This is a genomic window from Streptomyces aureocirculatus (genome assembly GCF_000720475.1).
Lineage (GTDB): Bacteria > Actinomycetota > Actinomycetes > Streptomycetales > Streptomycetaceae > Streptomyces > Streptomyces aureocirculatus.
Map to the genome: position 1 here is coordinate 113184 of NZ_JOAP01000020.1, position 115343 is coordinate 228526.

At 70.2% G+C, this 115343-nt stretch carries 78 protein-coding genes and 6 pseudogenes (2 of these 84 cut by a window edge); 56 read left to right on the forward strand and 28 right to left on the reverse strand.

Annotation, left to right across the window (positions count from 1 at the left end):
- The 3 genes from IG78_RS0119685 to IG78_RS0119695 all read right to left on the reverse strand — a co-directional run.
- Nucleotides 1-644, reverse strand: partial view of an oxygenase MpaB family protein gene (locus tag IG78_RS0119685; protein WP_030565004.1) — the 5' portion only. It extends 541 nt beyond the left edge of the window; the window shows 644 of its 1185 coding nt (coding positions 1-644); it begins with the start codon at nt 642-644; the stop codon falls past the left edge of the window.
- Between the two features lie 167 nt (nt 645-811).
- Complete coding sequence (locus tag IG78_RS0119690; RefSeq protein ID WP_030565005.1) at nt 812-1960, reverse strand: polyprenyl synthetase family protein; 1149 nt, start codon at nt 1958-1960, stop codon at nt 812-814.
- On the reverse strand, nt 1953-2330 hold the full coding sequence (locus IG78_RS0119695) for a hypothetical protein (RefSeq protein ID WP_157855812.1): 378 nt from the start codon (nt 2328-2330) through the stop codon (nt 1953-1955). Before IG78_RS0119695 ends, IG78_RS0119690 begins: the two co-directional genes overlap by 8 nt.
- Before the next feature lie 249 nt (nt 2331-2579).
- Between IG78_RS0119695 and IG78_RS0119700 the strand changes: the two genes are divergently transcribed.
- Nucleotides 2580-3545: a TerC family protein gene (locus IG78_RS0119700; protein ID WP_030565009.1), complete on the forward strand. Its 966-nt coding sequence runs from the start codon at nt 2580-2582 to the stop codon at nt 3543-3545.
- A gap of 454 nt (nt 3546-3999) precedes the next feature.
- Here IG78_RS0119700 and IG78_RS49245 read toward each other — a convergent pair whose 3' ends face one another.
- Nucleotides 4000-4641 carry a hypothetical protein gene (locus IG78_RS49245; RefSeq protein ID WP_157855813.1) on the reverse strand — a complete coding sequence of 214 codons (642 nt, stop codon included), beginning with the start codon at nt 4639-4641 and terminating at the stop codon, nt 4000-4002.
- Between the two features lie 474 nt (nt 4642-5115).
- On the opposite strand from IG78_RS49245, the gene IG78_RS0119720 reads away from it, so the two are divergent.
- From IG78_RS0119720 to IG78_RS44135, 3 genes are all read left to right on the forward strand, one after another.
- Nucleotides 5116-5841 carry a GAF domain-containing protein gene (locus IG78_RS0119720; RefSeq protein WP_030565013.1) on the forward strand — a complete coding sequence of 242 codons (726 nt, stop codon included), beginning with the start codon at nt 5116-5118 and terminating at the stop codon, nt 5839-5841.
- 192 nt (nt 5842-6033) lie between these two features.
- The gene (locus IG78_RS0119725; RefSeq protein WP_051852772.1) at nt 6034-6621 is read left to right on the forward strand and encodes a GrpB family protein; all 588 of its coding nucleotides are present in this window, start codon (nt 6034-6036) and stop codon (nt 6619-6621) included.
- A gap of 502 nt (nt 6622-7123) precedes the next feature.
- Complete coding sequence (locus IG78_RS44135; RefSeq protein WP_051852773.1) at nt 7124-7480, forward strand: STAS domain-containing protein; 357 nt, start codon at nt 7124-7126, stop codon at nt 7478-7480.
- Between the two features lie 31 nt (nt 7481-7511).
- Here the strand turns inward: IG78_RS44135 and IG78_RS52680 are convergent, their stop codons facing one another.
- On the reverse strand, nt 7512-7700 hold the full coding sequence (locus IG78_RS52680) for a DUF397 domain-containing protein (protein WP_078965258.1): 189 nt from the start codon (nt 7698-7700) through the stop codon (nt 7512-7514).
- 858 nt (nt 7701-8558) lie between these two features.
- Between IG78_RS52680 and fxsT the strand changes: the two genes are divergently transcribed.
- Complete coding sequence (gene fxsT, locus IG78_RS0119745) at nt 8559-10688, forward strand: FxSxx-COOH system tetratricopeptide repeat protein (protein ID WP_225882123.1); 2130 nt, start codon at nt 8559-8561, stop codon at nt 10686-10688.
- A gap of 565 nt (nt 10689-11253) precedes the next feature.
- On the opposite strand, the gene IG78_RS42305 is transcribed toward fxsT, so the two are convergent.
- The 5 genes and pseudogenes from IG78_RS42305 to IG78_RS0119770 form a co-directional block, all read right to left on the reverse strand.
- Nucleotides 11254-11625, reverse strand: coding sequence for a hypothetical protein (locus IG78_RS42305; RefSeq protein ID WP_037702838.1), 372 nt, complete (start codon nt 11623-11625; stop codon nt 11254-11256).
- A 172-nt stretch (nt 11626-11797) separates the two neighbouring features.
- Nucleotides 11798-12812 (reverse strand): annotated as a pseudogene (locus tag IG78_RS45950) (glycosyl hydrolase family 65 domain-containing protein); the annotation flags it as partial.
- A gap of 123 nt (nt 12813-12935) precedes the next feature.
- A pseudogene (locus IG78_RS51400) lies at nt 12936-13157 on the reverse strand (HAD family hydrolase); the annotation flags it as partial.
- A gap of 18 nt (nt 13158-13175) precedes the next feature.
- The gene (locus IG78_RS0119765; RefSeq protein WP_404827704.1) at nt 13176-15533 is read right to left on the reverse strand and encodes a phosphoketolase family protein; all 2358 of its coding nucleotides are present in this window, start codon (nt 15531-15533) and stop codon (nt 13176-13178) included.
- A gap of 561 nt (nt 15534-16094) precedes the next feature.
- A complete protein-coding gene (locus IG78_RS0119770; RefSeq protein ID WP_030565031.1) occupies nt 16095-16529 on the reverse strand; it encodes a universal stress protein in 435 nt (144 codons plus the stop codon).
- Between the two features lie 752 nt (nt 16530-17281).
- Between IG78_RS0119770 and IG78_RS49250 the strand changes: the two genes are divergently transcribed.
- The 12 genes from IG78_RS49250 (at nt 17282) to IG78_RS0119825 (ending at nt 27822) form a co-directional block, all read left to right on the forward strand.
- Entirely contained in the window at nt 17282-17428 is a 147-nt protein-coding gene (locus IG78_RS49250) for a hypothetical protein (RefSeq protein WP_157855814.1), read from the forward strand.
- 15 nt (nt 17429-17443) lie between these two features.
- Entirely contained in the window at nt 17444-17671 is a 228-nt protein-coding gene (locus IG78_RS52685; protein WP_225882124.1) for a DUF4389 domain-containing protein, read from the forward strand.
- 267 nt (nt 17672-17938) lie between these two features.
- Complete coding sequence (locus IG78_RS0119785; RefSeq protein WP_404827706.1) at nt 17939-18358, forward strand: spore-associated protein A; 420 nt, start codon at nt 17939-17941, stop codon at nt 18356-18358.
- A 314-nt stretch (nt 18359-18672) separates the two neighbouring features.
- Nucleotides 18673-18879 (forward strand): hypothetical protein, encoded by a 207-nt coding sequence (locus IG78_RS49255; protein ID WP_157855816.1) that lies wholly within the window; start codon nt 18673-18675, stop codon nt 18877-18879.
- Nucleotides 18880-19080: 201 nt separating this feature from the next.
- On the forward strand, nt 19081-19674 hold the full coding sequence (locus IG78_RS44945) for a tyrosine-type recombinase/integrase (RefSeq protein WP_078965261.1): 594 nt from the start codon (nt 19081-19083) through the stop codon (nt 19672-19674).
- Nucleotides 19675-19896: 222 nt separating this feature from the next.
- Nucleotides 19897-20646, forward strand: coding sequence for a GntR family transcriptional regulator (locus IG78_RS0119795; RefSeq protein ID WP_030565039.1), 750 nt, complete (start codon nt 19897-19899; stop codon nt 20644-20646).
- A gap of 317 nt (nt 20647-20963) precedes the next feature.
- Nucleotides 20964-21977, forward strand: coding sequence for a sugar ABC transporter substrate-binding protein (locus IG78_RS0119800; RefSeq protein WP_030565041.1), 1014 nt, complete (start codon nt 20964-20966; stop codon nt 21975-21977).
- A complete protein-coding gene (locus IG78_RS0119805; RefSeq protein ID WP_030565044.1) occupies nt 21974-23032 on the forward strand; it encodes an ABC transporter permease in 1059 nt (352 codons plus the stop codon). Before IG78_RS0119800 ends, IG78_RS0119805 begins: the two co-directional genes overlap by 4 nt.
- On the forward strand, nt 23029-23871 hold the full coding sequence (locus IG78_RS0119810) for an ATP-binding cassette domain-containing protein (protein ID WP_030565046.1): 843 nt from the start codon (nt 23029-23031) through the stop codon (nt 23869-23871). Before IG78_RS0119805 ends, IG78_RS0119810 begins: the two co-directional genes overlap by 4 nt.
- Nucleotides 23872-24367: 496 nt before the next feature.
- Nucleotides 24368-25525: an ROK family glucokinase gene (locus IG78_RS0119815; RefSeq protein WP_030565047.1), complete on the forward strand. Its 1158-nt coding sequence runs from the start codon at nt 24368-24370 to the stop codon at nt 25523-25525.
- On the forward strand, nt 25526-26137 hold the full coding sequence (locus IG78_RS0119820) for a hypothetical protein (RefSeq protein WP_030565049.1): 612 nt from the start codon (nt 25526-25528) through the stop codon (nt 26135-26137).
- Between the two features lie 320 nt (nt 26138-26457).
- The gene (locus IG78_RS0119825) at nt 26458-27822 is read left to right on the forward strand and encodes a sulfite oxidase (protein WP_078965263.1); all 1365 of its coding nucleotides are present in this window, start codon (nt 26458-26460) and stop codon (nt 27820-27822) included.
- Between the two features lie 132 nt (nt 27823-27954).
- Here the strand turns inward: IG78_RS0119825 and IG78_RS0119835 are convergent, their stop codons facing one another.
- Nucleotides 27955-29058 carry an ornithine cyclodeaminase family protein gene (locus IG78_RS0119835; RefSeq protein ID WP_078965265.1) on the reverse strand — a complete coding sequence of 368 codons (1104 nt, stop codon included), beginning with the start codon at nt 29056-29058 and terminating at the stop codon, nt 27955-27957.
- Between the two features lie 105 nt (nt 29059-29163).
- Entirely contained in the window at nt 29164-29925 is a 762-nt protein-coding gene (locus IG78_RS50180; protein ID WP_169749704.1) for an LmbU family transcriptional regulator, read from the reverse strand.
- Nucleotides 29926-30462: 537 nt separating this feature from the next.
- Between IG78_RS50180 and IG78_RS0119845 the strand changes: the two genes are divergently transcribed.
- The 3 genes from IG78_RS0119845 to IG78_RS0119855 are packed head-to-tail and all read left to right on the forward strand — an operon-like array spanning nt 30463 to nt 33412.
- Nucleotides 30463-31434: a thioesterase II family protein gene (locus tag IG78_RS0119845; RefSeq protein WP_051852778.1), complete on the forward strand. Its 972-nt coding sequence runs from the start codon at nt 30463-30465 to the stop codon at nt 31432-31434.
- Nucleotides 31431-32678: a cytochrome P450 gene (locus IG78_RS0119850; RefSeq protein ID WP_030565058.1), complete on the forward strand. Its 1248-nt coding sequence runs from the start codon at nt 31431-31433 to the stop codon at nt 32676-32678. The genes IG78_RS0119845 and IG78_RS0119850 overlap by 4 nt, the downstream gene beginning before the upstream one ends.
- The gene (locus IG78_RS0119855; RefSeq protein ID WP_030565059.1) at nt 32675-33412 is read left to right on the forward strand and encodes a thioesterase II family protein; all 738 of its coding nucleotides are present in this window, start codon (nt 32675-32677) and stop codon (nt 33410-33412) included. Before IG78_RS0119850 ends, IG78_RS0119855 begins: the two co-directional genes overlap by 4 nt.
- A gap of 3 nt (nt 33413-33415) precedes the next feature.
- Here the strand turns inward: IG78_RS0119855 and IG78_RS0119860 are convergent, their stop codons facing one another.
- Complete coding sequence (locus IG78_RS0119860) at nt 33416-35326, reverse strand: AfsR/SARP family transcriptional regulator (protein WP_051852779.1); 1911 nt, start codon at nt 35324-35326, stop codon at nt 33416-33418.
- Nucleotides 35327-35724: 398 nt separating this feature from the next.
- Between IG78_RS0119860 and IG78_RS0119865 the strand changes: the two genes are divergently transcribed.
- The 9 genes from IG78_RS0119865 to IG78_RS0119905 all read left to right on the forward strand — a co-directional run bounded on the left by IG78_RS0119865 (nt 35725) and on the right by IG78_RS0119905 (nt 70761).
- Entirely contained in the window at nt 35725-37272 is a 1548-nt protein-coding gene (locus IG78_RS0119865; RefSeq protein ID WP_318657869.1) for an amino acid adenylation domain-containing protein, read from the forward strand.
- Complete coding sequence (locus IG78_RS0119870; protein ID WP_051852780.1) at nt 37269-43943, forward strand: non-ribosomal peptide synthetase; 6675 nt, start codon at nt 37269-37271, stop codon at nt 43941-43943. The genes IG78_RS0119865 and IG78_RS0119870 overlap by 4 nt, the downstream gene beginning before the upstream one ends.
- A gap of 21 nt (nt 43944-43964) precedes the next feature.
- On the forward strand, nt 43965-45155 hold the full coding sequence (locus IG78_RS0119875) for an NAD(P)/FAD-dependent oxidoreductase (protein ID WP_030565068.1): 1191 nt from the start codon (nt 43965-43967) through the stop codon (nt 45153-45155).
- Nucleotides 45156-45198: 43 nt separating this feature from the next.
- Nucleotides 45199-61860, forward strand: a complete 16662-nt coding sequence (locus IG78_RS50185) for a non-ribosomal peptide synthetase (protein ID WP_037685717.1) — start codon at nt 45199-45201, stop codon at nt 61858-61860.
- Between the two features lie 2 nt (nt 61861-61862).
- Nucleotides 61863-65660, forward strand: a complete 3798-nt coding sequence (locus IG78_RS0119885) for a non-ribosomal peptide synthetase (protein WP_225882118.1) — start codon at nt 61863-61865, stop codon at nt 65658-65660.
- A gap of 68 nt (nt 65661-65728) precedes the next feature.
- Nucleotides 65729-65953 carry an MbtH family protein gene (locus IG78_RS0119890; RefSeq protein WP_030565073.1) on the forward strand — a complete coding sequence of 75 codons (225 nt, stop codon included), beginning with the start codon at nt 65729-65731 and terminating at the stop codon, nt 65951-65953.
- 19 nt (nt 65954-65972) lie between these two features.
- The gene (locus tag IG78_RS0119895; RefSeq protein WP_030565074.1) at nt 65973-66689 is read left to right on the forward strand and encodes a thioesterase II family protein; all 717 of its coding nucleotides are present in this window, start codon (nt 65973-65975) and stop codon (nt 66687-66689) included.
- Nucleotides 66690-66815: 126 nt separating this feature from the next.
- A complete protein-coding gene (locus tag IG78_RS0119900) occupies nt 66816-67532 on the forward strand; it encodes a thioesterase II family protein (RefSeq protein ID WP_051852782.1) in 717 nt (238 codons plus the stop codon).
- Nucleotides 67533-67623: 91 nt separating this feature from the next.
- Nucleotides 67624-70761 carry an AfsR/SARP family transcriptional regulator gene (locus IG78_RS0119905; protein ID WP_318657871.1) on the forward strand — a complete coding sequence of 1046 codons (3138 nt, stop codon included), beginning with the start codon at nt 67624-67626 and terminating at the stop codon, nt 70759-70761.
- A 106-nt stretch (nt 70762-70867) separates the two neighbouring features.
- Here IG78_RS0119905 and IG78_RS0119910 read toward each other — a convergent pair whose 3' ends face one another.
- From IG78_RS0119910 to IG78_RS0119920, 3 genes are all read right to left on the reverse strand, one after another.
- A complete protein-coding gene (locus IG78_RS0119910; protein WP_030565077.1) occupies nt 70868-71632 on the reverse strand; it encodes an ABC transporter permease in 765 nt (254 codons plus the stop codon).
- Entirely contained in the window at nt 71632-72645 is a 1014-nt protein-coding gene (locus tag IG78_RS0119915; RefSeq protein ID WP_078965277.1) for an ATP-binding cassette domain-containing protein, read from the reverse strand. The genes IG78_RS0119910 and IG78_RS0119915 overlap by 1 nt, the downstream gene beginning before the upstream one ends.
- A 280-nt stretch (nt 72646-72925) precedes the next feature.
- Complete coding sequence (locus IG78_RS0119920; protein WP_157855817.1) at nt 72926-73225, reverse strand: hypothetical protein; 300 nt, start codon at nt 73223-73225, stop codon at nt 72926-72928.
- Between the two features lie 163 nt (nt 73226-73388).
- Between IG78_RS0119920 and IG78_RS0119925 the strand changes: the two genes are divergently transcribed.
- Nucleotides 73389-74366, forward strand: a complete 978-nt coding sequence (locus IG78_RS0119925; protein ID WP_063760774.1) for a LysR family transcriptional regulator — start codon at nt 73389-73391, stop codon at nt 74364-74366.
- A gap of 329 nt (nt 74367-74695) precedes the next feature.
- On the forward strand, nt 74696-74983 hold the full coding sequence (locus IG78_RS0119930; RefSeq protein WP_030565084.1) for a hypothetical protein: 288 nt from the start codon (nt 74696-74698) through the stop codon (nt 74981-74983).
- A gap of 80 nt (nt 74984-75063) precedes the next feature.
- Here IG78_RS0119930 and IG78_RS0119935 read toward each other — a convergent pair whose 3' ends face one another.
- The 4 genes from IG78_RS0119935 to IG78_RS0119950 all read right to left on the reverse strand — a co-directional run bounded on the left by IG78_RS0119935 (nt 75064) and on the right by IG78_RS0119950 (nt 77564).
- A complete protein-coding gene (locus IG78_RS0119935; protein WP_030565086.1) occupies nt 75064-75372 on the reverse strand; it encodes a transcriptional regulator in 309 nt (102 codons plus the stop codon).
- 2 nt (nt 75373-75374) lie between these two features.
- Nucleotides 75375-75788 (reverse strand): hypothetical protein, encoded by a 414-nt coding sequence (locus IG78_RS0119940; protein ID WP_225882119.1) that lies wholly within the window; start codon nt 75786-75788, stop codon nt 75375-75377.
- Between the two features lie 67 nt (nt 75789-75855).
- The gene (locus tag IG78_RS0119945) at nt 75856-76098 is read right to left on the reverse strand and encodes a hypothetical protein (RefSeq protein ID WP_030565090.1); all 243 of its coding nucleotides are present in this window, start codon (nt 76096-76098) and stop codon (nt 75856-75858) included.
- Between the two features lie 737 nt (nt 76099-76835).
- Complete coding sequence (locus tag IG78_RS0119950; protein ID WP_030565092.1) at nt 76836-77564, reverse strand: dienelactone hydrolase family protein; 729 nt, start codon at nt 77562-77564, stop codon at nt 76836-76838.
- 307 nt (nt 77565-77871) lie between these two features.
- On the opposite strand from IG78_RS0119950, the gene IG78_RS0119955 reads away from it, so the two are divergent.
- Complete coding sequence (locus IG78_RS0119955; protein ID WP_030565094.1) at nt 77872-78306, forward strand: VOC family protein; 435 nt, start codon at nt 77872-77874, stop codon at nt 78304-78306.
- A gap of 99 nt (nt 78307-78405) precedes the next feature.
- Here IG78_RS0119955 and IG78_RS51405 read toward each other — a convergent pair.
- Nucleotides 78406-78616: pseudogene (locus IG78_RS51405) on the reverse strand (IS5/IS1182 family transposase); the annotation flags it as partial.
- Between the two features lie 22 nt (nt 78617-78638).
- On the opposite strand from IG78_RS51405, the pseudogene IG78_RS51410 reads away from it, so the two are divergent.
- The 9 genes and pseudogenes from IG78_RS51410 to IG78_RS45980 all read left to right on the forward strand — a co-directional run.
- Nucleotides 78639-78922, forward strand: a pseudogene (locus IG78_RS51410) (transposase); the annotation flags it as partial.
- Between the two features lie 119 nt (nt 78923-79041).
- A pseudogene (locus tag IG78_RS51415) lies at nt 79042-79203 on the forward strand (HNH endonuclease); the annotation flags it as partial.
- Between the two features lie 410 nt (nt 79204-79613).
- Nucleotides 79614-80177 carry a (2Fe-2S)-binding protein gene (locus IG78_RS0119960; RefSeq protein ID WP_404827705.1) on the forward strand — a complete coding sequence of 188 codons (564 nt, stop codon included), beginning with the start codon at nt 79614-79616 and terminating at the stop codon, nt 80175-80177.
- A 9-nt stretch (nt 80178-80186) separates the two neighbouring features.
- Entirely contained in the window at nt 80187-81167 is a 981-nt protein-coding gene (locus IG78_RS0119965; protein ID WP_030565098.1) for an FAD binding domain-containing protein, read from the forward strand.
- Nucleotides 81164-83341 (forward strand): xanthine dehydrogenase family protein molybdopterin-binding subunit, encoded by a 2178-nt coding sequence (locus tag IG78_RS0119970; protein ID WP_030565101.1) that lies wholly within the window; start codon nt 81164-81166, stop codon nt 83339-83341. Before IG78_RS0119965 ends, IG78_RS0119970 begins: the two co-directional genes overlap by 4 nt.
- Nucleotides 83342-83641: 300 nt before the next feature.
- A complete protein-coding gene (locus IG78_RS0119975; protein WP_030565103.1) occupies nt 83642-91189 on the forward strand; it encodes a non-ribosomal peptide synthetase in 7548 nt (2515 codons plus the stop codon).
- 245 nt (nt 91190-91434) lie between these two features.
- Entirely contained in the window at nt 91435-93735 is a 2301-nt protein-coding gene (locus IG78_RS0119980; RefSeq protein WP_063760775.1) for an ABC transporter ATP-binding protein, read from the forward strand.
- A 213-nt stretch (nt 93736-93948) separates the two neighbouring features.
- Nucleotides 93949-94179 carry an MbtH family protein gene (locus IG78_RS0119985; RefSeq protein ID WP_030565107.1) on the forward strand — a complete coding sequence of 77 codons (231 nt, stop codon included), beginning with the start codon at nt 93949-93951 and terminating at the stop codon, nt 94177-94179.
- Between the two features lie 530 nt (nt 94180-94709).
- On the forward strand, nt 94710-95642 hold the full coding sequence (locus IG78_RS45980; RefSeq protein WP_225882125.1) for an acyl-CoA dehydrogenase family protein: 933 nt from the start codon (nt 94710-94712) through the stop codon (nt 95640-95642).
- Between the two features lie 127 nt (nt 95643-95769).
- Here the strand turns inward: IG78_RS45980 and IG78_RS49265 are convergent, their stop codons facing one another.
- Nucleotides 95770-95982, reverse strand: coding sequence for a hypothetical protein (locus IG78_RS49265; protein ID WP_157855818.1), 213 nt, complete (start codon nt 95980-95982; stop codon nt 95770-95772).
- A gap of 274 nt (nt 95983-96256) precedes the next feature.
- On the opposite strand from IG78_RS49265, the gene IG78_RS0120000 reads away from it, so the two are divergent.
- Entirely contained in the window at nt 96257-96445 is a 189-nt protein-coding gene (locus tag IG78_RS0120000) for a DUF5132 domain-containing protein (protein WP_225882121.1), read from the forward strand.
- Nucleotides 96446-96625: 180 nt separating this feature from the next.
- The gene (locus tag IG78_RS0120010; protein ID WP_030565113.1) at nt 96626-96895 is read left to right on the forward strand and encodes a hypothetical protein; all 270 of its coding nucleotides are present in this window, start codon (nt 96626-96628) and stop codon (nt 96893-96895) included.
- Nucleotides 96896-96902: 7 nt separating this feature from the next.
- On the opposite strand, the gene IG78_RS0120015 is transcribed toward IG78_RS0120010, so the two are convergent.
- The gene (locus tag IG78_RS0120015; RefSeq protein WP_037685754.1) at nt 96903-97475 is read right to left on the reverse strand and encodes a GNAT family N-acetyltransferase; all 573 of its coding nucleotides are present in this window, start codon (nt 97473-97475) and stop codon (nt 96903-96905) included.
- 168 nt (nt 97476-97643) lie between these two features.
- Nucleotides 97644-97754: pseudogene (locus IG78_RS52690) on the reverse strand (IS630 family transposase); the annotation flags it as partial.
- A gap of 456 nt (nt 97755-98210) precedes the next feature.
- Here IG78_RS52690 and pcaDC point away from each other — a divergent pair.
- The 9 genes from pcaDC to IG78_RS0120060 all read left to right on the forward strand — a co-directional run bounded on the left by pcaDC (nt 98211) and on the right by IG78_RS0120060 (nt 105649).
- The gene (gene pcaDC / locus IG78_RS0120020; RefSeq protein ID WP_030565117.1) at nt 98211-99506 is read left to right on the forward strand and encodes a bifunctional 3-oxoadipate enol-lactonase/4-carboxymuconolactone decarboxylase PcaDC; all 1296 of its coding nucleotides are present in this window, start codon (nt 98211-98213) and stop codon (nt 99504-99506) included.
- Nucleotides 99507-99576: 70 nt separating this feature from the next.
- Nucleotides 99577-100209 carry an MBL fold metallo-hydrolase gene (locus IG78_RS0120025; protein WP_037685755.1) on the forward strand — a complete coding sequence of 211 codons (633 nt, stop codon included), beginning with the start codon at nt 99577-99579 and terminating at the stop codon, nt 100207-100209.
- 57 nt (nt 100210-100266) lie between these two features.
- Nucleotides 100267-101046 carry an exodeoxyribonuclease III gene (locus IG78_RS0120030; RefSeq protein ID WP_030565121.1) on the forward strand — a complete coding sequence of 260 codons (780 nt, stop codon included), beginning with the start codon at nt 100267-100269 and terminating at the stop codon, nt 101044-101046.
- 213 nt (nt 101047-101259) lie between these two features.
- On the forward strand, nt 101260-101703 hold the full coding sequence (locus tag IG78_RS0120035; RefSeq protein ID WP_030565123.1) for a DUF3093 domain-containing protein: 444 nt from the start codon (nt 101260-101262) through the stop codon (nt 101701-101703).
- Between the two features lie 97 nt (nt 101704-101800).
- Nucleotides 101801-102241, forward strand: a complete 441-nt coding sequence (locus tag IG78_RS0120040; RefSeq protein ID WP_030565125.1) for a DUF6278 family protein — start codon at nt 101801-101803, stop codon at nt 102239-102241.
- 179 nt (nt 102242-102420) lie between these two features.
- Entirely contained in the window at nt 102421-103164 is a 744-nt protein-coding gene (locus IG78_RS0120045) for an amino acid ABC transporter ATP-binding protein (RefSeq protein WP_030565127.1), read from the forward strand.
- Nucleotides 103165-103175: 11 nt separating this feature from the next.
- Nucleotides 103176-104084 (forward strand): glutamate ABC transporter substrate-binding protein, encoded by a 909-nt coding sequence (locus tag IG78_RS0120050; protein ID WP_030565129.1) that lies wholly within the window; start codon nt 103176-103178, stop codon nt 104082-104084.
- A 9-nt stretch (nt 104085-104093) separates the two neighbouring features.
- Nucleotides 104094-104738, forward strand: coding sequence for an amino acid ABC transporter permease (locus IG78_RS0120055; protein ID WP_030565131.1), 645 nt, complete (start codon nt 104094-104096; stop codon nt 104736-104738).
- Nucleotides 104735-105649, forward strand: a complete 915-nt coding sequence (locus IG78_RS0120060) for an amino acid ABC transporter permease (protein ID WP_030565133.1) — start codon at nt 104735-104737, stop codon at nt 105647-105649. The genes IG78_RS0120055 and IG78_RS0120060 overlap by 4 nt, the downstream gene beginning before the upstream one ends.
- 49 nt (nt 105650-105698) lie before the next feature.
- Here the strand turns inward: IG78_RS0120060 and IG78_RS0120065 are convergent, their stop codons facing one another.
- The 3 genes from IG78_RS0120065 to IG78_RS0120075 form a co-directional block, all read right to left on the reverse strand.
- Complete coding sequence (locus IG78_RS0120065; RefSeq protein WP_030565135.1) at nt 105699-107282, reverse strand: CocE/NonD family hydrolase; 1584 nt, start codon at nt 107280-107282, stop codon at nt 105699-105701.
- A 135-nt stretch (nt 107283-107417) separates the two neighbouring features.
- Complete coding sequence (locus tag IG78_RS0120070) at nt 107418-108620, reverse strand: L,D-transpeptidase (protein ID WP_051852785.1); 1203 nt, start codon at nt 108618-108620, stop codon at nt 107418-107420.
- Nucleotides 108621-108759: 139 nt separating this feature from the next.
- Nucleotides 108760-109518: a hypothetical protein gene (locus tag IG78_RS0120075; RefSeq protein WP_030565139.1), complete on the reverse strand. Its 759-nt coding sequence runs from the start codon at nt 109516-109518 to the stop codon at nt 108760-108762.
- 104 nt (nt 109519-109622) lie between these two features.
- Between IG78_RS0120075 and ggt the strand changes: the two genes are divergently transcribed.
- The 3 genes from ggt (at nt 109623) to IG78_RS0120090 (ending at nt 112553) form a co-directional block, all read left to right on the forward strand.
- On the forward strand, nt 109623-111467 hold the full coding sequence (ggt, locus tag IG78_RS0120080) for a gamma-glutamyltransferase (RefSeq protein ID WP_030565141.1): 1845 nt from the start codon (nt 109623-109625) through the stop codon (nt 111465-111467).
- Nucleotides 111468-111650: 183 nt separating this feature from the next.
- Nucleotides 111651-112202: a helix-turn-helix domain-containing protein gene (locus IG78_RS0120085; RefSeq protein WP_030565143.1), complete on the forward strand. Its 552-nt coding sequence runs from the start codon at nt 111651-111653 to the stop codon at nt 112200-112202.
- A gap of 93 nt (nt 112203-112295) precedes the next feature.
- Complete coding sequence (locus tag IG78_RS0120090) at nt 112296-112553, forward strand: helix-turn-helix domain-containing protein (RefSeq protein ID WP_030565145.1); 258 nt, start codon at nt 112296-112298, stop codon at nt 112551-112553.
- Nucleotides 112554-112594: 41 nt separating this feature from the next.
- Here IG78_RS0120090 and IG78_RS0120095 read toward each other — a convergent pair whose 3' ends face one another.
- On the reverse strand, nt 112595-113818 hold the full coding sequence (locus tag IG78_RS0120095) for a Cmx/CmrA family chloramphenicol efflux MFS transporter (RefSeq protein ID WP_030565147.1): 1224 nt from the start codon (nt 113816-113818) through the stop codon (nt 112595-112597).
- Nucleotides 113819-114297: 479 nt separating this feature from the next.
- Here IG78_RS0120095 and IG78_RS0120100 point away from each other — a divergent pair, with 479 nt between their 5' ends.
- A protein-coding gene (locus IG78_RS0120100) for a hypothetical protein (protein WP_030565149.1) crosses the window boundary here: on the forward strand, nt 114298-115343 show its 5' portion. The gene runs 853 nt beyond the window's last position; 1046 of the gene's 1899 nt are visible here — the first part of the coding sequence; the start codon lies at nt 114298-114300; its stop codon lies off the right edge, out of view.

A 115343-nucleotide genomic window follows, 5' to 3' on the forward strand; every position in this document is an offset into this window, starting at 1 on the left:
TCGCTCATGTGGATGCCGAGCCGGTGCATGGCGTCAAGGACGAGGATCGAGAAGCAGATCTGCCCGCCGATCAGGTCCTCCTGGCAGAGCGGGACACCGTCCTTGGCGGTGTCCCAGCGCCCGGACGCGGTGAGGTGGTGGCGTACGGACGCGTGCAGCAGCCGGACCTTCTGGGCGGCCGGGATGAACTTGCTGCCCTCCTCGAAGGCGTTGGTCTGCATCAGGTACGTGACGAACTGGCCGGTGTTCGCCATCCGGCGGGAGGGGTAGTCCATCGAGTGCGTGGAGGCGAGGAGTTTGGCGACGCGCGGCACCGCGTAGGTGGTCGGCATGGCGGCGAAGGACAGACCGGTGTTGATGTGCGCGGCGTTGTCCATGAAGAACAGCCGGGCGCGCTCCATGATGTCCCAGTCCACCCACTTCGGCGGCATACCCGTGGTCTCCAGGAACGAGGCGGCCGACTGCGGCAGCCCGTCGGGGAGTTTGTGCCCTGCGGTGCTGAAGAAGCGCATGAGGGTGTTGAAGTCCCGTACCTCCCCGCGCTCGAACATGGCGGCCACGGTCGCGTCCGCGAGTGGGTCACCCTGGTCGCGCAGTTCGTCGAGCGTCGCGTCGGTGTAGTGCTTCGGGGTCTCGGTGGTCACGGGATGCTCCTGTGTGGCGTGTGGCGTGTGGCGTGCGGCGTGTGGCCAGTGGCGTGTGGCGTGCGGGGCGTGTGCGAGTGGTGCTCGTACATCGGACGGGTCTCGGTCCGGAGGCCGGTGCGGGGGCCGGTGCAGGGGCCAGCGCGGGGGCCGGTGCGGGGGCGGACTCACCACGTCCGGTCGGCCGCCGATGCGGCCAACTCGCGCAGCGCCGAGCGTGCTTCGAGCGGCAGCGCCACGGAGTCCAGGGCGCTGTGGGCCGCCGTCATGCGCTCCGAGATCATTTCCTCGATGCTCCCGCGCGCCCCGCACTCGTCCATCAGCCGCCGTACGAGTGCCGCGTCGGATTCGTCGAGGGCGGGGTTGCCGAGGGTCTTCTCCAGCAGATGGCGGTCGTCGGGGCCCAGCAGGGAGAGGGTCGTGGCGAGCAGCGCGGTCGGTTTGCGGTCCCGCAGGTCGTCCAGGTTCGACTTGCCGGTTTCGGCGGGGTCGCCGAAGGTCCCGATCAGGTCGTCGCGGAGCTGGAAGGCCTCGCCGAGCGGCAGCCCGTACGCCGTGAAGGCCTTCGTCACCCGCGGGGAGGCGCCGCCGAGGGCGGCGCCCATGTGCAGCGGCCGCTCCACCGTGTACTTGGCGGTCTTGTAGCGGGCGACCTCAAGCGATTCCGCGATCTCGGGTACGTCACTGCCGGTGCGCAGCACCTCCAGGAACTCGCCCGCGACGGTCTCACGCAGCAGTGTCGACCAGAGGGGCACCGTGCGCGCCACATACGCGCCGGGCAGACCGCACGTGGCGAAGACCTGGGCCGCGTAGCCCATCAGCAGATCGCCGAGCAGCATGGCGAGCGCGGCGGACCGCTCCTGCCGTACGGAGTCCTGCCGCACGGAGTCCTGCCGCACGGAGTCCTGCCGTCCGGAATCGTGCCGTCCGGAGTCCTGCCGTACGGAACCGGGATGCGGGTTTCCGGTGCCCCAGCGGTGCGCGCCGCCCTCGGCGAAGGCGACGTGTGCGGTGGGCAGTCCGTGCCGCAATCGGCTGTCGTCGATGATGTCGTCGTGCGTGCAAGCGGCGGCGTGCACCAGTTCCATGGCGGCCGCCGCCCTGATCACCCCGTCGCAGTCCGGCTGGCCCGAAGCCCGCCAGCCCCAGTACAGGAAGGCGGCGCGCACCCGCTTGCCACGGGTCAGCGAGCTGCGTAACTGGACGCACAGCGGCGCGAGTTCACCGGAGAGCCGCAGCAACTGGGCCTCCTCCTCGTCGACAAGGCGGTGCAAGTACGCGTCGATGCGCCGCCGGAACACCAGAGCGTCACGCATGGGGCGGCACCGCCTGGTCGGGCTGCGCGGCGCCCGCGGTACGTCCGCTCCGCTCGATCGCGCGGCGGGCCATCAGCTCCAGGTAGTTGTCGCTGTCCGCGGCGGCCACGCGCCGCGAGGCGAGCTCCCCGCGCGCCTTCAAGTCCCGCATCCCGTCCGCGACCAGCTCACGCAGATCCGATCGTCGCGCCGCGCCCTGGCCCCCGGCTGCCGCCTGTCGCAGTTGGTCGAGCACGAGATCGACGGCCCCCAGCGCGAGCACGCCGACCTGTTCCAGGGTGGCGAACGGATTCCACGGTGCCTGCTGCGCCTGATGTGTCCGGTCCTGCGGTTGTCCGGTCATGGTCTGGTCCTGCGGTTGTCCGGTCATGCCCGGTGCCCCTCTGCCGACAGATCGCCAAGAAGTGTCCAGTCAAACGGCCGGGAGCGTGGCCCTGTCCCCCGTTTGCTCACTCCTCCCTCGTCAGAGCGGTGCGATTACCTCTCACGGGTGAACCGTCCCCGGACGTCCCGCGCCGCGCTCCGCATGCCGCCGGGGGCAAAATGCCGGACACTTCCTATATGGGTGTCGGCATGGGTGTCGGCGTGGGTCGCGCGGGCCTTCGTGAGGGTGTCCGGCGTGCTTGAGGTCCCGCTCTGGCTGTGGGTGGCGTTCGCCGCGACGGTGGTCGTGTCGCTGGCGGTGGATCTGCTGGCTCACCGCACCGCGCACGTCATCGGTTTCAAGGAGGCGGCCGCCTGGAGCGCCCTGTGGGTGAGCCTCGCCCTGATCTTCGGCGCCGTCGTCTTCCTCGTACTCGGCACCACGGCCGGTACCGAGTACACGACGGCCTGGCTGCTGGAGAAGAGTCTGTCGGTCGACAATCTCTTCGTCTTCGCCGTGATCTTCGCCTACTTCAAGGTGCCCCGCGCCTACCAGCACCGCGTGCTGTTCTTCGGCGTCATCGGCGCGCTCGTCTTCCGCGGGATCTTCCTCTCCCTCGGCGTGGCCGTGGTCAGCCGCTTCACCGCGGTGCTGTTCGTCTTCGCGGCTGTGCTCTTCTACAGCACCTACAAACTCCTCAAGGACGAGGAGGAGAACTTCGACCCCGGCAAGAGCTTCGCCGTGCGGCTGCTCCGCAGGATCGTCCCGGTGCGGGACGAGTACGCCGGGGCGAAGTTCTTCGTCAAGGAGGCGGGCAAGAGGATGGCGACCCCGCTGCTCGCGGTGGTCGCGGCCATCGAGGCCGCCGACCTGGTCTTCGCCGTCGACAGCGTCCCCGCCGTCCTCGCGGTCAGCGACGACGCCTTCATCGTCTACACCAGCAACGCGTTCGCGATCCTCGGCCTGCGGGCCCTGTACTTCATGCTCGCGGGCCTCCTGGACCGCTTCCACCACCTGAGCAAGGGCTTGGCGATCATCCTCGCCTTCATCGGTGTGAAGCTCATCCTGCAGGCGTCCCACAAGATGATCAGCCCGCGCATCCCGGAGATCCCCACGCCGGTCAGCCTCGGGGTCATCGTCGTCGTCCTGACGGCTTCCGTGGTGCTCAGCCTCAGAAGACCCCCTGAGCCCCCCACTGCTTCCTCGGACCGGGATGCTTGACGCCACCCGGGCGCGCCCGCACGCTCGCCCCGCCCGGCGAGGAGGCGGAGCACTTTCCAGAACGCCAATACGGGCATATCGTAAATAAATGGTCAAAAGAACGCGTAAACCCGAAGCGTATGTGTGCCCGGCCTGCAAGCAGTCCGTGCCGGTCGCGGTCCACCGCCACAAGTCCCTCGGCGTAGTCGTTCCCGTATGGGGTCCGGGCGCGTGCCAGAACCGCGACTGCTCCGACTTCCGCCTCGACCCCAGAAGCAAGCACCCCCCGGGACCGGCGGACGAGTCGCAGGCAAGCCCACGCCGCTCCAGTTTGTCCTGACAACAGAACTTACGAGATGGTGGCTGCTTCTCCGGCGGTCCCGTTACTGCTCGTGACTGATCGGTCCCAGGGCCTCCGCGATCTGTTGGACTTCGTGGCGCCACTGAGCGGCGTCGGCACTGTCCACCCGGCCGGTCAGCAGTTCCGATCCGTCTTGGAGTACACGCTGCAGAGCGAGCGCGGCCGACGTGTGGAGGGCCAACGGAAGTTGCGGCAGCAGTTCTCCGGGTCCGTTCCTGGTATCGCTCTCGCGGACGAAGCCAGCATTCCAGCAGAAACTGACAAACGCCGTGACGGCGTCGAGGTCGCGCAGCAGGTGCGCTGAGCGAAGTGGCGGAGGCTGGGCAGTTCGGTAGTGGCGCTGGCTGCTTCGATCCATTCGGGGAGTCGGTCGCCTTGCAGGTGAGTGAGCATGTGGACGAAGGAGCGCACGTGCTCGGCGAGTGATGTCAGTTCGGGGCAGTTGGCCAAGGCGGCTTTGAGATGGATCCGGTCGCCTTCGGGCAGCGCGTCGGGGTGTGTGAGGATCCAGCGCGTGACGGCGTGGGCCGATGGCGGTCGGGGGCCGACCGGTCGGGGACCGACCGGTTGGGGCTTGCCGCGAAGAGTCCTGCTGACGTAGTCACGAACGCTGGCGTATCCGCGTGGATAGCCCTGTTCCTTGATCTCCTCCCATAGTTTCCAGGCATTGGTGCAGCCTTCCTGCCAGCGCTGGCCGATGTAGGGCTTGTAGTCGTCGAGCCTGGTCGCACGGCTTTGCCACTGGCCGGTGAACATCTCCTCCTGGGGTGGTGGCGCGGGCGAAGCGCAAGATCGTGTTGAGGGTCATGCGGTTCCTCTGGCCGCGCCGGCGTGGGGCGCAAGCAGCCGCGGTGCCGGTAGACGCATTTCTCGGCGGGCTGATGCGGTACACCCGCCCGATCTTCTGGCGACCGCACAGCAGGGGCTTCGCCATCTCTGAGAGCAGAATAGTGCTGGCAGCCGCAGATATGATCGCTGAGGGGATCGGCCAGCCCGCCCTGACCCAGGTCCTCGACCTGACTCGGCGCGGGGGACCGGCGGTTTAGGGAGTGTCCGGCTGTCACGCCGCGGTGGACCGGCTCGCGCAGCGGTGTCCACAAGGTTCCGCCGGATGGGCCGTGCGGGCCCGAGGCCTCCTAACCCGTGATCACTGCGAGGGACTACGCTTGTTTGTACTGGCGAGCGAGCGGATGGCCTGATCGCGCTCCAGGCAAGCATTGGAGCCGTCTCATGGACGTGCGGCAGAACACCGTGGCGTGGACGCGTGTCGTTGAGACTGCGAGTGCCGCCGACAGGCCAGTGGCGTTGCCGTCCGCTGTGACGGCCTGCGGCGAAGATGTGGGCGCGGACGGCATGGGGGTCTGCCTGATCACCTCGGGCCAGATCAGGACCGTGGCCTATGCCGCTGACGAGCGCAGTTATCGGCTGGAGGACGCGCAGCTCGTGGCGGGGGAAGGCCCGTGCACCGAGGCATACCTGCAACGCCGGATCGTTGAAGTCGAGGTGCACCCCACCTCCAGGCGATGGCCCGTCTTTCTGCGGACGGCCGGTGAACTCGGCATCCGCCGCGTGGTGGCCGTACCGCTCCTGGTCGGCAACAACGTCCCGGTCGGCGCCGTGGACATCTACCACACCACCCACGCTTCCCTCAGGGCAGCGGACCGGGCCAGGCTTGAGGTATACGCCCGGATCCTCGCACTGCTGACCCTGGACGCCCACCCCGCACTTATCGGCTGGGAGCAAGCGGCCCCGGAGACGGGCCCCGTGGGCTATCCGCCCATCGTGCACCAGGCAGCCGGCGCGGCTGCGGAAGCCAGCAACGTTCCCGTCTCCGAAGCCCTGGCCCGCATGCGCGCCCACGCATTCAGCCACCAACAACTCCTCGAAGGCATCGCCCACGACATCCTCACCGGACAACTACGCCTTGAGGAAGACCGTGACACCCCACCCGGCTAGTGCTCTGACCGCATAGGTCCGCCGGGTTGGTGGTCGTGGCGGTTGGATGTGCGGTGGTGCAACGATAGCGATGGCCGCCCTGGGACCGACGAGCCATTGATTCATTGCCACGAGCCCTGGTTCCAAGGCCTCAGAGTGCTGACGGGAGCTCCTATGTCGGAACGGCCCGAAAAGGAAGTGCCGCGTATCCCCATGACCGCCGAGGAGATCGATGCGGCCCACGTGGTCGTGCCGTCCAAGCTCAACGGCCAGGTCACGCTGCGGGAGTACGACCCGCAGTGGCCCGCGGTCTTCGAGCGGGAGGCCGCCCGCATGCGTGAGTGCCTCGGCCATGTCGACCACCGGATCGAGCACGTCGGTTCCACGTCCGTGCCGGACCTGCCCGCCAAGCCGGTCATCGACATGCTCGTGACCGTCCCCGATCCTGGCGACGAGGCATGCTACGTACCGGCCCTGGAGGGCCTTGGCTTCACGCTCGTCATCCGTGAACCCGAATGGTACGAGCACCGTGTACTGCGCAAGTACGGCCTCGATCCGAGCGCCGAATCAGCCAACCTGCACGTCCTGCCCGAGGGCTGCCAGGAAGTCGTCCGTATGCTGCGCTTCCGCGACCGACTGCGCACGGACAGCGGCGACCGCAAGCTTTACGCGGACGCCAAGTGGTCGCTGTCCCGGCAGTCCTGGGAGTACATGCAGAACTACGCCGATGCCAAGTCTGAGGTCGTCGCGGCGATCCTCGACCGGGCGATGGCGGGTGACAGTTCCGAGTCGGATGCGTAGGGGGGCCGGGAGGTGACCTCAGGCGCAACTCCCCGGCAGCGTCGTCGAAAATGATCACTGGATGGCTGATCATGCGGACGCCCCACAGGCGGTCGTCACCCAGCGAGTGGCAGCCGTGGAAGTAACGGACTCGTGGGTGCGTGGTAGGTGGCGGACAGCCGGTTGGGGCGCCGTTGTTCGGTCCAGCACGAGCCCGCGCCGCATATCCCATCTCCCTCAACTCGGCAGACGTACACCGGCTCCCTGCACGCCGAACCGTCACAGCAGCTAGCCTCTCCCCGCCAGGGAACGGCACCCCACGTAGGGGGCCTTCTCTGCTGTGTCAGTGCCCGTGTACGTCTATGCCGCAGTGGCACCTCACTCACAGGTGTGAACGACTGGACGCATGGACGTTTCTGCACGCTTGGCACTTCCTAGGGTGGTGGTGTTGCCCCAGCCCCTGGTGACGGTCGGATGATCGTGAACTCTCTCGACGCAGAGGGATCTCCCCCTGGGAGCCGCCATGGACATACACGACGCGCACACAACGCCGGGGCAACACCACGATCCTCCGGAAACCGGGGAGTTGCCGGCACCGTGCCCGCATGCACGCAGTTACCGCATCCAAAGCCACACCGTGGTCGAGTTCCACGGGATCGTCGACATCAGCACGGTTCCCCAAATCCAGATGCACACCGATGCCGCCTCCGCCCGAGAAGGCGCCCGGATGATCGTCGATCTACGGCCGGTGGAATTCCTCGACTGCGCGACCCTCGGCCTGTTGCGCCAGCCGCTGTCGCCTGGACACTCGGACCGACGGAACACCTTGACATGGCTCATCTTCCCAGCCCAGAAGACACCTTCCTGGTACTTCCCATAATCCGGACACGGTCCCAAGTGAATCGCGCAGGCTATAGGTCCCTTTCTATGAATCCCCGGAGGAAGGTGTTCCACGAGACGCAGCCGAATTCGATCACGACGGTTGGCTTCTTCGAATCACGAACCTTGCCAGCCCCTTGCGGGGCATCCGTGGCTACCTCGACACACTCGCAACTTTGGTTGCAGTAGGTAGAACGAATGAAACCTTGTTGCGGCAGCATGCGCGGCCTCCGCTCCTCATCGGCATCCCAGGCTAGGTACGCCTACCGTCGACATGCTCGCAGAAAATGGGCCTTCAGGGGACGCCGATAACGTCGATGGTTCTCGGTCGGCCGCGTGTGATTGATGGCGCGAATGATGCTCAAGTGGTTGAGGACATGGGCTGGCTCGTTGGTGCAGTTGAATGTGAAGTGACCGGTGTTTCCGAGGGGTGATGCTTTTCGAGCGTTCCCCCTAAGAGGGATAGGTTGCACCCCCGGCGGACCAGGGTAGGGAATTCCGTGCACTGGCGGTTACGGAAGTGCTGTGGCCATCGACGGGGGTAGATCAGATATGGATCTCAGCGATGTCTCGGCCCTCGTGGCGGCTGTCGCTGCCACGGGAGCCATTCAGGGATTGAGCGAGGACTCGGCCCGGTCGGTGGTAGGGGGGATACGTCAACGCCTTCGGGAGGCCTTCAGTCGCGATGCGGAGTCGACAGATGCGCTGAACCGAGCGTGCCAGGGACCCGGAAACGAGCAGGTCCAAGCCCTGGCTGCGGCCGTCGGCCGCCGGATGGCGGAGGACTCGGGGTTCGCGGCGGAGATGATCCGGTGGACAGGTGAACACCACAGGACACAGAGTGGGCAAGCACGGCAGATCACCCACGCAGGGCGGGATGCCTACGTCTCCGGCCGGGATTTGACGATCAACCCGGTCCGTGACGTCGGATGACGGATGAAGGAGATGATCGCCGACAGCAGCAGGAACTATCGGCCGCACGCGACGGCTTCGTGGCGGGTCGGGATCTGCATGTTCATCTCGGCCGGGGCGGCGAGGCAGGCGACGACGAGCCCCACCGTGACGCGCCTTCAGTCCTTATGCCGCCCCTAGGTCGGCTACCGTCACGAGTTCACGGCCGGGATGCTCTGCTAGGTCTTCTGCAGCACAAGCTGAACGGCCCTGACCCGTTTGTCCACCTACTGTCGGGGCTGGGCGGAGTCGGAAAGTCGACGGTAGCACTACAGATCGCTGTGCACGCCCGTGCCCAGGGCCGACTTGTGTGGTGGGTCTATGCCGCGAACGCCTCGACGTTAGTGCCCTCCCTGCTCGCTCTGGCCGAGACACTGGGTGCGGGCACAGGGCAGGTGAAGGCAGCTCTTGCCGGTCGGCTGGATCCCTCTGACGTGCTGTGGCAGCAGTTGGAGATGCGCTCCGGCTGGCTGCTGGTTTTCGACAATGCCGACGACCCAGCCGCGCTGGCTGTGTCGGGGCGTGTCGTGCGTGACGGCAACGGCTGGCTCAGACCGTCCGAGGCGGGCACGGTCCTGGTCACCAGCCGAGACAGGAACGCAAGCCGGTGGGGGACCCATGTGGTTATGCACAAGGTGTCCTGGCTGCGCGATGAGGACGGAGCTCGGGTATTGCTGGACCTGGCACCGCACTGCGGTTCGGCGGCGCAAGCCCAGCGGCTGTCATCCCGCATGGGCGGCCTGCCCCTCGCCCTGCACCACGTTGGCTCCTATCTGTCCTCGCCGTTCGCGCCTGCGGAATCGTTCGCCGAATTCGGCGAGATGGTGAACGAGCGTTTCTCCACCGTGATGACCGATACGGCGCACGGAGGCGAGACGGTGACGGTGACCGAGACCTGGGAGCATTCCCTGCAGCAGCTCGCGCGCCAGGGTGTACCGCAGGCGCGGTCACTGCTCGGCGTGTTGGCCAGGTTCGCCCCTGGTGTACCCCTTCCTGCCCATCTTCTCCGCGAGTTGGTGCTCTCCGGCGCCTACCCGCAGCATCCGACCGACAGCGTCAGGAACGCACTGCAGGCACTGCACGACATCGGGTTGCTTGAGGTCCATGACGCGGGCAGTTCGGCTCCGCAGGCCCGGGCCAGAGTTGTCGTCCTGCATCCCCTGGTCGCCGAGGTCTTCCGGCGGCGCACCGACTGCTTTCCGAGTACCGCCCCCGGTATCGGGGTGACGACAGCGGTGCGCATCGCCCAGAACGCCCTTGCTACGGCAGCTTGCGGGGACCCGGAGGACGCACGTGATTGGCCGAACTTCGCACAACTGACCGTCCATATCGAGGAACTCGCCACACTTACGGCGGCAGGCGAATCGTGCGCTCACGCGTTTCGCAACCAGGTGTTGACGCAGTGCCGTTACCTGTACGCCGCCGGCCACTATTCGAGGGCCCGTGATCTGGCCGACCGTTCCTTGGTCTACTGGCAGACCCATCTGCCGGAGGATCACCCAGACGTACAAAACGCGCAGAACCGTCTTGGCGCGGCGCTTACAAAACTCAATGAGAACGCGCGGGCGAGGGATCTTTTCGAAGACGTGCTGGAAAAAAGGATCAGGACGCTTGCGGAGGATGATCCCGCTACGCTCTCAGTGCGCAACAATCTTGCCGTCGCCTTCAAAGGCATGGGGGACTACGAGACCGCGCGGAGCCTGCTCCTGGACCTCCGGCGGCGTCAGATTTCCGTAGTCGGGGCTGAGGATCTGCTCACGCTTAGAACAGAGAACAATCTTGCGAGCGTGCACATTCTGCTGGGCGAGTTCGAGGAAGCAAGTGATTTGCTCGCACATGTGCTCGAAAAACGTCGTTCACTACTCGGGCCGCAACACCCGGAAACACTGGGGACAGCGTATTACCTGGGGCGGGCGCTGCACGGCCTGGCACGCTATGAAGAAGCCCATCGCAGCCTGTTGGACGCGCTCAAGGACTATGGGAGGGTGCTGGGAACGGAACACCCTGAAACGATGGTGGTGGCCCGCGACCTAGCCCGTGTCATCTGGGACATCGGAGACCAGGACTCGGCAATCGCGCTGCTGACCGAGGTGAGTGACCGTCAGGGCCCGCTGCTCGGTCAAGAGCACCCAGACTCTCGCGGCAGCGAGCGCCTCCTGGCGGAGTGGACCGGCCGCAATGCGAAGGCAGGTACCAAAACGGGCAAGACGCAAACCAGCCCGTCGGACCAGGATCATCGACCGACGTCACCGTTCTGAGTTGACGGCAACTCTGGCGGCAACGACGGCACACACGCCCGTGATCGCTAACCTGAGCGACCGGAGCAGAGGCCTCGGGGCCACTCACAAGGTGGTGCCCGATCCTACGGATCAGAAGGTTGACGGTTCGAATCCTGCCGAGTGCACAACAGGCAAGAGGCCCCAGGAGATCATCCTGGGGCCTCTGGTTTTGGCCGTACGGCGGCGAAGTGCAGCAACCGCGTCAGCCGGTACGGCCCATCGCTTCCGACAGCTTGCCGATCCCGTCTCGTACTTCCCTACGGCCTGGCCAGTGATGGCTTCGTCGGCATCAGCGAGCATCACCGCAGGGTCGGTCGCGCCCCGGCCCGGGTCATGTCCGGTTCCGCTAAGGGTGCGTGGCCGCAAAAGCCGGTGTGCGGGCGGACCGCGTACGACGGAGAGCGCCCGGCTAGGAAATCTCAGCCGGGCGCTCTCCTGGCTTCGGCCCTCCCATGATTGCCTGACAGCACTCAGCAGCGATGGGGTGTGATGTCCCGGGCCGATGTTTCTCCTCGTGTCACTGCGACCCGCTCACCCAGGATGCTCAGCAGGGGAGAGTGGTCTTGCCGGCAGCGCCGGTGGCGCCGGTGGTGCCGTTCGCGAACATCGTGGCCGCGGTTCCATCGCCGCCGGGCTTACCCGGGCACACCGGGCTGGCCGCGCCACCGGCGCCGCCCGTGCCGCCCGTGTGGCCGCCCGTGACGACGGCGGCGCCGCCGTTGCCGGTGCCGCCGAGGCCACCGATACCACCGAGAACGCCAACGCCGTTGGCCCCGTTAGTGCCGGGGGCCCCGGCGGCGCTGTGGGCCCGGGCGCTGCCCGCACCCGGCTGGGCGGCGGCGAGAGCGGGCGTCACGGTAAGGCCGGCTACGGCGATCGTGGCGATCAGGAAGGTCCTGGCAGTGGTTGTGCGCATGGTACGCCAACAATGCTGCCTCGCCGGCACCCAACCGCGACACCGTGGAGTGACTGAGCTTTACAGGGAGGCCGTGAGTGCGGGCCTGCCTACCTGTAGCGCCCTCCCAGTATTTTCCCCCGAGTAGCAGCAGAGACGGTGCACGCAGCGCCGTAAGAAAACGGGTCCACGCCTATGGCCGGTCGGTGAGGACGAGTATGCAGGATTCCCCGGGCTCGACGGACACAGTGCGATCGGGGAGCGCGATGTCGATCGGGTCTCGGTCTGACTTTGGGACGGTGAGCCGCAGTTTTCCGGCGCCGAGTCGCAGCCGGACGCCCCAGTGTCCCTGGTAGCGGATCGCGAAGCTGTATTCGGACAGCTCGGGCAGCGGTGGGGGATCGAGGTGCAGCGTCCCATTACGGGTATCTAGTCCGGTCAGGCCTCGCTGAATCAGGTCCAGTGTGCCCGCCATGGCGCCGAGGCGGATGCCCTCGCCCGTGGTGCCGCCCTGAACGTCGGCGATGTCTCCGGCCAGTGCCTCCTGGATGTAGGTCCAGGCGTCGGAGCGGCGGGCGCGGGCCAGGATCCAGCCGTGGACGAGGCTGCTGAGGGTGGATCCGTGGCTGGTGCGGGACAGGTAGTAGTCGACGGTGCGCTGCCATGTGGCGTCGTCGAGCGTGTACCCCAACTGCGTGAACAGGCCGCGGAGCTCGGTCGGGGTGGCGAGCCCGGCCCAGAGCCGGGCGATCTGTGCCAGCATTTCGGCGCCTTCGGTGTGCAGGGCGGCGGTGGCGGTAGGTGAGCAGGGCACGGGAAACCTCGGGGAAGTGCAGGTTGAGGTAGGGCAGAACGAGCAGTTCGTCCCAGAAGACATGGCCCCGGTAGGCCTCGCCGTGCAGTCCCCGGGCCGGTACGCCGACGTCCAGGTCCGCCGTGTGCGGGGAGAGGGTCTGCAGTACGTGGAAGAGGTGCAGCCGCAGCACCGGCCCCGCGCTCCGGGGAACGTCCAGTTCGGCGTTGCACCATAGCTGCCGCCAGGCCGTCCGGTGGGAGGTCAGCAGGGCGGTGGCGTCGGGCGCTCGGCGCACCCGGTCGACAGCGGCGTGCAGCGGGTCGCTGATCGCGGGGTCGCGGGAGGTGTGCAGTGCGACGGTCTTGTCGACGGTCACGGTCTGACCGTCGGTGAGCGAGAACCTCAGTCGTTGCACCGCTCGCCCGGTGTCTTGTTCGACGGTCGTGTCCGGGGTGCGGGCCCGGTCCACGCCGATGACCAGGCCGAAGCCGCCGCGCCGCCCGGCCTCGACGCCCGCGAGGGCGTCCTCGACGACGGCGGTGCGGGCGGCGGGGACACCGAGGCGGCGGGCTGCCTCCAGGACCAGGGCGGGGTCGGGCTTGCCGGGCAGGTTCAGGCGGGCGGCCTCGGCACCATCGACCAGGGTGTCGAAGAGGTCCCGTACGCCCGCGTGGCCGAGGAGTTCTGGAGCGTGCCGGGACGCGGACGCGGCGGCCCGGGGGATTCCGGCTGATCGCAGTATGTGCAGCAGCCGGATCGTGTGGGCCGGTGCACGTCAGGCGCTCCAGGTCCAGTCGGTGACCTCGGGGAGGTCGGTGCCGTGTTCGCGGATCCAGGCGTGGTGCAGCAGCCGGGTGTCCTCCATCTGCTGCCGTACGCCGGCGGCGCGGACGGCGAGGCCCGGCACGCGGTCGATGACGTCCATCACCAGCCGATAGCGGTCGAGGTCGTTGCGGACCACCATGTCGAAGGGCGTCGTGGTGGTGCCGATCTCCTTGTAACCGCGGACGTGCAGGTTGGGGTGGCCGGTACTGCGGTAGGTGAGCCGGTGGATCAGCCAGGGGTAGCCGTGGTAGGCGAAGATGACCGGCTTGTCCTGGGTGAACAGGGCGTCGTACTGGGCGGCGGGCATGCCGTGCGGGTGCTCCTCGGCGGGCAGCAGACGGGCGAGGTCGACGACGTTGACGACTCGCACGGCCAGGTCCGGAAGGTGATGGCGCAGCAGTCGCGCCGCGGCCAGCACCTCCTGGGTGGGGACGTCGCCCGCCGCGGCGAGCACCACGTCCGGCTCCCGTGCGGTGTTCTCCGTGCCGGCCCAGGTCCAGATCCCCGCCCCGCGGGCGCAGTGGGCACGCGCCTGGCTCAGGGTCAACCAGTCGAAGGAGGGCTGCTTGCCGGCCACGACGACGTTGACGCGGTCGCGGGAGTGCAGCACGTGGTCGGCCACCACGAGGAGGGTGTTGGCGTCCGGGGGCAGGTAGACCCGTACGACCTCAGGCGACTTGTTGAGGACGTGGTCGATGAAGCCGGGGTCCTGGTGGGAGAAGCCGTTGCTGTCCTGGCGCCACACGTGCGAGGTGAGGAGGTAGTTCAGGGAGGCGATGGGCGCGCGCCAGGGCAGGGTGCGGGAGGTGCGCAGCCACTTGATGTGCTGGTTGACCATGGAGTCGACGATGTGGACGAACGCCTCGTAGCAGGAGAACAAGCCGTGCCGGCCGGTGAGTAGATAGCCCTCCAGCCAGCCCTGGCAGGTGTGTTCGGACAGGATCTCCATGACGCGGCCGTGCCGGTCGAGGTCCTCGTCGCTGTCCAGCATTTCGGCCTGCCAGGCCTTGCCGCTGGCGGCGTACACGGCCTGGAGGCGGTTGGATGCGGTCTCGTCGGGGCCGACGACGCGGAAGTCCCGCCGCTCGCTCGTGGCCGCCATGACGGATTCGAGCAGGTCACCGAGGATCTGAGTGGGCTCGTGCAGGGTCGCGCCGGGCTTGTCGACGGTGACGGCGAACTTCTCCAGGGACACTGAGGGAAGGTCGCGTAACAGCAGGCCGCCGTTGGCGTGCGGGGTCGCGCCGAGACGGCGCGCGCCCTTAGGAACACAGGCGAGAACCTGCTCGCGGGGTCGTCCCCGCTGGTCGAAGAGTTCTTCGGGCCGGTAGGAGCGCAGCCACTCCTCCAGTTGTCCCAGACGTTCCGCGCTGTCGCGGACACCGGCCAGCGGGACCTGGTGGGAGCGCCAGGTGCCCTCCACCGGCAGCCCGTCGACCTCTGCGGGCCCGGTCCAGCCCTTGGGGGTGCGCAGCACGATCATGGGCCACGCGGGCCGGCCGGTCGCGCCCTCCTGACGCGCCGCGCTCCAGATCTCGGTGATGCGGTCCAGGGCGGTGTCCATCGCCCGGGCCATGTCCCGGTGCACCTGGAGCGGATCGTGGCCCGTGACGTGGAGAGGGGCGTGGCCGTACCCCCGCAGCAGATCGTCGAGTTCGTCCTCCGGAATCCGGGACAGGACCGTGGGGTTGGCGATCTTGTAGCCATTGAGGTGCAGGATCGGAAGGACCGCACCGTCGTGAGTGGGGTCGAGGAACTTGTTGGAGTGCCAGGAGGCGGCGAGGGGGCCGGTCTCGGCTTCGCCGTCGCCGATCACGCAGGCGACCAGGAGGTCGGGGTTGTCGAGCGCGGCGCCATAGGCGTGGGACAGCGCGTAGCCGAGTTCGCCGCCCTCATGGATGGAGCCCGGTGTCTCCGGGGCCACGTGGCTCGGCACTCCGCCGGGGAAGGAGAACTGACGGAACAGCCGCTCCATGCCCGTCACGTCCCGGCTCACATCGGGATAGGTCTGGCTGTAGCTGCCCTCCAGCCAGGAGTTGGCGAGGACCGCGGGCCCGCCGTGGCCCGGCCCCCAGATGCACAAGGCGTTCTGGCCGCGCTTGTTGATCAGGCGGTTGAGGTGGGTGTGGACCAGGTTGAGCCCCGGGGAGGTGCCCCAGTGTCCGAGCTGGCGCGGCTTGATGTGCTCGGGCCGCAGTGGCTGCGTGAGCAGGGGATTGGCCAGCAGGTAGATCTGGCCGACAGCCAGGTAGTTGGCGGCCCGCCAGTGAGCGTCCAGCGCGCACAGTTCGTCGTCGGTCAACGTCATGGTGCTGGTCCGGTGTTCTTGCGCGGCGTGCGACATGAAAGGACCTCGTGAACGTCGTCGGATGGTTCGAGGGGCCGGTGGAGCAAGGCGAGGACTACGTGCCGCAGCATGACCGGAAGGGAGACGTGCCACGCGTCGCCGTGGGTCTCGCGGCGGCTCACGACGAAGTCCGGGGGGGAAAACTTGTGAGGGGTTCGTGCTGAGAGCGTCTGGCTTGTCGTGGTGTTTGGAGGGCACGGCGGCGAGGGCGGTGCTTGGTTCCGGCCGAACTTTGGCCCGAGGCCGGCCGCCACGTCCCTACCGGTCGCAACGGCACTGCGGGACCATGGGGACGGGGTACAACGCCCGGGCAAGAGCCGCCGCTTGCCTGTTGGACAGACGCTCAAATCGTGGCTCTCAGTGAGGGTGAATCTCCCTCCTCGACGCTCGTTCTCCGAATGTGCGTGGGAACTGGACCTTCGTTGTGCCCCCGAGTCGTGGTGGCAACGGTCCTGCTTCGCTTGGACGCATGCTGCGTTCTGCGGTGCGGCTGTGTGAACGCCCGGCGGGACGTGACCTGGATCAGACTCGGACGACGACCACGGGGCAGGGGGCCAGATGCACGCAGTGCTGGCTCACCGAACCGAGCAGCGCCTGCGTGAAGGCACCGTGGCCGCGGTTGCCCACTACGAGCAGGTCAGCTCCCTGTGCTGCCGTGATCAGGGCCTTGGCCGCGTTACCGTCTATCACGGCCTGACGGATCTCGACACCTGGCTCATCCTTCGTGACCTGCGCCACCGCCTCCGACAGGGTTTTGCCGAAGGTACTCTCGAAGTCATCGGGCAGCGGGAGCGGCGGCCACCCGGCAGTCGTCGGGTAGTCCCAGGCGATCAGAGATTCAACGACGCTGGACGTCACCCGCGCCTGACGCACCGCCCACCGCAACGCCGCGCGGGAGGGGGGCGAGCCGTCAACCCCGACCACAATCCTTCGCCGTTCACCGGCTTGAGTGACCATGTCCGACCTTCCTTCCAATGTGATGACGAGCCTTGCCACGGCGACTGACGAGCCGCGGTCGGACGGACGGAGAATCTGGCCATCGGCCTACCAGGAGTAGATGCGGGACAAGATCTGGGTGCGCGCCACCTGTTCGGGTCCTGGACAGGTCACGAGCACCGGCATGCCGCTAGGGTCACGGCCTTCCCCCCAGGTGCAACCATCGGCCATCTGCGTGCTGATGTGGGCGTCCCTGTCCTTGAGTACTTGTTCGCTGCGGACCAGAGCCGACTCACTGGGCGCAGCCCACATGAGGCACGGGATGCCGATACCTCCGGTCCAGTGCGGAGCGCGCCGACCCACGGAGCGCAGATAGAGCTGAGAGCCCCCATCACCGACCAGGAGTGCCGCTTCGCCGGCGCCGACGCACAGCTCACTCTCGCGTCCACCCTTGGTTGGGGGTCACGCTCGTGCAAGCAGGGATTCGGCCTTAGGAGTGGGCACGCTCCAGGAGCGCGACATCTGAGAGTCGATGCGCTGCCGGGGGCCGGGGCCGCACGACACACGCTAGTCCTTCACGCCTGACCTGGATAGCCGTCAAGTGGCCGGCTGAGTAGGACGTGTACGCCAACCCGGTCACTTACGGCAGACTCAGTCCGGCGAGTTGCCAGCCCACGGGTAACGCCCCGGACCCCATCCGCTCCGAGGCAACACGCAGGTCGGTGCCTGACCAACGCCAAGGCGGTTGGCGATTGCGGACACCGTCCAAAGCCTTGCAGGCGGCCGCCAGCCTGGCCCGGCACCGTGCCCCGAGCGTCGGCGTCTATCCACTGACGCTGGCGGCCCAGCTCGCTGCCACCGAACTAGAACGGGCCGATCCGCACACGATCGTCGCCTTCGCCTATCCCGAACAGATGTGACGGTGGCGCCCCCTGATCAAATGGCTTCTCGCCGTCCCGCACTACCTGGTGCTGTCTGCCCTGGGCGTCGCGGCGACAGCCGTCGTGATCATGGGGTTCTTCGCCGTGCTGTTCACCGGCATTTATCCGCAGCGGCTCCGAGACAAGGCGCGACGGCGGAACTGTCCGAGCACCGTCGGCTGGATCGGCCTGGGAGCCGCCCAGGTTCGACGGGATGATCCCCCGCCATACGCCGCGGCCTGAAGGAGTACGCCGATCAGTGGGCCAGACGTCGACGGAAGGCAGCGCCTGGCCCACCCTCCGGCAGGACGAGAGGGGCCGTTGTGTGGCGTGGTGCCGGATCGCGCCGACGCCGGGGATGCGAAGTGCGGGGGTTGCAACTGGCACGGGCTTCGATTGTGTCCCTGAAGGCAAGAGCGCCATCAGAGGAGCAGCCGAAAGAACATGACGGCACCTCGGGCGGTGTACTGGCACCCAGTCCGGGGAGGGCGTATGGAACGCAGGGGATACATCCGGAGGGCAGGAGCAGCCGTGACGCTGGCCGCAGGCGGTGTCATGGCCATGGCCCCCGGGGTGGCCGCGGCCACGCCCACACCCGCGGCCGCGTACAACAAGGCATGCGGCACCGGCTACAAGGTCGTCAACCAAGTCAACATCGGAAAGGCGGGGACGACCTATCTGACCTACAACCCCGCGACAGGAAAGAACTGTGCCGTAACGATCCGAAGCGCCCCGGGCCCTGCCGCCCATATGTACGTCTGGGTCCAGCGTGACGACACCAGAGACTACGCCGACGACGACGGCTACTACCGGTCGTACGCGGGGCCCGTCTACCTTGCCGCCAAGGGCTACTGCGTTTCCTGGGGCGGGGTGATCGCTGACGAGTCAGCCGGCAAGAGCGGCACCAACTGCGGTCGGACCACCAGGTGACATGCGCTCCAGTGTCCGGTAACGAAAGAATTTGGCCGCAACGCTGCTTATTGTCGACCCGCTCGGCATCACGAACTCCCCGCCGGCCGACGGCGAGACATAGCGCACCGGAAATCACAATTCCTGCCACGCTGCGGCCTGGTCCGACAACTGCCCGACGGCGTCGGCACGCCCTTGAGGCATGACTACCGCTAGCCCCGGGCCACCGTCCCACGCCGCCGGACTGGCCGCACTGTGGCCACGGCGCGACCCCAGCCGATCCGGTCGGCTGCCGTGGCATCCGCGCCGGTGACCACACCGCCTGCCCAGCCCACTTGAACGAGGCCGACAGCGACGCCTATTTCGCGGCGCTGTCACCCGGCAGCGACATCGACCACCGCGCCACCCCGTTCACCGGGGCATCCTTTGCCGGCGACGCCCGGTTTGTCGATGCACGGTTTGATGCGGTGTCGCGCTTTGGGCCGCTGGTGTGCGGGGTAGGCGGGTGGTGTTGGACGGTGCGGTGTTCCAGCAGCCGGTGACAGTGGAGATCGCTGCCCGTCAGGTGAGCTGTGCGCGCACCCGGTGGGCGTCGACGGCCACTTTGCATCTGCGCTACGCCGAGTTGGATCTGGGAGACGCGGTCTTCGAGTACCCGGTGCTGGTCTCCGCCCGCCCCGCCCCTTTCCCTCTGCCCGCTTCAGGTTCGACGCCTCAGACAGAGTTGCCCGGCCTGGAGCCTGATGTGTGCCTGGCTTCGGTGTCACCCGCTGGAAACTCACCGGCGAAAAGCCCAGCAAGTCGAGTGGGAACAAAAACACCACGCCGACCCGGCCAAGTACGGCCCGTACAACCACTCCGGCAAGGTCTTCACCCAAGCCGACGGAAGCCCTTGGCACCCCAACAACGTTTCCCAAGCCTTCGAACGCTTCGTCAAGCGACTTGGCATGCCACCCATCCGACTCCACGACCTACGGCACTGCGCCGCATCCCTCAGCCTTGCCGCGGGCCTGTCCATGAAGGCAATCCAGGCCCTCCTCGGCCACAGCAGCTACCAGCTCACCGCCGACACCTACACCTCGCTGATGCCGCAGTTCGAGCAGGCGGCAGCCAACGCACCCGTCGAGCTCGTACCGCGCCGCAAGACGGTTGAGCAGCTCACCACGGAAAAGCTGTCCACCGTGCCCGCGGCGATGGATGAGGATCCTGCCGTCTCCGCAATGACGGAAGAGACGACGCCCAGCGCCGACAAGCCTGATCAGAAGGGCGAAGACGACTGCCACCTTCGCCTTGTCCTTCCCCCCGTGGCCTTGGACGACGCCCCGGACGCCGCCTGACGCGCTGTCCCCCGTTTGTCCTCCGGTCTGCTAAAGAGCCCCGTGGAGATCGCTCCAAGGGGGCTCTTCGCTGCTCCGCCGCTGGTCACAGGCGTGAGCGCGGGCCGTGCGCAACCCAGGTTTTGTCCTGACAACAGAACTTCCGAACTTCCCGTCATCATCTCCCCGGACTACGCTCGCCCCGTGACCGAACCAGCAGCAGCCAAAGCCGCCAAACCGGCCGTGGATCCCACGGTGGCCCTGCACCTCGGTGTCGACCGCAGCAGTCCGGTCCCGCTGTACTTCCAGCTCGCGCAGCAACTGGAGGCGGCGATCGAGCGCGGCGCGCTGACGCCGGGCAGCCTCCTCGGCAATGAGATCGAACTGGCGGGGCGGCTCGGTCTGTCCCGGCCCACCGTGCGGCAGGCCATCCAGTCGCTCGTCGACAAGGGCCTCCTGGTGCGCCGCCGCGGCGTCGGCACCCAGGTCGTGCACAGCCAGGTCAAGCGCCCCCTGGAGCTCAGCAGCCTCTACGACGACCTGGAGGCGGCCGGACAGCGGCCGCAGACCCGGGTGCTCCGCAACGTCGTCGAGCCCGCGTCCGCCGAGACCGCGGCGGCGCTCGGTGTCGCCGAGGGCAGCGACGTCCACTTGGTGGAGCGGCTCAGGCTCGCGCACGGCGAACCGATGGCCCACCTGCGCAACCGCATACCGGCCGGACTCCTCCCGCTCGACACCGAGCGCCTGGAAGCCACCGGCCTCTACCGCCTGATGCGGGCCGCGGGCATCACCCTGCACAGCGCGCGCCAGTCCGTGGGCGCCCGCGCCGCCGGAGCCGAGGAGGCCGGGCTGCTCGCCGAGGCCGAGGGCGCCCCGCTGCTCACCATGCGGCGCACGACCTTCGACGACACCGGGCGCGCCGTCGAGTTCGGCTCGCACGTCTACCGCGCGTCGCGGTACTCCTTCGAGTTCCAGCTCCTCGTACGGCCATGAGGGCGCCGGGTACGTCCTGAGCGACTCGTACGGCCGTAAGAATGTTATGACAAAGCCATTGACGTTGCCGCGCTCCCGCCGTTAGAACTCACCAAGCCGCATCCGGGCGGCCGAAGCCGGGGGTCACGGGCCGTACCACGGGAATGTGCGCCGCCCGCGGTACCCGATGACCGCAGTGGTGAGGTGTGTGACCGATACTTGGGCGGCCGGGCCCGGGCTACGGACCCGGCCGCACCGACAGAGCACGGCAAGCACAGCGAGCACGGCGAACACCGGCGAGCACGGCAGACACGGCGAAGCGAGAAGGGCACGGGGACGTGGCAAGGGTTGGTACTGGAGTACGTGCGGTGGGTGCCGTCCTTGCGGCGGTGCTCGGAGCGTCCCTCGTGGGATGCAGCAGCACCGGAGGCAAGCGGGCCGAGGACGCGCGCAAGGCGTCGCAGGCGCGGGGCAAGGCGGCGGTGAGCACACCCCGCTGGACCTTCGCGATGATCACGCACTCGGGTGACGGCGACACGTTCTGGGACATCGTCCAGAACGGCGCCAAGGAGGCGGCGCGCAAGGACAACATCAACTTCCTGTACTCCCACCACGACGAGGCGCAGCAGCAGGCGCAGCTCGTCGACGCCGCCGTCGACAAGAAGGTCGACGGCATCATCGTCACGCTGGCCAAGCCCGACGCGATGAAGGCCGCCGTCGCGCGGGCCCGCAAGGCCGGGATCCCGGTGGTGACCGTGAACTCGGGCTCGGCGGAGTCCAAGAAGTTCGGCGCCCTGACCCATATCGGCCAGGACGAGACGATCGCGGGCGAGGCCGTCGGCGACGAGCTGAACAAGCGCGGCAGGAAGAAGGCCCTGTGCATCCTGCACGAGCAGGGCAACGTGGGCCACGAGCAGCGCTGCGACGGCGCCAAGAAGACGTTCGAGGGCGAGATGAAGAACCTGTACGTCGAGGGCACCAACATGCCCGACGTGCAGTCCTCCATCGAGGCCAAGCTCCAGTCCGACCGGGACATCGACGCGGTGCTCACCCTCGGCGCGCCGTTCGCCGACACGGCCGTGAAGGCCAAGGAGGGCGCGGACAGCAAGGCGGAGGTCGACACCTTCGACCTGAACGAGAAGGTCGCCGGGGGTCTGAAGTCCGGCAAGCTCGGCTTCGCCGTCGACCAGCAGCCCTACCTCCAGGGCTACGAGGCCGTGGACCTGCTGTGGCTGTACCGCTACAACGCCGACGTCCTCGGCGGCGGCAAGCCCGTCCTCACCGGACCGCAGATCATCACCAAGGACCAGGCTTCCGAGCTGGAGGACTACGCGAAGCGAGGGACCCGATGAGCACCACCGCCCCCGCCCCCGCACCGGGGAAGCCGGCGGCCGACGAACGGCTCCTGAAGACCTCGCCGCTGAAGAAGTTCCTCGGCCGGCCCGAGCTTGGCTCCGTCGTGGGCGCCGTCGCGGTGTTCCTGTTCTTCGCGGTCGTCGCCGACAGCTTCCTGCGCACCACGAGCCTCGCCACGGTCCTGTACGCGGCCTCCACCATCGGCATCATGGCGGTGCCGGTGGCGCTGCTGATGATCGGCGGCGAGTTCGACCTGTCGGCGGGCGTCATGGTCACGACGTCCGCGCTGATCTCATCGATGTTCAGCTACCAGATGACCGCCAACATCTGGGTCGGCGTCGGTGTGTCCCTGCTCGCCACCCTCGCCATCGGTGTCTTCAACGGCGTCATGCTGATCCGCACCGACCCACCCAGCTTCATCATCACGCTCGGCACCTTCCTGATGCTCACGGGCATGAACCTGGGCTTCACCAAGCTGATCAGCGGCACCGTCTCCACCAAGTCGATCTCCGACATGGAGGGCTTCACGTCCGCGAAGGACGTGTTCGCCTCGACGATCACCGTCGGTGGTGTCGACTTCAAGATCACCATCGTGTGGTGGCTCGCGATGATCGCGGTCGCCACCTGGATCCTGCTTCGCACCCGCGCCGGTAACTGGATCTTCGCGGTCGGCGGCGGTGAGCAGGCGGCCCGCGCGGTCGGCGTCCCGGTCGGCCGGACCAAGATCGGCCTGTATATGGGTGTCGCCTTCGGCGCCTGGGTCTCCGGCCAGCACCTGCTCTTCAACTACGACGTCGTCCAGTCCGGCGAGGGCGTCGGCAACGAGCTGATCTACATCATCGCGGCCGTCATCGGCGGCTGTCTGATCACCGGTGGCTACGGCTCGGCGGTCGGTGCCGCGGTGGGCGCCCTGATCTTCGGCATGACCAGCAAGGGCATCGTGTACGCCGAGTGGAACCCGGACTGGTTCAAGTTCTTCCTCGGAGCGATGCTGCTCCTCGCGACCCTGCTCAACGCGTGGGTCCGCAAGCGTGCGGAGGCGACGAAATGACGACCGAGGCCGCCCCCGAGGTCACGAAAGGCCCCGCCGACCGCACGCCGCTGGTCGAGCTCGACGGCGTCAGCAAGTACTACGGCAACATCCGCGCCCTCGAAGGGGTCTCCCTGGAGGTGCACGCGGGGGAGATCTCGTGCGTCCTCGGTGACAACGGCGCGGGCAAGTCTACGTTGATCAAGATCATCGCGGGTCTGCACCAGCACGACGCGGGAACCTTCCGCATCGAGGGTGAGGAGACCCGGCTCTCCAGCCCCCGCGAGGCCCTGGACCGCGGTATCGCCACTGTCTACCAGGACCTGGCCGTCGTCCCGCTGATGCCGGTCTGGCGGAACTTCTTCCTCGGCTCCGAGCCGACGAAGGGGGCCGGTCCTTTCAAGCGCCTGGACGTCGAGGCCATGCGCAGGATCACGCACGCCGAGCTGCTGCGCATGGGCATCGACCTCCGCGACGTCGACCAGCCCATCGGCACGCTGTCCGGCGGTGAGCGCCAGTGCGTGGCGATCGCCCGTGCCGTGTACTTCGGCGCGAAGGTTCTCGTCCTTGACGAGCCGACGGCGGCTCTTGGCGTGAAGCAGTCCGGCGTCGTCCTCAAGTACGTCGCCGCCGCGCGTGACGCCGGGCTCGGCGTGGTCCTCATCACCCACAACCCGCACCACGCGTACCTGGTCGGGAACCGTTTCGTGCTCCTCAAACGAGGCGCGATGTCCGGCTCCCATACGCGAGCCGAGATCTCCCTGGACGAGCTGACCCGCCAGATGGCGGGGGGCTCCGAGCTCGATGACCTCCGTCACGAGCTTGAGCGGGCTCCGGAGCCTGGGCTGGGCGCTCCCTAGGGGGCGTGGGGGCGCCCCGTCAGGGGCGCGGGGAACGGCGCGCTCAGCCCGAGAAAACCCGCGGTCGCGTCTGCTGAGTGCCCCGCAGGCGCGTCTGCGGCTTGTCGGTGGCTGGCCGCGCAGTTCCTCGCGCCCCTTGGGGGGTATCGGGGGCGTCCCGTCAGGGGCGCGGGGAACGGCGCGCTCAGCCCGAGAAAACCCGCGGTCGCGTCTGCTGAGTGCCCCGCAGACGCGTCTGCGGGTTGTTGGGGGCTGGCCGCGCAGTTCCCCGCGCCCCTTTGGGGCCGTCAGGGGCGCGGGGAACGGCGCGCTTAGCCCGAGAAAACCCGCAGTCGCGTCTGCTGAGTGCCCCGCAGGCGCGTCTGCGGGTTGTTGGTGGCTGGGCGCGCAGTTCCCCGCGCCCCGGGGGGAACCGGGGGTGCCCCCCGCCCGGGGGTGCGGGGCGGCCAGGTCCCCGTTGTGCGCGCCCCCGCGAGCGTGAGGCAGAATCGGCGCGATGAGCACCTACCGCGACCTCACGCACCGCGGCTCCGCCCGAGCCACCGTTCTGCGGACCGTGGGCACGCGTGAGCGCCGTTCGCATCTGACGGCGCCGCGCGTCCCCACCGTCGGCATCGACATCGGCGGCACGAAGGTGATGGCGGGCGTCGTCGACGCCGACGGCAACATCCTGGAGACGCTGCGCACGGAGACGCCGGACAAGTCCAAGAGCCCGAGGGTGGTCGAGGACACCATCGTGGAGCTGGTCCTGGACCTGTCCGACCGGCACGACGTGCACGCCGTCGGCATCGGCGCCGCGGGCTGGGTCGACGCCGACCGCAACCGCGTCCTGTTCGCCCCGCACCTGTCCTGGCGGAACGAACCCCTGCGGGACCGGATCTCCGGGCGCCTCGCCGTGCCCGTCATGGTGGACAACGACGCGAACACCGCCGCCTGGGCGGAGTGGCGCTTCGGCGCGGGCCGCGGTGAGGACCACCTCGTCATGATCACGCTCGGTACCGGCATCGGCGGCGCGATCCTGGAGGACGGCCAGGTCAAGCGGGGCAAGTTCGGCGTCGCGGGTGAATTCGGCCATATGCAGGTCGTCCCGGGCGGCCACCGCTGCCCGTGCGGCAACCGCGGCTGCTGGGAGCAGTACAGCTCCGGTAACGCCCTGGTCCGCGAGGCCCGCGAGATGGCGGCAGCCGACTCCCCGGTGGCGTACGGCATCGTCGAGCGGGTCAAGGGGAACATCCCCGACATCACAGGCCCGCTCATCACCGAACTCGCCCGCGAGGGCGACGCCATGTGCGTCGAGCTGCTCCAGGACATCGGCCAGTGGCTCGGCGTCGGCATCGCCAACCTCGCCGCCGCCCTCGACCCGTCCTGCTTCGTCATCGGCGGCGGCGTGAGCGCCGCCGACGACCTGCTGATCGGCCCCGCCAGGGACGCCTTCCGCCGCCACCTCACCGGCCGCGGCTACCGCCCCGAGGCCCGCATCGCCCGCGCCCAGCTCGGCCCCGAGGCGGGCATGGTGGGCGCCGCCGACCTGGCCCGCCTGGTCGCCCGCCGCTTCCGCCGCGCCAACCGCCGCCGCGTCGAGCGCTATGAACGCTACGAGCGTTACGCCGAGGCCCGCCGCACCAACGACCGCACCGCCCAGGGATCCCAGTAGATGACCGTGCCCCGCCAGCCCTCGTCCCCGGACCTGCCCGGCAGGTCCGGCCCCGGTGACGGGGAGCGGCAGCGTCCCCCCGAGGACCGCCGTCACATGATCCGCCGCCGCTGGCTCACGGCGACGACCATCGTGCTGCTCATCGGCGTACCCGCCGTGTATCTGCTGATCTCGGCGAACCAGAGCCGCAACAGCGGCCGCGACAAGGAGAAGAAGTACTCCGCGACCGGCCTCACCGCGGGCTGGCCCTCCAAGGTGCAGCGCCGTCTCTACGACGTGCCGGTCCCGCCGTACTCCGAAGAGGTCGCCTACTACGAGACGAACAACTGGCGCACAAGCCGTCTCTACGTCCAGTTCCTCACCAGCAACGAGGGCCTGGACGAGTTCCTCAAGCAGACCGGCACCGGCAAGGGCGTCGGCGCCCTGAAGGCGGACGACATCACCATCAGCAAGCGTGACCGCAACGTCGTCGGCTGGGAGTTCACAGGACCCGGCCCCTGGCTCGGCCTCTCGCACGAGATGAAGAACCCGACACCCACCCAGGACATCGTGGTCAACCGCTCCAACCCGCACCATCCGATGGTGTACGTGGTGTCGACGACGACGCCGTAGCGCGCGGCGGGCGGCACATCGGCCGAGGCCGTGGCGGGTTCCGTCGCGGCCTCGTAGCATGTCGCCATGGTCCTCAGCCGTCGCAGCCCTGTCACCGGTGCCCTCAAGGCCCGCGCGCTGCCGTCGCACGGCTGTTGTTGATCCTCCCGGCTTTCGTTCCCGTGGCTCCCCGTAGCTCCCGGTAGGTCCGCGTAGCCGACCGCGGCTACGCGAGTTCGTCGCAGCTCCAGGTCCTTCCCGCGTGCCAGTCGTTCTGTAGGCGGCACGCGGCACTTCGCGTACCCACGAGACCGACGCGACCTTGGCGGAAGGTTGATCCGATGACCCCAAGCACCCCAAGCACCCCGACGACCCCGAAAACCACAGGGGCACTGGCGACCCCCACGGCCACGGCGAACTCGGCCGAGCCGCTCGACGAAGCCGCGTACGACCGCCGCCGGTTGCGGCAATGGTTCGCGGGCGAGGCCCGGGCCGCGGGCGTGGCCCGCCGCGACGTCCTGCGCCTCGCCGGCGTCGCGGGCCTCGCCGCGACCGTCCCCACCCTGGGCGGCGGCCTCCCGCACGCCCACGCCGTCACTCCCCCCGGCTCCGCTCCCGGAATTGCTCCGGGCATCGTCAAACCGCTTCCCGACGACGTGTTCACCGTACGCGGCACCAACGCCGAGACCCGCTTCGAGGCGCTCGCGGCGACCGGCCACCTGACCCCCGCCTCGCACTTCTTCGTCCGCAACCACACCACGACGCCCCGCCTCGACGCCGACACCTGGCGCCTGACGGTCTGGGGCGACGGACTCACCGGCGGCGCGCGCGAGTTCACCCTCGCCGAACTGAAGCGGCTGCCGTCGACCTCGCGCACGGCGTTCGTGGAGTGCGCGGGCAACGGCCGCGGTCTCTTCACCACCCAGCAGGGCCAGCAGGTGTCCGGCACGGCCTGGACGCTCGGCGCCGTCGGCCAGGCGCACTGGCGCGGCGTCCGCCTGGCCGACGTGCTGCGCCGGGCGGGCCTCGCGCGTCACGCGGTGGACGTCATGCCCCGCGGCCTCGACGACGACTACATCACCGCGGACGGCACCCGCCTCGGCCGCGTGCGCCGCCCGCTGCCGCTCGCCAAGGCCCTGGACGACGTACTCCTCGCGTACGAGATGAACGGCGAGCCGCTGCCGCCCGACCACGGGCACCCGGTGCGCGTCGTCGTGCCGTCCTGGATCGGCATCGCCTCCGTGAAGTGGGTCGGCGACATCGAGGTGTCGGCGACGCCCCTCTTCTCGCCCTGGAACACCGACTTCTACCGCCTCTTCGGCCCCGGCCACTCGCCGCGGGGCTCCGGCCCCCTCACCCGCCAGACCCTCAAGTCGGCCTTCGAGCTGCCGTGGAACGCGCACTTCGAGGCCGGGTTCCGGCACCGCCTGACGGGCCGCTCCTGGTCGGGCGGCGGCGCCGTCGACCGCGTCGAGGTCAGCACCGACCACGGCGGCACCTGGCACCGCGTCCGCCTGCACGACGTACCGCGGCACGGTAGCTGGGTCCGCTGGTCCGCCGACTGGCACCCCCGCGCCCCCGGCCCCACCGTGCTGCTCGCCCGCACCACGGACACCACCGGCCGCACCCAGCAGGCCACAACCGCGCACAACACCCAGGGCTACCTGTTCGACGCGGTGGTGCGGCACCCGGTGACGGTGGGTTGAACCATATGAAGCGCATGAAGCGCATGAAGCGCATGAAGCGCATGAAGCGCATGAAGCGCATGAACCGCATGAAGGTCACGAAGCGTGTGAGGCGCATTGAGGGAAATTGAGTGAAGGGGCGGGTGCGGGGCCTCAGTCGACCGGGGCGCGCCAGCTCTCGTACGCGGCCACCGCCACCGCGAGGTCCTCCCAGGCCATGCCCGCCGACTTGAACAGGCGTGGCCGCCCGGCCTCGACGGTCACCTCGCCGCGGGCCAGTTCGCGCAGCGTGCGCAGACGGCCGAGGTCGAACCGCGCGGTGGTGACCGCCTGCACGATGTCCCCGCACTCACGCATGGCCACGGACCGGGATTCGGCGACCACCGTGGCCCGGCCCACGAGGCGTTCGTCGACCTCGCGCGCGTCGGGCTCGTGCGAGCCGACCGCCGCCACCGTCGCGTGCGGGGCGAGCAGCGCGCTGTCGAACAGCGGCTCCCGGGCGGTGGTGCAGCAGCACACGACATCGGCGTGCGCGACGTCCTCGGGCGTCGCGGCGGCCGCGGTGAGCCCCGCGCCGCGGCAGCGGTCCACGAACGCGGCCACCCGTTCGCGGTCGCGCCCCACCACGTCCACGTGCGCGAGAGCGGGGCGCACCGCCCGTACGGCCTCCACGTGCCCCCAGGCCTGCGGCCCGGTCCCGAACACGAGCAGCCGCCCGGCGTCCGGCACGGCGAGGCGGCGGATCGCCGCACCCGACACCGCGGGTGTGCGCAGGGAGGTCAGCGCGGCGCCGTCGAGGAGGGCGAGCGGCTGATGGGTGTCGCCGTCCAGGAGGAAGTACAGGCCCTGGATGCGGGGGAGTCCGCGGGCCGGGTTGTCGGGCGTCGCGGTGACGACCTTCACGCCCGCGTACGAGCTGGTCGACGACGGCATCAACAGGAGCTGACCACCCGTCACGCCGACCACGCTCCGGGCCGGTTCGGCCTCGGGGTCGAGTCCGCCCCGCACCAGCGCGTCCTCGACGGCGTCGACGGCGGCACCCGGGGGGACGAGCAGGGCCAGGGCCGCGGCGTCGAGGTGGGGGAGGGGGTGGTCGGAGACCTGGGGGGCGGTGAGGGCGCCGATGGCGGCGGCGCCCGGCGGCGAAGCGTCGCGGGTCGCGGCCCGAGGTGAGGCCGCGCCGGGAGCGGGGGCGCGCGGAGCCGGTGCTTGGGGTGCCGGGTCCAGGGGTGCCGGGGCATCGTGGTCGGGGATCATCCGGTGCTCCTCACCTGACGGGCCGTGAGCAAACCTGGGTCTTGGCTGAGGCGGCGCGAGGCCACCGGCCTCGGGAGGCGGTACCGGGGGACGGGACGGCCGGGGCTAGGGCGCGGGCGCCGGGGTGTCGCCTCCCGTCCTGGCCCCGGTCTTCGTCCCGGTCTTCGTCTCGGTCAGGGTCCGGACGGCGGACTGCAGCACCCGGGCGGCCCAGTCGCTGTTGCTCAGACCGGAAGACTCCGCGATCCGGGTGATCTGGTCGAACTCGCCGACCGGCAGATCGATCTCTATCGTCGCCGCCTTGCCCGCGGCCCCGGCCCCGGCACCGTCCGTGGGGACCGCCTGCCGACCGGTGGACCGCCCGCCCACAGCGGCCACCGGCGCGACCGCCCCGCTCTCGCGCTCGGCGATGCTGGCCCGGACCTGCTTCCGCAGGGTGTTGCGGGACCAGGCCTGCTGCTCGGCCTTGCGCAGCCAGTAGTCCTGTTCCGGGGCGGGCAGGCGTGCCACCTCCGCGTGGTGGGCGAAGCTGAGCGCCTCGTGCCGCCGGTGGTGCTCGAACCTCCGGGCCACCCAGGCGTAGTTGCGCAGGGTCTGGTAGTCGAGCCCGGTGCGCGCGATCGCGTCACGGTACTGCGGGCCGTACGCGTTCTCGCCGTAGATCATCCAGTCCGCGAGCCACCAGACAAAAGAACTCGAAACGTCTTTCAGTTGATTTCCTACGGCCTCCCACGATTGCCTGGCCATTCCCGGAGGAAAGGTGATTCCCATTTTGTCGAGAGAAGCATGGAAGGTCAGACTGCTGAGGGGTGAAGCAGTCTTGGCCTCGAAGGCGACCAAGGGTAATTGGACATCGCTCGAGATCATTACTCGTACCTACCTCGTGTTGAATCGATCCCAGTCGACTCCCCCGTCGCGCGACCCACGCGAACCGCTGCCTCGAGTGCTCTGTGCACGCGGCGGCGGGATGTGATCCCTGAAGGCATGATCATCGCGGCTCGGTGTTCCGGTCATACGCGCTGCGGAAGATTATTCAACCATCGCGGAATCCGGCCGTCACGCCTTGTACGGGAAGGCGTCCTGTTGACATGACAGTGGTGCGTCACCTCGTTATCCGAATGATCCTTTATCGCGCGGCTGAGCCGTACTCGCTTTCTCGGGCACGTCACCGCAGGCCACGGGGGGCGCCGACGCCCCGTGCCTCCTTTCTCACCCCAGAGACGACCACTGCCCGGTAGGACGCCCGCGGACCCGCCGACGGATCGGTCGATGATGGGCCAGTGACGATCGGAGGACGGCGCTGCCTACGTTCGGAGCGGCCGACAGTGCCAATCACCGGACGAGGGAAGAGGGCTGGACATGGGATCGTGGCTGCGGCGATATCAGCATGATGAACAGTCGGCCATGACGCTCGTCTGTCTGCCGCACGCAGGCGGGACGGCCGCGATGGTCGCCGCGTGGCATCCACTGCTGCCCGCGGACGTCGAGCTGATCGGCGTGCAGTATCCGGGACGTCAGGACCGGCTGGCGGAACCGCACATCGAGGACCTGGTGGCAGCCGCCGACCGGGTGGCGGCCGAACTCGGCGAGCTGCCCGACCGGCCCGTCGCGCTCTTCGGCCACAGTGTGGGCTCCGCCCTGGCCTACGAGATCGCTCTGCGGGTGGAGCGGAACACCGGTCACGACCTCCGGCACGTCTTTGTGTCGGCGCGGCGGGCCCCGCACCACCGGCACGGCGAGGACGACCACCGGCTCGACGACGAGGACCTGGTCGCCACCGTCCAACAGCTCGGCGGCCGGGACCTCCAGGTGCTCGAAACCCCCAGGCTGTGGCCGGTCGTGCTGCCGTCGCTCCGGGCCGACCTGCGGATGGCCGACCGCTACCGGCCCACGCGCCTGGAACAACTGCACGCGCCCGTCACCGCGTTCGGCGGCGAGAGCGACCACACCTGCACACCACGGGACCTGGACACCTGGGGCGATGCGACCGCCGAGAAGTTCGACGTCCAGCTCTTCCCCGGACGGCATCACTATCTGACCGAGGACCCCGCACCCGTGGTGGAGGCGATCACGCAGCGGCTGCGTACCGCGACGTCCGATCCCGGCTCCTCGCGGCGCGCACCGGTCGCCGCGGCGAACCCGCCCGCGTCCAGGGCTCTGGAGATAGCGGCCGTGTGGCAGGAGGAGCTCGGCGGCACCGCGGTCGGGGTGGACGACGACTTCTTCGAACTCGGCGGCAACTCGCTGGTCGGGATGCAGATCATCGACCGTATGCGGGCGCTCTACGGGGTCGAGCTCTCCGTGCGCGCCTTCTATCTGGCGCAGACGCCGACTGCGGTCGCCGAACTGATCGAGAAGGAGGGGGTGGCGCTGTGAGGCTGACGGCGGGGTCAAGCGATGCGGTCGACCTCGACCACGTCGACCTGTTCGACCCGGAACTCTTCGCCCTCGGCGATCCGCACGCGATCTGGGACGTCATGCGGGCCGAGGCGCCGCTGCACCACCAGACCCTGCCCGACGGGCGCACGTTCTGGTCGGTGACCCGCTACGAGGACGTCTGCCGTGTCCTCGGCGACCACCGCGTCTTCACCTCCGAACGCGGCACCGTCGTGACCCAGCTCGGGCAGGACGACATCGCCGCCGGCATGCTGATGACGTCCACCGACCCGCCGCGTCACACCGAGGTCCGCCGGTCGATCAGCGGCCGGCTCACGGCGCGGGCGGTGGCGTCCTGGGAGGAGCGGATCCGCCGGGCCGTGGTGGGGTTCCTCGAACCGGCGCTCGACGGCGGCCGGTGGGATCTGGCCGAGGGGGCGTGGCGCCTCCCGATGATCGTCGCGGGTGCCCTGCTCGGAATCCCGGAGCGGGACTGGGACGAACTCGTACGCCTCACGGCGATGGTGACCGCTCCCACGGATCCGGAGTTCCGGATCGGCGCCGAGCACGCGACGCTCACCATCGCGCACCACGAGATCTTCGAGTACCTCAACGCACACATCCGGCAGCGGCGGGCCGCGGGGGGCGAGGCGGAAACCCTCTTCGACCACCTGATGGCCGTCCGCGCCGGCGGAGCGCCGCTGACCGACGAGGAAATCGCCTACGACGCCTACAGCCTGCTCCTCGGCGCGAACGCGACGACACCGCACACCCTCTCCGGGACGGTGCTCACGCTGATCGAGCGACCCGAGCAGTTCGACAAGGTGCAGGCCGATCCTTCGCTGACCCCGGCCCTGGTGGAGGAGGGGCTGCGCTGGACGTCGGCCGCCTGCAACTTCATGCGGTACGCGACGGCCGACACCGATGTCGCAGGCGGCACGGTCCGCGCAGGTGACGCCGTCGTCGCCTGGATCGGGTCGGCGAACCGCGACGAGGCGCAGTTCGCCGCCCCCCACCAGTTCGACGTGGTGCGGGCGGAGAACCGGCACGTGGCCTTCGGGTTCGGGCCGCACTACTGCATCGGCGCCCCGCTGGCCCGCATGACCGCCCGCATCTTCTTCGAGGAACTGTTCCGGATGTTCGCCTCGGTCGAGCTCGACGGCGAACCACAGCACCTGCGCTCGATCTTCATCGCGGGCATGACCCATCTGCCCCTCGTCACCCGGAAGCGAGCGACCCCATGAAGATCGGCTCCGCGAACAACAGGTCGCCGTGGTTCGTGCGGCCCCCGGCCGCCGAACACCCGGCCCGGATGTTCTGCTTCCCCTACTCCGGAGTCGGCGCGTCCAGCTTCCACGCGTGGCCCGCCGTGCTCGACGACGTCGAGATCTGCCCGCTGCAGTTCCCGGCCCGCGAGAACCGGATGGCCGAACCCCACTACGGGACCTACCAGGAGCTCGCCGCCGCGCTGATCGAACCGCTGGTGCCGCAACTCGACCGGCCCTTCGCGTTCTTCGGCCACTGCGCGGGCGCGCTGCCGGCGTTCGAGACGGCCGTGCTGCTGGCCGAGCTCGGTCTGCCCACCCCGGACACGCTCTTCGTGTCCGGCCAGGTGGCACCGCACGACTGCCCGTTCGACCGGATGCTCACCATGAGCGAGGCCGAGCTGCGCGCGGAACTGGAGGGCGTCACGCGCAGCCGGGGGCTCGAACCGAAACCGGACATGATCGACATGGGTCTTGCCGTACTGCGCCGCGATCTCGACGCCAACGGTGCCTACCACCGGTCGGAACCGGTCGTGCTGCCGTGCGAGATCGTGGTGCTGCACTGGCGGGACGACCCCGAAGTAGAGGTCGGCCAGCTCCAGGGATGGCACCGGTACTCCGACTCCGTCGACGTCCGGATCGTCGAGGGCGGCCACTACGACTTCCTCGACGCGCCGGAGGAACTGACCAAGCTCCTGACCGGTGGGCGCTGACGCCTACGCGGCGCCGTCGCGGTCCCGCCCGCGTTCGCGGTCGCGCTCCCGGTCCTCCGGACAGCGCTCGACCAGTTCGACGGGCCGCACCTGCCTGCGGGTGCGGTCCGTCAGGGTGCGGGAGTACGCCCGTACCAAGCCGTGTATCCGGTAGGTCCCGGGCACGGTCGGCTCGACGAGGTGCCGGTCGGCGAGCGCCTCCAGGAAGCGCTCGGCGCGAGCGTCGGGGACACCGGCGAGACCGGCGGCTTCCGCGACGTCGATCCGGTCGGTGCGCGCCCGCCCGAGCACCCCGAAGAACCACTGCAGGCCAGGTTCCAGGCGCCGGTAGGAGGAGAGCAGCCTGGACGCGACACTGCGGTCCTCCGCGCAGAGTTCCGCCAGCAGCTCCTCGCCGTCGGCCAGCCGGCCGGCCAGGTCGCCCACCGTCCAGTGGGCGCGGTGCCGAAGCCGCGCAGCGGCGATCAGAAGAGCGAGCGGCAGCCCGCCACAGAGCCTGACCACGGCACCGGTGTCGGCCGGCTCATCCTCGGCGCGCGCGTCTCCGAGCGCCCGTGAGAACAGCACCCGGCCCTGCTCGGCGGGGAGCGCCGCGAGCGACACGGTGCGGACGCCGTCGAGACCGGCGAGCCGGTTTCTGGTGCTGATCAGTACCAGACAGTCGGCGCTCTCCGGCAGCAGCGGTCTGACCTGTGCGCTGCCGCGGACGTCATCGAGCACGATCACGGCGCGGCGTGTGCGCAGGCTCGCCCGCCACAGCGCGGCACGTTCCCCCAGGCCGGCCGGGATCTCCCGGTCGGGGACGCCCAGGGCGACCAGCAGATGCCCGAGCGCGGCGGCAGGGCTCATCGACGTGCCGTCGCCGGTGTGTGCCCCCATGTCGAGGAAGAGCTGCGCGTCCCGGTAGTCACCGGCGAGTTCGCGTGCGGCCCGGATGGCCAGTGCGGTCTTGCCGACGCCCGGCATGCCGTCGATCACCACGGTGCCGCTGCGCGCGGACCCCCCGGCCGCGCGCGGACGCGCCGCCGAGACGATCGCACCGAGCTCGGCGGCCCGGCCGACGAGTTCGGGTACGTCGGGAGGCAGGGTGGAGGGGCCGTGCGGCAGCCCCTCCGGCCGCGGCGCCAGCTCGTTCACCCTGATACGCGCGCACAGCCCGCGCAGCCGGGACCCCGGCTCGGTCCGGTACTCCTCGCGCAGGACCTTGCGGGTCCGGTCGTAGACGGCGAGCGCCCTGGCCCGTTCGCCCAGCTCGGCCAGCGCACGCATGAGGCAGCAGACGAGCCCCTCGCGGTGCGGATTCACCTCGACCAGTTCCATGAGTTCGACGATCAATGTGCGGTGCCGGCCCGCGTCCAGTTCCAGCTCGACGCACTCCTCGTACGCGACGAGCTTCTCCTCGTGGAACGTCGCCGCCACAGCGTCGATGAACGCGCTGTGCACATTGCTCAGGACCTGCCCGCCGCACAGCGCCAACGCGTGCCGGTACTCGACGACGGCTTCCGCCTTGCGTCCCCCTCGTGCCACATGTTCCCTGGCGAGCGCGACCCGGCGCCGGAACGTACGCAGGTCGGTCTCGCCGCTGCGGATGCGCAACCGGTAGCCGGGCGGCGCGGTCTCCACCACGACCCCTGCCCCCGCGAGCTGTTTGCGCACATCGGAGATGCTGTTCTTGATCTGCTTCTCCGCCGTCGCGGGCGGCGTCGGCCCCCATACGGCGTCCACGAGACGGGTGACCGACATGACCTCGCCCTCGGCCACGAGCAAGCACGCGAGCACGGTCCGCGAGCGGTTTCCCGGCAGTTCGCGCCGCTCACCCGCGACCCGCACCTCCAGTGGGCCGAGCAGGCGGAATTCGACGAACTCGCCGGTACCGGCATGCGGACCCCGACATCGACTCAACGCTTCAGTCATCTACGGAAATCTCCTCCGTCGGTCACGCATGCGTTTTCTGCCGCAATGGCCGAAGTCATGGAAAAGCCTTTTGTGCAAGGACCGTTGCGGCATCGGGAGTTTCATCAGTATGAGCGGCGGCATTCTGCGTGGGCAACCGCTTTCGGTTGCGGTGTCTCGCTAGCGGGACAAGCGGGCGCCGGCGGGACATTGCCGATTCCCGCCCGGCGGGACACCGCGAGGCGCCGGGTCTGGATGTCCTGAGTTTCGAGGCGTCTTCGAGGACATTTCGAGGACGGCGGTGCCTACGTTCGCAGCGAGCCGTCGAAATGACGCTCGGGCCGCGCATCTCCCAGGCCACGACCGAATACTCGTCACACGGGAGCCAGACGATGACACTGCACGGAAAACGTGTCGGCTTGCCGCGGGAGCCAGTCGTCCACAAGGCGTTCGAGGCACACGCGAGGAGCACACCGGACGGCATCGCCGTCGTCTGCGCCGGGCAGCGGCTGACCTACGCGGAACTGAACGCGAAGGCGAACCAGTTCGCGCACTTCCTCACCGCCCGGGGCATCGGCCGCGGCGCGAAGGTCGGGGTCTGCCTCGACTACTCGCTCGACATGGTCATCGCCGTTCTCGGCACGCTGAAGTCCGGCGCGGCCTACGTGCCGTTCGACCCGTCCTACCCGGCCGCGAGGCTCCGGCTGATGGTGGCACAGCTCCCGGGCCTCGCCCTGATCGCCGTGTCACCGGCGACTGCGGCACTGGTGGCCCCCACCGGCGTCGAGACCGTCGATCTGGCGGAGTGTTCCGGCCCTCTGGCGCGGCTTGCGACCAGCGACCCCGACGTCGGGGTCACCGGGGACGACCTGTGCTACGCGGTCTTCACGTCGGGTTCGACCGGTACGCCGAAGGTCACCGCGGCCCGGCACGAGGGCTGGTTCAACCTGCTGAACTGGCTGCTGCTCGAATACGGCCTGCACCGCGGGTCGCACCACCTGGTCCTCAGCGCCTTCGGGTTCGACCTGAGCCAGCGCAGCCTGATGATGCCGCTGTTCTGCGGAGCCACCCAGCATCTGCTGCCGAGCAGGAACTTCGACACCGCGATGGCCTACCGCCTGCTCACCGAGTACGGCATCCGCACGGTGCACTGCGCGACGAGCGTGCTCTATCTGCTCGTCGACTGGGAGACGGCCCGCAGGGGTGATGCCCTCGCCGGCCTCGACCAGGTGTTCTTCGGGGGCGAACCGCTCTCCTTCGAACGGGTCGCGCAGTGGGCGGCGCGAGAAGGGAACACATGCGCTCTGCTGCACCAGTACGGTGTCGCCGAGTGCACGGACGTCGCGTCGTCGTACGACCTCGCCGGCCGCGGGGCCGGGGAACAGGGTCCGGTCCCGGTCGGCAAGCCCGTCCACAACACCGACATCCACATTCTCGACGCCGACTTGGCGGACGTCGGGCCGGGGGAGCACGGGGAGATCTGCATCTCGGGGACGAGCGTCGGCGCCGGATACCTGGGCGGCACGGGTCCTGAGTCCGAGCGGTTCACCACGGTGGTGCGCGACGGTGTGCCGCACCGGGTGTACCGCACGGGCGACCGCGGCTACGTGACACCGACCGGAGATCTCGTCGTCCTCGGCCGGATGGACGCGACGGTGAAAATCCGCGGCATGCGCATCGACCCGGCCGACGTGGAACGTGCCTTGAGCAGGCTCGACGGGGTGCGCGAGGCCGCGGTGGTGACCAGGCGCGCGGACTGCGGGGACATCGAACTGATCGCCTTCGTCGCCCCCAAGGGGCCCGAGCCGGACGCGGACGACGTACGCGCGGGCCTGCTGCGGGAGTTGCCGCGGAACATGGTCCCGGCCCATGTCATCAGCGTCCCCGCCCTTCCCCTGAACCCCAACGGAAAAGTGGACCGCGCGGCGCTCACCGATCGCGTGCGACGGCAAGGAGGAGTGCGGTGATCGCGGACAAGGTACGGGCCATCTGGTGCCGTGAGCTGAAGGTCGACGACGTGGCACCGGACGACGACTTCTTCGCTCTGGGCGGCCATTCGATCGCCATGGCGCGGATCCAGAACGCCCTCGTCGAGGAACTGGACGTGGAGGTCCCCATGGACCAGTTGTTCCTGCATCCGACCGTGGCCGCCCTGTCCGCGCACATCGCATCGCTGGACGCCGGTACCTGTGAGGTGTCCTCCTCACAGACAGGGCTGTGGATCGCCGACAAGCTGAAGCCGTCGATCCGCAACAACATCGCCGGCTGGTGGGACGTCGACGGCGCACTGGACCAGGACCTGCTGGCCGCGGCGCTCCGGCAGGTCCTCGAGGAGAACACCAACCTGCTCGTCACGTTCGAGGAGACCGACTCCGGAGTGCGGACGGTACCCCTGGAACTCGGCTCGTGGGAGCCGTTCTTCTACGACCTGAGCGGCTCCGGGGACGCAGGGGGTGCAGGGGATGCAGGGGATGCAGGGCGCGCCGGGGTCGCCGGGGGCGCCGTAGACACTGAGGAAAAGCTGTACGCGCTGCTCACAGAGGTTCAGGAGCAGCGGTTCGACCTCGGCTCCGACCCGCTGTTTCGGCTCGGCGCGATCAAACTCGACGAGACGCGTTGGATCTTCTGCGAGGTGTTCCACCACATCGTGACCGACGGCCTCGGTTACAACAACTTCGCGCTGCGGTGCGCCGAGGTCTACACCGCTCTCGCCGAGGGGAAACCGGTACCGCCGGCGCCCGTCCCCGACGCCGGCGTCGTGGCGAGGGACGAGGCGGCCTACCGCGAGTCCCCCCGCTTCACCGAGGACGCGGCGTTCTGGCGGGGCTACCTCACCGATCCGCCCGAGGCCGCGCGGCTGCCGAGCATGCGCGGTGCGGTCGAGGCTCGCCCGGGCAACGACGACCCGGCACCCCGCCCCGGTCCCGGGCAGGTGGCCCACTCCATCGGTATCGCGAACCACACGACGGTGATCCCGAGTGCCGAGGCCGCCGAGTGGAAGCGGGTCGCCGACGCCGCAGGCATGTCGATCCCCACCCTGGTGACGACGGCCGCCGCCGTCTTCATGCACGAGACCTGCGGTCTCTCGGAACTCATGTTCTCGCTCGGCGCGGGCAACCGTTCCGAGGCCACACGCCGGGCGACCGGCATGGCCGCGAACTTCATCCCGCTGCGGGTCACCGTCAGGGAAACGGACTCGTTCCTGGAGATCGCCCGCACGATCGCCGCGGAGAAGGCGTCCGTCACACCGCGCAGCCGGCACCTGATCGCCGACATCAGGCAGGGCATGGGCCTGACCGACGTCGGGCGAAGCCCGCTCGGTGTGATCCTCAACTTCATCCCGATGCGGCGCCTGCGCTTCGGCGCGCACCCCGCGTCCTTCCTCGGCGGCTGCTTTCCCTCACCGGACGAACTCATGATCACGGTGTTCGAGTCCGGCCCCGAGGAAGCCGTCACGATCAGCATGGACGCGCCGCGGGACATGTACATCCCCGCCGAACTGGAGCGCTTCTCGGCACGGCTCCTCACCTTCGTACGCACCCTGGTCGCCGACCCGGGTGCGCGGATCGGCACGGTGGACCCGTTGGACGGCGCCGAGCGGGACTGGCTGCTGCGGGAGCTGAACGACACGGACGTGCCGTTGCCGGAGCTGACGGTGCCCGGGCTCTTCGACCTCCGGGTGCGGGAGACCCCGGACGCGGTGGCCCTCGTCTGCGGGGACGTGGCGCTGTCGTACCAGGAACTGGGCAGGCGCGCCGACCGTCTGTCCGACACCCTGCGGCGCCGGGGCGTGGGCACCGAAGTGGTCGTGGCGGTCGCGCTGCCGCGCTCGGCCGACCTGGTGGTCGCCCTCCTCGCGGTCCTGAAGGCGGGCGGGGCCTATCTGCCCCTCGACCCGAAGTACCCGGCGGAGCGCATCAGGTCGATGCTGCGGGACGCGGCGGCGCGGATGGTGCTGACCGACGCGGCGACAGCGGCGACGCTGCCCGAGGAGCTCGCGGCGACCGTCGTGCTGCTCGACGACGCGGGGGCCGCGGGCGCCGACGACGGCGGTGAACCGCCGCAGCGGCCCTCGCGGTGGGAACCGGACCAGTTGGCCGCCGTCATGTTCACGTCCGGGTCGACCGGAGCCCCCAAGGGCATCGGTACCACGCACCGCAATCTCGAGGCGTACGTCACGGACCACCGCTGGCAGGACGACAGCCACGCCACCACGCTGTTCCACGCGCCGCACACCTTCGACGCGTTCGTCAAGGAACTGTGGGTGCCCCTGGTGAACGGCGGCAGGGTGGTCGTGGCGCCACCGGGAGAGCTGGACATCGAGACCCTCGCCGGGCTGCGGGCCGCCCACGGCGTCACCGTGCTGTGGCTCACCACGGGCCTGTTCACGGCCATCGCGGAGGAGCGCCCGGACTCCCTCGCCGGGCTGCGCGAGGTGTGGACGGGCGGGGACGTGGCCTCACCGGCCGCCTGGCGCCGGGTGCGACAGGTGTGCCCCGACGTGACGCTCGCCCACGCCTACGGCCCGACGGAGACGACGGTGTTCGCCACCGGGCACCGCCTGGCCGCCGGTGAACAGGTGCGCCACACCGTCCCGATCGGCCGCCCGCTGGACAACACCGCCGTGTACGTCCTCGGCCCCGGCCTGGCGCCGGTCCCCGTGGGCACGATCGGGGAGCTGTATGTGGCCGGTGCCGGGGTGGCCCGCGGCTACCTCGGCCGCCCCGGTCAGACCGCGGAGAGGTTCGTGGCCTGCCCGTTCGGGCCGGACGGTGGGCTGATGTACCGGACCGGGGATCAGGTGCGGTGGGACGCCGGCGGCCGGCTCGAGTACGTCGGCCGGATCGACGCACAGGTCAAGGTGCGCGGATTCCGGATCGAACCGGCGGAGATCGAAGCCGTCCTGACCGAGCACCCCGGGGTGGCGCAGGCCGTGGTGGTCGCGAGGGCGGACGGCGCCGGGCAGCGGCGGCTCGTGGGGTACGCGGTGCCGGCCGGCGGCGGTGTCGTCGGCGGCGACGGCGCGGGCGGGGTCGGCGACCTCGATTTCCAGGCCGGTGTCTCCGGTGGCGAGCTGCGCCGGTTCGCGGCCGCACGGCTGCCTGAGTTCATGGTGCCCTCGGTCTTCGTGCTGCTCGACCGCGTGCCGCTGACCGCGAACGGGAAGCTGGACCGGGAGGCGTTGCCGGCGCCGGAGTTCGGCGGGCAGACCTACCGGGCGCCGCGTTCCGCGGCCGAGCACCTCCTGGCCGAGGTGTTCGCCGATGTCCTCGGTGTGGCACGGATCGGTGTCGACGACGACTTCTTCGCCGTCGGTGGGGACAGCATCCGCTCCATCCAGGCCGTGGCACGGGCCAAGGCCCGTGGCCTCCGTCTCAGTACGCGGGAGATTTTCGAACACCGTACGATCGCCCGTCTCGCCGAGTTCGCGGGTGCGGAGGACGGCGACCGCCGAACGCTGCCGGAGCTGCCCGGCGGTGGTGTCGGCTGGATCCCCGCCGCCCCGATCGCGCTGCACGTACTCGGGGCGGGCGGCGGCGTGAACCGGCTCGCCATGGCGATGACCGTGCAACTGCCGGAAGCCGTCGACCGGGACGGGCTCGTCGCGGTCCTCGAAGCCGTGCTCACCCGCCACGACATCCTGCGCAGTCGGCTCACCCCGACCGGCATGGCCCTGTGGGTCGACTCGGCGGACGCCGTGGAGGTCGACCCGCTGCTGCACCATGTCCCGTGCGCGCAGTGGCCCCCGACGGACGAAGCCGTCGCGGCGGAACTCGACGCGGCCGCCGACCGCCTGGACCCGGCCGCCGGAGTGATGGCGCAGTTCGTCAGGTTCACGTCCGACACGGCGCCCGACCGGCTGCTCGTGGTGCTGCACCACCTGGTGGTCGACGGTGTGTCGTGGCGCGTCCTGCTGCCGGACATGGCCGCTGCCTGGCGCCAGGTGCGCGCTGCCGAGAAGCCCGTGCTGCCCGCCGTCGGCACCTCGGTCCGGCGGTGGGCACACGCGCTGGTGGAGGAGTCCGCCCGCCGGCAGGCGGAGCTGCCGCTGTGGCAGCACGTACTGGCGGGGGCCGAACCGCCGCTGGGGGAGCGGCCTCTGGACCCGTCCGTGGACGTGGCGGCGACCGTGGAAACGGTGCACGTCCAGGTGCCGGCCCCGGTCACCGAGGCGGTACTGACCGCCCTGCCCGTGGCGTACCGCGGAGGCGCGGAGGACGGTCTGCTCACCGCTCTGGCGCTGGCGGTGGCGGGCTGGCGGCGGGCCCGCGGGCTGGGCGACGCGTCGTTCACGGTGCGCCTGGAGGGCCACGGCAGGGAGGAGGCCGTCGTCCCCGGAGCCGACCTTTCCCGCACGGTCGGCTGGTTCACCAGCACCTACCCCGTCCGGTTCGACCTCGCGGGCGTCGACGTGGACGACGCGCTCGCGGGGGGTCCCGCCGCCGGACGGGCGGTCAAGCTGGTCAAGGAGCGGCTGCGCGCCCTGCCCGACAAGGGCATCGGCTACGGGCTGCTGCGCCATCTCAACCAGGAGACCGCGGCGGTCCTCCGCGGCCACGACGATCCGCAGATCGGCTTCAACTATCTCGGCAAGGTCTCCGCCGCGGACATTCCCGAGGAACTGCGGGAAGACGGGTGGGCACCCCTGTCGAAGCTCGGCGACCTCGTCCCGGCCCCGAACGCGGACATGCCGCCGCTGTCGGCACTGGAGATCAACGCGGCGGTCGGCGAGGACGGCCGGCTGACAGCGCGCTTCGGCCACCCGGCCGGGGTGCTCTCCCGCGCCGAGGTGGACGACCTCGCGCGGCGGTGGGTCGACGCGCTGACCGGGCTCGCGCGGCACGCCGCGACGCCCGGCGCCGGTGGGCTGACCCCCGCCGACGCGCCCCTGGTCGAGGTGGACCAGACACGGATCGACGACTGGGAGGCGCTCTACGGCAGGCTGGCCGCGGTGTGGCCGGTCACGCCGGTGCAGTCCGGGCTGCTCTTCCACGCGATGCTCGCCGACAGTTCCTTCGACGTGTACCACCTGCAGTTCGTGTTCCATCTCTCCGGCCGCGTCGACCCGGAGCGGATGCGCCGCGCGGGACAGGCCCTTCTCGAGCGCCACCCGAACCTGGGCGTGGCGTTCGTCGCGGGCGAGCACGGGGAGACGGTCCAGCTCGCCCCGCACAAGGTGGAGCTGGACTGGCGCGTCCTGGACCTCGACGGCGCCGGGGACCTCGAAGCGTTCCTCGCCGCCGACCGGGCGGCCCACTTCGACCCCGCGGTCCCCCCGCTGATCCGGCTCGCACTGGCCAGGACCGCGCCCGACCGGGCGGAACTCGTCCTGACCGCGCACCACACGCTGTTCGACGGCTGGTCGCTGCCGCTGCTGACGCGGGACCTGCTCCGGCTCTACGCGGCCGACGGTGCCCCCACCGACCTGCCCCCCGTCCGTGACTACGCGGACTTCGTGACGTGGCTGGCCGCCCAGGACCGGGAGGCGTCCGCCCGTGCGTGGGCCGAGGAGCTCGACGGCCTCGACGGACCCACACTCCTCGCGCCCCGCAGCGCGGCCGACGAGGCCGAGGGCGTCCGGCGGGTGGAGCTGGACCTGGGCTTCGACACCGCGCAACGACTCGCCCGCCGCGCGGCGGAGTCCGGCGTCACGCTCAACACCGTCGTACAAGGCGCCTGGGCGCTGCTTCTCGCCCATCTGACCGGGCGCAGGGACGTGGTCTTCGGCGCCACCGTTGCCGGGCGCCCGGACGCGCTGCCCGGGGCGGACCGCATGATCGGGCTCTTCATCAACACCGTACCGGTGCGGGTCCCGTGCCCGGCGGCGTCGACCGTGGCCCAGGTGCTCGTCGATCTGCAGGACCGGCAGGGCAGGCTCATGGACCACCATTACTACGGTCTGGCCGACATCCAGGAGGCAACCGGACACACCACGCTGTTCGACACGCTCATCGGCTTCGAGTCCTACCCGGTGGACCGGGTCGCGCTCGCCGAAGCCGACGCCGCGGCGGGCATCGAGGTCACCGGAATGCGGCCGTACTACGGCTCCCACTACCCGGTGACGCTGAACGCGGGCGCCGAACCGTACCTCCAGCTCTCCCTCGACCACCCGCTCGGACAGCTCGCCCACGGCACGGTCGAGCTGATCGCCGCCCGCCTGGTGCGCGTCCTGGAGCACATCGCGGACGATCCGCACACCCGGGTCGGCACCCTCGACGCCCTGGACACCGCCGGGCGGGACCGGCTGCGCGCGCTGCTCCACACCGGCCCGCGCCTGTCGGAACCACCGGCGGGCGAGGCCGGATCCGTGCGCTACCGCGCGCCGCGGACGACGCGGGAGGAATCACTCTGCGTGCTCTTCGCCCACATTCTCGAAGTCGACCGCGTGGGCATCGACGACGATTTCTTCGAGCTCGGCGGCAATTCACTGCGCGCCATCAAACTGGTCACCCAGATCCGTGCGGACCTGCACCTGGAAGTACCGATCCGCACGCTCTTCGAAGCACGCACCATCGCCGGTCTTTCGGCGGTGTGGGAAGAGCTGGCCCCGACGAGCAGGCCGGCGCTGAGCAGAAGGACGAAGGGCGGGGAGATCGTGCCCTCCGCATCCCGGCCGTCCCCGCTTTCCGACCGATAACCCCTCCAGGACGGAGTCGTCATGTACGACGTGATCGTCGTCGGTGCCCGCTGCGCCGGTTCACCGGCCGCGATGTTGTTCGCCCGGCAGGGATATCGCGTCCTGCTGCTCGAGAAGGCGCAGTTCCCGCAGGACAAGCTGTCCTCGCACTACATCCACCAGCCGGGCGTCGCGCTGCTGGGCAAGTGGGGTCTGCTCGACGATCTCCGGCAGGCGGGCTGCCGGCCGATCGACCGCATCAGCTACCAGTCGCCGGGCGTCCGCCTCGCCGGCTCCTCGCTGCCGGTCGACGGCCACCGCATCACGTACGCGCCGAGGCGCTTCGTGCTCGACCCGATCCTCGCCGCGGGCGCGGTGGCAGCGGGCGCCGAGTTCCGGGACAACTGCACGGTCGGTGGCCTGCTGTTCGAGGAAGGGCGGGTCGCTGGGGTGCGGTGCAGGACGCCGGGCGGCGCGGAGACCACAGAACGCGCGCACCTCGTGGTGGGCGCGGACGGCATGAGGTCCCTGGTCGCGCGCGAGACGAAAGCGGAAGCCGTCATCGAGGATCCGCGCATGACCTGCACCTATTACAGCTACTGGGAAGGCGTCCCGGCGCACTTCGAGCAGTACGAGGGGCCGGGCCGCTGGGTCGGCGCCCTGCCCACCAACGCCGATCTCGCCCTGGTCATGACCTACTTCCCGCAGAGCGAGTTCCACAAGGTCCGCTCCGACGTGGAGCCCGCATACCTGGAGGCGGTCCGCACGACGGCCCCGGAACTGTACGAGCGGATCTCCGCGGGCCGCCGGGTGGAACAGCTCTACGGCACCGGCCACCAGGAGAACTTCTTCCGGAAGGCGTGCGGTCCCGGCTGGGTGCTGATCGGGGACGCCGTGCACCACAAGGACTCCATCGCCGCCCGCGGTATCACCGACGCCTTCGTCCAGGCCGATCTGCTCACCGGGCACATCGGGGACCGGTTGCACGACGAGACGGCGCTGAAACGCGCGCTGAACCGGTACGAGAGCGACCTGGACAAGCATTTCTACGAGTTCTACCGGAGCACGCTCAAGGTGGCCGAACTGAAACCCACCGACGAGCGGACCGCATTCCTGCGGAGCCTGGTGGGGGACCAGACGCTGATCGACCGCTATTTCTCCACCCTGTCCGGCGCCTGTTCCCTGGAGGACTTCTACAACGACGAGCTCCTGACGGCACTCGACCGCAGTTGAACGACAGCGTCCCACCAGATCGTCACGGAGATATGGAGACAAGATGATTCCGTTGTCGTTTGCGCAGCGTCGCATGTGGTTCATTCACCGGTTCGAAGGCCCTTCGCCGACCTACAACGCGCCTTTCGTGCTCCGTCTGACCGGTGAAGTGGACGCCGGTGCGCTGGAAATGGCTTTCCGTGATGTCGTCGGCCGGCACGAGGCCCTGCGGACCGTGGTCGTCGAGGACACCGACGGCACTCCGTTCCAGCACGTGCTCCCCGTGGACGCGCAGCCTTTCGTGCTGCCGGTGGTCGAGGTCACGGAGGAGGAGCGGGGCGCCGCGATCGCCGACACCGTCGCCCGGCCCTTCGACCTGACGGCCGACCTGCCCGTCCGGGCCACGCTGCTCCGGTGCGGACCGCGCGACCACACGCTGGCGATCGTCCTCCACCACATCGCCGCGGACGGCGAATCCACCGCGCCCCTGGTACGTGACCTGACATCGGCGTACGCGGCCCGCAAAGAGGGCCGGGCACCCGTGTGGGAACCCCTCGCGGTGCAGTACGCGGACTACACGCTCTGGCAGCTCGACCTGCTCGGCGACGAGTCGGACCCCGCGAGTCTGGCGGCCCGGCAACTGCGCCACTGGCAGGACGAGCTGGCCGGACTCGCGCAGCCGCTGGCCCTCGCGGCCGACCGGCCGCGGCCCAGGGCGCCGAGCCACCGGGGCGACCTGGTCGAGGCCTGGATCGACGCCGACCTGCTCACGGCCGTGGAGAAGCTGGCCGCCCGGCGGGACACCACCGTGTCCATGGTCATGCAGTCGGCGCTCGCGACGCTGCTGCACCACCTGGGCGGCGGGGACGACCTGACCATCGGCGGTCCGATCGCCGGGCGTACGGACGCGGCGCTGAAGGAACTCGTCGGATTCTTCGTCAACACCTGGGTGCTGCGCGCGGACCTCTCCGGGAACCCGACGTTCTCGCAGCTTCTCGACCGGGTGAAGGACAAGGCGCTCGCCGCCTACGAGAACCAGGACATCCCGTTCGAGCGGCTCGTGGAACTCATCAACCCGGACCGATCCACCGCGTACCATCCCTTCTTCCAGGTGATGCTCGCCTGGCAGATCTCGTGGCCGGAGGTGGAGCTTCCCGGCCTCGAGGTCGTGTTCGAGCCGAACCAGAACCAGGCGGCGAAGTTCGACCTGTTCTTCAACATGGTCCCGCACCCTTCCGGTGGCGCGGAGTGCCGACTGGAGTACGCCACCGACCTGTTCGACCGGGCCACGGCCGAGGCCGTCACGAACCGTTTCATCCGGGTGCTGCGCCAGATCGTGGCGGACCCGGACCGGCGGGTCGGCGGTCTCGACGTCCTCGAAGAGGCGGAGCGTGAGCGGCTGCTCGACGGCTTCAACGACACCAGCAGGCCACTGCCCGAACTGACCGTGCCGGAGATGTTCGAACGGCAGGCGGCCAGGACTCCCGAGGAGCCCGCCGTCGTCTGCGACGGGCGGACCCTGACGTACCGGGAGCTCGACAGCAGGGCGAACGCGCTCGCGGGGGAGCTGGTCCGGCGCGGTGCCGGGCCCGAGTCCGTCGTCGTCCTCGCCCTGCCGCGCACCGAGGACCTCCTCGTGGGATTCCTCGGCATCCTCAAGTCCGGAGCAGGCTATCTGCCCCTCGACCCGCAGTACTCGAGCGAGCGCGTCGACTTCCTCCTGTCCGACGCCCGCCCGCGGTTCGCGGTCACCGACGGCGCGACCTCGGCGAAGCTTCCCGCGGCGGGCCTCGCCGTGATCAGTCTCGACGACGCGGAGCAGTGGGACACGGCCGCCGCGCACCCCGGGGGCGTCCGCCGTGCCGCGTCGCCGCGACCGGACAACCTGGCCTACCTGATGTACACCTCCGGTTCGACGGGCCGGCCGAAGGGCGCGGCGATCACCCACCGGAGCGTGGTCAACGGTGTGCTCGAACTGATCCGCACCCTGGACGCGCCGTCCGGCCCCCGCATGCTGGCGGGTACCTCGGTGAACTTCGACGTGTCCGTCTTCGAGTTCCTGACCACCCTGTTCACCGGCGGCACCGTCGAGGTGGTGCCGAACGCCATGGTCCTCGCGGAGGGGGAGCCCTGGACCGGCCATGTGATCAGCACGGTGCCGCCGGTCCTCGCCGAACTCGTCGACCGGCTCGGCGCGATGCCCCATCTGCACACCGTGGTCCTCGCCGGCGACGTGCTCCCGGGATCGCTCGTGCGGCAGGTGCGCGAGGCGCGGCCCGGTGTACGCGTGGTGAACTCCTACGGGCAGAGCGAGAGCTTCTACGCCACGGCGTTCTGCCTCCCGGCGTCCGACGACTGGGACGGGGCCGACGTCGCGCCGATCGGGACACCACTGGGCAATATGCGGGCCTACGTCCTCGGCCCGGGGTTCGCGCCGGTACCGAACGGCGTGGTCGGCGAACTGTACGTGGCCGGAACCTGTCTGGGCCGCGCCTACCACGACCGCCCCGCGCTGACCGCGGAGCGCTACGTGGCCGACCCCTTCGGCCCCGCGGGCGCGCGGATGTACCGCACCGGAGACCTGGCACGGTGGAACGCGGGCGGCCAGTTGGAGTGCGTGGGACGGGCCGACGCGCAGGTCAAGGTGCGCGGGTTCCGCATCGAACCCGGTGAGGTCGAGGCCGCGCTCACCGCACACCCCGGGGTCGCGCAGGCGGCCGTCGTCGCTCGTGACGGGCACGGCACCAGCACCGGCAAGCACCTGGTCGGATATGTCGTCCCCGCCTTCACCAGCGACATCACCACGGCCGATTTCCGCTCCGGCCTGACGGCGAAGGAACTGCGCGGCTTCGTCTCCGAACGGCTGCCGGACTTCATGGTGCCGTCGGCCTTCGTGGTCCTCGACCGGCTGCCGCTGTCCCCGAACGGCAAACTGGACCGGGCCGCACTGCCCGAGCCGGAGTTCGCGGGCAGCGAGTACCGCGCGCCGGGCACGGACCGGGAGCAGATCCTGGCCGACGTGTACGCCGAGGTCCTCGGCCTCGACCGGGTGGGAGCCGACGACGACTTCTTCGCCGTCGGCGGTGACAGCATCCGCTCCATCCAGGTCGTCTCCCGGGCCCGCGCCAAGGGCCTGGAGGTCACGCCGCGGCAGATATTCGAGCGGCGCACCGTCGCCGAGCTGGCCCCGGTGGCGACCGCGGCCAACGACACGGGCCCCGTCCTTCAGGAGTACGAGGGCGGCGGCACCGGGCTGCTGCCGCTGCTGCCGATCACCGCGTACATGCGGGAACTGGGCGGCGCGTACGACCGCTTCTCCATGGCGGTGCTCGCCGAACTGCCCGAGGACATCGACGCGGCGGGTCTCACCGCCGCCGTCGGCGCGGTCCTCGACCGGCACGACGTGCTGCGGTCCCGGTTCGAGGGGAACGGCCTGCGCGTCGACCCGGCGGGATCGGTGGACGCGGCGGCGCTGATCCGTCGGGTCGCCTGTGACGGCGACTGGGACGGCGAGGCCGGGCAGCGCCTTGTGGCGGACGAACTCGACGCGGCCGTGGGGCGGTTGGACCCGGACGGGGGCGTGATGGCCCAGTTCGTGTGGTGCGACCCGGCAAAGGGCGCCGGCCGCCTGATCATCGCGCTGCACCACCAAGTGGTCGACGGCGTGTCCTGGCGCATCCTGCTCCCAGACCTCGCCGCGGCCTGGCAGCGCATACGGAGCGGCGAGGAGCCGGAGCTGCCCCGGGTCGGCACGTCCCTGCGCCGCTGGACGCACGCCCTCGTCGACGAGGCCCACACGGAACGCAGGCTCGCCGAACTCCCGCTGTGGCGCGAGATCCTCGAGGGCCCCGACCCGCAGCTCGGCAAGCGGCCGCTCGACCCGGCCGTCGACACCCGCACCGCCCTGCAGCACCTGCGGTTCCGGATCCCGGCGGAGGTCACCGAGGCTCTCCTGACGACCGTGCCCACGGCCTTCCACGGCGGTGTCAACGACGGGCTCCTCGCGGCCCTCGCCCTCGCCGTCGCCAGGTGGCGGCGCGAGCGCGGCGTCGAGGAGCCGACCGCGCTGGTCAAACTGGAGGGCCACGGCCGCGAGCAGCACCTGGTCCCGGGCGCCGACCTCTCGCGCACGGTCGGCTGGTTCACCAGCCTCTTCCCGGTCCGCCTGGACACCACGGGGTGCGACCTCGACGAGGCGTTCGCGGGCGGGCCGGCCGCCGGGGCCCTCGTCAAGGCGGTCAAGGAACAGCTTCTCGCCGTCCCGGACAAGGGAATCGGCTACGGCCTGCTCCGGTACCTCAACGAGGACACGGCGGCCCGGCTCGGAGCGTTCCCGACCGGCCAGATCGGCTTCAACTACCTGGGCCGCTTCTCGGCGGCCGACATGCCGGAGAACCTGCGCGGCCTCGGCTTCACCCAGGTGTCCGAGCTGGCCGCACCGCTGGACGCCACGATGCCGGCGATGTCCGTCGTCGAGCTCAGCTCGTTCGTCGTCGACACGGAAGAGGGCGCCGGCCTCGAAGCCGTGCTCTCCTTTCCGCCCGGCGTCCTCGACCGCGCCGAGGTCCAGGGCCTCGCCGACCTGTGGGGCGAGGCGCTCGCCGCTGTCGCCCGGCACGCCGCCACCCCCGGCGCGGGCGGCCTCACCCCCTCCGACCTGCCGCTGGTCACGGTCGGCCAGCAGTCCATCGACGACTGGGAGCAGCGCTACCCGACACTCACGGACGTGTGGCCGCTCACCCCGCTCCAGTCCGGCCTGCTGTTCCACACGATGCTGGCGGACACCGACTTCGACGCGTACCGCATGCAGCTCAGCTTCCACGTCGAGGGGCCGGTCGACCCGGTCCGGATGCGGGCGGCCGCCCAGGCACTGCTCGACCGGCACGCCAATCTGCGCACCGCCTTCGTCACCGACACGGACGGGCACCAGGTTCAGCTCGTCCTCGACCGGGTCGAGGTCCCCTGGCAGGAGAGCGACCTGCGGGGGATCGACGAGGCCGAGCGCGCCGCGGCCCTCGACCGCTTCCTCGCCCGGGACCGGGCCCGCTCCTTCGACCCGGCTCGGCCGCCCCTGCTGCGCTTCGCGCTGGTCCGCACGGGCCCGGAGAGCTCCGAGCTGGTCCTGACGGCCCATCATGTGCTGTTCGACGGCTGGTCGTTCCCCCTGCTCATGCAGGACCTGCTGCGCCTGTACGGGGCCGCGGGGGACCTCTCGACGCTGCCGCGGACGAACGGCTACCGGGACTTCCTGGTCTGGCTCAGGGCACAGGACGAGGAAGGGGCGGCCCGGGCGTGGGCGGCCGAGCTCGAAGGACTCGACGAGCCCACCCTGATCGTTCCCGGCTCCCCGGGCGCGGACGACGCCGGTCCGGTCGAGGCCGCCGGTGTGGTCGACGTCGCGCTCCCGCCCGACGAGGCACGCGCACTCGGCCGACGCGCCGCCGAGCTCGGCGTCACCGTCAACACCCTGGTCCAGGGCGCCTGGGCGGTGCTCCTCGGCCGGCTCACCGGCCGTGGGGACGTGGTGTTCGGCGCCACCGTCTCCGGGCGGCCGCCGGCGGTGACGGACGTCGACTCGATGGTGGGGATGTTCATCAACACCCTTCCCGTACGCGTCCCCCACGCACCCGGGGACACCCTCGCCGAGGTGCTGATCCGGCTCCAGGACCGGCAGGCCCGCCTCCTGGAACACCACCACCACGGACTCGCGGAGATGCAGCAGTCCGCCGGTCTGCCGTCCCTCTTCGACACGCTGGTCGTCTTCGAGTCGTACCCGGTGGACCGGGAGGGTTTGAGCGCCGCCACCGACTCCGCGGGAGGCATCTCCTTCACCGGCATCCGCCCGTCGACGGGCACGCACTACCCGCTCACCGTGATGGCGGAGGCCGACCCGTATCTGCGGCTGCTGCTCACCTATCGGGCGGACGTCCTGGACGAGGACGCGGTCGAGCTGATCGCGGCCCGGTTCCGGCGCGTCCTGCGGAGCCTGGTGTCCGATCCGCGGATGCCCGTCGACCGCGTCGACCTGCTGGAGCCGGCCGAGCACGAGAGGCTGCGCGCCCTCAACCGCACGCACGCCGAGACACCCGACGTCCCCGTCACCGAGCTGTTCGAGCGCCGGGCGGCAGCCACCCCGGACGCGGAGGCGCTGGTCTTCGAGGACGTCCGTCTCACGTACGGCGAGCTGAACGCCCGCGCCAATCGCCTCGCCCGCGCCCTGGTGGCCCGCGGCGTCGGCGCCGAGTCCGTGGTGGCCCTCGCGCTCCCGCGCTCGCCGGACCTGGTGGCGGGCCTGCTCGCCGTGCTCAAGGCCGGTGGCGCCTACGTGCCGATCGACCCCAAGTACCCGAGCCGGCGCCTGGAGGCGATCCTCGCCGACGCCGGGCCGCATCTCGTCCTCACCGACACCGCGACCGAGTCCGTGCTGCCCGCGCACCGCGCCGGCGTGGTCCGTGTCGACACGCTCGACCTGTCCGGCGCCGACGCCGGCGACCTCGGGCTGCCGGTGTCCGCGGACCGGCTGGCGTACGTGATGTACACCTCCGGCTCCACGGACAGGCCCAAGGGCGTCGCCATCACCCACGCGAACGTCGTCAACGGCATCCTGCGGCTTGCTCCCGTGGTCGGCACGGGCCCGGGCAAGCGGCTGCTCGCGGGTACCTCGATCAACTTCGATGTGTCGGTCTTCGAGATCTTCACGGCCCTGGCCTTCGGAGGCGTCGTCGAGGTCGTGCGCGATGTGCTCGTCCTCGCGGAGAGGGACGGATGGAGCGGCGACATCGTCTCCACCGTGCCGTCCGCGTTCGCCGAACTCGTCGACCGCATCGCCGGGAACACCAGCGTGAACACCCTCGTCTTCGCCGGTGAGGCCCTGCCGGGTTCCCTGGTGGCCAAGGTCCGGGACGCCTTTCCCGGCGTACGGGTCGTCAACGCGTACGGGCAGAGCGAGACGTTCTACGCCACCACCTGCACCGTCACCGACGACACGGCGGACCGGGCGGGCAGCGTCCCTGTCGGCGCCCCGCTCGGCAACATGCGGACCTACGTCCTCGGCCCGGGCCTGGCCCCGGCGCCGCCGGGCACCGTCGGCGAGCTGTACGTCGGCGGGAACGTCGGCCGCGGCTACCACGGACGTCCCGAGGCGACCGCCGGGCGCTTCGTCGCCGACCCCTCCGGTCCACCCGGCGCACGCATGTACCGCACCGGTGACCTGGTCCGCCGGAACGGCGACGGACAACTGGAGTACGTCGGCCGTGGGGACGCGCAGGTCAAGGTGCGCGGCTTCCGTATCGAGCCCGGCGAGGTCGAGGCCGCGGTCACCGGGCACCCGCGGGTCTCCCAGGCCGCCGTCGTCGTCCGGCAGGGGCCCGGCGGCGACCAGCTCGTGGCGTACGCGGTGCCGACAGGCGCGACCGACCCCGAGGACATCCGCCGGTTCGTCGCCGGACGGCTGCCCGAGTTCATGGTCCCGGCGGCCTTCGTGCTCCTGGACCGGCTGCCGCTGATGCCCAACGGCAAGCTGGACCGGGCTGCGCTGCCCGAGCCCGAGCACACAGGGGCGGCCTACCGCGCGCCCCGCACCACCCGTGAGGAGGCCTTGGCGGAGCTGTTCGCCGAGGTGCTCGGGACAGCCGGGGTCGGCATCGACGACAACTTCTTCACCCTCGGCGGACACTCCCTGCTCGCGACCCGGCTCACCGGCCGCATCCGTGCGGTCCTGGACGCGGAGGTCCCGATCCGGGCCGTCTTCGAGTCGCCCACCGTCGCCGAGCTTGCCGCGCACCTGTCGTCGGATCTCATGGTCCGGCCCCCGCTGCGGAGGCTGACCGAACGGCCGGAACGGCTGCCGCTGTCCTTCGCGCAGCACCGGCTCTGGTTCATCGACCGTTTCGAGGGACCGTCGGCGACCTACAACATCCCGATGGCGCTGCGGCTGACCGGCGCGCTGGACACGGACGCGCTCGCGGCGGCGATCCAGGACGTCGTCGACCGGCACGAGAGCCTCCGCACGCTCTACGACGCGGACGAGGAGGGCATCGCCTACCAGCGTGTCCTGCCCGCGGCCGAGGCACGCCTGACCGTGCCCGTCATCGACGTGACTCCGGACCAGGTGGCCGACCGGGTCGCGGACGCGGGCCGCCACCCCTTCGCCCTCGCCACCGAACTGCCCCTCCAGGCCCGCATCCTCCGGCTCGGCCCCGGCGAGCACGTCCTCACCCTGGTCGTGCACCACATCGCCGGCGACGGCGAGTCGATGGCCCCGCTGATCCAGGGCATCTCCCAGGCCTACGCCTGCCGCCGCGACGGCCGGGCCCCCGACTGGCCCGAACCGGCCGTCCAGTACGCCGACTACGCGATCTGGCAGCACGAGCTGCTCGGCACCGCCGACGACCCGGACAGTGTGCTCAGCGCCCAGTCCACGTACTGGCGCGAAATCCTCGACGGCGCCCCGCAGCCGCTCGACCTGCCCACGGACCGGCCGCGGCCGGGGCGGGCGAGCCACCGCGGCGACATGCTCGAGTTCACCATCGGGCACGACCTGCTCGCCGCCGCCGCGGACCTCGCGAAGGAGCGGGACGTCACCCTGTCGATGCTGATGCAGTCGGTGTTCGCCGTCCTGCTCCACCGGCTCGGTGCGGGCGAAGACATCCCGGTCGGCTCACCCATCGCAGGCCGCACCGACGACGCGCTCACCGACCTGATCGGCTTCTTCGTCAACACCTGGGTGCTGCGCACCGACCTGTCCGGCAACCCCACCTTCGACGGCCTCGTCGAGCAGGTACGGGAGAAGTCCCTCTCCGCGTACGGCAACCAGGACGTGCCCTTCGAACGCCTGGTGGAGCTGCTCAACCCGGACCGCTCCACGGCCTACCACCCGCTGTTCCAGGCGATGTTCGCCTGGCAGAAGTTCACCCGAGCCGACTTCGAGCTGCCCGGGCTGGCCGTCGGCATCGAACCGATCGCCACCGGCACCGCGAAGTTCGACCTGTTCCTCAACCTCACCGAGGTGACGGACGAGGACGGGCGCCGCGTCCAGGGACTCCTGGAGTACGCCACCGACCTGTTCGACCGCGCCACGGCCGAGACCCTCGCCGAGCGGTACGTCCGCGTGTTGCGGCAGGTGGTCGCCGACCCGCGGGTGCGCGTCGGCGCGGTGGACGTCCTCGACGATGCCGAGCGGGACCGGCTGCTCGCGGGGCACGACGACGCGGCGGCGGCACCCGTGTCCACGGTGCCCGAGCTGTTCGCGCGGCAGGCCGCGCGGACCCCGGACGCCGTGGCGGTGGTGTGCGGGACGACCGCCCTCTCGTACCGGGAACTGGACGCGCGCACCGACCGGCTCGCCGCGGGCCTGCGTGCCCACGGGGTCGGACCCGAGGTGCTGGTCGCCGTGGCGCTGCCGCGTTCGGCGGACCTGCCCGTCGCGCTGCTCGCCGTGCTCAAGGCCGGGGGAGCGTACCTGCCCGTCGACCCCGGCCATCCCGCCGAGCGTATCGCCCGGCTTCTCGGCGACGCTGACCCGGCGCTCGTCCTCACGGACGGCACGGTGGGGCCCGCGCTGCCGGACTCCGGGAAACCCCTGCTCGGCCTCGACGACCTGGACGGCGAACCGGACGGCGGCCCGGGCGGTGCCCGCCCCGGGAACGTCGCGTACGTGATGTTCACCTCCGGATCGACGGGCAGGCCGAAGGGCGTCGCCGTCACCCACGCAGGGGTGGTCAACGGCGTCCGGCACCTCGCCGAAGTGGTGCGGGTCGCGGAGGGCTCCCGCATGCTCGGCGCGACATCGGTGAACTTCGACGTCTCCGTGTTCGAGATGTTCACCGCGCTCACCACGGGCGCGAGCGTCGAGATCGTCCGCGACGTCCTCGAACTCGGCGAGCGCGCCGACTGGTCGGGCACCACCGTCAGCGCCGTGCCCTCGGTGTTCGCCGCGCTGCTCGACGGGGGCACCGGCCGCATCGAGGTGGACACCTTGGTCTTCGCCGGCGAGGGGCTCTCCGCCGATCTGGTCGCCAGGGTCGCCGACGCGCTGCCCGAGGCGCGCGTCGTCAACGCCTACGGACAGACCGAGAGCTTCTACGCCACGACCTTCACGGTGGAGGGGCGCGCGACCGGGACCGGCACGGTACCGATCGGGCATCCGCTCGCGGGTATGCGCGCCTATGTGCTCGGACCGGGACTCGCGCTCGCGCCTCCCCACACCGTCGGCGAACTGTACGTGGGAGGCCTGGTCGCCCGCGGCTACCACCGGCAGGGCGCACTGACCGCGGAACGATTCGTGGCGTGCCCCTTCGACCCTTCGGGCGGCCGGATGTACCGCACCGGCGACCTGGTGCGCCGTGACGCGGACGGCAGCATCGCCTACGTGGGGCGGGCCGACGCCCAGGTGAAGGTGCGAGGGCTGCGGATCGAGCCGTCCGAGGTCGAGGCCGCCCTCACCGCACACCCCGGCGTCAGCCAGGCCGCGGTGCTCTCCGTGCCGGGGCGGTCGGCGGCCGACTCCCGCCTCGTCGGGTACATCGTGCCGGTAGCGGCGAAGTCCGGGGCGGGCGACGCGGCGGGCGACTACGACCTGAGCGCCGGCGTCTCGGTGGCGGACCTCAGGCGGTTCGTGGCCAAGCGGCTGCCGGACTACATGGTGCCGGACGCCCTCGTCGTCCTCGGCCGGCTGCCGCGCAACGAGAACGGGAAGCTGGACCGGGCCGCGCTGCCCGTGCCGGAGTTCACCGGTGCCGAGTACCGGGCACCGCGCACGGACACCGAGCGGGTGCTCGCCGAGGTGTACGCCGACGTGCTCGGCACCGAACGAGTGGGTGTGGACGACGACTTCTTCGGGATCGGCGGCGACAGCATCCGCTCCATCCAGGTCGTGACCCGGGCCAGGACGCGCGAGGTGGTGATCAGCGCACGGGAGATCTTCGAACACCGCACGGTCGCCCGCCTGGCCGAGACGGTCGCCGGGCGGACGGAGGAGAGCACGGCCCTGGCCGAACTGCCCGGCGGCGGCATCGGCTGGATGCCGCTTCCGCCGACCGCGGCGCACACCCTGGCCCTCGGGAGCGGCTTCGACCGGTTCTCCATGTCCGCGGTGCTGACCCTGCCCGAAGCCGTGGACCGACCGCGCCTGGTCGCGACGCTGCAGGCGGTCATCGACACGCACGACGTGCTGCGCGCCCGGCTCGACCGGGCGGATCCGGGACTGCGGACCGGTCCGCGCGGCAGCGTCGACGCCGACACCCTGCTGCGGGAGGTCCGCACCGACCGGGTCACCGCGGACCTGGTCGCGACCGAGCTGGACGCGGCCGCGGGACGGCTCGATCCGGACGCCGGAGTCATGGCACAGTTCGTGTGGCTGGCACCGGACCCGGGCGTCGGACGGCTCCTGGTGGTGCTGCACCACCTCGTCGTGGACGGGGTGTCGTGGCGGATCCTGCTGCCCGACCTGGCCGCTGCCTGGCAGCGGGTGTCGGACGGCGAACCCCCGGCGCTTTGCCCGGTGGGTACGTCCCTGCGCCGCTGGACGCACGCTCTGGCCGACGCGGCGGCCGATCCGGCGCGCGTCGAGGAGCTGCCGCTGTGGCAGGACGTCCTGCGCGGCGACGAGCAGCGGCTCGGGGCGCGCGAACTCGATCGCTCGCGCGATGTCGCCGCCACCGTCGACACGGTGCGGGTCCGGGTGCCCGCGGGCACGACGCGGACGCTGGTGGACACCGTGCCCGCCGTGTTCCGCGGCGGGGCCCAGGACGCGCTGCTCACCGGCCTTGCCCTGGCGCTCGCCCGGTGGCGGGCGGCACGCGGCGTACCGGAGTCTTCGGCCGTGGTCCGCCTTGAGGGGCACGGGCGCGAAGAGCACCTGGTCCCCGGCGCCGACCTGTCCCGCACCGTCGGCTGGCTCACCTCGATGTTTCCGGTACGGCTCGATCTGTCCGGGGTCGACATCGCGGACGCGTTCGCGGGCGGGCCCGCGGCCGGCCGGGCGCTCAAGGTGGTCAAGGAGCAACTGCGGGCCGTGCCGGACAAGGGCATCGGCTTCGGACTGCTGCGCCACCTCAACCCCCGTACCGCCGATGGCCTCGCCGACCACCGGGAACCGCGAATCGGTTTCAACTACCTCGGCAAGGTCTCCGCCGCCGACCTCCCGGAGGACCTGCGGGGCACGGGCTGGGTACCGGACGCTAAGTACCGGGACCTCGTGGCCGCTCCCGACGCCGGCATGCCGGTTCTGTCGGAACTGGAGATCAACGCGAACGTCGGTGACGACGGGCAGCTCACCGCGTACTTCGGCTTCCCGACCGGCGTGCTGTCCCGCGCCGAGGTCGTCGAGCTCACGGAGCTGTGGACCGAGGCGCTGACCGCCCTGGCCCGCCACGCCACGACCCCGGACGCGGGAGGTCTGACCCCCTCGGACACACCACTGGTCTCCGTCCGGCAGGCCGAGATCGAGACCTGGCAGGAGCGGTACGGCTCGCTGACCGACATCTGGCCGGTCACGCCCGTGCAGTCCGGACTGCTGTTCCACGCTCTGCTCTCCGGGAGCGCCTTCGACGTCTACCACATGCAGCTCGTCTTCCACCTCTCCGGGAACGTCGACCCCGAGCGCATGCGCCGGGCGGGACAAGCGCTCCTCGCCCGCCATGCGAATCTGCGCACCGCCTTCGTCACCCAGACCGACGGGGACTCGGTGCAGGTGGTCCCGGACCAGGTGCCGCTGCCGTGGCGCTGCATCGACCTGACCTCGGCGAGCGGCCCCGCACAGGACGAGGCGCTGGAACGCTTCCTCGATCAGGACCGGGCCGCCCATTTCGACGTCGGCGAGCCACCGCTGATCCGACTCGCGCTCGTGCTCCTCGGCCCCGGTCGCGCCGAACTCGTGCTCACCGCCCACCACGTGCTGTTCGACGGCTGGTCGATGCCGCTCCTCATGCGGGACCTGCTGATGCTCTACGCGTCCGACGGGGACGGCACGGGACTGCCGCGCACCCGCGATTACGGCGAGTTCCTCGCCTGGCTCGCCCGCCACGACAACAGGGAGTCCGCGCGGGCGTGGGCGGCCGAGCTCGCCGGTGTCGAGGAACCCACGCTGCTCGCGCCGCACGCCGCGGCCGCGCACGGCTCCCCCGGGATCGGACACCTGGAGGTGGAGTTCGCCGACATGCACGGCCTGTCCCAGCGGGCCGCCCGGCTCGGTGTCACCCTCAACACCCTGGTGCAGGGAGCCTGGGCGGTACTGCTCGCCAAGCTCACCGGACGCGACGACGTCGTGTTCGGGGCCACTGTCGCCGGGCGGCCCGCAGCTCTCATGGGCGCCGACGACATGGTCGGACTCTTCATCAACACCCTGCCCGTACGGGTGCGCTGCGGTGCCGGTCTGACCTTCGCCGAGCTGCTCACGGACCTGCAGGACCGGCAGGCCGCGCTGCTCGACCACCATCACCACAGCCTCGTGGAGATCCAGCAGGCCACCGGGCTGAGCACGCTGTTCGACACGCTGGTGCTCTTCGAGTCGTTCCCGGTGGACCGGGACGCGCTCGTCGAGGCCAACGACGCGGCCGGGGTCGCCATCACCGGGCTCAGGCCGTTCGCCGGTTCGCACTACCCGGTCACGCTCACCGCCGCGTCCGACCCGCAACTGCAGCTAGCCCTGCAGTACCAGAAGGACCTGTTCCCGCCGGACCGGGCCGCGGAGATCGCCGACCGCCTCACCCGGGTCCTGGACCGGTTCCTCGCCGACCCCGCGACACCCGTCGCAGACATCGACGTACTCGGCGAGGACGAGCGGCACTGGTTGCTGCGGAGGGTGAACGCCACCGAGGAACCGACCCTGGAAACGGGCGTACCGCAGGCGGTCCACCTCCAGGCACGAGCCACCCCGGACGCCCTCGCCGTGGCGAGCGAGGACGCCTCGCTGACCTACGGCGAGCTGGACAGCCGGGCCAACCGCCTCGCGCACTGGCTGATCGACCGCGGTGTGCGGCCCGAGTCACGAGTGGCGGTGCTCCTTCCCCGGTCCGCAGACCTGGTCGTCACGCTGCTCGCGGTGCTGAAAGCGGGCGGTGCCTACGTCCCCGTCGACCCGGACCACCCGCGCGCCCGCATCGATCACATCCTCGACGACTCCCGCCCCGCGCTGGTGCTCGACAGCGACGCCCTCGCCACGGCGGACTGCTCGGGCTGTCCGGACACGCCACCGCGGCCGGGCACATCGCCGGAGAACACGGCATACGTGATCTACACATCCGGCTCCACCGGAAACCCGAAGGGGGTGGCGGTCCCGCACTCCGCCCTGGCGAACTTCCTGGCCACGATGCGGCGGCGGTTCCCGCTGTCGCCGACGGACCGGCTGCTCGCGGTCACCACGATCGCCTTCGACATCGCGGCACTCGAGATCCATCTGCCGCTGATCTCCGGGGCGGCCGTCGTCCTCGCCGGAAAGGAGACAGTCTCCCAGCCCTCCGCGGTCCTGGCGGCGATGCGGCGGCACCGCGTCTCCGCGGTGCAGGCCACCCCGGCGTTCTGGCAGATGCTCCTCACCCAGGAACCGGGCGCCGCGAAGGGGCTGCGCGTGCTCGTCGGTGGTGAGGCGCTGCCCGCGCCGCTGGCCACGGCACTCGCCGAGCAGGCCGACGAGGTGTGCAACGCCTACGGCCCGACGGAGACGACGATCTGGTCCACCACCGCGCCCGTCGGCGCCGGGGACGAGGCCCCCGCGATCGGCACTCCCATCGGAAACACCCAGGTGTACGTCCTCGACCCGGACCTGCGCCCCGCACCGCGCGGCGTGAGCGGCGAGTTGTACATCGCCGGCGAGGGTCTCGCCCGCGGCTACCTCGGCCGCACGGGGCTGACCTCCGAGCGGTTCGTCGCCTGCCCGTTCGGCACGGCCGGAACAAGGATGTACCGCACCGGTGACCTCGTGCGCTGGGACACCGAGGGCCGCCTCGCCTACATCGGGCGCAGCGACTTCCAGGTCAAGATCCGCGGCTATCGCATCGAGCCGGGAGAGATCGAGCATGTGCTCGGCGCCCACCCCGGGGTGGCACGGGCGGCCGTCGTGGTGCGCGAGGACCGGACGGACGACAAGCGCCTCGTCGGGTACGTGGTCCCCGCGCCGAACGCCGCGGCCGGCGCCGCCGCCGCCCAGGTCGACGAGTGGCAGCAGGTGTACGACGACACCTACACCGACTCCGCGCAGGCCGAGTGGGGCGAGGACTTCGAGCTGTGGAAGTCCTCCTACGACGGCGAGCCGATACCGCGCCCCCAGATGCTCGAATGGCGCGACGCCGCGGTCGGCACGATCCTGCGCGGATCCCCGCGGCGCGTCCTGGAGATCGGTGTCGGCTCCGGACTGCTCCTCGCCCACGTCGTCGGCGAGGTGGAGGAGTACTGGGGCACCGACCTCTCCGCCGCCGTGCTCGAACGGCTGGGAGCGCAGGCAGCACGGGCCGGACACGGCGAGCGGGTCCACCTGCGGCACCAGCCCGCCGACGACCTGTCCGGGCTGCCGTCCGGGACCTTCGACACCATCGTCCTCAACTCGGTGGTGCAGTACTTCCCGGGCACCGCCTATCTGGACCGGGTACTGCGCCAGGCCATGGAAGGACTCGCCGCGGGCGGCCGGATCGTCGTCGGCGACGTCCGCAATGCCGCGACGCTGCGGATGCTGTTCCACGCGACGCAGCGGGCCGCGCATCCGCGGGCGCGTCCGGAGGAACTGCGTGCCCTGGTGGAGCGGGCGCTGCTCGCCGAGAAGGAACTCGTCGTCGATCCGCGGTGGTTCACCGCCTGGGCCCGCGAGCACGGGGCCGCCGGAGTGGACATCCGGCTGAAGCCCGGTGCCGCGCACAACGAACTGACCAGGCACCGCTACGAGGTCGTGCTGTACAAGGCACCGGCCGTCCTTGAGGCCCTCGACGCGGTGCCCGCCCTGCGCTGGGGCGAGCAGGTGGGCGAGCTCGCCGGTCTGCGCCGGCTCGTCGAGAACGCGGGCGGCGCGCCGGTGCGGGTGAGCGGCATCCCGAACGCGCGCCTCGCCGAGGAATTCGCCGCCGCCGTCGCGGCCGGGGTGATGGAGGAGGCCGGGCCGAGCGGCAAGCCGGTCGACCCGGCGGATCTGCACCGGATGGCGCGGCAGGCGGGCTGGGAGGCGCTCAGCACGTGGTCGGACGAGGCCGCGCACTGCTTCGACGTGGTGCTCCTGCCCGAGCCGCGGCCTGCCACCGGTGCCTTCCTGGACTGCGCGGGCAGCACCCGGGCGCCGGCGAACGACCCCGGCGTGGCCTCGGCCGTCGGCCCGCTGCTCGCCGAGCTGCCGCAGTACCTGCGCGAGCACCTGCCCGAGTACATGGTGCCCTCCACGGTGGTGCCGCTCGCCGAGATGCCGTTGACACCCAACGGAAAGCTCAACAGGAGTGTGCTGCCGCCGCCGGACTACACCCGGCTCTCGACCGGCCGCGCGCCGCGCAACGCCCGCGAGGAGATCCTCTGCGCGCTGTTCGCGGAAGTGCTCGGCCTGGAGCGCGTCGGAATCGACGACGACTTCTTCGTCCTCGGTGGCCATTCGCTGCTCGCCACCCGGCTGATCACCCGGGCCCGCCGGGAGATGGAAGTGGAGATCCCCATTCGCAAGGTTTTCGATTCGCCAACCGTGTCCGAGCTAGTCGCGTGGGCGGAGCAGTCGGCCAAACCGAGCCGGCCTCGTTTGCGCAAGATGACCGAGGAGTGAGCATGATGATTCCGCTGTCGTTCGCGCAGCGCCGGTTGTGGTTCCTGCAGCAGATGGAGGGACCCTCCGACACCTACAACCTGGTGCTGTCCTACCGGCTGACCGGGGTGCTGGACACGGCCGCCCTCGGGGACGCGGTCCGCGACGTGGTCGCCCGGCACGAGAGTCTGCGCACCCTGTTCGCCGAGGACGACGAAGGGGAGCCGTACCAGAGGATTCTGCGCGACGCCGAGGTGTCCCTCGAGGTGCCGGTCGTCGAGGTGGATCCGGACGCGGCGGACACCGCGTTCGAGGAGACGATCTCGTACCGGTTCGACCTCGCGACCGAACTGCCCGTGCGGGTCAGCGTCTTCCGCCGGGCCCCGCAAGAGCACGTCCTTGTCATCGTGCTCCACCACATCACCGCGGACGGAGGCTCCCTGGGACCGCTGATGCGGGACCTGGCCGGAGCCTATGCCGCCAGGCGGGAGGGCCGGGCGCCTGCCTGGGAGCCGCTGCCCGTCCAGTACAAGGACTACACGCTGTGGCAGCGCGAGGTCCTCGGCGACGTCGGGGACCCGGACAGCCTCGCCGCGACCCAGGTGGGCTACTGGCGCGACGAGTTGGCCGACGTGCCGCAGCCGCTGCGGCTGCCGGTGGACCGGCCGCGGTCCACCGAGACGGACCACCGGGGCGACATGGTCGAGTTCTCGGTGGAGCCGGAGGTGGTGCGCGGCCTCGACGAACTGGCCGCGGAACGGGGCTCGACGGCGTCCATGGTCGTGCAGAGCGCCCTCGCGGTGCTGCTGCACAAGCTGGGCGGCGGGGACGACCTGACCATCGGCAGCCCCGTCGCCGGACGCACCGACGACTCCATGACGGACATGGTGGGGTGCTTCGTCAACACCTGGGTGCTGCGCGCGGACCTCTCCGGGAACCCGTCGTTCTCCGAGCTGCTCGCACAGGTGCGGAACAAGGCCCTCGCGGCCTACGAGAACCAGGACGTGCCCTTCGAGCTCCTCGTGGAGTCGATCAACCCTGACCGCTCCGCCGGGTACCAGCCGCTGTTCCAGGTGATGTGCGAGTGGATGAACTACGAGAAACCGGACTTCGTGTTCCCCGGACTCGAAGCGACCCTGGTGCAGCTCACCCCCGCGGCCGCGAAGTTCGATCTGCACTTCAGCATCACCAAGGACGCCGAGCAGCGGATCCGGGGCGCCCTCCAGTACCCGACCCGACTGTTCGACCGGACGACGGTGGAGGACATCACCGCGCGGTTCGCCCGGGTCCTGGAGCAGGTCGTCGCCGACCCGACGGCCCCGCTGGCCACCGTCGACGTGCTGCTGCCGGGCGAGCGGGAGCGGGTGCTGCGGACAGTGAACGACACCGCCAGGGAGATCGGTGTCCACACGATGCCGGAGGGCTTCACCGCGCAGGCCGAGCGTGAGCCCGGCCGGACGGCGCTGGTGTACGACGGCCGGGAGACCACGTACGGGGAACTGAACGCCCGGGCGAACCAGCTCGCGCACTGGCTGATCGAGCAGGGGGCCGCCCCCGACAGCCTCGTCGCCGTGCGGATGCGGCGTTCCGAGGAGCTGGTGGTGGCCTTCCTCGGCGTACTCAAGGCGGGGGCCGCGTTCCTGCCCGTGGAGACCGATCTGCCGGAGGGGCGGACGGCCGGCATGCTCGACGAGGCGCGTCCGCGGCTGACGCTGACCGGTGAGCTGCCGGACGTGTCGGACCGCCCGACGACGGACCCGGGCGTACGGGCGGCACCCGACAACGCCGCGTACGTGATCTACACGTCCGGTTCGACCGGCGGGCCCAAGGGTGTGGTGGTGTCCCACCGCTCGATCATGAACCGGGTGCTGTGGGGCCTCGCCGAATACGGCACCGGCACCGAAACCCGGGCCCTGTGGACCAGTTCGGTGGGGTTCGACATGTGGCTCCCGGAGCTGTTCGGACCGCTGCACGCGGGCGGGACGGTGGTGATCGCCGACGCGGAGGGACGCAAGGACCCGGCGTACATCGCCCGGCTCATCCGCGACGAGCGGGTGACCGACGCCAACTTCGTGCCCTCCATGCTGGAGGTCTTCGTGACCGAACCGGCCGCCGCCGAGTGCACGGGGCTGCGGCGGATGGAGGTCGCCGGCGAGGCCTTCTCACCGACGCTGGCCGACCAGGTCACGGCGCTGCTCCCGCAGTGCGCGATGTCCAACCTGTACGGGCCGACGGAGTGCACGGTCGAGGTCACCGCGTGGCCGTACCGTCCCGGTGCCACGAGCATCCCCATCGGCGCTCCGATCTGGAACACCCGGGCGTACGTGCTCGACCCGGACCTCCGTCCCGTCCCGGCGGGGGTGACCGGAGAGCTCTACCTCGCCGGCACGGGAGTGTCGCGCGGCTATCTCGGCCGGCCCGCGCTGACCGCGGAACGGTTCGTGGCGTGCCCGTTCGGCGCCGCGGGCGAGCGGATGTACCGTACGGGCGACATCGTCCGGTGGAACCGGGACGACCAACTGGAGTTCGTGGGACGCGCGGACTTCCAGATCAAGATCCGAGGGTTCCGGATCGAACCGGGTGACATCGAGCAGGTGCTCCTGAGCCACCCCGATGTGGCCGTGGCGGCCGTCGTGGTCCGCGAGGACCAGCGCAACGACAAGCGGCTCGTCGGGTATGTCGTGCCCGGGGACGGAGAGGTCGACGTCACGGCGCTGACCGAGTACGCCAAGGAACGGCTGCCGGAGTACATGGTGCCCACGGCGGTCGTCGTCCTGCCCGAGCTGCCGACCATGCCCAGCGGCAAACTGGATCGCAGGGCGCTTCCGGAGCCCGGGCAGGAGCATGCCGGTGGCGGCCGGGCGCCGCGCCACTCCTACGAACGGAAGATGTGCGCCCTGTTCGAGGAGGTGCTCGGGCTGGCGTACGTCAGCATCGACGACAACTTCTTCGACATCGGCGGCCATTCGCTCCTGGCGACCCGGCTCAGCTCCCGCATCCGCGGGGAGTTCGACGTCGATGTGCCCATCAGGACGATCATCCGCCACCCGACGGCCGGTGAGCTGGCGGCGCTGCTGCTCAGCAACAGCGTCCCGGACGATTTCGCCGACCCGTTCGCGGGGGTGCTCTCGCTGAACGGCGGCACGGACAAACAACCGCTGTGGTTCGTCCACCCGGGCAGCGGTGTGAGCTGGCCCTACTTCAGCTTCGTGCCGTATCTGAAGGACCGGCCGGTGTACGCGCTGCAGTCCCGGGGCTACGGCGAGGACGGTTCGCTGCCCGAGACCGTGGAGGAGATGGTCGAGGACTACGTCACACAGATCCTGGAGGTCCAGCGGGAAGGGCCGTTCCACATACTCGGCTGGTCCTACGGCGGCACGGTCGCCCACGCCGTGGCCGACGCGCTGGACCGGCGCGGCCATCAGGTGCCACTGCTCGTGATGCTGGACTGCGTCCCGGCGAGCTTCTTCGCGGAGATGGAGGAGCACGACCAGTCGTCCGTACGGGCCGTGGTCGAAGGGTTCCTCGGACGGTTCTTCCGGATCGGCGCGGACGACCGCTTCGTGGACACCATGGCGAAGGTGGTCGCCCACCACACGACGATCATGCGGAAGTACGTGTCCCCGGAGTTCCGCGGCGACGCCGTCTTCTTCGACTCGGCGCTGCGGGAGGAGGAAGAGGGGTCCTGGGCGCCCCTGTGGGAGCCGCACGTGCGCGGTGTCGTCGAGGAGCACAGCGTGCAGGCCACCCACCACGACATGCACATGCCCGCGCCCGCGGCACACATCTGTGGAGTGATCAGGGACAAGCTCGACGCGTGACCGCGGACTTCAGAAACCCCGGGAAATCCGGGAACTCCGGCACTTTCGCAGGAAAGGGAACAGAGACGATGAGTACGAATCCGTTCGACGACGAGACGGGCCGGTTCCACGTCCTGGTGAACGACGAGGAGCAGTTCTCGCTCTGGCCCGCGTTCGCCGAGGTCCCGGCCGGGTGGCGGGTCGCACTCGGCGAGGCGACCCGGCAGCAGGCCCTCGCGTACGTGGAGGAGAACTGGACCGATCTGCGTCCGCGGAGCCTGCGCGTGACGTTGGCCGCGGACCTCGCCTCGTAGCGACGGCGGAAGGACCGACATGTCTTCCGACAAGCAGCAGCGGACCACGCTGGTGTGCGTACCCTTCGCGGGCGCCGGCGCCTCGTTCTTCCACCCGTGGCGGGCCCTGGCCGGGGATCGGTTCCGCGTCGTAGCGGTCGAACTCCCGGGCAGGGAGCGGCGCCTCCTCGAGACTCCCTACCGGAACGTCTGTGAGGCGGCACGCGGGACGGTCGAGGACGTCGTGGCGGCCGTCGGCGACGGCGCGCGGGTGGTGTTCTTCGGGCACAGCCTCGGAGCAGTACTCGCGTACGAGCTGGCCCACCTGCTGAGCTCGCGCGACGAGGTGCACATCGAGCGGCTGTTCGTGAGCGGCTCGCCGGGCCCCTGGACCCAGCGGGCCCGGCGGGCGACGGGACTGCCCGACGAGGAGTTCCTCGCCCGCGTCGAAGTGTTCGCCGGATTCCGGCACGAGGCACTCGACCACCCCGAGATGCGCGCACTGGTCCTGCCGACACTGCGAGCCGACTGCGAGATGCACGAGAACTACACACCCAGCACCGACGAGCCGCTGGCGGTACCGATCTGCTCGATCCGGGGCACCACGGACGACCTGGTCGACGCCGAGCGCGCCCAGGAGTGGCGCAAGGCGACGGTGAGCGACTTCACCTTCACCGAGATGCCCGGCGGGCACATGTATCTCGCGGACCACGCCGAGGAGTTGGTGCGACTGATCGACGCCGGCTCCGACGGCTGACGGAGCAGCCGCAGCACTCCCGGTGCGCGAAGTACCCAACCCCGCTCCGGCCCGGGGCCGGTGCGCGACCGGCGGTATGCCGCCGGCGGCGCACCGGCCCCGACCCGAACCGATCCGGAGGAACCCTTGAGCACGCGGATACGCCTGTACTGCCTTCCCTATGCCGGGGGCTCGGCGCAGCGCATCTATGACGGCTGGCAGCACCGGCTGCCCCGACACCTGGAGGTCGTCCCCCTCGAACTGCCCGCGCGCGGCGCAAGGACCGGGGAACGCCCCGTCACCAGGATGGGTGGTCTGGTGACCGACGTGCTGCGCCAGGTCCTCCCGGCGGCCGGCGAACCGTATGCCCTCTTCGGACACAGCCTCGGCGGCACGCTCGCCTTCGAGGTGGCCCGTGAGCTGGAACAGGAGCACGGCCGGGCACCGGTCAAACTGCTGGTGTCCGGCACCCGGGCGGCCGACGCGGACGGCGAGCCGGACGTGGACTTCCTGCTCCCCGACGACGCGTTCCTCGAACGCATCCGGCAGTTCGGCGGTACGCCGCCCGAGGTCCTCGCCGACGACGGTCTGATGGAGCTGCTGCTGCCGGTCATCCGCGCCGATTTCGCCGCGGCCGCGCAGTGGCGCTACCGGCCAGGACCACCGCTGTCCTGCCCGATCACGGTCTTCGGCGGTACCCGGGACGAGCAGGTGGCCGCGGACGGTCTGGCCGGCTGGGGGAAGCACACCGTGGCGAACTGCCGGGTGCATCTGCTGCCGGGCGGCCACTTCTACGTCGACGAGATGAGCGAGCGGCTCGTCGCGCTCGTCGCGGAGGAGCTGCCGTCCGGCCTCGGCGGGTGAGGGCGGGCCGGACGGAATTCCCGCCGGCCTCGGCGGTGCGTGCGCGATCCCGAGCCCGGACCCGTACGGCAGGATGGGCGACGTGCGATTCATGTTGCTCGGGCCGCTCGAGGTCCGTACCGGCGATGGGGCGGTGCTGGAGGTGCCGGGCGCCCGGCTGCGTGCGCTGCTGTGCGCGCTCGCTCTCGAACCGGGACGGATCGTCACCCGGCCGCGGCTCGTGGAGTTCATCTGGGGGGACCAGCCGCCCACGGACGAGGTGAACGCCGTGCAGGCGCTGGTGTCCAGGCTGCGCAGGGTGTTGCCGGACGGGTCGGTGGAGGCGGAGTCCGGGGGGTATCGGCTCGCCGTGGCGCCCGACGCCGTCGACGTGAGCCGGTTCGAGGAACTGGTCGTCCGGGCCCGTGCCGCCGACGACGAGACGCACAAGGCGGAGCTGCTGCGCTCCGCCCTGGAACTGTGGCGCGGCAAGGCGCTGGAGGATGTGGCGTTGTACGGCAGCGCGACGTTCGACGCCGCGGTCGCCCGCCTCGACGAGCTGTACCTCGCCGCCCTCGGCGACCGCGTGGACGCGGAGGTCCGCCTCGGCAAAGGCCCGGAGCTGATCTCCGAGTTGACCGGGCTCGTGGCCGCGTACCCGCTGCGGGAAGGGCTCGTCGCCGCGTTGATGCGCGCGCTCGCCGGTTCGGGGCGCGGCACCGAGGCGCTGATCGTGTACCAGCAGTTGCGCGAGCGGCTGGCCGAGGCCGTGGGCGTCGAACCCTCGGCGGAGCTCTCCGCGCTGCACATCGCGCTGCTGCGCGGGGACCTCGGTGGCCGTACGGAGAACCACCGGACCAACCTGCGCGCCGGACTGACCAGCTTCGTCGGCAAGGACGACGACATCGCCGCGGTCTGTGGCCTGGTCGCCGAGCATCGCCTCGTCACCCTGACGGGACCCGGCGGCTCGGGCAAGACCCGCCTCGCCACGGAGACCGCGCGGCGGCTGCTCGGCGACCTTCCCGATGGCGCCTGGCTGGTCGAGCTGGCCTCGGTGCGGGCGGGCGGGGAGCTGGCGCAGGTCGTGCTCACCGCGATCGGCCTGCGCGACCAGGCGCTGCTCGGCGGCGCCACCGCCGGGGACCCCGTCGACCGGCTGATCGCCGCCGTCCGCGACCGCGCCCAGCTCCTCGTGCTCGACAACTGCGAGCACATGATCGACGCCGCGGCGGAGTTCGCGGACCGGCTGCTCGGTGAGTGCCACCGGCTGCGGATCCTGGCCACGAGCCGGGAGCCGCTCGGCATCACCGGCGAGGCGCTGTGGCAGGTGGAGCCGCTCGCGCTGCCCGCCGAGAGGGCGGTCGCCGCCGAGGCCGCGGCCTCGCCCGCGGTGCGGTTGCTGCGGGACCGGGCGGGCGCGGTGCGCAAGGACTTCGCCGCCGACGAGCAGACCGTGGCGGCCATGGCGCGGATCTGCCGCGCGCTCGACGGGATACCCCTGGCCATCGAACTCGCGGCGGCGCGCCTGCGCACCATGTCCGTGGAGCAGTTGGCCCACCGGCTCGACGACCGCTTCCGCCTGCTGAGCAGCGGCAGCCGCACGGCGCTTCCCCGGCACCGGACGCTGCGCGCGGTCGTGGACTGGAGCTGGGACCTGCTCACCGAGGCCGAGCGCGGTGTGCTGCGGCGGCTCTCGGTGTTCTCCGGCGGGGCGACCCTGGAAGCGGCCGAACGGGTGTGCGCCGACGGGCTGCGGGACGGAGAGCACGTCCTCGACGTGCTGACCGCGCTGATCGAGAAGTCCCTGCTGTTCGCCGACGACTCGGTCGTACCGCGCTACCGGATGCTGGACACCATCAGGGAGTACGCGGCGCAGCGGCTCGCCGAGGCCGGTGAGGTCGAGAGCGCCCACCGCGCGCACGTCGCCCACTTCACCGAACTCGGCGAGAGTGCCGAGCCCCATCTGCGCCGGGCCGAGCAACTGGAGTGGCTCGCCACGCTCCAAACCGAGCACGACAACATCAACGCCGCCCTGCGCGGCGCCATCGCCGAGGGCCGGGCCCACGAGGCGATGCGGCTCGTCGTGGTCTTCGGCTGGTACTGGATGCTGAGCGGGCGCAAGGCCGAAGGCACCGAACTGAGCGTCCAGGCCGCCTCCCTGGACGGTGAGGTGCCCGACGACGTGCGGGCCATGGCGTACGCCGTGGTGACGACGTTCCTGACCTCCGGGGTGCAGGGCGACCAGTACCAGGCACAGGAGTGGATCCACGAGGCGTACCGGTACGCCAAGGGCAGCACCCACCGCCACCCGCTGCTCCGCTTCGTCGTACCGCTGGAGCGCATGGTGCGGGAGCCCACCGAGTTCCTGCCCGCGTTCGAGCCGCTGCTCACCGAGGACGACGCGTGGGTGCGCGCGCTGGCCCGGCTCACCCGCGGGCGCCTCGGGCTCACCCTCGGCCGCGGCGAGCCGGAGTCGGTCGCGGACATCGAGGTGGGCCTGACCGAGTTCCGCGCGCTCGGCGACCGGTGGGGGATGTCCCTCGCGCTGCAGTCCCTCGCCGACCGTCTCGCCCTGCGCGGCGAGCTCGCCCGCGCGTGCGCACTCTACGACCAGGCGATCACGGCGCTGACCGAGCTGGGCGCGATCGAGGACGTGGTCGGGCTCCGGGCGCGGCAGGCCCAGTTGTACTGGCTGCTCGGGGACGCGGAGAGCAGCGGCGGCGCCCTGGCCGACGCGCAGCGCTGCGCGGACCGCGTCGCCTGGCCGGACGCGCTCGCCGAGCTGCACATCTCGAAGGCGCAGTTGGCCCGCTGGCGCGGCGAGCGGGACGCGGCGCACGCGGAGCTGACCGCGGTGCGGGCCCTGCGCCGGGACACCGGGACGAGCGGCTATCTCCACATCACCGTCCAGGATCTGTACGGCTATCTCGCGAAGGACGTCGAGGAGTCCCGTGCGCACCGGGCCGAGGCGTTCCGCGCGGCCGTGGCGGCGGGGCACCTGCCGGTGATCGCGCACATGCTGATCGGGCTCGCCGACCTCGCCCAGCGCCAGGGGCAGGACGAGCAGGCCGTGCGGCTGCTCGCGGCCGGCGAGAGCGTGCGCGGCGTGCCCGACCGCTCGCAGCCGGACGCCGCCCGGATCACGGAGGAAGCGCGCGGGCGCCTCGGCGAAGAAGTCTTCGCCGAGGCGGTGCGCGCCGGCCGCGAGGGCGACTGGCGCGAGCTCGCCGAGGCCACGCTCGCTCCGTGAGCCGCGCGCGCCCTCACGCCCGCTTCCGGAGGCCACGGTCGTCCTCACGCCCGCTTCCGGAGGCCACGGCCGTCCTCAGGCCCGCTTTCGGAGGCCACGCACGCCCTCACGCCCGATTCGTGAACTTCGCCCGCGCCCGCAGGTACCCGAACAGGGCGAGACCGACGCACCAGCCGACCGCCTGCATCGCCGGGCTCGCCGACGGATCGCCCGCGAGGAGCCCGCGCAGGGTCTCGGTGATCGGGGAGAACGGCTGGTACTCCGCGAACTGACGCGCCCCCGCACCCATGTTGTCGGTCTGCACGAACGCGTTGCTCAGGAAGGGGAGCATCATCAGCGGGACGACGGCGAAGCCCGCGTTCTCCGGTGTCTTCGCGGCGAGCCCGAGCGCGACGGTCAGCCAGCCGATCGCGAACAGCGCGAGGAGGATCATCCCGAGCACCCCGAGCCACTGGAGCGGGTTCGCGTCGGGCCTGAAGCCCATCGCCAGGGCGATGAGGACGACGAGGACGATCGCCGCCAGGCTGCGCAGCACGCTCGCGATCACATGCGCGATCAGCACCGAGCTGGGGGAGACGTCCATGACGCGGAACCGGTTGATGATGCCGGTCGCCATGTCGGACTGCACGGCGACCGCGGTGGCGCTCACGCCGTAGCCGATCGTCATCATGATCACGCCGGGTGTGGCGTAGTCGATGTAGTCGACGCCGCCGACATCGAAGGAGCCGCCGAAGACGTGGACGAACATGAGCATCATGACGATGGGGAAGAGGACGGCGTTGAACAGCGCCGTGGGATTGCGCAACGTGTGCCGGAAGTTGCGCTGCAGCATGGTCGAGAAGTCGGCCACCGAGGCCGCCATGGCGCTCATCACGCGTTCACCGCCGTGTTCGTGTCGTTCGTGTCAGGCGTCTTGCTCGTGCCGCTCGTGCCGCTCGTGCCGTTCGTGTCGGCTGGGTCGCTCGCGTTGCCGGTGAGGGCGAGGAAGACGTCGTCGAGGTCCGGTGTGTGCAGGGACATCTCCTCGACGTCGACCGCGTGCTCGTCGAGCCGGGCGAGCAGTGCCCGGTACGTCTTCATGCCGCCGTCACCGGGGACGTGCAGGCTCAGGGCGTCGTCGTCCCGGGTGGCGCCCGGCAGGACCGCCGCCCCCGCGTGCAGTTCCCGCTGATCGCGGAAGCGCAGCCGGATGTGGCTGCCCGGCACCTTTCGCTTGAGTTCCGCGGGGGTGCCCTCGGCGACGATCCTGCCGTGGTCGAGGACGGCGACGCGGTCGGCGAGCTTGTCGGCCTCCTCCAGGTACTGCGTCGTGAGGAAGATGGTCACGCCGTCGGCGACCAGTTCCCGGACGATGGCCCACAGGGTCAGGCGGCTGCGCGGGTCGAGCCCCGTGGTGGGCTCGTCGAGGAAGATGATCTGCGGCCTGCTGACCAGCGTCATGGCGAGGTCGAGCCTGCGGCGCATGCCGCCGGAGTAGGTCGCCACCGGCTTGCCCGCCGCGTCGGCGATGTCGAACCGGTCGAGCAGCCGCCCGGCCACCTGCTTGCCCTCCGCCTTCGGCAGGTGCAGCAGCTTCGCCATCATCAGGAGGTTCTCCTCACCCGTGAGGAGGTCGTCCACCGCGGCGAACTGCCCGGTGACCCCGATCGCCCTGCGCACCGCCCGGGTGTCGCTCGCCACGTCGTGCCCGGCGACGACGGCCTTGCCCGCGTCGGGCACGAGCAGCGTGGTCAACACGTTCACCGTCGTGGTCTTGCCGGCGCCGTTGGGCCCGAGCATCGAGAAGACCGTGCCCGCCGGGACGTCCAGGTCGATCCCGTCGAGAACGGTCTTGTCCTTGTAGGCCTTGCGCAGCCCGCTGGCTGCGATCGCTGTACCAAACATGACAGCCATGCTCGGCACCCGCCTTGACACCGGGCGGTCCCCGCCCTGACACGGCTCCTGACACGGCCTGGGAGCAGACGGGGCCTGAGGCTGATGAAGGGGCGGGAGTGGGGCGGCCCGCGCAGTCTGAACTCAAACCAGTGGTCGGCTCACTTGTGCGCCCTGATCAATCCTTGGGCGCCGCTGAGACATGGCAGGGAGTTCTTGACGGTTCTCCGGACATGTCCAGCGGCCACCCCTCGTTCACGCCTGCGGAATCAGCGGCGGCCGGACGAGTGTGTCACTGACTCGTCTGGGCGTAATCGCACGCCGTGATCGCGTGGGAATGCCTCACACCAGTGCTCTCCAGCCCGATCCGGCATGACTGGTAGGCAATTCCCTTGTCCGCCGGTCCGTTGAAATGCCCGCCCGTGTAGCAGTGGTCGATCCGTGCGTTGGTGGGCGTATAGGACTTGCTTTGCAGGTACCTGACACAATCGGCTGTCACTGCCGAAGCCGGATTGGCTGTCACGACGGAGGCCGTGGCGGCCGCGACGAGAATGCCGGCGGACGCCATGGCGCTCGCTATTTTGCTGTTCATTCTTCCCTCTCGTTGATATCGGGCCGCGTCGTCGGAGTGGGGGCTCCGTGCCGCTTTTCGACCCGCCCCACTGTCCCACTCCTCCGAAGTCAAGATCAATCCAGACATCGTCTACGATCGGTGCGCCACGCTCACCGATCAACGAACGCGAGGAGGGCCAAGGGTGGAACGGCACGAGATGGAGGCCTTCCTGACGCTGGCCGAGGAACTCCACTTCCGGCGCACCTCGGAGCGGCTCGGCCTGGCTCAGGGCCGGGTCAGCCAGACCATCAAGAAGCTGGAACGCCGTATCGGGGCGCGGCTGTTCGAGCGCACCAGCCGGAAGGTGGCTCTGACGCCGGTGGGGGAGAAGCTGCGCGACGACCTGCTGCCCGCCTATCAGCAGGTGCAGCGGGCCCTCGCTGATGCCGCGGCCGCCGCACGGGGTACGCGCGACGTGCTGAGGGTCGGCTACTTCAGCCCCATGGCAGCCGAACTCGTCCTCAAGGCCGCCGACAGGCTCAGCACTCGCTGTCCCGACGCGGAGGTGCAGATCCAGGAGATCCACCTCTCCGACCCGCTGGGACCGATCCGCGGCGGCCAGGTGCACCTACAGGTCACCCAACTCCCCATCGACGAACCCGATCTGGCCGTCGGCCCCGTCCTCATCTCCGAGGAGCGCAGGCTCCTGGTCCACCACGAGCACCCGTTCGCCCGCGCCGCCACGGTGACTCTGGAAGACCTGGCCGCGACGACGGTCATCAGTTGTGCCGCAGCCGCGCCCCAGTACTGGCAGGCATACCACTGCCCCCACCAGACCCCTTCGGGCCGTCCTGTCCCGCACGTCGTAGTCGGCAACTGGCACGAGGCACTGGCGATGGTCGGCGCAGGCAAAGGCGTCACCTTTGCGTCCGCGCGATCCGAGCAGTACCACGCCCGCCCCGACACCGTCTGGTTGCCGTTCCCGCACCTCCCTCGCTTCGAGTACGCCACCATCTGGCCCCGCACCGGCACCACTCCCGTCGTCCAGGCCTTCCTCCAAGCCATCCATGACATCCATGAGGACGCTCCCCGCGTCCCCGCTCAGAGCACTTCTCGTTCCGGGAGCGGCGACCTGGGGGGTTTGGTGGAGACCGCTCCGCCCGTCGGTGAGAATTCGTGACACGTATGTCGCGGATCACGATCCTCCGCGAGGATCGCCCGACTCGGTCGACGGACTCGGCAAGGTGACCGAGCAACTTCGCGGCAGCGTCCAACTCCGGCGTACTGCGCGGATGCTGCCGGTACCGCTCCACCCGCTTCGCCTGGTGCACCAACGGCAGCCTCTGCTGGAGGCGCTCGGCCGCCGCGACATCCTCAGTTGCGGAGGCTTGAGCTCAACCCGTGTATCACACAAGGGTGATAGAGCCCCTGTTGCCCAAATTGCCTCAGGATAAGGCGAGATACCCCTGATGGTATGAGCTCACTCACTTTGACGTGATTTGAAACAAGGTGATCGCCCTGGCTGATGAGTTCGCGGGCCTGAACAAGTCGGAGTCCAAGCGCGTCAAACGCAGCTATGCCTCCTGCGTCCTCAAGGGCGTTGGTCTGGGTGGCATCCTGGGCTCCAGCACCGCGATCGTGAATGCCATCAAGGGCAAGCAGTGGAAGCAGGCGGCCAAGCTGATCACCAAGGAAGCCGCTAAGCGGGGCATCAAGATTGGTGTGAAGGGCGGCGTCGTCGGCCTCGCGTCCGCGCTGGGCGGCTATGCCGTCTGGTGTGCGATGCCGTGGAGCTGACCTCTGATTGGTCGCGGGCGTAGTGTCGTAACCGCGCGGAAGCCGGGTGGATGGGCGCATGCAGCCAATCCACCCGGCTTTCAGGGAACGTCGCTTTGCACCACCAGGCGAAGATGCGCGAGGTATTCCCCGAACCGCTCGCGACCGGACTCCGAGAGCCGGACCTGTGTCACCGGTCGGCGCCGCTCGCGCAGCTTAGCGATCTCCACCAGCTCATCCTTCTCCAGGATGCCCAGTTGCCGCGACAACTCGGCGGCGGACAGGTCCAGCGCCTCGCGCAGGTCGGCGAAGGTCACCTGCTGAACATGGCGCAGAGCGCCGAGAATCGCCAAGCGGACGGGGGAGTGCATCACCGTCACGAGGTGCGTGCGTGGGTGCTCGCTCGCCATGCTCAGCGCCTCCACCGCAGCACGAGGTAGGCCAGGAAACCAGTGGTCGGCAGCGCCGCCGCGGCCAGCGCCGCTGCCAGGGGCGCCGGGCTGTCCCAAAGAATCCTGGACCCCGGGGCGCCGAGCATCATGGTGGCGAAGACCAGCGTCGCGTTCTCCGCCGGGGTGTGGGGCCTGCGGCGTGTGGCGCTCAGATGGAACCAGTACCACCCCATCATCAGGGCCACGGCCGCGAGGAGAGCCAGAACACCCTGTGCGGTGGGGGTGCTGTGCGCGCTGGTGACGGCCAATCCGGACAGCAAGGCGGCGGCGGAGGCCACCCCCAGGGCGCGCTCACCGGCTCCGGCAGGCTTGTTCAGTTTGGGGGCTCCATCGATGGCCCCCAGTTGGCCGGCTGCATCAAGCTCTCGCTCCAAGACTGATCCCTCCTGCGGAACGCTTCCTTTCAGTTTCAAGACTCGCATCTAGTTTCCAAAACGGAAACTAGATGGTGGCGTCCGACGTCGTGCCGTGGTCGACCTCCACGGGGACCGGGTGCCCGAGCAGCCAGTACGTCGCGCCGTCGGACAGGCGCGCCGTCCGGGCGCCCACACCGCTCGCTTCCAGAGCCTGGGGCGGGATGTGGCGCAGGGTGACGCTCAGCGGAGTGAACAGCACGGGGCCGTCGCCGAGATCGACCACCAGCCGGGCCGGGGCCCGCGCACGGCCGGTGTACCCAAGGGTCACGGCGTCTCGTGGCGTGGTCGGCCTCAGCTTGAGCCAGCCACGCCGGGCCGCTCACGGGCTGAGACGCTCGGTTGGCTGGTGTGCGCTGCCGGGATTGGCGGGGGTCGGCGCGCCGCTGCCGGTATACGAAGGGAGGTTGGCCACCAACTCAGTGAGGGCCGGGTCACGTCACCGGCATAGCGTCGCGTGTGAAGGTCGGCGGTCTTCTGGGCGATGTCCGGGTCGTCGCTGTCGGTAGTGTCGTAGGGGACGAAGGACTCCAGCCCTCCCTTGGCGGTCTGCGGGAGGCTTTCGGGTTTCGCGGTCGGGGCTGACCAATAGCAGAGCAGTGCGGTCACCGCCCGCCAGCCCTCGGCCTCGGCCATCCGGCCCGCTGTCTCCAGGATGTCGGCGAACGTTTGCTGGGCAGACATCGCCTATGACCTCGGCTACCCCGTGGTACTGGAACCCCTCGTCCACTGCGCGCACAACTTGGGGCGGCTGGGTGGGGAGTTGGGGTGGCTCCGTCGAGGAGCTCAGCGGGGAAGCGAGAACCGCCAGCACCTGCACGCGAGTTTGAGCAGCACTCGAAGCTCTGCATAAATCGATCGAGCAGTTCATGACTCCGGCACGGGCCCCTGCCGAGAGTTCAGCAGGGGCCCGCGGCGCAGTGAGCTGTGGAGAGCTGGGAGCTGTCCTCGATGAGCGGCATGCCGGCCGGCATCAACTAGCGTCTGCTGCCGGTCCGACCGGCCGGATCACTTCAGATGTCGGGTGAAGAACTGGGTCGCGGCGTCCCCCGCGAACTGCGGGACGCCGGTGTGCCCGCCGAGATGGGCGTGCAGGGACTTCTCCTTGGAGCTGAAGGCGTCGAACAGGTCCAGGGCCGCCTGCCGGTCGTTCCCTTCGTCGTCCCACTGCAGCAGGACGTGCAGGGGAATGGTGACCTGCCCAGCCTCTTCGAACATGGCGCGCGGCACGAAGCTCCCGGCGAACAGGACGGCGGCCGAGACGCGAGGCTCGACCACCGCCAACCGGATGCCAATGGAGATCACTCCACCCGAGTAGCCGACCGGGCCGCCGATCTCGGGCAGCGAGAGCAGGGAGTCCAGGGCGGTCTGCCATTCCGGGACCGCCTTGTCGACCAGCGGGAGGATCAGGGCGTCGACGATCTCGTCGCTGACCGGCTCGCCGGCCTCCATCGCCCGGCGCAGGTCGGCGTGTGCCTGCTCGGCGGCGGGCCAACGGGGTCGGTCACCGCTTCCGGGGAGCTCGATGGTGGCCGTGGCGAAGCCCTCCGCCGCGGATTGCTGGGCTCGGGCCACCAGTCGGGGGTACATCTTGCGCAGCCCGAGGGGCGGGTGGCCGAGCAGGATCAGCGGCGCCGGTGCGGATGCGGGTGTCCACAGGATGCCGGGGATCTCACCGAGGGTGAATTCGCGTTCTAGGACACCGTCGTCGAGGCGTTGCTCGGAAGTGAAACGCATGGTCGTGCCTTTCGGGAGTGCACCGGAACGGCGCTCCCGGACGAACTGCCTATCGCCCGACCGTGACCCCGGAGGGGAGCACCCATGTCGATACTGCGTTCACGGGTACCACCTCCTCGATCTCTCGCACGGCCTCCGGAAATGTAGCGGTGGTCGTCCTCGTCCGGCAAACGAGTTTTTGCGGGGTCTCCGTGGCCGGATGCCACGCAGGCGCTAGGCGGCGTCCGACGAGTCATGGCGTGTAGGCAGCGGCCGGTTGCTGGGCGACTCCGCCCTGCTTGTCAGAGGTGCGCAGTACGGTCCTGTCATGGCAGCCAGAATCGATCTGACCCTTGATTGCACAGACGCGCAGCTCCTTGCCGAGTTCTGGAAGACGGCCCTGGGGTATGTGGACGAGCCGCCGCCCGCTCCCTTCAGCACCCGCGAGGAGTGGCTCGCGCAGTTCAACCTCCCGGATGACGACTCCGTTGACGACGCCGCGTGGCTGTGCCATCCCGACGGCGTCGGCCCCCGGCTCTCCATCCTCAAGGTCCCTGAACCGAAAGCAGCGAAGAACCGACTTCACATCGACGTCCGGGTGCCGGGACATGGCAGTTCCGACGAGCGTTGGGCGCGGATCAAGGCGGAGGCCGAGCGCCTGGTGAAGGCGGGCGGGAACGTCCGCAGAGAGTTCGACGAGCACCACATCGTGATGGCCGACCCGGAGGGCAACGAGTTCTGCGTCGCTGCGGCCTCGGCCTGAGGACCGACAGGGGCGTGGCAACGCTTCCTGTGGAACGTCGCGTTCGCCGCATGGCCGTTCGTCGACTGCTTGTGAGTTCCCGCAATCCGCAAACGAGCAAAGCCATAAGCGGATCGCGGCGGCAGTAACGGTGCCATGAAAGACATAAGCCCGCTTGTCGTACCTCGTGGCCACGGCCCTGAAGGTCTTGAGTCGGTCGGTTGATCGTTCGCTCGACCTCTTTACTGCGTTTGCAGATCGTCTTGTCGAAGCCGGTGGGCCGCCCGCCCTTGCTGCCACGGCCTTGACGGTTGGCCCGCTGGTTCCTGGGCGCCACCGCAGAGTGATCAGCGGAGCGGACCGGAATCCCATGGAGGGACCTACCGCTCCGGTTCGGTAAAAGGAAGACAGTGCACGACAGGCATCGGCGCTGGTCAGCGGACAGCGGACGGCACGTGGGACAGGGTTCTGCGGGCTGTCCAGGCTGACGCTGACGCGGAGGGCCCGCGTCGACTGGTCCATGGTGAGCGTGGACTCCACGGTGTGCCGCGCTCACCAACACGCGGCCGGAGCCTGTCGATCCGCCCCTCGCATTCCAGGACGCCGACGGCGCCCCGTCTCGCACCGCGCCGACGAAGCCCCCCCTGGGACGCTACCTATCGGACAAGCCCTGGAACTTCACCGAGTAGCCCGGCCTGGCCGGAGGCGCCACCTTCGGCTATTCCAGTGGCTGGCACAGCGAAGCCCCCGACCCGCGTCGCTGGCGGACGCTGGTACAGCCCGTACGACGGCCGGTACGTCGACGGCCCTCGCCGCCTCGACACCGATCATTACGTGCCGCTCGCCGAAAGCTGGGACTCCGGGGCCTCGGCCTGGACGCCCACAGAGCGTGAGGCGTACGCGAATGACCACGCCGACACGGTCACCCCCCGGCCCATGAGCGGGCCCCGCCGCCGAATGCGATCAGCCTGGCCGGCCCGTCGCTCTGCCCACGGTCCCGGGCCCGTTCACCGGAGGCGTTCTGGAGAATCGTTTTCAGCGTTCCTGACGCGCGCGTCCCGTCGCGTCGCTTACCCGGCGAACTGTCACACTGTCGGCATGACACGTCAGCAACGCAGTGGCGGAGAAAGCGGTTTTCCGTCGGGGTGCCCGTCTGGGCTTCGTCTCCGTCGGCCATCTCCGTGCACGCGGCGCACCGACGATCACCACGCCGGTACGACGCGCTGAGCGAGAGCATGGCAGACGACCCCTCGTGCGCGCCGGTCGACCTCCGACGAGGGGCCCCGGCCGAGCGCGTGCCCGCGCACATCTCCCGACGTACTTTCGTCGTGGCCACCGTCGCGCTGGGAGGCGTGACCCTGGCAAGCAGCGTCGCTACCGGCGCGACTCCTCGTAGCGCCACGGAAAGCGGGGTTGCCGGTCGCTCCCCAGTCGGCCGCCTCGCGCTCACCGTCAACGGAGAGCATCACACGATCGCCGTTGACAACCGTGTGTCACTCCTCGACCTCCTCCGCGAGCACCTTGGTCTCACCGGTACCAAGAAGGGATGCGATGCCGGTGCCTGCGGAGCCTGCACGGTTCTCGTCGACGGGCGCCGGGTCGCCTCGTGCCTGACCCTGGCGGTGCGGCTGGACGGTGCCGAGGTCGACACCGTCGAAGGGCTGGAAAAGGACGGCCGCCTTCACCCGCTGCAACAGGCGTTCGTCGACCAGGACGCCTTCCAGTGCGGGTACTGCACCCCGGGTCAGATCATGTCCGGCGTCGGCTGCATCGCCGAGGGGCGCACCGGCTCGGCGGAGGAGATCCGCGAGTGGATGAGCGGCAACCTCTGCCGCTGCGGGTGCTACGTGAACATCGTCCGGGCTGTCGAGCAGGCTGCGGACCAAGGATGAGGGACAAGGATGCACCCGTTCGCCTACCTGCGAGCATCTGGCGTCGAGGATGCGCTCGACGCCGGTCATCGGGGCGGTCGCTACATCGCCGGCGGGACCACCCTCGTGGACCTGATGCGACAGACCGTCGAACGTCCGGGCGCCCTGGTCGACATCAGCGGACTGCCCCTGCGCGAGGTCACCGGCACCTCGCAGGGAGGACTGCGGATCGGCGCGCTCGTGCTGATGGCCGAGGCCGCGGCCCACACCGCGGTCCGCAGCGCCTACCCGGTCATCGCCCAGGCACTGGAGCAGAGCGCCTCGCCCCAGTTGCGGAACATGGCGACCGTAGGCGGCAACATCATGCAGCGCCCCCGATGCCCGTACTTCCGAGACGTCACCGCGGCCTGCAACAGGCGTGAGCCCGGCTCAGGATGCTCTGCCCGGCACGGCTTCAACCGCAGTCACGCGATCCTCGGCGCCTCCGATCACTGCGCGGCGGCGCATCCGTCCGACCTGGCCGTGGCGCTTGCCGCGCTCGACGCGGTCGTGTGCCTGGCCGGGCCCGACGAGTCGCGCAATGTCCCCCTCGCCGACTTCCTGCTGCGACCGGGCGATACGCCACACCGGGAGCAGGACATCCGGACGGGCGAGCTGATCACAGCCGTCGAGATCCCTGCCCACCCGCAGCCGCTCAAGTCGGGGTACTTGAAGGTCCGTGACCGCCAGTCCTACGCGTTCGCCCTGGCCTCTGCCGCGGTCGCCCTGCACCTCCGCGATGGGGTGGTCGGACAGGCCAGGGTCGCCGCGGGGGGAGTGGGCACCGTGCCGTGGAGGCTGCCGGCCGTCGAACGCCATCTGATCGGCGAACGGCCTTCGCGACGGCTGTGGAAGGAGGCCGCAGCCCGGGCGGCTGAAGGAGCTCGCCCGCTGCGCCACAACCGTTTCAAGACGGAGTTGCTCAAGCGGACCGTCGAGCGTCAGCTACACACCGTGGGAGGCGGGACGTGAAGCCTCAGCCCAATGCGGCCGTCGGCGCGCCCCTGTCCCGGGTGGAAGGGCGCCTCAAAGTCACCGGCCGGGCCCGGTACGCCGCCGACCACCAGCCCGAGGACGCCGTCCACGCGGTCGTCGTCGCCGGCGACGTCGCACTCGGCCGCGTCACCGGTATCGACACCCGCGCGGCGCTGTCCCAGCCGGGCGTCCTGCGGGTGATCAGCCACTTGAACGAGCCCGACCTGGCGTATGGCGGGGTGGCCCGAAGCGAACCGGAACGGGTTTTCCAGGACGATCGCATTCGCTCCTTCGGCCAGCCGGTTGCCGTCGTCGTCGCCGAGACGCTCGAAGGGGCCCAGCACGCCGCGAGCCTCGTCAAGACGCACTACGACGCCCAGCGACCCATGACGGACTTGACTTATGAGCCGGGTGGCGCCGAGCCGGAGACCTACGCGAGGGGCGACGCGGAGGCGGCCCTGCGAGCATCTGCCGTGCGCCTGGACATGACCTACCGCCTCGAACGTACGCACCACAACGCCATGGAACCCCATGCCACCGTCGCCCTCTGGGACGGCGGCCGGCTCATCGTCTGGGACAAGACCCAGGCGGTGCTCGGCACCCGTAACCACCTGGCCGACGTGTTCGGTCTGCCGCGAGACTCCGTGCGGGTCATCTCTCCGTACGTGGGCGGCAGCTTCGGTAGCTGCCTGCGGTCCTGGCAGCACGTCACACTCGCGGCCCTCGCCGCCCGCGAAACGCGCCGGCCGGTGAAACTCATGCTCACCCGGCGCCAGACGTACTTCGGCACAGGCTTCAGGCCCCGCTACGACTACACCCTGCGCCTGGGCAGCGACCGGCGCGGCCGCCTGACCGGGGCGGTCCACGAGGTCCGGGGAGAGACATCGCGGTACCAGAACTTCACCGAACCCGTACTGGTGCCCGGGCAGATGCTGTACAGCGTGCCGCACGTCGAGCAGACGTATCGCACCGTCCCGTTGGACATCAACACGCCGACCAACATGCGCGGGCCCGGCTACGCGACGGGCGTCCATGTCCTCGAGTGCGCGATGGACGAGCTCGCCCACGAGGTCGGCGTCGACCCGATCGACCTGCGTCTGCGCAACGAGCCCGATGAGGACCCGTCCAGTCGGCTCCCTTTCTCCACCAGGCGGCTGCGCGAGTGCTACCGGTTGGGCGCCGAGGAGTTCGGCTGGCACCGCCGCAACCGTGAGCCGCGCTCCACCCACGACGGGGACTGGCTGATCGGCACGGGAATGGCAGCCGCCGTCCACGACAGCGGACGTGCGCCCTGCCGCGCCCGCGTCAGGCTCGACGCCGACGGCACAGCTCTGGTCGAAGCATCCACCAGCGACATGGGTCCGGGCACCTACACCTCACAGACCCAGATCGCCGCCGACGCCCTCGGTCTCGTCATGCGCAACGTCGCCTTCCGCCTCGGCGACTCGACCATGCCGCCGGCTCCGGTGCACGGCGGCTCCGCCACCATGGCCAGCGTCGGCTCGGCCGTCCAGGACGGCTGCGACAGACTGCGCCGCGACGCCGTCGAACTCGCCGTCGCGGACAAGGCGTCGCCGCTGCACGGCGCCGACGTGAATGACGTAGTGGCCCGTGGCGGCCGACTGCACGTGCGCAACGTCCCGGCGCGAGGAGAGAGTTACGGGCATCTGCTCACCCGTAACAACCTCACGCACCTGGAAGCCGTCGGCTCGTACGCCCCCGGAGAATCCCGTCACGCTCGCTTCGCCTTCGGCGCGGTCTTCGCCGAAGTCGCTGTCGACCGGCATCTCGGTCTGGTGCGTGTTCGGCGGATGCTCGGCGTATACGACGTCGGCCGGGTCATCAACCCTCTGCTGGCCGAGAGCCAGGCCGTCGGCGGGATGGTCGGCGGTATCGGAGCGGCCCTGCTGGAACACACGGTCACGGATCACCGGGACGGCCGGGTGGTCAACGCCGACCTCGCCGACTACCTGCTGCCTGTCAATGCCGATGTGCCTGACCTCCGGGCCGTCTACCTCAGCGGCGAGGACCGGGATGCCGATCCGATCGGCGCCAAGGGGCTCGGTGAGGTCGTCCTCGTCGGAGTGGCACCGGCTCTCGCCAACGCGGTCTTCCACGCCACGGGCCGCCGTGTCCGACACCTGCCCATCACTCTGGAGACGCTCCTCTGAGGAGTTCCGGACCCTTGCTGCCTCCTGCGTTCCGGATGCTCGGGGCAAGGGGCGGCGCCGCAGGGCACGGGCGTGTCATTCCTTCGGGTGGCTACCTTGCTCCAGACGCCGAATATGTCCAGGTGGCTGGCACGATGGGTATCTGACGAAGGCCCCAGTCACGCAGAAAAGTCGCTCTTCCCGCCGTGCGCGGTGCTGATTCGCATCGTCGTCGATCCCTCACTCGCCCCCTTGCTTCGCCCTGCCCGAAAGTTCCGTGGCCCCGGCCGCGACAGGCGCTCCGGCGTCACAGGAGGTTCTCTGTTGTCCCGTCATCAGCTTCGCGTCCAGCCTGGTGGTGGCCACACACCGGTCCTCGGCCCTGTCGCCGCTTCGGCGCAGGAAACCCTGCCGGTGACCGCGGGACAGCGTGAGATCTGGCTCGCCGAGCAGCAATTCCCCGAAAGACACCAGGCGCTGCGGTTGGGGGAGTACCTGGAAATCCGCGGGGAGATCGATCCCGGTCTGTTCGAGGCCGCACTGCGGCAGGTCGTCACCGAGGCCGACGCGCTGCGGGTACGTCTTGTGCCCGGCACAGACGGCCCGGTACAAGTCCTGGACCGGGAGCTGTACTGGACGCTCCCGCTCGTCGACTGCGGCAAGGCCCCTGACCCGGAGGCACATGCCCGGGCGTGGATCTCCGACGACATGGCGCGTCCCCTGGCCCTGTCCCGCGGCCATCTGTTCAGCTTCGCGCTGTTCAAGGTGGCACCGGACCGATGGTGGTGGTACCACACGTACCACCATGGCGCGGTGGACGCGTTCGGCTACTCCCTCGTGGCACGACGTGTCGCCGACGTGTACACCTCCCTGGCGCAGGGAAAGGAACCAGGACCCACGCCGTTCGGTCCGCTGTCGACGCTGGTCCAGGCCGACCAGGACTACTCCGACTCGTCTCACCGCGAAGACGACCGGGCGTACTGGACGCGACAGATGGCTGGATGGACGCATCAGGTCCGCTTGTCGCCCGGGTCCCACGCCACCGGCGGCCTCCCGAGCCCGCGACGATCTTCCGAGGGCCCGCCCCCGGGAGCCGTCCCGAGGACGGATCTGCTGCCGCTGCTACGGCCCCGGACGCTCAAGGCGGCGGCTGCGCGTGCTGGCACCTCCCGCTTCCGCCTGGTGTTCGCCGCCATCGCCCTGTACACCCACCGCCTGACGGGTGCCGAGGACGTGGTGGTCGGACTGACCGTCGCAGGCCGGGTGGGACCGGCATCCCGCGAGACACCGGGAATGCTCGCCAACAGTGTCCCCGTCCGGCTGACCATTCACCCCGGCATGCCGCTGCGGGACCTCCTGGCGCAGGTCGACGCCCGGATGCGCGAAGCGGTCGAGCACCAGCGCTACCGAGGGGAAGACCTTCACCGCGACCTCGGTCTGACCCGCGGGCCCCGTACCGCCTTCTCACCGGTGGTCAACCTCATCGGCTTCGACTACAACATCACCTTCGGCGGCCACCGCTGCCTCGCGCACAACCTCTCCTTCCCGCTCGGCGCAGACATGGTGATCATGGTCTGGGACCGCCGGGACGGATCGGGTCCACACATGCGCCTGCACGCAGCCCCCGACGTGTACGACGAGGCGCAACTCGTCGACACCCAGCAGCGCCTGCTGCACTTCCTGGCCGACATGGCCGACATGGCCGACTCCGACCTGGATCTGTCCGTCGGCAGACTCCCCGTACGGTCGGCCGACGAGCAGCGGCTCCTGCTCCGGAACGGCGACGCCACCGCTGAGGGAGCGCCCGCCGTCCCCGTTCCGACGCTGTTCGAAGAACAGGTACGCCGGACACCCGACGCCGCCGCGGTCGTGGCCGACGGCACGAAGCTGACGTACGCGGAGGTGAACGCACGGGCGAACCGGCTGGCTCACACCCTGGCCGCCCGGGGCATCGGAGCGGAGGACGTGGTCGCCCTCGCCCTGCCGCGCACCGTCGAGCATGTCGTGTCCGTACTCGCCGTGCTCAAGGCCGGAGCGGCCTACGTGCCCGTGGACCCGGCGTACCCGGTGGCACGGAAGGAGTACATGCTGGCCGACGCCCGGCCTGCGCTCCTGATCGACGATCCGCGAATCGTGACCGAGCTGTCGGAGGGACAGCCGGACACCGACCCCGGCATCGCCGTCGACCCCCGGCAGCCGGCGTACGTGATCTACACCTCGGGCTCCACGGGACAGCCGAAGGGGGTGGTGGTCACCCACACGGGTATCGCCTCCCTGACCGCACTGCAGGCGGAACGGCTGAGGATCACCCCCGACAGCAGGGTGCTGCAGTTCGCCTCACCCAGCTTCGACGCCTCCGTGTGGGAGCTGTGCACCGCCCTGCTGACCGGAGCCGCACTCGTCCTCGTTCCCTCCGGCACCGACCCGGTCTCTGCCCTCACCGATCCCAGCACACGCGTCACGCACGCGCTCGTGCCGCCGTCGGCACTGGCAGTGGTACCGGATTCGGACGCCAACATCACGACGTTGGTGGTCGGCGGAGAGCCGTGCCCGCCCGCACTGCTGGACAGGTGGGCACGCAACCGGCGCGTGCTGAACGCCTACGGTCCCACCGAAACGACGGTCATGGGAGCGATGAGCCGCCCGCTCGACCCCACTGGCGCACCACCACCGATCGGACGGCCGATTCCCGGCAACCGCCTCTACGTACTGAACAGCGCACTACAGCCCGTGGCGAGTGGGGCCACCGGAGAGCTGTACATCGCCGGCCCGTCCCTGGCACGCGGCTACCTGCGCCGACCGGCGCTGACGGCCTCCCGGTTCGTGGCCGACCCGTACGGCCCGCCGGGAACACTGATGTACCGGACCGGTGACGTCGTGCGATGGCGACCCGACGGAGAGCTGGAGTACGTCGGCCGTGCCGACCACCAGGTCAAGGTGCGCGGTTTCCGTATCGAGCTGGGCGAGGTGGAAGCGGCGCTGACCGCGTGCCCCGGTGTGGCGCAGGCCGCGGTACTCGCCCGTCCGGACCGGCAGCGCGGCGACGTCCGACTCGTCGCCTACGTCGTTGCGGATGAGGTCGGAGCACCACCGCGACAACTGCGCGAGCGGTTGCGGGCGAGTCTGCCCGACCACATGGTGCCCTCGGTCTTCGCGACGCTGGATGAGCTGCCACGCACGCCGAACGGGAAGCTGAACCGCGACGCCCTGCCGGACTCGGAGCCGGACCCGGAGCCGGAACCGGCCCACCAGCAAGCGCCGCGCACCCCGCGGGAACAACTCCTGTGCGCGCTATTCGCACAGGTGCTGGGGCGTTCGCAGGTCGGCCTCGACACGAACTTCTTCGAGGCGGGCGGGCACTCGCTGCTCGCGATCCGCCTGGTGGCCCGTATCCGCGCCGTGCTGGGCGTGGACCTGGACCTGAGCACGCTGTTCGACGCTCCCACGGTCGCCCTCCTGGCGATCCGCCTGGACGGCGCGGAACAGAGCCGCCCGGCGCTGGTCCCGCAGGAGCGGCCGGACCGCGCCCCGCTGTCGTCCGCGCAACAGCGCTTGTGGTACCTGCACCGTGTCGAGGGCCCCAGCCCCACCTACAACGTCCCCCTGGTGCACCGCTTGTCGGGCGAACTCGACCGGGACGCGCTCGAAGGAGCGCTCGGGGATGTCGTGGCCCGGCACGAGAGCCTACGGACCGTCTACGCGGAAGCGGGCGGCACGCCCTTCCAGCGGGTCATCGACGCCTCTGAGCTGCGGATCTCCCTGCCCGTCACCGTGGTGGACGACGAGGAGGCGCTGCACGCGCGGCTGCTCGACGCCGTCCGCCACCCCTTCGATCTGGCGTCCGAGCCCCTCCTGCGAGCGGAGCTGTTCGCACTCGCGCCCGCAGAGCACGTCCTGGCGATCACGGTCCACCACATCGCTGCCGACGGTTGGTCCATGGCGCCGCTCGCCCGAGACCTCGCCACCGCGTACGCGTCCCGTCTGCAAGGCATCGAGCCCTGCTGGGACGCCATGCCGGCGCGATATTCCGACTACGCCCGCTGGCAGCGCGAACTGCTTGGCGAGGCAACCGATCCCCACGGACTCCTCCACCGGCAACTGGACCACTGGTCGACCGCGCTGGCGGGCCTCCCCGAGGAACTCACGCTCCCGTACGACCGCCCCCGGCCGGCCATCGCCTCGCACAACGGCGCCAGGGTCCGCCTGCGGATCGACGAGGACCTGCACGCCGCGCTCACCGAGCTGGCACGCCGGTCTGGAGCAAGCCTCCACATGGTCCTGCACGCGGGACTGGCGGCGCTGCTGACCAAGCTGGGAGCGGGCACCGACATCCCCGTCGGTACCGTCATCGCCGGCCGCACCGATGAGGTCCTGGACGACCTGGTGGGCTTCTTCGTCAACACCCTCGTGCTGCGCACTGACACTTCGGCCGATCCCGACTTCACCCAACTGCTCGAGCGCGTCAGGGGCACCGCACTCGCGGCCTACGCGAACCAGGACGCGCCCTTCGAGCAAGTGGTGGAGGCGCTGAACCCGACGCGGTCACCCGCCCGCCACCCGCTCTTCCAGGTCGCACTCTCCCTGGACGCCGACGAGTCCACGGACCTGGGACTGCCTGATCTGGAGACGTCCAGGATCTCCGTACCGACCGCGACCGCCAAATTCGACCTGGACATCGGTGTCTACGAGCGGCGGTCGGCCGCAGGCGAGTGCCGAGGTCTGGAAGCGACCATCGACTACGCCACCGACCTGTTCGACCACGCCACGGTCGAGAACCTGGGCACGCGCTGGATCCGGTTGCTGGAAACAGCGGTGCGGGACCCGTCCGTGCCGATCAGCGGAATCGACGTGCTCACCGAGGACGAACGACGCCACCTCCTCGCGGGCGCCGATGGGGCAGGCGTGGCCGAGCCGGCGACCGAGACCATTCCGGATCTTTTCCGTGCCCAGACGCATCGTGCGCCCGACGCGGTCGCCGTCGCCGGCAACGGCACCGTTCTCACCTACGCCCAAGTGAACACCCGGGCGAACCGACTCGCGCACGCCCTGATCGCCCGTGGCATCGGAGTGGAGGACATCGTCGCCCTCGCCCTGCCACGGTCGCCCGACCTCGTCGTGGCGATCCTCGCGGTGCTCAAGGCAGGAGCGGCCTACCTGCCCCTGGACCCGGAGTACCCGACCCCACGTCTCGTCACCATGATCCAGGACGCAAAGCCCGCGCTGCTGCTAGCGGACGCCTCCACCGCCGGTCTCGGCACGCCTGCTCCGCTCCTGCGGCTCGACGAGGTGGAGACCGTGACCGAACTGCGGGGCCGGCCGGACACGGACCCGGTGACCGGCCCGTCGCCCGAACACCCCGCCTACGTCATCTACACCTCCGGTTCCACCGGCACCCCCAAGGGTGTCGTGGCACGCCACGCAGGCGTGGCCAACATCGCGGCCCGGTACCAGGCGTGGGTGTTCGGGCCCGCGGCCGCGGGCCAGGGTGGCCGGCGGCTGCGGGTGGCCCTCACCGCATCGGTGTCCTTCGACGCATCATGGGGCCAGCTCGCCGCCCTGACGGCCGGACACGAACTGCACGTACCCGATGCCGCCACCTGGCGAGACGCCCACCGTCTCGTGGCCTGGCTGGCGGAACACCGGATCGACACGGTCGACGCCACGCCCTCGCACATGCGGGTCCTGCTGGACCAGGGGCTGTTCGAGCACCCGGGCTGGCGCCCCGGCGTGGCCGTGCTCGGCGGCGAGGAACTGCCGGACCGGCTCTGGCGGGAACTGCGGAGCACCGACGGGCTGTCGTCCTACAACATGTACGGGCCGACCGAGTGCACCGTGGACGCCGTACAGGCGTCGCTGGCAGAGACCGACGGCCCCGTCCTCGGCCACCCGGTGCCCGGTACCCGTGCCTACGTTCTGGACGCCGCACTGCGACCGGTGCCGTCCGGAGTGACCGGTGAGCTGTACGTGGCGGGCACCGGCCTGGCGCGTGGCTATCTGCGCCGTCCGGGAGCGACCGCCGCGAGCTTCGTGGCCGACCCGTACGGCCCGCCCGGCACCAGGATGTACCGCACCGGAGACCTGGCCCGTCGGCGACCCGACGGACAACTCGTCTTCGCCGGGCGGGCGGACGACCAGGTCAAGGTACGTGGCCACCGCGTCGAGCCCGGTGAGATCGAAACCGTCCTGTCCACCCACCCCCGGATCGGGCAAGCCGCCGTCGTCACCCACACCGGCCACAAGGGGGGCACTCGGCTGGCCGCCTACCTGGTGCCCGCCACCGACGCCGCGATCGACCTTGCCGAGGCCCGGTGCTTCCTCCAGGAACGCGTCCCCTCCTACATGGTGCCGTCCGCGTTCACGACGCTCACGGCTCTGCCGCTGAACGCCAACGGGAAACTCGATCGGCACGCCCTGCCCGCACCGGACTTCGGCGCGATGGCGGGAAGCGGCAGAGCCGCGCGCACCCGTGAGGAGCGGGCGCTGTGCGGGCTGTTCGCCGAAGTGCTGGACGTGCCCTCGGTCGGCGTCGACGACGACTTCTTCGCACTGGGCGGTCACTCCCTGCTCGCCACGCGCCTGGCGAGCCGTATCAGCGAGGTTCTGGACGCACCCTTCGGCCTGTCGGCCCTCCTGGAGGCTCCGACACCGGCACGGCTCGCCCGGCGACTGCGCACGGCCGACCCCCATGCCGAGTCGGCCCATGTGACCGACGCGGAAGCGGCGCTCAGTCCTTCGCTGCGCTTCTCCGCCTCCCCACGATCCGCCGGTGGTCCCCGAGAGGTGCTGTTGACCGGAGCCACGGGATTCGTCGGTGCCTTCCTCCTGGCGGAGCTGATGGATCGGACATCGGCCGGCGTGCACTGTCTCGTCCGCGCCCGGACCGACGCTCACGCCCGCGAGCGCCTGTCCGATGTCCTGGCAACCTACGGCGTCGAGAGAGCGCTGAGCGACCCCCGGCTGCACATCGTGCGGGGTGATCTGGCCGACACCGATCTGGGTCTGGATCAGGCCGACTTGAACCGGTTGCGCGACACAATCGACACCATTGTCCACAGCGGCGCCCACGTCCACCATCTGTCACCGTACGCCCGGCTGAAACCCGTCAATGTGGAAGGCACCCGGAGCCTGCTGAAGCTGGCGGCCGACGGACAGCCGAAGGCTTTCCACCACCTGTCGACTCTCGCCGTGTTCCGGCCCGGCACGAATTCCCGGACCGTGACGGAAGACGCACGGATCGACGACGAACAGCATTCGCTCGGCAAGGGATACGCGGCGAGCAAGTGGGTGGCCGAACGCATGGTGCAGCGGTCCTTCGGCCAGGGAGCCAGTGGCGGCATCTACCGTCTGGGCCGCATCTGGGCCCACACCTCGACGGGTGCGGTCGGCCTGAACGACATGTTCTCCCGGCTGCTCACCAGTTGCGCGACGCTCGGCTGCTACCCGGAGGACGAGGAGCTGCACGAGACGCTGTTCCCTGTCGACGTTCTCGCCCGCGCCGTCGTCGACACGCTGCGCAACGGTGACGAAGCCGGCCGAGTGCACCACCTGCACCATCCGCACAGGACCGGACCGGGTGCCTTCATGGCCGGTTACGACCGAAAGCACGGAACCCGGTCGGAAGCGCTTCCGCTCACCGCGTGGTTGCAGCGCCTGCGCCGTGCGACGGAACAGGGCAAGGAGCTGCCGATCCTCCCCTACCAGGCGTACCTGGAGGAGCACGCCAGGAAAGCGGAGCCGAACCGACCGTCGCTGGAATTCGACAACAGCAGGACTCTCGCTCGACTGAGGGAGTTGGGCGTTCCGGTGCCGGACATCGACGACGCCGCTATCCGCAGCTACTGGGACTTCGTCGAAGGCGAGAGGAGGTAACCCATGTCGATAGGCACCCCAGGGGCGACTGCTCCACCGGTAGCAACATGTGCCGTCAGCGGTATGACCGTCAGGAACCAGTGATCGAAGCGATGGCTCCACTCGACAATCCCCCCACAGCTCCCCCAGGAGCCCACCACACCCGTGCAAGACCGACCATACGGCCGCGTTCCGTCGTCGCCGGCCGCCAACGTTGGGACGTCGGCCTCCTCCGTGGCAGACCGGCCCTGGCCCACTTGACCGAGATGTCGCTGCGCCGGGCCACCGGTGTCCAGGACGCTCACGCCAGTCCGGTTACGGGGCGCGTCCTGCTGCGGCACGACCACACGCTCGGCGCCCAGGAAGCGGCCCGACTGCTGCGGCAGACCGTAGACCGGGCCTGGACGGCCGTGTGCGCCTCCGCCGCGGAGATGCTGGACCGCGGTGTCCTCAACCGCCCTACGGTGAACGGTGCCACCACCCGCCGCCCGGTCGGTACCGCTGGCCGCACGCGTGAGCGGAGCACCGGACGCTGGCTGCCGAAGGCGCTCGCTGTCGGAGGCGCGGTCGCCGCGAGCATCGCCGGCGGGCCGTTCCTGCTGAAGATCCTCAGTCGTCCCCTCCTCACTCTCACCCTGTCCGCCGTGACCACGGGAGCCGTAGTCCGCAGGTCATGGCGCAAGTCCGAACGCGCACAGGAACACTCGGAGGCCACCGGCCCGCGACGCCACGCCCTGAGACGCATCATCGGCACCCGTAACAAGGGCAGATTCCGCCTGGCAGCGCTGCTGTCCGGACTGGCGCAACTGGGTGAGATGGCGCTGTTCGCCCTCAGCCCGTCGATCGTGCTGCTGCTCGCCAAGGGCGGGAGCAGCACCCTGGCCGGACTCGGCGTGACCGGTGTCCTGGCCCAGTTGTCGCTTCTGGTCGGCGTGGCCGGGGCGGCCTGCCTCGCCATGACCGCCTTCGGCTACGGCGCCAGCGTGGTCTGGCGCCAACTGGCACAGGATGTGGAAGACGACTGGCGTACCCGCACGTACGAGCACGTCCAGCGCGTGGCCCCCGCGGACCTGGAGAACGAGCGCGTCAGCCGGGTCAACGCCGTGCTGTCCGAAGACATCGGCCAACTCGGAGAGTTCATCCGGTCGGGCATGCACGACGTCGTCCAGATGGGAACCAGCGTCGGACTCCTGATCCCGATGTTCCTGCTGCTCGCTCCCCAGATCGCCTGGATCGCCTTCGCGCCTGTCCCGCTGGTTGCCTGGCTCTCCTTCCGCTTCCACGAACGCGCGGTCGCCAGCCACGCCACCTCGGACGAACACCGGGCGCGGCTGAACAGCCGGGTGACGGAGAACCTCAACGCCCACGCCACCATCAAGTCCGCGGTGACGGAAGAGCACGAGATCGAACGCATCGCGGAGCTGAACCGGCAGTGCAGCGAGACCAACCACGTCACCGGACGCAACGCGGCCATTCCGCCTCAGATCCTCCGGCTGGCCGGTGGCTCGGCCCTGGTGGGCACGGTGTACCTCGGCGGCCGGGCCGTCCTGCGCGGCACCCTGCCGACCGCGGCATTCGGGCCGCTGGTGGAGATGCCGGGCATCGCCCTGCTACGGCTGTCCCGGCTGGGCAGCACCGCCGACCAGTACCAGCGCACCATCACCGCACTCGAACGCGTGGAACGCCTGCACGAACTTCCCGTGGAGCCCGTCTCGGAAGGGGACGAAGTTCCCATCCAGCAGGTCAAGGGCGAAGTCGAACTGCGGAAGGTGACCTTCTCCTACCCCGGTCGAGCACCGGCGCTGTGCGGGACCTCTCTGTTCATCTCTTCTGGGCAGACCACTGCTCTCGTCGGTGCCAGCGGCGCGGGCAAGACCACCGTCGCCAAACTGCTCATGCGCTTCCACCATCCCGACCGTGGACAGGTGCTGCTCGACGGTGTCGACGTGCGCACGCTCGCCCTGCCGGACCTGCGCCGCGCGATCGGATACGTCACCCAGGAGCCGTTCCTCTTCGACGCGACGATCGCGGACAACATCCGCTACGGCACCTTCGACGCCTCGGAGGAGCAACTGATGGAGGCCGCCCGCACAGCCGGCGCGGATGCCTTCATCGAGGCCCTGCCCAAGGGCTATGCCACCCGGGTCGGCGAGCGCGGCGCCTCGTTGTCGGGCGGGCAGAAGCAGCGCATCGCGCTGGCCCGCACCATCCTGCGCGACCCGCCGATCATCATTCTCGACGAGGCCACCTCGGCCGTGGACAACGAGACCGAGGCCGTCATTCAGCAAGCCCTCCAGGTATTCGGCAGAGACCGCACGATGGTCGTCATCGCCCACCGGCTGTCCACGGTCCAGGGCGCCGACCAGATCTACGTCATGGGGTCCGGGGGACAGATCACCGAGCGGGGAACCCACAAGGAACTGGTGACGCGTGGCGGTACCTACACCACGCTGTGGAAGCTGCAGGCCGGCGAGTCGGGGCTCGCGCGCGCCCGAGCGGAAAACGGACGGGCGCAGAACGGCCGTGCCCTCGGTACCGTCGTGGCACCGCGGCCCCGAAAGGGCTAGCCATGGCCTGCCCAACCGCCTCCGACAAGACCTGTATCCGTTGCGGGTGTCGGACGGCGGGGGAGAGGCCGCTACAGAACCCGACCTGGCCGAAAGCGGACGCGGATGGATCAGTGCAGCCTTCCTCCGCCGGTCCGGCCCTTCCGAACCGCCCCTTCACACCCCCCGTGCCCCGACCGTATCGGGGTAGCGCCGATGCCCCGGAGGACTCACATGACGCAAGGCAACAACCCGTTCGACGACGACGAGGCGCGGTTCACGGTGCTTGTCAACGATGAGGGACAGCACTCGTTGTGGCCTGTCTTCGCCGACGTACCGGACGGCTGGACCGTCGCCCACCCCGACGACACACGACAGGCGTGCCTCGACTACGTCGACAGGGCGTGGACCGACATGAGGCCACGCAGCCTCGTGAAGGCCGTGGACATGGACAGCACCGCATGAGGCCGTCGGCTGCCGCAACCGGCGCGCACCCAGTGCCCGCACCGCGATCACCCGCCTGACCGAGGCACCGACAACGACCGTCCGGGGACCGAGCTCCTCCGGCTCCATGAACGATCGGCGAGCCGATCACGAGCTCACGCGGACACCCCGCTCGCCCTCAAGCGTCCAGGAGGCCGTACGTGCACCTCTCAGAGACCCGCGCAGTTCTGCATCGCCATCCTGCCTTGGAAGGATTCGCCTCTCACGTCAACGACTTCCTCGACACTCACCTTCCTGGTCCCGTCGCCGAGCAGACGGCTCAGCCACCTTGGCTCGAGCTTCGGAAACAGGCCGCGCATGCCGGGCTCACGGGCTTCGACCTGAAGCGTGGCGAAGGAGGACCAGGGCACGGACACGCCCGTGCGAGAGGCAGGGTGCTGACCGCTTCCGTCCCCCCGGCCCTGGGACGTGTGGCTCAGGGGCTGGCGATGTTCCTGGCCGGACGACGTGACTGCGACGCACGGGAGATCTTCAGCACGGCGCACGGGGCCATGGCTCTGAGGTACGGGACGCCCGCCGTCAGGGATGCGGTCCGCACTCGCGTGGTGGAGCGCGGTGAACTGGCGGGCGTCGCGTCGAGCGAACCGCATTCGGGGTCGGATCTGCGCGGTCTGCGTACAGTCGCGGTCGACCATGGAGACCATCTGTTGCTCTCCGGGACCAAAGGATTGATCAGTCGGGTGCAGGAGGCTACGGGGTTCGTCGTCTTCTGCAAGATCGTCGAGCCGGCGCAGGCAGCCGTCCCGGACACCGGCGGCACCTGGCTCCGCGAGGTGCCGCTGTCCGCCCTGTGGTTGCCGGCGGACAGCGCCGGAGTCGTGACCGACACCACCACACCGCTCGGGCTGCAGGGCTGGAGCATGGGGCATCTCCACTTCGATCGGGTGCGGATCGGGAAGCAGTTCCTGCTCGGTGCACCGGGTGACGGTCGGCGGATCTTCGACAACCACTTCTCCGGATGGCGCGTCATGATGGCGCTCGTCTGCCTCGGGGCGGCGACCGCCGCCATCGAGGAGACGATGAACCGCGCCCGCCACCGCACAGTCGGCCGGACGTCACTGGCAACGATTCCCTCCGTCGTCGCCCGACTCGGCACCGCGGCGGCCGAAACCCAGGCGGCGACCGCCTGGTGCTTCTCCCTCCTGGAGCGATGCGATCAGGACGGCGGCCAGATGGACGTCGCGGCCTGCTCCGCCGCCAAGGCACTGGCGACGGACGCCGCCTACCGTGCCGTCGACGTCGCCCTCCAACTGCACGGCAGCGAGGGTTACACCCGGTGCACACCCAATGAGAAGCGCTTGAGAGACATCCGGGGACTGCGTATCGCCGATGGCCCGAATGACACGCTGTACAGCGTTCTGGCTCACTCCCTGCTCACCGGAACCCGCCCGACGGCGCCCCTTGTGGCACAGCGGAGGGCATGACCGCCGTCCCTGTTCCGACCGGCACGGCGAATGGCCGGGCAGGACACCTTCCAATGGTGCCCGGCCCGGCCCGGCGGCTCGGAGGGGGATTTCATGGTTCCCACACACTTGTATGCGGTGCTGTGTGCTACCGCAGCTTGTCACTCAGCATCGAGAGATAGAAAGGGAGCTTCTGGACGGCCCGTTTCGGAACCACGCGCACCTCGACGTTGCCGCGCTGGTGATCGTTGATGACGAGGGTGAATTTCCCGGCGTTCTCACGTACCTCGGCGGAATACAGGACACGTCCCACCGAGGCATCTTCGGTTACGGGCTTCTCGGTCGGCGCATCATTTTTCACGGTTAACTCCTGGCTCATTGCCGATGTGCAGCGCGGTGTTTATGGTGCGGTCACAGTGCATATTAGTTCTCGGGTAGGCAGAGAAAGATCAATAGAATGGAGGTGCACCCGATGGGGTGAACATCCCGATCCTCGCGGGGCGTCGGCGACTTTAGCCGATAGGCTGTATTTCCAGGGGACCTCTTCGGAGATCGGTATTTCAACAGAAAGGGCTGCACAGATTATGCTCCCTGTACTTCCTGTATTCCTGCTCGGAGCTGCTTCCGCGCCTCTCATGAAGAAGTTGATCCGCGGAACAGTCAAGGGTTCCGTGAAATTGGCGGTGGACGCCAAGCGAGTCGCCCATGAGATCAACGAAGACCTGAGCGATATCGCCGCCGAGGCCGCCGCCGAGAAGTTCGCCGCCGACATCCAGGGCGAACCGGCTGTTCCGTCGCCGGCCAGGAAAACCAGCACGAAGTAGCCGGGTAGGGGTAGGGGGAGGGGGCGCAGCGCCTAGCGCTCTCGACCTCGCTCATCACCGGCTTGGCGACCACCGGCCCGACACCTCCGCCTCGCGTGTCTACTGGGCCTCGATCGCGAACATGGCACGCCGCCTCACCGCACCCGCCCCCACCTGGCGCGACACCCTGGGGCTGGCCATGTGAACGTCGTCGAGCTCCTGGCGGACCTCCAGGCCCAGCACGACGAGACCACGGCCCGAGCCGATGAACTACGCGACCAGATCGAGCACTTGACTGCCGCCGGGGCCGGGGCCGGGGCCGAGACCGAGACCGAGGCGCGACTCGCGGACCTGGCCACCACCCGGAAGGTCATCGCCGAACTCGCACCGGCCGCAGCCGCCTCGGACGCCTCACCCGCCAAGGCTTCCTCACCCAACCCGGACGAGGCCACTACCAAGAAACAGACTTAACGACCTCTTAGCGGGCTGGAATCGGCACGGCCGACGGCCGCCATTCTCGTCTGAGCAAACCGAACACCCACGAGTCGGATACCTCGCCGTTCACGACGCAGTCTTCGCGCAACGTCCCTTCACGCACGAATCCGATCTTCTCCAGCACCCGGGCGGATGCCTCGTTGCGCGTATCGGCCTCGGCCTGGACTCGATTCAGGTCCAGTGTGTCGAACGCCCACTGCAGCAAGGCGTGCGCGGCCTCTGTCGCGTAGCCGTGGCCCCACATCGCATCGTCGAGGCAGTAACCCAACGACGCGCTGCGGTAGTCCGGGTCCCATTCGGTCAGACCGCACCAGCCGACGAAGGCACCGTCAGAAGCACGGTCGATGGCCACCCGTGCCCCGGTGCCTTCGTCCGCGATCTTCCGGCACATCGCGATGAAGCGGTCGGCGCGGGCATGTTCGGTCCACGGCGGGGAGTCCCAGTAGCGCATCACGTAGGTGCTGCTGTGCAGCGCGAAGAGGGGGTCCGCGTCGGCGTCGGTGAAGGGGCGCAGTCGCAGGCGTGCGGTGTGCAGTATGGGGGTGGCCAAAGTCATGCGCACCATCTTGTGTCCTCATGGGGCGGGCAGAACACCGAATATCCGATCCTGGTCCGGTCCGGTCCTCACGATCAAGGCACCGCCTACCCGGACGAGGCCGCTACCAGAAACGGACTTAACGCCCTCTCAGCTCCGGTGCGTAGGACGGCAGGTGGATGATGGTGAGATGGGGGGTTTGAGCTGGAGGTGAGCGCGGACGACGAGGTCGCGGTGGCCCTGCCAGGAGAAGCTGTTGCGTCCCTTGCCGCGGTGCTTGCGGTGCCGGCGCGGCCGGTGGCTTGCGGGCCCTCGACTCGGTCAGCCGCTTCGCGGCCGTCGCGCACCGGCTCTACCTCGCACGCGCGGCGTGCCTCACCTACCTGGCCAACCGCGGTGTGCCGGACCACATCCGCGCGCGACGGGCCGGGCACAAGAATGTCAAGACGGCCAAGCGGTGGTACGTCAAGCCGGACGTAGAGGATCTTCACGGAGCCGCCACGACCTGGGAGTCCGGCTTCTGGCTGTGGACCGGTAGCAGAAACCGGGGGATCCATCCGGACCCGGCCAAGTCTTCCCACCGGGCAAGGGCGGGATTGTGGAAGGTCTTCAGGTGGTCCCGCCGAGCCTCGTCCGTGCCACCACACTCCCCTCAAGGGTTCCGGCAGCGACGTACCTGCCGTCGCGAGGGGGCCAAGTCCCGATAGGTTCACCCCGGCGACGTGACTTTTCGTGACTGATGAGAGGGTCGGGCGGGTGAGTGAGACACCGATGAACACCCTGCAATACCGCTTTGACGGGCCAGAAGACGCCCCGGTCCTGATCCTGGGTGCCTCACTGGGTACCACCTGGCACATGTGGGACCGACAGGTGCCCGAGCTGAGCAAGCACTGGCGGGTGTTCCGCTTCGACATGCCGGGGCACGGCGGTGCCCCCGCCCACTCCGTGGACTCCGTCGGAGAGCTGGCCGCCCAACTGCTCGGCACCCTCGACGAGCTGGGGGTGCAGCGCTTCGGGTACGCGGGCTGCGCGCTCGGCGGCGCGATCGGCGCGGAGCTCGCGCTGCGGTACCCGCACCGCGTCGCCTCGCTGGCGCTGATCGCCGCGTCACCGCGGTTCGGCACCGCCGACGAGTTCCGCCAGCGCGGCGTCATCGTCCGCACCAACGGCCTCGACCCCATCGCCCGCAGCTCGCCCGAGCGCTGGTTCACGCCCGGCTTCGCCGCCGCGCAGCCCGCCATCACCGACTGGGCCGTACAGATGGTGCGCACGACCGACCCCGGCTGCTACATCGCCGCGTGCGAGGCGCTCGCCGCCTTCGACATCCGTCCGGAGCTTGCCAGCATAGGAGTGCCGACCCTCGTCCTGGTCGGCTCCGAGGACCAGGTGACGGGGCAGGCCGAGGCCCGCACCCTGGTCGCGGGCATCCCCGACGCCCGCCTCGCCGTGGTGCCGGGCGCCTCCCACCTGGCCCCCGTGGAACAGCCCGTCGCGGTCACCGACCTCCTCGTACGCCACTTCACCAGCGCCTGGCAGGCCGCCCCCGACGCGTTCGCCACCGGCCAGCACGCCATCGTGGCGCCGCCCGTCAAGCCGGTGCTCGCACCGCCGCCCGCCGCTCCCGTCGCCGAGGTGGCGTCGGTGGAGCAGCCCGAGGCCACGGATCACCGCCCCGACCTGTACGGGGCGGGCATGAAGGTACGCCGTGAGGTCCTCGGCGACGCGCACGTCGACCGGGCGCTCGCCGCCGCCGACGAGTTCTCGCAGGACTTCCAGGACCTGGTCACCCGCTACGCCTGGGGCGAGGTCTGGAACCGCCAGGGCCTCGACCGCCGCACCCGTAGCTGCGTCACGCTCACGGCCCTCGTCGCGGGCGGCCACCAGGAGGAGCTGGCCTTCCACACCCGCGCCGCGCTCCGCAACGGCCTCACCCCCGCCGAGATCAAGGAAGTGCTCCTGCAAGCCGCGGTGTACTGCGGTGTTCCCACCGCCAACAGCGCCTTCCGCGTCGCCCAGCAGGTGATCCGCGAGGAGACCACCCCCCAGGAGTAGCCCCGCCGTGCCCTCGGGGCCGCACCCGGCGGCCCCGAGGAGCAGGATGGGAGGCATGACGACGTCTCGTATCGAACTCACGAAGAAGTCCCACGCCTGTGTCCGCCTGGAGAAGGACGGCCGGAGCCTCGTCATCGACCCCGGCGGCTTCAGCGAACAGGACGCTGCGGTGGGCGCCGCAGCGATCCTCGTCACGCACGAGCACCCCGACCACTTCGACGAGGGCCAGTTGCGCGCCGCCCTCGAAGCCGATCCGGCCGCCGAGATCTGGACCCTCGCCTCCGTCGCCGCCCAGATCTCCGCCGCCTTCCCCGGCCGCGTGCACACCGTCGGCCACGGCGACACGTTCACGGCCGCCGGATTCGACGTCCAGGTCCACGGCGAACTGCACGCCGTGATCCACCCCGACCTGCCGCGCGTCACCAACGTCGGCTATCTCCTGGACGGCACCGTCTTCCACCCCGGCGACGCCTTCACGGTGCCCGAGCACTCGGTGGAGACGCTCCTCGTTCCCGTCATGGCGCCCTGGAACAAGATCGCCGAGGTGATCGACTACGTCCGCGAGGTCAAGCCGCGGCGCGCCTACGACATCCACGACGCCCTCCTCACAGACCTGGCACGCCCCATCTACGACGCTCACGTGGGCCGTCTCGGCGGAGCCGACCACGTGCGGCTCACACCGGGGGAGTCCGCCGGGCTCTGAGGGGCGGGGCGGGCGGTGGTCCGGGGACTGTCAGTGGTGCCGGGTAGGTTGGGGACCATGCGGATTGCCACCTGGAACGTGAACTCGATCACCGCCCGTCTGCCCCGGCTCCTGGCCTGGCTGGAGAAGACCGGCACGGACGTGCTGTGCGTCCAGGAGACCAAGTGCACCCTGGAGCAGTTCCCCACCGAGGCCCTGCGCGAGCTCGGCTACGAGTCGGCGGTGAACGCCACCGGCCGGTGGAACGGCGTGGCGGTGATCTCCCGCGTCGGCCTCGACGACGTGACGCCCGGCCTGGCCGACGGCCCCGGCTACGACGGCGCGCAGGAGCCCCGCGCCATCGCCGCGACCTGCGGCCCGGCCCGCGTCTGGTCGGTGTACGTGCCGAACGGACGCGAGGTCGACCACGCGCACTACGCCTACAAGCTCGCCTGGTTCGAGGCCCTGAAGGCCGCCGTCGCCGACGACGCCGCGGGCCCCCGCCCCTTCGCCGTCCTCGGCGACTACAACGTCGCGCCGACGGACGACGACGTCTGGGACCCCTCCCTCTTCGAGGGCGCCACCCATGTCACCCCCGCCGAGCGCGCCGCCCTCGCCTCCCTCCGCGAGACCGGCCTCCACGACGTCGTCCCCCGCCCCCTGAAGTACGACCGCCCCTTCACGTACTGGGACTACCGCGAGCTCGGCTTCCCCAAGAACAAGGGCATGCGCATTGACCTCGTCTATGGGAACGAGGCGTTCTCCAAGGCTGTGTCCGACGCGTATGTGGACCGCGAGGAGCGGAAGGGGAAGGGGGCTTCCGATCACGCGCCCGTGGTGGTGGACCTGGACGTCTGACCCTTCCCCCACCCCGCCCCTTCCCGAACTGGGGCTCCGCCCCAGACCCCGCTCCTCAATCGCCGGAGCGGACTCAACGTACGGGGCGGTGCGTGCTGAAACTGAAGAGCCGTCAGTCAGCCGTCGGTGAACGCGGCGTGGCCCAGGGCCCAGGGCCACGCCGCTCCACGGGCCCCGCGTCGGCCACCCGCACACCAGTGCCAGGATGGCGTCATGCATCTTTACGATGAGCGCCTGACTGTCCCGGCCGCGTGGTGGTTCCTCGTCGTGCTCGCGGGCTGTCTCCTCGGCGGTCTGCTGCTGCCCTTCGGGCCCGTCGCCGCCGCGGCCGGGGTGGTCCTCGTCGGTGCGGTCTTCGGCCCGCTGGTCCACCGCTACGGCTCGGCCCGCATCGTCGTGACGCCAGGGACGCTCGTCGTGGGCGGCCGGGCCATCCCGATCGACGACCTCGGGACCACGGAGATCCTCGACGCGGGCGAGGCCTTCGAGTGGCGTACGTACAAGGCGAACGCGTACGCGCTGCTCCTGCTGCGGGCCTATGTGCCCACCGCGCTGCGCGTGGAACTGCGGGGCCCGCACCACACGGCCCCCTATCTCTACCTCTCCACCCGCCGCCCCATGAACCTGGCCACGATTTTGGCCTTCACCCGTCACTGAACTGCCGCGAGATACATTCCTTGATACGCGGATCCGCCGTCCGGCCGGCCCCGGTGCTCCCGGGAGCCGCCGGGCACCCCACGGAGAGGCACCGGTCATGAACATTCCGTTCCTGGACAAGTGGCGCAAGCGGCGCCCGAGCGAGCCGGGCGTGCAGCTCACGACGGCCTTCGAGGACAATCCAGGTGGGGTGGCCGACCTCCTTTCCGAGTGTGAGCTGCTGCGCTCGCAGGCGGCCGCCGCCGGTCTGGAACTGGATGACTCGCCGGGTTCGCTGGCGGCCCTCGACCAACTGCCGCCGCACTGGCGCGACGACGCGGAGTCGCTCCCGTGGTTCGGCAACGACGCGGGCCTGTATCTGGGCACGGTGCTCGTGCGGACCGTGCCGGGCGCGGTCTGGCACGTGCTGCCCGGCGGTACCCCGGTGGTGCGCCTCGCCTCGGGCCGGGAGATCCAGGTGGTCGCGGCGGGCCTCGATTGGGCGGTGCAGGGAACGCCCGAGTTGTCGCAGATCTACGCGGAGGCGTCGGAGACGTAGCCGACGCCGAGACATAGCCGACGCCGAGACGTAGCCGACGCCGAGGCATCGGAGACGCAGCCGCGAGGCGACGAAGCCTCAAATACGGTTAATGCCCCTAAGTGCGTGTCGTCCCATAAGTCCCGTTTTCGCGTGGATAGTTTGCGCTGACCGACACAGCAGAATGGGCAGGTCCGGGCATGACCGTCGATCCGTTGATCGAGCTGCGTGACGTGAACAAGTACTACGGGGAGCTCCATGTCCTCCAGGACATCGATCTCACCGTCGGCAAGGGAGAGGTGGTCGTGGTCATCGGCCCCTCGGGGTCGGGAAAGTCGACGCTCTGCCGGACCATCAACCGCCTGGAGACCATCCAGTCGGGACAGATCCGGCTCGACGGACAGCCACTGCCCGAGGAGGGCAAGGCGCTCGCCCGGCTCCGTGCCGAAGTGGGCATGGTCTTCCAGTCGTTCAATCTCTTCGCGCACAAGACCGTGCTGCAGAACGTCTCCATGGGACAGGTCAAGGTCAGGGGCCGCAAGAAGGACGAGGCGGACGGGCGCTCCCGCGAGCTCCTGGAGCGCGTCGGCCTCTCCGCGCAAGCGGCGAAGTACCCCGCGCAGCTCTCCGGCGGCCAGCAGCAGCGCGTGGCCATCGCCCGCGCGCTCGCCATGGACCCCAAGGTCATGCTCTTCGACGAGCCGACGTCGGCCCTCGACCCGGAGATGATCAACGAGGTCCTCGAAGTCATGCAGCAGCTCGCGCGCGAGGGCATGACGATGGTCGTCGTCACCCACGAGATGGGCTTCGCCCGTTCGGCGGCCAACCGCGTCGTCTTCATGGCCGACGGCCGCGTCGTCGAGGACCGGGCCCCCGAGGACTTCTTCACCCGGCCCGAGAGCGAACGCGCCAGGGACTTCCTCTCCAAGATCCTCAAGCACTGACGGGGGCCGGCATGCTCCGTACGACACGTCTGTTCACCGCGCTCGTCCTCACCGCCCTCGCCACGGCCGCCTGCGGCAAGGAGGGCAGCCCTCCGACCAAGGGCCCCGCCGCCGGGAAGCTGCCCACGTACCGGGTGGCGAAGGACTTCCGCCTGCCGCAGTCCGGCACCTGGCGCAAGGCCGAGAGCCGGGGCCGGTTCGTGGTCGGCGCCAAGGAGGACCAGCCCTACCTCGGCGAGAAGGACCCGGCGAGCGGCCGCTACTCCGGCTTCGACATCGAGATCGCCAAGATGATCTCGGCCTCCCTCGGTCTCGACCCGGACCGGATCTCGTTCAGGACGATCGCCTCCGCCAACCGCGAGACCGCGTTGCAGAACGGACAGATCGACTTCTACGTCGGCACCTACACCATCAACGACAACCGCAAGAAGCTCGTCGGCTTCGGCGGCCCCTACTACATGGCGGGGCAGGGCCTGCTCGTGCGGCACGACGAGGACGACATCAAGGGACCGCGGGACCTCGCGGGCAAGAAGGTGTGCTCCGCCGCGGGCTCCACGCCCTACCAGCGCATCCAGCAGGACTACCCGAAGGCGACGCTCGTCGCGTACGACACGTACTCCGTGTGTGTGGACAATCTGCTGACCTATCAGGTCGACGCCGTCACCACCGACGACGCGATCCTCATCGGGTACGCGGCCAAGGTGCCCGACGAGCTGAAGCTGGTCGGCAAGCCCTTCTCCGAGGAGCCGTACGGCATCGGCGTACCCCGGGGCGACAACGCGCTCAGGCTCGCCGTCGACGACGCGCTCGCCGCCCGCGAGAAGAACGGCGACTGGAAGAAGGCCTACGACGCGACCCTCGGCCTCTCCGGCGTCCCGGCACCGAAACCGCCGCCCATCGACCGCTACCCGGCGAGCTGAGGAGGCGTCATGGACGTACTGACCGACAACTTCTCCACCTTCGGCGAGGGCTTCGTCGGCACCCTCGAACTGACCGTGTACGCCGCACTGCTCGCGCTCGCCCTCGGCTTCCTCATGGCCTCCTTCCGGGTGGCGCCCGTCGGCTCCTTCCGGCTGTTCGGCGCCGTGTGGGTGGCGATCCTGCGGAACACCCCGCTGACGCTGCTCTTCTTCGCCGTGCTGCTTGGCCTGCCGCGGTTCGGTCTCGTGCTGCCCTTCAAGGTGTTCGCGGTGCTCGCGCTCGGCTGCTACACCTCGGCGTTCATCTGCGAGGCGCTGCGCTCGGGCATCAACACGGTGCCCAGGGGGCAGGGGGAGGCCGCCCGCAGCCTCGGCATGACCTTCGGTCAGACGCTGTCCGGCGTGGTCCTGCCGCAGGCCTTCAGGTCGGTGATCGCACCGGTCGGCTCCACGCTCATCGCGCTCGCCAAGAACTCCGCCATCGCGGGCGCCTTCAGCGTCACCGAGCTGCTCGGCACGTACAAGACGCTCAACGAACTCGGCTACAGCATCATCTGGACCTTCGTCTGGATCGCCCTCGGCTACCTCATCATCACGCTGGCCATCAGCGCCGTCTTCAACATCCTCGAAAAGCGCTGGGGAGTCGCCCGATGACCGCCACCGCCACCGCATCCGCTCCCGCCCCCACTCCCGAGGCCACCGCCCTCTACGACATCCCCGGCCCCAGAACCCGCCGCAGGCACCTGCTCTACGGCGTCCTCTCGACCGTGCTCATCGTCGCTCTCGCCTGCTGGGCCGTGTACCTGCTGTTCGACACGGACCAGTTCACCCGCACCAAGTGGGCGCCCTTCGAGTACCAGGGCATCCAGGAGCTGCTCCTGAGCGGGCTCGGCAACACCCTGAAGGCGTTCGCGATCTCCGCGGTGCTCGCGCTCGCCCTGGGCGGGCTCCTGGCCACCGGACGCCTCTCGGAGCACCGGCCGGTCCGCTGGGTGGCCACCGTCGCCGTGGAGTTCTTCCGCGCGATGCCCGTGCTCGTGATGATCTTCTTCGTCTTCGTGGCGCTGAAGGTCCAGCCGCTGCCGGCCCTTGTCGCCGGGCTCACGCTCTACAACGGTTCCGTGCTCGCCGAGGTGTTCCGCTCCGGCATCAACTCGGTGGAGCGCGGGCAGAGGGAGGCCGCCTACGCGCTGGGCATGAGAAAGACGCAGGTCATGTCGTACGTCCTGGTGCCGCAGGCGGTGCGGGCCATGTTGCCCGCCATCATCAGCCAGTTGGTCGTGGCCCTGAAGGACACCTCGCTCGGCTATCTGATCACCTATGAGGAGTTCCTCCACGCCGGGAAGCTCATCGCGTCGAATCTCGACTACGATTTGCCTTTCATCCCCGTGGTCATGGTGATCTCACCGATCTACATCGGGATGTGCATGCTGCTTTCGTGGTTCGCCCACCGGGTGTCCAAGCGTCAGCAGCGCAGTCCCAAGACAGAGGCCGTGGATGTCGCCCCGGCCGAACCAGGGACGCTGCTGCCGGGCGGGGGTCCTCCCAGGGCCCCAGGCCCCTGACGGGAGCAGCAGCGGGGAAGGGCCAGGCCCGCCCGGCAGCAGCCGGAGATCACTGCTCGCGCAGGGGGATCGACACGTACGACGGGTCGGTCTTCGGTGAGGAGAAGGTCAGCTGCGCGCCGGACGGGTTGTGCTCGGCGTAGAGCGGGTCGACCGTGTCGACGACCAGGGCGAGCCGGTGCCCCGCCGGGACGTCGTAGGCCGTGGAGAACAGCTCCAGGTCGACGGCGAACGGCTGGCCGGGAGTCTTGCCGTGGAAGGTGTACGGCGCGTTGCTGACCAGCTTGCCGAGGCCGAGCGGGCCCACGTCGTAGAGGTGGGCGACGAGGGTTCCGCTCTCCTTGGTGCTGGTGAGCGTGGTGTGCAGCTTCGCCGTGCCCCGCACCCGCTCCGCCCGCGCGGCCCGCTCCGACTGCCACACGGCCGCGTAGCGGCGCGGCAGCAGCGGGATCGACGCCACCGGCGGCAGCTTCAGGAACTGGTCGAGGGCGTTGGAGAGCAGCACGGTGCCGCCGTTGGCGCCGGAGTCGACGTTCGTATGCACGGTCGTGCCGCCCGCGAGGTCGATCTTCCTGCTGGTCGCGCCGACCGACTTCCAGTCCGGGTAGCCCTCGTAGCCGCCCGTGGAGCGCGACTTGAGCTGGACCGGCTGCTCCTGGTCGATGCCGTTGCGCTCGCCCTTGAGGTAGCGGTCGAACCAGCGCCGCGTGTTCGTCCAGGTGTCGTTGGGCAGGCCGAGCAGTCCGGTCGCCTCCGACGTGGCGTGGTCGCCGGGGCGGAACTCCAGGCGCTTGGGTCCCGTCAGCTTCTCGTAGAAGCTCGCGTACTGGTTGGGCGGGAAGATGGTGTCGCCCCAGGCGTTGGCGAGCAGGATCGCGGCGCCGTTCTTGTTGAGGCGGTCCAGATAGGTCGCGGGGGAGCGCTTGGCGCCCCACGCGAGCATCTCGGGTTCCTTGTCGAGTCGGGAGCCGAGGAAGTCCTTCAGGATCGTTCGGAGCTCGGCGCTCGGGCGGCCGGTGAGCTGCCCGGCGCCGCCGAGCAGCGCGCCCGCCTGGACGTGCTGGGTGCGGCCGCTGTAGATGGAGTCGACGAGGTCGCCCCAGCCGCTGAGGGCGCCCACCGCCTTGACGCGCTTGTCGTGCGCGGCGGCCAGGAGGCTGATGCCCGCGCCGTAGCTGACGCCCGCCATGCCGACCCTGCCGGGGTCCGCGGGGGTGTTCTCCAAAGCCCAGTCGATGACCTTGGAGGCGTCGGCGATGTCCTCGGGGCCGCCGACCTCGATCTCGCCGCCGGACTGCCAGAAGCCGCGGGAGTTGTAGCTGACCACGACATAGCCGGTCGCCGCGAGCTTCTTGGCCTGCGCGAGGTATTCGATCTGCGGCACGGCCCAACTGGTGGGCAGCACGATGACCGGGTATCTCGCGCCGCTCCCGGCGCCCGCGGGGGTGACGACGTTGGCTGCCAGCTTCGTGCCGCCGTCCCCGGCGATGTCCACGAAGCGGACCCCGCCTGCGGTGGCGGCAGCGGGCGCCGCCTGTGCGGTGGGGGTGAGGCCGAACGCGGCGCCGGCGACAAGTGTCGCCGACGCCGCGGTCACGGCAGTCGTACGCAGACCTCTGCGCTCTGTTCCCACGGGTCACTCCTCACTCGTGCCAGTGCAAAGTGACCCGACGGTAACCGCGCGGGCTTACCTCCGGTAACCCGTCAGTAAGTTACGTACCGGTAACGATAGTTGAGTGCTTGAGTTTCCCGCCGTGGGTCCGCGGCCTCAGCGCACCGCGCTCTTGCCCTGCCAGTCCGCCCACGACAGGTTCCACTCGCCGTAGCCGTTGCCCGGGTCCGGGACGCCCTTGGAGCCGGAGCCGGAGACCTCGAACGGGTCGCCGACCTGGACCTGGCCGTACATCCAGGAGGCGTTGGAGGTGCTCATACCGACGCAGCCGGAGCTGTGGTTGGTGTTACCGAAGAAGGCGGCGTTCCAGGGCGCCGCGTGGGCGTACATGCCCGACCAGGTCAGCCGCATCGAGTAGTCGACCATCTTGTCGTAGCTGTCGCCGAGGCCGACGGTCTCGGAGCGCATGTTGATCGTGCCCTCCTTGGACATCAGGACCGACGTGCCGCCCCAGGAGGCCTTCTCGCCGCCCGGCGTGCCCGCGGACATCGGCACCGTCCTGACCGTCCTGCCGTCCCGCGTCAGCGTCGCCGTCTTGCTGTCCAGGTCGACCTTGACGACCTGGTTGCGGCCGACGGTGACCGCGGTGTCGTAGTCGCGTACGAACCAGCCGCCCCCATCGCCCGAGTCGATGCCGTTCAGCTCGGCGTCGAGGCGCACCTTCGTGCCGGACTTCCAGTACTCCTTGGGGCGCCAGTCCACGCGGTCCTTGCCGTCGTAGTTCTTGATCCAGCCCCAGGAGCCCGTGGTGTTGTTCGACGTGCTGACCTTGAGGTGCTTCTCCACCTCGGCCTTGTTCGTGACCGGGTGGTCGAAGACGATCGAGAGCGGCTGGCCGACGCCGACGGTCTTGAGATTGCTGCCCGGCGTGATGGTGACCTTGTTGACCTGCTCGGGCGCGGCCGTCCTGAAGGACCGCTTCGCCTCGCCGCCCTTGTCGGTGACGGCCCGCACGCTGTAGCTCGTGCCCGGGGCCGCCTTGCGCGCGGAGGTCCAGGTGCGGCCGTCGGCGGCCACCTTGCCGGCCAGCTTCGTGCCCTCGGCGTCGGCGACCGTGACGTCCTTCAGGCGCGCGTCCTCGGTGGCGAGCCGCACGGTGACAGGGACGCCCGCCTTGGCCTTCTCGCCGGTGAGGTTCACGGAGACCTTCGGCTTCTCGGCGGCCTTGGAGTCACCGCCGGAATCGCCGTCGGAGCAGGCGGACAGGGTCGCCGCAAGGACCGCGACGCCCGCTACGGCGGCGTGGCGGGGGCGTAGGGAGCGGTGGCTCGACGAGCTCAGGGACCTGCGGGACCTCAAGGAAACGTACCTCCGTGCGAATGTTCACTGCCTGCCCGGAGAGAGAGTGCGGACGGTCCGTTCGGGTTGCCCGGCGCCCGGAAATTGCCGACTACGTCACATTAGCGGCATTGGCGGTATACGTGACGTTGGTGTGTGGTCACTTGGCGCGGTGCGAGGTGCGCTGCTGCGGCGGTGCCGGGATCGGCTCCTGGGCGGTACGGGTCACGTCGTCGACGAGCTCGACCACGTCGGGACCGTACGCCTGCGAGTTCACCACCTTCAGGAGCAGCACGAAGGAGCCGCTGCCGTGCTTGCGGGCGAGGCGCTCGTGGTGACGTGCCAGATAGCGGGTCGCCGCCTGATTGGCGATCGCGCGCTGGCCGCAGAAGAGGAAGACGGGACGGGTGTCCGGCGTCTGCCCGGCGGTCAGGCGCGCCAGGATGACGTACTCGCTGCTGCCTCCGTCCATGCGGTAGCGCTCGCTGCCGATCTGGAAGGCGCCCCGGTCGGGGCCGGGCTCCGGGTCGGCGTTCACGCGCACCCCGGGAAGCAGCGTGTGCATGTGCGCGGCCATGCGGCGGTGGATCGCCGGATTGCCGACGCAGAACTCAGTGCGCTCGCCGATGCCCTGCTGGACCGCGTCGTGGGCGATCAGATGGGAGTGCGCGCCGCACTCCTTGATCAGCGGGGCCAGCTCCAGGAGCGAGAAGACGTCGTGCCGCGAAACCGTGAGCTCCGGATTGCTCCCTTCGCGATTGACGACGAGCAGGGACTCGGCGTTGTCCGGCAGGCCGAAGAAGGCCTGCTTGCGCCGGAGTCTGCGCTTCCACAGATACGTACGGAAGTACCAGCCGAGCGCGGCACCGAGGACGGCGGCGAGCAGGCAGGCGGCGAGAAGGCGCACCTCTTCAGTCATGGGGGCGCATGCTAGCGGCCATTCGGAGCCACGTTCGATGTGCCCGTGGCGGGGCAGAGTGCACGAAGTTACCCTGCGCAGACGGCTGTTGACTGGAGGTACGAATGCGTCATGGTGTCGTACGCAATCTCACGCTATGGGCGGTCGGAGGGGCATTGATGACGGTCGGTGCGGCCGCGCCCCCTTCGCCTTCGCGCACAGCGCAATCGGGCACCAACCCCGAGCAGGCCATGACGAGGGCGACGAGCCCGGAGAAGACGCCGGTGGCCACGGGCCACGGCGGGGCGGTGGCGAGCGTCGACCCGGACGCCTCCGCCGCCGGCATCGAGGTCCTGAGGAAGGGCGGCAACGCCGTGGACGCGGCGGTCGCCACGGCGGCCGCACTCGGGGTGACCGAGCCGTACTCGGCGGGGGTCGGCGGTGGCGGGTACTTCGTGTACTACGACGCCGAGTCCCGCAGAGTGCGCACCCTCGACGGCCGCGAGACCGCGCCGCGCACCGCGGACTCCAAGCTGTTCCTGGAGGACGGCAGGCCCATCCCGTTCGCGCAAGCGGTGACGAGCGGCCTGGGCGTCGGCACCCCCGGCACGCCCGCCACCTGGCAGGAGGCGCTCGACTCCTGGGGGAGCAAGCGCCTCGGCACGCTCCTGAAACCCGCCGAACGGCTCGCGAGGAAGGGCTTCAAGGTCGATGAGACGTTCCGCGACCAGACGAAGTCCAACCGCGCGCGGTTCGCGGACTTCCCCGCCACCGCCCGCCTCTTCCTGCCCGGCGGGAAGCTGCCCGTGGTCGGCTCGACGTTCAAGAACCCCGACCTCGCCCGCACGTACGAGGAGCTGGGGGACGAGGGCGTCGACGCGCTCTACCACGGCCCACTCGGGCGCGACGTGGTCCGCACCGTGAACAAGCCGCCCGTGGACCCGGACTCCGGGCGCACCGCCCGCCCCGGCGACCTCTCCATGAAGGACCTGCGCGACTACCGGGTCGAGCGCCGCACCCCCACGAGGACGTCCTATCGCGGGCTCGGCGTCTACTCCATGGCGCCGTCGTCGTCCGGCGGCACCACCGTCGGTGAGGCGCTGAACATCCTGGAGCGCACCGACCTCTCCAAGGCGTCGAAGGCCCGCTATCTGCACCGCTTCATCGAGGCGAGCCGGATCGCGTTCGCCGACCGCGGGCGCTGGGTGGGCGACCCCGCCTTCGAGAACGTGCCGAGGAAGGGGCTCCTCTCGCAGCGGTTCGCGGACGCGCGCGAATGCCTGATCAAGGACGACAAGGTGCTCAAGAGCCCGCTCGCGCCCGGCGACCCGCGCCGCCCCGCGCCGTGCGCCGACGGCGGCAGGGCGGCCCCGACCACGTACGAGGGGGAGAACACCACACATCTGACGGTGGCCGACAAGTGGGGCAACGTCGTCGCGTACACCCTCACCATCGAGCAGACGGGCGGCAGCGGCATCACCGTCCCGGGGCGTGGCTTCCTGCTCAACAACGAACTGACCGACTTCTCCTTCGCGCCGGCCAACCCGGCCGTGCACGACCCGAACCTGCCGGGCCCGGGGAAGCGGCCTCGTTCGTCGCTCGCGCCGACCATCGTGCTCGACAAGAACGACCGGCCGGTCGTCGCGCTCGGCTCGCCCGGTGGCGCGACCATCATCACCACCGTGCTACAGACCCTGACCGGCTACCTGGACCGGGACCTGTCACTGGTCGACGCGATCGCGGAGCCGCGCGCGAGCCAGCGCAACGCCGCCCGGACGGAGCTCGAACCGGGCCTGTGGGACAGCGGTGAGCAGCGCCGTCTGGAGGCAATCGGCCACTCCTTCAAGCAGAACCCGGAGATCGGGGCTGCGACTGGTGTGGAGCGGCTGCCGGGAGGCAAGTGGCGAGCCGCGGCCGAGAAGGAACGCAGGGGCGGCGGATCGGCGATGGTGGTGCGGCCGCAGCCGTAGCTACCCGCGACGGAAGAGGAGGTCCGCGCCGTCCCGATGTGGGGCGGCGCGGGTCTTCCGGGGCGGGGGACGACGCCCCGGCGGCGGCCCGTCCCGACGGCCGTGAGGACGGTTTCACCGGCGCTGGAAGACTGGCTCGGACACGCTCCGTGAGAGCGGTGTCACTTGTGAGATCGTATACTCATGGACTCGCTCGAACTGCTCCTGCATCCCCTGCGGTTGCGCATCATGCACGCCATGTCCGGCGGCCGGAGGCTGACCACCTCGCAGTTGTGCGCGTTGCTGCCCGACGCGTCGAAGGCCACTCTCTACCGCCATGTGAGCCTGCTTGCCGACCACGGTCTGCTGGAGGTCGAGGAGGAGCGGCGGGTGCGCGGCGCCGTCGAGCGACGTTTCCGCATGAGCGAGGCACCGATCGAGGAGGGTACGGCCGCCGCGGCCGCCGTGCCGCCCGAGGGGCACCGGCAGCTTTTCGCCGTGATCATGGCCACCCTGATCGCCGAGTTCAACGCCTACCTCGACCGGCCGGGCGCGCACCCGGCCGAGGACGCGGTGGGCTACCGCCAGCGCACCATATGGCTGAGCCCCGAGGAAGTCGCGGACCTGACCCGCGAGATGACCGACGTGGTCGCGCGGCGGATCGCCAACGAGCCCTCACCGGAGCGCAACCGTTACCTGCTGAGCACGATCTTCTTCCCCGCCGAGGACTCGGAGAAGTCCAAGGCGCGGGGCTAGATCGGGACGGGCCTCCCGCGGGGCCCGCGGGTGAGCTCGACCACGCCAATTACTATACCGGTATTTGAATGGGTGTTGGGGTAGCATGGGCTCATGGTGCGCACCCCCCTTACCCCCCAAGAGCATGAACGCGGCGAGCGGCTCGGCCGGCTGCTGCGGGCCGCGCGCGGCGAGCGCAGCATGGTGGAGGTCGCCGCGACCGCCGGAATCTCGGCGGAGACGCTGCGGAAGATCGAGACGGGCCGGGCACCCACCCCCGCCTTCTTCACCGTCGCCGCGCTAGCGGGCGCCCTCGGCCTCTCGATGGACGAGGTGGCCCAGCAGTGCACGCCGGTTCCGGTTCCCGTGTGACGCCTTCCCGGATGACGGCGTGCGGCTGCCGGGCCTGACCCTCAGGCGGCCGGGGAGGCCTCCTTCCTGCCCTCGGCGCGGCCGCGTCGGCCCCCGGCCACCCACGCCGTGCCCGCCGTGACCAGCGCCAGCGTCACCAGGAGGGCGCCGACCCACAGCGGCGAGCGGTAGCCGAGGCCCCCGGTGATCGCCCGGCCGCCCGCCCACGGCCCGAGGGCCGCGCCGAGGTTCAAGGCGGCGGTGGCGAAACCGCCCGCGAGCGTCGGTGCCCGCGCGGCCGCGTACATCGCCTGGGAGATCAGGGTGGAGCCGACGGCGAACGACAGCGCGCCCTGGACGAAGACGCACACGACCACAGCCACCGGGTTCCCCGCCATGAGGGCGAACACCACCCACCCGGCGAGCAGCGCGACCGTGCCGCCCACAAGCAACGGCACCGGACGGCTGTCGGCGAGGCGCCCGCCGAGCGCCACCCCGACCGAGGAGCCGAGCCCGAACAGGGCGAGGAGCACGGGGACCCACGCGTCACCGATGCCGGTGACATGCGTCGCCAGCGGTTCCAGGTAGGTGAAGACGCAGAAGGTCGCGCCGTTGACGAGGGCCCCGAGCAGCAGGGTGACCAGGAGCCGGGGCGTACGCAGGGCCCGCAGTTCCGTACGGGCCCGCAGGTGCGCGGGGGCGGGGGCGGGGCCTTTTGCCGGTACGGCTCCGGCGGCGGGGGTGTCCGCCGGTAGGGCGCGGGCGACGGCGACGAGTGCGGGCAGCGTGATCAGCGCCACCGCCCAGAACGCGGCGCGCCAGCCCCACAGTTGGCCGAGCAGCGCACCGCCAGGGACGCCCGCGACGCAGGCGAGGGTGGTGCCGCCGAGCAGGACCGAGGTGGCCCGGCCCTTGGCGTCCGGCGGTACCAGGGCGGTCGCCGTGGTGAGCGCGACGGCCAGGAATCCGGCGTTGGCGAGGGCGCCGGCGACGCGGGTGGCGAGCAGCACCCCGAAGCTGGTCGTCAGGGCGCCCACCACATGGGCGAGCAGGAACGCGGCCAGAAAGCCGAGGAGCGCGCGGCGGCGCTGCCGGCGCAGGCCAAGGGCCGCGAGCAGGGGCGCCCCGACGATCATTCCGATGGCGAAGGCCGAGGTCAGTGCCCCGGCGGCCGGGACCGACACCGCCATGTCGGCGGCGATGTCCGACACCAGGCCGGACAGCATGAACTCGGACGTGCCCTGGGCGAACACGGCGAGAGCGAGCAGATACAGGACGAATGGCACAGCGAGACTCCGCAACCACATCGTGGATCGACTCACCCGCGGACGGCACCTGGCAGCACCGGGCAGCACCGGGCAGCACCGGGCAGCACCGGGCGGCGCTGGGCAGCACGGAGCGGCACCGGGCGGCGCGGGTCGTACGGCGGTGGCCGCGCGCGGGTGAGGAAAGGAAGGAAAGGGAGAAGAAGAGGGCAGTCCGTGACTACGGCACTGTGGCGATCCGGTGGCGCGGGGGTCGACGCGGGCGGGTGCGGACAGCACGGCAGCCCCGCGGCGGCATCAGGTGGCGGCCACCGGCACGCCGGTGGCTAGCGTCTGCTCGCCTCAGGACTGGACATGTGCGCAGACTAGCCACGCTTCTCGGCGCACGTCCAAGTAATTAACAGAGCCTTTGGAAAACCGCGTGCGGCCGTCCCGTAACGCGTCTGGTGTTATCTTCCGGACCGGCAGACTTCCAGTCTCCCAGGGGGCGGTGCCTGACGATGGCAGTGGGACAACTCCCGGACCAGGTCCGTGAGTTCGCGAAGTACCTGAATCAGCTCCTGGCGCGGCTCGATCAGGACGACGGGTGGTGCGGGGTGTTCTGGTCCCGTGACCCGGACGGTATGCGGGCCTGCCTGGAGGGCGCCGAGGTGCCGCCCTGGGACGTGGTGCAGGCGCTGCTGCACGACCTCGCGGCCGCCATCGGCGTGGGCGCGGTGCAGCAGGAGACCGTGCGGGCGCGCACGCTGCACGCGGCGTCCGTCGCCGCGTACGACCGCGGGCCCGGCGGCAGGGAGCTCCTGAGCGACCGGCTCGACCTGATGCTCCAGGAGCAGCGGTTCGCCCAGGAGCGCCAGCAGGAACTCGCTCGCGCCCTTGCCGTCGCCGCCACGGACGACGAGGTGGAACGCATCCACCTGGACCTGGCGTGGGTACGCGACGACCATGAGCGTGCCGTCGCCCGCTGCGCCGAACTCCAGGCCCGCATGGAGCGGCTCGACCGGGTGCGGGCGCCCCAGTGGGTGGAGTTCGGGCAGCCCGGGCCCGAGGCCGGGAGCGGCCCGGGCGGCTCGGGCGGCCCGGCCCTGGCCCCGGCCGATGAGCACGCGGCCGCGGATGACTTGAACGACGCGTACGGGGCGTACGGGGCGTACGAGACGCACGGTGTGTACGGCGTGCGGGATTCGTACGGTGCATACGGTGCGGGGGGCGCCGACGGGCAGGGCGGCGAGCGGGGCCCCGAAGGCGCGTACGGCATGACGGACACACACGGCCCCGACGGCGCGTACGGTACGCCGGACGCCCACGGCCTCCACGGCGGGCACGACAGCCGCGCGTACGGCACGCACGACTCCCCGGGGGCCCAGGACGGGTACGACGCCGAGAGGCCCGTCTTCGATGCCCGTGGCGCTTCGGAGCGGCACGAGGCCACTACCGCCGTGACGCCCGCCGGAACGGCCACGGCCGGTTCCGGCTCCGACTCGTCCCCGGCCCCCACCCCGGGGCCCTCGCGAACCCCCCGCGTCCCGCGTCAACCCGGCTCCCG

Coding starts and splice junctions, on each gene's coding strand:
- IG78_RS0119690 (WP_030565005.1), bottom strand. CDS start 1,960: ATGCGTGACGCTCTGGTGTTCCGGCGGCGCATCGACGCGTACTTGCAC.
- IG78_RS0119695 (WP_157855812.1), bottom strand. CDS start 2,330: ATGACCGGACAACCGCAGGACCAGACCATGACCGGACAACCGCAGGAC.
- IG78_RS49245 (WP_157855813.1), bottom strand. CDS start 4,641: ATGTTCACCGGCCAGTGGCAAAGCCGTGCGACCAGGCTCGACGACTAC.
- IG78_RS0119720 (WP_030565013.1), top strand. CDS start 5,116: ATGGACGTGCGGCAGAACACCGTGGCGTGGACGCGTGTCGTTGAGACT.
- IG78_RS0119725 (WP_051852772.1), top strand. CDS start 6,034: ATGACCGCCGAGGAGATCGATGCGGCCCACGTGGTCGTGCCGTCCAAG.
- IG78_RS44135 (WP_051852773.1), top strand. CDS start 7,124: ATGGACATACACGACGCGCACACAACGCCGGGGCAACACCACGATCCT.
- IG78_RS52680 (WP_078965258.1), bottom strand. CDS start 7,700: ATGCTGCCGCAACAAGGTTTCATTCGTTCTACCTACTGCAACCAAAGT.
- fxsT (WP_225882123.1), top strand. CDS start 8,559: ATGCCGCCCCTAGGTCGGCTACCGTCACGAGTTCACGGCCGGGATGCT.
- IG78_RS42305 (WP_037702838.1), bottom strand. CDS start 11,625: ATGCGCACAACCACTGCCAGGACCTTCCTGATCGCCACGATCGCCGTA.
- IG78_RS0119765 (WP_404827704.1), bottom strand. CDS start 15,533: ATGACGTTGACCGACGACGAACTGTGCGCGCTGGACGCTCACTGGCGG.
- IG78_RS0119770 (WP_030565031.1), bottom strand. CDS start 16,529: ATGGTCACTCAAGCCGGTGAACGGCGAAGGATTGTGGTCGGGGTTGAC.
- IG78_RS44945 (WP_078965261.1), top strand. CDS start 19,081: ATGTGTGCCTGGCTTCGGTGTCACCCGCTGGAAACTCACCGGCGAAAA.
- IG78_RS0119805 (WP_030565044.1), top strand. CDS start 21,974: ATGAGCACCACCGCCCCCGCCCCCGCACCGGGGAAGCCGGCGGCCGAC.
- IG78_RS0119810 (WP_030565046.1), top strand. CDS start 23,029: ATGACGACCGAGGCCGCCCCCGAGGTCACGAAAGGCCCCGCCGACCGC.
- IG78_RS0119815 (WP_030565047.1), top strand. CDS start 24,368: ATGAGCACCTACCGCGACCTCACGCACCGCGGCTCCGCCCGAGCCACC.
- IG78_RS0119820 (WP_030565049.1), top strand. CDS start 25,526: ATGACCGTGCCCCGCCAGCCCTCGTCCCCGGACCTGCCCGGCAGGTCC.
- IG78_RS0119825 (WP_078965263.1), top strand. CDS start 26,458: ATGACCCCAAGCACCCCAAGCACCCCGACGACCCCGAAAACCACAGGG.
- IG78_RS0119835 (WP_078965265.1), bottom strand. CDS start 29,058: ATGATCCCCGACCACGATGCCCCGGCACCCCTGGACCCGGCACCCCAA.
- IG78_RS50180 (WP_169749704.1), bottom strand. CDS start 29,925: ATGATCTCGAGCGATGTCCAATTACCCTTGGTCGCCTTCGAGGCCAAG.
- IG78_RS0119845 (WP_051852778.1), top strand. CDS start 30,463: ATGACGCTCGTCTGTCTGCCGCACGCAGGCGGGACGGCCGCGATGGTC.
- IG78_RS0119855 (WP_030565059.1), top strand. CDS start 32,675: ATGAAGATCGGCTCCGCGAACAACAGGTCGCCGTGGTTCGTGCGGCCC.
- IG78_RS0119860 (WP_051852779.1), bottom strand. CDS start 35,326: ATGACTGAAGCGTTGAGTCGATGTCGGGGTCCGCATGCCGGTACCGGC.
- IG78_RS0119875 (WP_030565068.1), top strand. CDS start 43,965: ATGTACGACGTGATCGTCGTCGGTGCCCGCTGCGCCGGTTCACCGGCC.
- IG78_RS50185 (WP_037685717.1), top strand. CDS start 45,199: ATGATTCCGTTGTCGTTTGCGCAGCGTCGCATGTGGTTCATTCACCGG.
- IG78_RS0119885 (WP_225882118.1), top strand. CDS start 61,863: ATGATGATTCCGCTGTCGTTCGCGCAGCGCCGGTTGTGGTTCCTGCAG.
- IG78_RS0119890 (WP_030565073.1), top strand. CDS start 65,729: ATGAGTACGAATCCGTTCGACGACGAGACGGGCCGGTTCCACGTCCTG.
- IG78_RS0119895 (WP_030565074.1), top strand. CDS start 65,973: ATGTCTTCCGACAAGCAGCAGCGGACCACGCTGGTGTGCGTACCCTTC.
- IG78_RS0119905 (WP_318657871.1), top strand. CDS start 67,624: ATGTTGCTCGGGCCGCTCGAGGTCCGTACCGGCGATGGGGCGGTGCTG.
- IG78_RS0119910 (WP_030565077.1), bottom strand. CDS start 71,632: ATGAGCGCCATGGCGGCCTCGGTGGCCGACTTCTCGACCATGCTGCAG.
- IG78_RS0119915 (WP_078965277.1), bottom strand. CDS start 72,645: ATGTTTGGTACAGCGATCGCAGCCAGCGGGCTGCGCAAGGCCTACAAG.
- IG78_RS0119920 (WP_157855817.1), bottom strand. CDS start 73,225: ATGAACAGCAAAATAGCGAGCGCCATGGCGTCCGCCGGCATTCTCGTC.
- IG78_RS0119935 (WP_030565086.1), bottom strand. CDS start 75,372: ATGGCGAGCGAGCACCCACGCACGCACCTCGTGACGGTGATGCACTCC.
- IG78_RS0119950 (WP_030565092.1), bottom strand. CDS start 77,564: ATGCGTTTCACTTCCGAGCAACGCCTCGACGACGGTGTCCTAGAACGC.
- IG78_RS0119955 (WP_030565094.1), top strand. CDS start 77,872: ATGGCAGCCAGAATCGATCTGACCCTTGATTGCACAGACGCGCAGCTC.
- IG78_RS0119965 (WP_030565098.1), top strand. CDS start 80,187: ATGCACCCGTTCGCCTACCTGCGAGCATCTGGCGTCGAGGATGCGCTC.
- IG78_RS0119980 (WP_063760775.1), top strand. CDS start 91,435: ATGTCGCTGCGCCGGGCCACCGGTGTCCAGGACGCTCACGCCAGTCCG.
- IG78_RS0119985 (WP_030565107.1), top strand. CDS start 93,949: ATGACGCAAGGCAACAACCCGTTCGACGACGACGAGGCGCGGTTCACG.
- IG78_RS45980 (WP_225882125.1), top strand. CDS start 94,710: ATGGCTCTGAGGTACGGGACGCCCGCCGTCAGGGATGCGGTCCGCACT.
- IG78_RS0120000 (WP_225882121.1), top strand. CDS start 96,257: ATGAAGAAGTTGATCCGCGGAACAGTCAAGGGTTCCGTGAAATTGGCG.
- IG78_RS0120015 (WP_037685754.1), bottom strand. CDS start 97,475: ATGACTTTGGCCACCCCCATACTGCACACCGCACGCCTGCGACTGCGC.
- IG78_RS0120030 (WP_030565121.1), top strand. CDS start 100,267: ATGCGGATTGCCACCTGGAACGTGAACTCGATCACCGCCCGTCTGCCC.
- IG78_RS0120035 (WP_030565123.1), top strand. CDS start 101,260: ATGCATCTTTACGATGAGCGCCTGACTGTCCCGGCCGCGTGGTGGTTC.
- IG78_RS0120040 (WP_030565125.1), top strand. CDS start 101,801: ATGAACATTCCGTTCCTGGACAAGTGGCGCAAGCGGCGCCCGAGCGAG.
- IG78_RS0120045 (WP_030565127.1), top strand. CDS start 102,421: ATGACCGTCGATCCGTTGATCGAGCTGCGTGACGTGAACAAGTACTAC.
- IG78_RS0120050 (WP_030565129.1), top strand. CDS start 103,176: ATGCTCCGTACGACACGTCTGTTCACCGCGCTCGTCCTCACCGCCCTC.
- IG78_RS0120055 (WP_030565131.1), top strand. CDS start 104,094: ATGGACGTACTGACCGACAACTTCTCCACCTTCGGCGAGGGCTTCGTC.
- IG78_RS0120060 (WP_030565133.1), top strand. CDS start 104,735: ATGACCGCCACCGCCACCGCATCCGCTCCCGCCCCCACTCCCGAGGCC.
- IG78_RS0120075 (WP_030565139.1), bottom strand. CDS start 109,518: ATGACTGAAGAGGTGCGCCTTCTCGCCGCCTGCCTGCTCGCCGCCGTC.
- ggt (WP_030565141.1), top strand. CDS start 109,623: ATGCGTCATGGTGTCGTACGCAATCTCACGCTATGGGCGGTCGGAGGG.
- IG78_RS0120085 (WP_030565143.1), top strand. CDS start 111,651: ATGGACTCGCTCGAACTGCTCCTGCATCCCCTGCGGTTGCGCATCATG.
- IG78_RS0120090 (WP_030565145.1), top strand. CDS start 112,296: ATGGTGCGCACCCCCCTTACCCCCCAAGAGCATGAACGCGGCGAGCGG.